General features: G+C 32.7%; 98 protein-coding genes and 1 tRNA gene (1 of these 99 running past the window's edge). 32 read left to right on the top strand and 67 right to left on the bottom strand.

Going from position 1 to position 115,343, the window contains the following annotated elements:
* The 5 genes from AC061E_RS00495 to AC061E_RS00475 form a co-directional block, all read right to left on the bottom strand.
* Positions 1 to 694: the 5' portion of a sugar phosphate nucleotidyltransferase gene (locus AC061E_RS00495; RefSeq protein ID WP_478284511.1), read on the bottom strand. Its footprint begins 317 nt before the window's first position; only the first 694 of its 1,011 coding nucleotides appear in the window; it begins with the start codon at positions 692 to 694; the stop codon falls past the left edge of the window.
* Between the two features lie 110 nt (positions 695 to 804).
* Positions 805 to 1,239, bottom strand: a complete 435-nt coding sequence (gene dut / locus AC061E_RS00490; RefSeq protein ID WP_478284510.1) for a dUTP diphosphatase — start codon at positions 1,237 to 1,239, stop codon at positions 805 to 807.
* Positions 1,240 to 1,458: 219 nt separating this feature from the next.
* The gene (locus AC061E_RS00485) at positions 1,459 to 2,925 is read right to left on the bottom strand and encodes a lipopolysaccharide biosynthesis protein (RefSeq protein WP_478284509.1); all 1,467 of its coding nucleotides are present in this window, start codon (positions 2,923 to 2,925) and stop codon (positions 1,459 to 1,461) included.
* Between the two features lie 129 nt (positions 2,926 to 3,054).
* Complete coding sequence (locus AC061E_RS00480) at positions 3,055 to 3,483, bottom strand: hypothetical protein (protein WP_478284508.1); 429 nt, start codon at positions 3,481 to 3,483, stop codon at positions 3,055 to 3,057.
* A gap of 11 nt (positions 3,484 to 3,494) precedes the next feature.
* On the bottom strand, positions 3,495 to 3,938 hold the full coding sequence (locus tag AC061E_RS00475; RefSeq protein WP_478284507.1) for a GNAT family N-acetyltransferase: 444 nt from the start codon (positions 3,936 to 3,938) through the stop codon (positions 3,495 to 3,497).
* Positions 3,939 to 4,301: 363 nt separating this feature from the next.
* On the opposite strand from AC061E_RS00475, the gene AC061E_RS00470 reads away from it, so the two are divergent.
* On the top strand, positions 4,302 to 4,865 hold the full coding sequence (locus AC061E_RS00470) for a Crp/Fnr family transcriptional regulator (protein ID WP_478284506.1): 564 nt from the start codon (positions 4,302 to 4,304) through the stop codon (positions 4,863 to 4,865).
* 93 nt (positions 4,866 to 4,958) lie between these two features.
* On the top strand, positions 4,959 to 6,026 hold the full coding sequence (locus AC061E_RS00465; protein WP_478284505.1) for an SDR family oxidoreductase: 1,068 nt from the start codon (positions 4,959 to 4,961) through the stop codon (positions 6,024 to 6,026).
* 141 nt (positions 6,027 to 6,167) lie between these two features.
* Here AC061E_RS00465 and AC061E_RS00460 read toward each other — a convergent pair whose 3' ends face one another.
* The 4 genes from AC061E_RS00460 to AC061E_RS00445 form a co-directional block, all read right to left on the bottom strand.
* Positions 6,168 to 7,871: a S8 family serine peptidase gene (locus AC061E_RS00460; protein WP_478284504.1), complete on the bottom strand. Its 1,704-nt coding sequence runs from the start codon at positions 7,869 to 7,871 to the stop codon at positions 6,168 to 6,170.
* A gap of 127 nt (positions 7,872 to 7,998) precedes the next feature.
* Positions 7,999 to 9,705, bottom strand: a complete 1,707-nt coding sequence (locus AC061E_RS00455) for a helix-turn-helix domain-containing protein (protein WP_478284503.1) — start codon at positions 9,703 to 9,705, stop codon at positions 7,999 to 8,001.
* A gap of 150 nt (positions 9,706 to 9,855) precedes the next feature.
* Positions 9,856 to 11,037 (bottom strand): helix-turn-helix domain-containing protein, encoded by a 1,182-nt coding sequence (locus AC061E_RS00450; RefSeq protein WP_478284502.1) that lies wholly within the window; start codon positions 11,035 to 11,037, stop codon positions 9,856 to 9,858.
* 101 nt (positions 11,038 to 11,138) lie between these two features.
* On the bottom strand, positions 11,139 to 11,564 hold the full coding sequence (locus AC061E_RS00445; RefSeq protein WP_478284501.1) for a hypothetical protein: 426 nt from the start codon (positions 11,562 to 11,564) through the stop codon (positions 11,139 to 11,141).
* Positions 11,565 to 11,941: 377 nt separating this feature from the next.
* Here AC061E_RS00445 and AC061E_RS00440 point away from each other — a divergent pair, with 377 nt between their 5' ends.
* The 3 genes from AC061E_RS00440 to AC061E_RS00430 all read left to right on the top strand — a co-directional run bounded on the left by AC061E_RS00440 (position 11,942) and on the right by AC061E_RS00430 (position 13,178).
* On the top strand, positions 11,942 to 12,109 hold the full coding sequence (locus tag AC061E_RS00440; RefSeq protein WP_158634574.1) for a hypothetical protein: 168 nt from the start codon (positions 11,942 to 11,944) through the stop codon (positions 12,107 to 12,109).
* Between the two features lie 317 nt (positions 12,110 to 12,426).
* Positions 12,427 to 12,642, top strand: coding sequence for a hypothetical protein (locus AC061E_RS00435; RefSeq protein WP_478284500.1), 216 nt, complete (start codon positions 12,427 to 12,429; stop codon positions 12,640 to 12,642).
* Between the two features lie 284 nt (positions 12,643 to 12,926).
* Positions 12,927 to 13,178 carry a hypothetical protein gene (locus tag AC061E_RS00430; RefSeq protein ID WP_478284499.1) on the top strand — a complete coding sequence of 84 codons (252 nt, stop codon included), beginning with the start codon at positions 12,927 to 12,929 and terminating at the stop codon, positions 13,176 to 13,178.
* 57 nt (positions 13,179 to 13,235) lie between these two features.
* On the opposite strand, the gene atpG is transcribed toward AC061E_RS00430, so the two are convergent.
* From atpG to AC061E_RS00350, 16 genes are all read right to left on the bottom strand, one after another.
* Entirely contained in the window at positions 13,236 to 14,096 is an 861-nt protein-coding gene (gene atpG / locus AC061E_RS00425) for an ATP synthase F1 subunit gamma (protein WP_478284498.1), read from the bottom strand.
* Between the two features lie 97 nt (positions 14,097 to 14,193).
* Positions 14,194 to 15,771: a F0F1 ATP synthase subunit alpha gene (gene atpA, locus AC061E_RS00420; protein ID WP_144889987.1), complete on the bottom strand. Its 1,578-nt coding sequence runs from the start codon at positions 15,769 to 15,771 to the stop codon at positions 14,194 to 14,196.
* A 38-nt stretch (positions 15,772 to 15,809) separates the two neighbouring features.
* Positions 15,810 to 16,343, bottom strand: a complete 534-nt coding sequence (atpH, locus tag AC061E_RS00415) for an ATP synthase F1 subunit delta (protein WP_478284497.1) — start codon at positions 16,341 to 16,343, stop codon at positions 15,810 to 15,812.
* A gap of 4 nt (positions 16,344 to 16,347) precedes the next feature.
* Positions 16,348 to 16,839 carry a F0F1 ATP synthase subunit B gene (locus tag AC061E_RS00410; protein WP_158728084.1) on the bottom strand — a complete coding sequence of 164 codons (492 nt, stop codon included), beginning with the start codon at positions 16,837 to 16,839 and terminating at the stop codon, positions 16,348 to 16,350.
* A gap of 75 nt (positions 16,840 to 16,914) precedes the next feature.
* Positions 16,915 to 17,118, bottom strand: a complete 204-nt coding sequence (gene atpE / locus AC061E_RS00405; RefSeq protein ID WP_039113322.1) for an ATP synthase F0 subunit C — start codon at positions 17,116 to 17,118, stop codon at positions 16,915 to 16,917.
* A 41-nt stretch (positions 17,119 to 17,159) separates the two neighbouring features.
* Positions 17,160 to 18,311: a F0F1 ATP synthase subunit A gene (gene atpB, locus AC061E_RS00400; RefSeq protein WP_478284496.1), complete on the bottom strand. Its 1,152-nt coding sequence runs from the start codon at positions 18,309 to 18,311 to the stop codon at positions 17,160 to 17,162.
* 131 nt (positions 18,312 to 18,442) lie between these two features.
* Complete coding sequence (locus AC061E_RS00395) at positions 18,443 to 18,826, bottom strand: hypothetical protein (RefSeq protein ID WP_478284495.1); 384 nt, start codon at positions 18,824 to 18,826, stop codon at positions 18,443 to 18,445.
* Complete coding sequence (locus tag AC061E_RS00390) at positions 18,823 to 19,008, bottom strand: AtpZ/AtpI family protein (protein ID WP_254906633.1); 186 nt, start codon at positions 19,006 to 19,008, stop codon at positions 18,823 to 18,825. Before AC061E_RS00390 ends, AC061E_RS00395 begins: the two co-directional genes overlap by 4 nt.
* 25 nt (positions 19,009 to 19,033) lie before the next feature.
* Positions 19,034 to 19,435 (bottom strand): bactofilin family protein, encoded by a 402-nt coding sequence (locus AC061E_RS00385; protein WP_144889975.1) that lies wholly within the window; start codon positions 19,433 to 19,435, stop codon positions 19,034 to 19,036.
* Positions 19,436 to 19,438: 3 nt separating this feature from the next.
* Entirely contained in the window at positions 19,439 to 22,063 is a 2,625-nt protein-coding gene (gene porW / locus AC061E_RS00380) for a type IX secretion system periplasmic lipoprotein PorW/SprE (protein WP_478284494.1), read from the bottom strand.
* 442 nt (positions 22,064 to 22,505) lie between these two features.
* On the bottom strand, positions 22,506 to 23,513 hold the full coding sequence (locus tag AC061E_RS00375; protein WP_478284493.1) for a hypothetical protein: 1,008 nt from the start codon (positions 23,511 to 23,513) through the stop codon (positions 22,506 to 22,508).
* 87 nt (positions 23,514 to 23,600) lie between these two features.
* Positions 23,601 to 24,296, bottom strand: a complete 696-nt coding sequence (locus tag AC061E_RS00370; RefSeq protein WP_478284492.1) for an ABC transporter ATP-binding protein — start codon at positions 24,294 to 24,296, stop codon at positions 23,601 to 23,603.
* Positions 24,297 to 24,338: 42 nt separating this feature from the next.
* Positions 24,339 to 25,808 carry a DUF5687 family protein gene (locus AC061E_RS00365; RefSeq protein ID WP_478284491.1) on the bottom strand — a complete coding sequence of 490 codons (1,470 nt, stop codon included), beginning with the start codon at positions 25,806 to 25,808 and terminating at the stop codon, positions 24,339 to 24,341.
* A 47-nt stretch (positions 25,809 to 25,855) separates the two neighbouring features.
* Positions 25,856 to 26,563: a hypothetical protein gene (locus tag AC061E_RS00360; RefSeq protein ID WP_478284490.1), complete on the bottom strand. Its 708-nt coding sequence runs from the start codon at positions 26,561 to 26,563 to the stop codon at positions 25,856 to 25,858.
* 9 nt (positions 26,564 to 26,572) lie between these two features.
* Positions 26,573 to 27,253 (bottom strand): hypothetical protein, encoded by a 681-nt coding sequence (locus tag AC061E_RS00355; protein WP_478284489.1) that lies wholly within the window; start codon positions 27,251 to 27,253, stop codon positions 26,573 to 26,575.
* Positions 27,254 to 27,263: 10 nt separating this feature from the next.
* Positions 27,264 to 27,605 (bottom strand): PadR family transcriptional regulator, encoded by a 342-nt coding sequence (locus AC061E_RS00350; protein WP_478284488.1) that lies wholly within the window; start codon positions 27,603 to 27,605, stop codon positions 27,264 to 27,266.
* A 130-nt stretch (positions 27,606 to 27,735) separates the two neighbouring features.
* On the opposite strand from AC061E_RS00350, the gene AC061E_RS00345 reads away from it, so the two are divergent.
* Both AC061E_RS00345 and AC061E_RS00340 read left to right on the top strand, forming a co-directional pair.
* Positions 27,736 to 28,788, top strand: coding sequence for a 2Fe-2S iron-sulfur cluster-binding protein (locus AC061E_RS00345; protein WP_478284487.1), 1,053 nt, complete (start codon positions 27,736 to 27,738; stop codon positions 28,786 to 28,788).
* Between the two features lie 174 nt (positions 28,789 to 28,962).
* The gene (locus AC061E_RS00340) at positions 28,963 to 29,508 is read left to right on the top strand and encodes a GNAT family N-acetyltransferase (RefSeq protein ID WP_478284486.1); all 546 of its coding nucleotides are present in this window, start codon (positions 28,963 to 28,965) and stop codon (positions 29,506 to 29,508) included.
* A gap of 407 nt (positions 29,509 to 29,915) precedes the next feature.
* Here the strand turns inward: AC061E_RS00340 and AC061E_RS00335 are convergent, their stop codons facing one another.
* From AC061E_RS00335 to AC061E_RS00320, 4 genes are all read right to left on the bottom strand, one after another.
* Entirely contained in the window at positions 29,916 to 30,677 is a 762-nt protein-coding gene (locus tag AC061E_RS00335; RefSeq protein WP_478284485.1) for a GLPGLI family protein, read from the bottom strand.
* 94 nt (positions 30,678 to 30,771) lie between these two features.
* Entirely contained in the window at positions 30,772 to 33,555 is a 2,784-nt protein-coding gene (locus AC061E_RS00330) for an outer membrane beta-barrel protein (protein WP_478284484.1), read from the bottom strand.
* 319 nt (positions 33,556 to 33,874) lie between these two features.
* Positions 33,875 to 34,900, bottom strand: coding sequence for a glycosyltransferase family 9 protein (locus AC061E_RS00325; protein WP_478284483.1), 1,026 nt, complete (start codon positions 34,898 to 34,900; stop codon positions 33,875 to 33,877).
* A 54-nt stretch (positions 34,901 to 34,954) separates the two neighbouring features.
* Entirely contained in the window at positions 34,955 to 35,560 is a 606-nt protein-coding gene (locus tag AC061E_RS00320) for a DUF4254 domain-containing protein (RefSeq protein WP_478284482.1), read from the bottom strand.
* Between the two features lie 86 nt (positions 35,561 to 35,646).
* On the opposite strand from AC061E_RS00320, the gene upp reads away from it, so the two are divergent.
* Positions 35,647 to 36,300: a uracil phosphoribosyltransferase gene (gene upp / locus AC061E_RS00315; protein WP_478284481.1), complete on the top strand. Its 654-nt coding sequence runs from the start codon at positions 35,647 to 35,649 to the stop codon at positions 36,298 to 36,300.
* Here the strand turns inward: upp and AC061E_RS00310 are convergent.
* Positions 36,295 to 37,224, bottom strand: a complete 930-nt coding sequence (locus AC061E_RS00310; RefSeq protein ID WP_478284480.1) for a DUF6427 family protein — start codon at positions 37,222 to 37,224, stop codon at positions 36,295 to 36,297. The genes upp and AC061E_RS00310 overlap by 6 nt on opposite strands.
* 143 nt (positions 37,225 to 37,367) lie before the next feature.
* On the opposite strand from AC061E_RS00310, the gene AC061E_RS00305 reads away from it, so the two are divergent.
* The gene (locus AC061E_RS00305) at positions 37,368 to 37,598 is read left to right on the top strand and encodes a DUF6341 family protein (RefSeq protein WP_144889941.1); all 231 of its coding nucleotides are present in this window, start codon (positions 37,368 to 37,370) and stop codon (positions 37,596 to 37,598) included.
* Between the two features lie 38 nt (positions 37,599 to 37,636).
* Here the strand turns inward: AC061E_RS00305 and purD are convergent, their stop codons facing one another.
* Positions 37,637 to 38,911: a phosphoribosylamine--glycine ligase gene (gene purD, locus AC061E_RS00300; RefSeq protein ID WP_478284479.1), complete on the bottom strand. Its 1,275-nt coding sequence runs from the start codon at positions 38,909 to 38,911 to the stop codon at positions 37,637 to 37,639.
* Between the two features lie 134 nt (positions 38,912 to 39,045).
* Here purD and AC061E_RS00295 point away from each other — a divergent pair, with 134 nt between their 5' ends.
* Entirely contained in the window at positions 39,046 to 40,356 is a 1,311-nt protein-coding gene (locus AC061E_RS00295) for a phenylacetate--CoA ligase family protein (protein WP_478284478.1), read from the top strand.
* Here AC061E_RS00295 and AC061E_RS00290 read toward each other — a convergent pair.
* The 5 genes from AC061E_RS00290 to AC061E_RS00270 all read right to left on the bottom strand — a co-directional run bounded on the left by AC061E_RS00290 (position 40,351) and on the right by AC061E_RS00270 (position 45,941).
* Positions 40,351 to 41,121, bottom strand: coding sequence for a glycosyltransferase family 2 protein (locus tag AC061E_RS00290; protein ID WP_478284477.1), 771 nt, complete (start codon positions 41,119 to 41,121; stop codon positions 40,351 to 40,353). The two genes, AC061E_RS00295 and AC061E_RS00290, sit on opposite strands and share 6 nt — an antisense overlap.
* 1 nt (position 41,122) lies before the next feature.
* Complete coding sequence (locus tag AC061E_RS00285; protein WP_478284476.1) at positions 41,123 to 42,475, bottom strand: exopolysaccharide biosynthesis polyprenyl glycosylphosphotransferase; 1,353 nt, start codon at positions 42,473 to 42,475, stop codon at positions 41,123 to 41,125.
* 115 nt (positions 42,476 to 42,590) lie between these two features.
* Entirely contained in the window at positions 42,591 to 43,574 is a 984-nt protein-coding gene (locus AC061E_RS00280; RefSeq protein ID WP_478284475.1) for a UDP-glucuronic acid decarboxylase family protein, read from the bottom strand.
* On the bottom strand, positions 43,574 to 44,893 hold the full coding sequence (locus AC061E_RS00275; RefSeq protein WP_478284474.1) for an O-antigen ligase family protein: 1,320 nt from the start codon (positions 44,891 to 44,893) through the stop codon (positions 43,574 to 43,576). Before AC061E_RS00275 ends, AC061E_RS00280 begins: the two co-directional genes overlap by 1 nt.
* Entirely contained in the window at positions 44,853 to 45,941 is a 1,089-nt protein-coding gene (locus tag AC061E_RS00270; RefSeq protein ID WP_478284473.1) for a DUF1972 domain-containing protein, read from the bottom strand. The genes AC061E_RS00275 and AC061E_RS00270 overlap by 41 nt, the downstream gene beginning before the upstream one ends.
* 120 nt (positions 45,942 to 46,061) lie before the next feature.
* Here AC061E_RS00270 and AC061E_RS00265 point away from each other — a divergent pair, with 120 nt between their 5' ends.
* Positions 46,062 to 46,868: a 2OG-Fe(II) oxygenase gene (locus AC061E_RS00265; protein WP_478284472.1), complete on the top strand. Its 807-nt coding sequence runs from the start codon at positions 46,062 to 46,064 to the stop codon at positions 46,866 to 46,868.
* Positions 46,869 to 46,874: 6 nt separating this feature from the next.
* Here the strand turns inward: AC061E_RS00265 and AC061E_RS00260 are convergent, their stop codons facing one another.
* The 8 genes from AC061E_RS00260 to AC061E_RS00225 all read right to left on the bottom strand — a co-directional run bounded on the left by AC061E_RS00260 (position 46,875) and on the right by AC061E_RS00225 (position 56,041).
* The gene (locus AC061E_RS00260) at positions 46,875 to 47,993 is read right to left on the bottom strand and encodes a glycosyltransferase family 4 protein (RefSeq protein ID WP_478284471.1); all 1,119 of its coding nucleotides are present in this window, start codon (positions 47,991 to 47,993) and stop codon (positions 46,875 to 46,877) included.
* Positions 47,994 to 49,247, bottom strand: coding sequence for a hypothetical protein (locus AC061E_RS00255; RefSeq protein ID WP_478284470.1), 1,254 nt, complete (start codon positions 49,245 to 49,247; stop codon positions 47,994 to 47,996).
* Complete coding sequence (locus AC061E_RS00250; RefSeq protein WP_478284469.1) at positions 49,247 to 50,515, bottom strand: oligosaccharide flippase family protein; 1,269 nt, start codon at positions 50,513 to 50,515, stop codon at positions 49,247 to 49,249. Before AC061E_RS00250 ends, AC061E_RS00255 begins: the two co-directional genes overlap by 1 nt.
* 133 nt (positions 50,516 to 50,648) lie before the next feature.
* Entirely contained in the window at positions 50,649 to 51,197 is a 549-nt protein-coding gene (locus tag AC061E_RS00245; protein ID WP_478284468.1) for a hypothetical protein, read from the bottom strand.
* Positions 51,198 to 51,304: 107 nt separating this feature from the next.
* Complete coding sequence (locus AC061E_RS00240) at positions 51,305 to 52,294, bottom strand: hypothetical protein (RefSeq protein ID WP_478284467.1); 990 nt, start codon at positions 52,292 to 52,294, stop codon at positions 51,305 to 51,307.
* Between the two features lie 9 nt (positions 52,295 to 52,303).
* On the bottom strand, positions 52,304 to 53,983 hold the full coding sequence (locus AC061E_RS00235; RefSeq protein ID WP_478284466.1) for a DUF6909 family protein: 1,680 nt from the start codon (positions 53,981 to 53,983) through the stop codon (positions 52,304 to 52,306).
* A 36-nt stretch (positions 53,984 to 54,019) separates the two neighbouring features.
* A complete protein-coding gene (locus AC061E_RS00230; protein ID WP_478284465.1) occupies positions 54,020 to 55,507 on the bottom strand; it encodes a GH3 family acyl-acid amido synthetase in 1,488 nt (495 codons plus the stop codon).
* A 27-nt stretch (positions 55,508 to 55,534) separates the two neighbouring features.
* Positions 55,535 to 56,041 carry a peptidase gene (locus AC061E_RS00225; RefSeq protein WP_230158343.1) on the bottom strand — a complete coding sequence of 169 codons (507 nt, stop codon included), beginning with the start codon at positions 56,039 to 56,041 and terminating at the stop codon, positions 55,535 to 55,537.
* Positions 56,042 to 56,232: 191 nt separating this feature from the next.
* Between AC061E_RS00225 and AC061E_RS00220 the strand changes: the two genes are divergently transcribed.
* Positions 56,233 to 56,433: a Sec-independent protein translocase subunit TatA/TatB gene (locus AC061E_RS00220; protein WP_144889902.1), complete on the top strand. Its 201-nt coding sequence runs from the start codon at positions 56,233 to 56,235 to the stop codon at positions 56,431 to 56,433.
* A gap of 71 nt (positions 56,434 to 56,504) precedes the next feature.
* Here the strand turns inward: AC061E_RS00220 and AC061E_RS00215 are convergent, their stop codons facing one another.
* Entirely contained in the window at positions 56,505 to 58,628 is a 2,124-nt protein-coding gene (locus AC061E_RS00215) for a Tex family protein (RefSeq protein ID WP_478284464.1), read from the bottom strand.
* A 35-nt stretch (positions 58,629 to 58,663) separates the two neighbouring features.
* Complete coding sequence (locus AC061E_RS00210; RefSeq protein WP_478284463.1) at positions 58,664 to 59,482, bottom strand: BRO family protein; 819 nt, start codon at positions 59,480 to 59,482, stop codon at positions 58,664 to 58,666.
* Positions 59,483 to 59,569: 87 nt separating this feature from the next.
* On the opposite strand from AC061E_RS00210, the gene AC061E_RS00205 reads away from it, so the two are divergent.
* A complete protein-coding gene (locus tag AC061E_RS00205; protein WP_478284462.1) occupies positions 59,570 to 59,854 on the top strand; it encodes a DUF1294 domain-containing protein in 285 nt (94 codons plus the stop codon).
* On the opposite strand, the gene AC061E_RS00200 is transcribed toward AC061E_RS00205, so the two are convergent.
* The 3 genes from AC061E_RS00200 to AC061E_RS00190 all read right to left on the bottom strand — a co-directional run bounded on the left by AC061E_RS00200 (position 59,795) and on the right by AC061E_RS00190 (position 62,565).
* On the bottom strand, positions 59,795 to 60,976 hold the full coding sequence (locus AC061E_RS00200; protein WP_478284461.1) for an ATP-binding protein: 1,182 nt from the start codon (positions 60,974 to 60,976) through the stop codon (positions 59,795 to 59,797). The two genes, AC061E_RS00205 and AC061E_RS00200, sit on opposite strands and share 60 nt — an antisense overlap.
* Before the next feature lie 191 nt (positions 60,977 to 61,167).
* On the bottom strand, positions 61,168 to 61,599 hold the full coding sequence (gene rpiB, locus AC061E_RS00195; protein WP_478284460.1) for a ribose 5-phosphate isomerase B: 432 nt from the start codon (positions 61,597 to 61,599) through the stop codon (positions 61,168 to 61,170).
* Between the two features lie 732 nt (positions 61,600 to 62,331).
* A complete protein-coding gene (locus tag AC061E_RS00190) occupies positions 62,332 to 62,565 on the bottom strand; it encodes a DUF2007 domain-containing protein (protein ID WP_478284459.1) in 234 nt (77 codons plus the stop codon).
* A 119-nt stretch (positions 62,566 to 62,684) separates the two neighbouring features.
* Between AC061E_RS00190 and rnr the strand changes: the two genes are divergently transcribed.
* From rnr to AC061E_RS00175, 3 genes are read left to right on the top strand one after another with little or no spacing between them, the layout of a single operon-like run.
* The gene (gene rnr / locus AC061E_RS00185; RefSeq protein WP_478284458.1) at positions 62,685 to 64,877 is read left to right on the top strand and encodes a ribonuclease R; all 2,193 of its coding nucleotides are present in this window, start codon (positions 62,685 to 62,687) and stop codon (positions 64,875 to 64,877) included.
* A gap of 6 nt (positions 64,878 to 64,883) precedes the next feature.
* Positions 64,884 to 65,597: a head GIN domain-containing protein gene (locus tag AC061E_RS00180; RefSeq protein WP_478284457.1), complete on the top strand. Its 714-nt coding sequence runs from the start codon at positions 64,884 to 64,886 to the stop codon at positions 65,595 to 65,597.
* Positions 65,598 to 65,639: 42 nt separating this feature from the next.
* A complete protein-coding gene (locus AC061E_RS00175; RefSeq protein ID WP_478284456.1) occupies positions 65,640 to 66,320 on the top strand; it encodes a LysE family translocator in 681 nt (226 codons plus the stop codon).
* A gap of 449 nt (positions 66,321 to 66,769) precedes the next feature.
* Here AC061E_RS00175 and AC061E_RS00170 read toward each other — a convergent pair.
* Positions 66,770 to 66,840, bottom strand: a tRNA-Cys gene (locus AC061E_RS00170).
* Positions 66,841 to 66,955: 115 nt separating this feature from the next.
* Positions 66,956 to 67,315: a dihydroneopterin aldolase gene (gene folB / locus AC061E_RS00165; RefSeq protein ID WP_478284455.1), complete on the bottom strand. Its 360-nt coding sequence runs from the start codon at positions 67,313 to 67,315 to the stop codon at positions 66,956 to 66,958.
* 122 nt (positions 67,316 to 67,437) lie between these two features.
* On the opposite strand from folB, the gene AC061E_RS00160 reads away from it, so the two are divergent.
* Positions 67,438 to 69,528 carry a glutamine--tRNA ligase/YqeY domain fusion protein gene (locus AC061E_RS00160; protein ID WP_478284454.1) on the top strand — a complete coding sequence of 697 codons (2,091 nt, stop codon included), beginning with the start codon at positions 67,438 to 67,440 and terminating at the stop codon, positions 69,526 to 69,528.
* A 448-nt stretch (positions 69,529 to 69,976) separates the two neighbouring features.
* Here AC061E_RS00160 and AC061E_RS00155 read toward each other — a convergent pair whose 3' ends face one another.
* Positions 69,977 to 70,966 carry an SPFH domain-containing protein gene (locus AC061E_RS00155; RefSeq protein WP_478284453.1) on the bottom strand — a complete coding sequence of 330 codons (990 nt, stop codon included), beginning with the start codon at positions 70,964 to 70,966 and terminating at the stop codon, positions 69,977 to 69,979.
* 133 nt (positions 70,967 to 71,099) lie between these two features.
* On the opposite strand from AC061E_RS00155, the gene AC061E_RS00150 reads away from it, so the two are divergent.
* Positions 71,100 to 72,491 (top strand): hypothetical protein, encoded by a 1,392-nt coding sequence (locus AC061E_RS00150; protein ID WP_478284452.1) that lies wholly within the window; start codon positions 71,100 to 71,102, stop codon positions 72,489 to 72,491.
* Between the two features lie 30 nt (positions 72,492 to 72,521).
* Here the strand turns inward: AC061E_RS00150 and gltX are convergent, their stop codons facing one another.
* Complete coding sequence (gene gltX / locus AC061E_RS00145) at positions 72,522 to 74,027, bottom strand: glutamate--tRNA ligase (protein WP_478284451.1); 1,506 nt, start codon at positions 74,025 to 74,027, stop codon at positions 72,522 to 72,524.
* Between the two features lie 136 nt (positions 74,028 to 74,163).
* On the opposite strand from gltX, the gene AC061E_RS00140 reads away from it, so the two are divergent.
* The 8 genes from AC061E_RS00140 (at position 74,164) to AC061E_RS00105 (ending at position 87,891) form a co-directional block, all read left to right on the top strand.
* Positions 74,164 to 77,448 carry a coiled-coil domain-containing protein gene (locus tag AC061E_RS00140; protein ID WP_478284450.1) on the top strand — a complete coding sequence of 1,095 codons (3,285 nt, stop codon included), beginning with the start codon at positions 74,164 to 74,166 and terminating at the stop codon, positions 77,446 to 77,448.
* Positions 77,445 to 77,864 carry an rRNA maturation RNase YbeY gene (ybeY, locus tag AC061E_RS00135; RefSeq protein ID WP_478284449.1) on the top strand — a complete coding sequence of 140 codons (420 nt, stop codon included), beginning with the start codon at positions 77,445 to 77,447 and terminating at the stop codon, positions 77,862 to 77,864. The genes AC061E_RS00140 and ybeY overlap by 4 nt, the downstream gene beginning before the upstream one ends.
* A gap of 192 nt (positions 77,865 to 78,056) precedes the next feature.
* Complete coding sequence (gene mnmG / locus AC061E_RS00130; protein ID WP_478284448.1) at positions 78,057 to 79,928, top strand: tRNA uridine-5-carboxymethylaminomethyl(34) synthesis enzyme MnmG; 1,872 nt, start codon at positions 78,057 to 78,059, stop codon at positions 79,926 to 79,928.
* A 217-nt stretch (positions 79,929 to 80,145) separates the two neighbouring features.
* A complete protein-coding gene (locus tag AC061E_RS00125; RefSeq protein WP_478284447.1) occupies positions 80,146 to 81,006 on the top strand; it encodes a class I SAM-dependent methyltransferase in 861 nt (286 codons plus the stop codon).
* Between the two features lie 277 nt (positions 81,007 to 81,283).
* Complete coding sequence (locus AC061E_RS00120) at positions 81,284 to 81,853, top strand: OmpH/Skp family outer membrane protein (RefSeq protein WP_478284446.1); 570 nt, start codon at positions 81,284 to 81,286, stop codon at positions 81,851 to 81,853.
* 361 nt (positions 81,854 to 82,214) lie between these two features.
* A complete protein-coding gene (locus tag AC061E_RS00115) occupies positions 82,215 to 84,482 on the top strand; it encodes a helix-turn-helix domain-containing protein (protein ID WP_478284445.1) in 2,268 nt (755 codons plus the stop codon).
* 555 nt (positions 84,483 to 85,037) lie between these two features.
* The gene (locus AC061E_RS00110) at positions 85,038 to 87,110 is read left to right on the top strand and encodes a DUF7868 domain-containing protein (RefSeq protein ID WP_478284444.1); all 2,073 of its coding nucleotides are present in this window, start codon (positions 85,038 to 85,040) and stop codon (positions 87,108 to 87,110) included.
* Positions 87,111 to 87,126: 16 nt separating this feature from the next.
* On the top strand, positions 87,127 to 87,891 hold the full coding sequence (locus AC061E_RS00105) for a copper chaperone (protein WP_478284443.1): 765 nt from the start codon (positions 87,127 to 87,129) through the stop codon (positions 87,889 to 87,891).
* Between the two features lie 116 nt (positions 87,892 to 88,007).
* Here AC061E_RS00105 and AC061E_RS00100 read toward each other — a convergent pair whose 3' ends face one another.
* Positions 88,008 to 88,955 carry an HU domain-containing protein gene (locus AC061E_RS00100; RefSeq protein WP_478284442.1) on the bottom strand — a complete coding sequence of 316 codons (948 nt, stop codon included), beginning with the start codon at positions 88,953 to 88,955 and terminating at the stop codon, positions 88,008 to 88,010.
* A gap of 102 nt (positions 88,956 to 89,057) precedes the next feature.
* Here AC061E_RS00100 and dprA point away from each other — a divergent pair, with 102 nt between their 5' ends.
* Positions 89,058 to 90,158, top strand: a complete 1,101-nt coding sequence (gene dprA / locus AC061E_RS00095) for a DNA-processing protein DprA (RefSeq protein WP_478284441.1) — start codon at positions 89,058 to 89,060, stop codon at positions 90,156 to 90,158.
* Positions 90,159 to 90,604: 446 nt separating this feature from the next.
* Here dprA and AC061E_RS00090 read toward each other — a convergent pair whose 3' ends face one another.
* The 6 genes from AC061E_RS00090 to trpS form a co-directional block, all read right to left on the bottom strand.
* Positions 90,605 to 94,186 carry a T9SS type A sorting domain-containing protein gene (locus tag AC061E_RS00090; RefSeq protein ID WP_478284440.1) on the bottom strand — a complete coding sequence of 1,194 codons (3,582 nt, stop codon included), beginning with the start codon at positions 94,184 to 94,186 and terminating at the stop codon, positions 90,605 to 90,607.
* 346 nt (positions 94,187 to 94,532) lie between these two features.
* Complete coding sequence (locus tag AC061E_RS00085; RefSeq protein WP_478284439.1) at positions 94,533 to 98,429, bottom strand: T9SS type A sorting domain-containing protein; 3,897 nt, start codon at positions 98,427 to 98,429, stop codon at positions 94,533 to 94,535.
* Positions 98,430 to 98,669: 240 nt separating this feature from the next.
* Positions 98,670 to 99,464: a carbonic anhydrase family protein gene (locus AC061E_RS00080; RefSeq protein ID WP_478284438.1), complete on the bottom strand. Its 795-nt coding sequence runs from the start codon at positions 99,462 to 99,464 to the stop codon at positions 98,670 to 98,672.
* Positions 99,465 to 99,594: 130 nt separating this feature from the next.
* Entirely contained in the window at positions 99,595 to 99,990 is a 396-nt protein-coding gene (locus tag AC061E_RS00075) for a hypothetical protein (RefSeq protein WP_478284437.1), read from the bottom strand.
* 526 nt (positions 99,991 to 100,516) lie between these two features.
* Positions 100,517 to 100,807, bottom strand: coding sequence for a hypothetical protein (locus AC061E_RS00070; RefSeq protein ID WP_478284436.1), 291 nt, complete (start codon positions 100,805 to 100,807; stop codon positions 100,517 to 100,519).
* 395 nt (positions 100,808 to 101,202) lie between these two features.
* A complete protein-coding gene (trpS, locus tag AC061E_RS00065) occupies positions 101,203 to 102,177 on the bottom strand; it encodes a tryptophan--tRNA ligase (protein WP_478284435.1) in 975 nt (324 codons plus the stop codon).
* Between the two features lie 244 nt (positions 102,178 to 102,421).
* Here trpS and AC061E_RS00060 point away from each other — a divergent pair, with 244 nt between their 5' ends.
* On the top strand, positions 102,422 to 103,183 hold the full coding sequence (locus AC061E_RS00060) for a lysophospholipid acyltransferase family protein (RefSeq protein WP_478284434.1): 762 nt from the start codon (positions 102,422 to 102,424) through the stop codon (positions 103,181 to 103,183).
* Here the strand turns inward: AC061E_RS00060 and AC061E_RS00055 are convergent.
* The 7 genes from AC061E_RS00055 to AC061E_RS00025 form a co-directional block, all read right to left on the bottom strand.
* Positions 103,167 to 104,570, bottom strand: coding sequence for a porin family protein (locus AC061E_RS00055; protein ID WP_478284433.1), 1,404 nt, complete (start codon positions 104,568 to 104,570; stop codon positions 103,167 to 103,169). The two genes, AC061E_RS00060 and AC061E_RS00055, sit on opposite strands and share 17 nt — an antisense overlap.
* On the bottom strand, positions 104,560 to 105,108 hold the full coding sequence (locus tag AC061E_RS00050) for an RNA polymerase sigma factor (RefSeq protein WP_478284432.1): 549 nt from the start codon (positions 105,106 to 105,108) through the stop codon (positions 104,560 to 104,562). Before AC061E_RS00050 ends, AC061E_RS00055 begins: the two co-directional genes overlap by 11 nt.
* Before the next feature lie 15 nt (positions 105,109 to 105,123).
* On the bottom strand, positions 105,124 to 105,534 hold the full coding sequence (locus tag AC061E_RS00045) for a hypothetical protein (protein ID WP_478284431.1): 411 nt from the start codon (positions 105,532 to 105,534) through the stop codon (positions 105,124 to 105,126).
* 153 nt (positions 105,535 to 105,687) lie between these two features.
* A complete protein-coding gene (gene recA, locus AC061E_RS00040; RefSeq protein WP_478284859.1) occupies positions 105,688 to 106,695 on the bottom strand; it encodes a recombinase RecA in 1,008 nt (335 codons plus the stop codon).
* Positions 106,696 to 106,874: 179 nt separating this feature from the next.
* Complete coding sequence (locus AC061E_RS00035) at positions 106,875 to 107,387, bottom strand: acyl-CoA thioesterase (RefSeq protein WP_478284430.1); 513 nt, start codon at positions 107,385 to 107,387, stop codon at positions 106,875 to 106,877.
* A 36-nt stretch (positions 107,388 to 107,423) separates the two neighbouring features.
* Positions 107,424 to 107,807, bottom strand: coding sequence for a DoxX family protein (locus AC061E_RS00030; RefSeq protein WP_478284429.1), 384 nt, complete (start codon positions 107,805 to 107,807; stop codon positions 107,424 to 107,426).
* A 5-nt stretch (positions 107,808 to 107,812) separates the two neighbouring features.
* Entirely contained in the window at positions 107,813 to 108,961 is a 1,149-nt protein-coding gene (locus AC061E_RS00025; protein WP_478284428.1) for a DNA polymerase III subunit, read from the bottom strand.
* Between the two features lie 804 nt (positions 108,962 to 109,765).
* On the opposite strand from AC061E_RS00025, the gene AC061E_RS00020 reads away from it, so the two are divergent.
* From AC061E_RS00020 to AC061E_RS00005, 4 genes are all read left to right on the top strand, one after another.
* Positions 109,766 to 110,206, top strand: a complete 441-nt coding sequence (locus AC061E_RS00020; protein ID WP_158728174.1) for a hypothetical protein — start codon at positions 109,766 to 109,768, stop codon at positions 110,204 to 110,206.
* A gap of 52 nt (positions 110,207 to 110,258) precedes the next feature.
* Complete coding sequence (locus AC061E_RS00015) at positions 110,259 to 111,560, top strand: beta-helix domain-containing protein (RefSeq protein WP_478284427.1); 1,302 nt, start codon at positions 110,259 to 110,261, stop codon at positions 111,558 to 111,560.
* Positions 111,561 to 111,604: 44 nt separating this feature from the next.
* Positions 111,605 to 113,062: a T9SS type B sorting domain-containing protein gene (locus tag AC061E_RS00010; RefSeq protein WP_478284426.1), complete on the top strand. Its 1,458-nt coding sequence runs from the start codon at positions 111,605 to 111,607 to the stop codon at positions 113,060 to 113,062.
* Between the two features lies 1 nt (position 113,063).
* Positions 113,064 to 115,343 (top strand): PorP/SprF family type IX secretion system membrane protein (locus AC061E_RS00005; RefSeq protein ID WP_478284425.1); only part of this gene is annotated, 2,280 nt, incomplete at its 3' end.

Below are 115,343 nucleotides of genomic sequence, written 5' to 3'. Positions count from 1 at the left end.
TTTCTACAGTCACGTTTTTGTTACCGCAATCCATCCACTCCTCCACTTTACCAGGGACAAATTTCATGCCTTTGGCCATCATTTGTTTTATTCCGTCATTGATTTGGTATTCGCCTCCGTGAATGATGTTATTGTCAAGCACTAACTGCAATTCGTTTTTAATTACTGCAATATCTTTGAAATAGTAAATCCCGATAACCGCTAAGTCTGAAACAAAAGTCGCTGGTTTTTCAACCAACTCAACGATTTCATTGTTCGCATTTAATTTTACCACACCAAAAGCTTCTGGTTGGTCTACTTGTTTTACCCAAATTACACTATCAGCAGTTGTGTCTAAGTCAAACTTGGCACGTATTAAGGTGTCTGCGTAGGCAATTACCGCTGGTCCGCTCAAAGATTCTTTGGCACACATAATGGCGTGACCGGTTCCTAAGGCTTCGTTTTGATAATAAATAGTTCCTTTGGCACCTAGTTTTGCAGCTATTGCCAAAAGTTCTTCTTCCACTTTTTGACCAAAACTTTCATGAATGATAAAAGCTACTTCTTCAATATCTTGATTTAAAACTCCCGCGATGTCTTCAACCAAACGGTGTACGATTGGTTTGCCGGCAATAGGGATTAATGGTTTAGGAATGGTTAATGTATGTGGGCGAAGGCGTGATCCACGACCAGCCATAGGAACGATTATTTTCATATGAGCCCCCTAACCCCCGAAGGGGGAACTACTACTAGGGGTAAGTAGGATTTAAATTTATATTGTTTCTATTTGTAATTATCAATTCCCCCTTCGGGGGTAAGGGGGCTTTATTTGACTCCCGTACTACCAAAACCGCCTTCTCCTCTCGAGGTTTCTGATAATTCTTGAACTACAGTCCACTCGGCACGTTCGTGTTTTGCGATAACTAATTGCGCTATGCGTTCTCCGTTTTGAATGGTAAAATCTTCATTGGATAAATTTACTAAAATTACTCCAATTTCTCCACGATAATCCGCATCTACAGTTCCGGGTGCGTTTAGTACGGTTACACCATTTTTTGCTGCTAGTCCGCTACGTGGTCTTACTTGTGCTTCGTACCCAATAGGTAGTTCTATAAAAAGACCTGTTTTTACGATGGTTCTTTCTAATGGTTTTAAGGTAATTGAGTCTGTGATATTGGCTCGTAAATCCATTCCTGCCGAGGCGATGGTTTCATAGCTAGGCAAGTCGTGTTGTGATTTGTTGATGATGTTGATATTCATAATGTATTTATTTGAGCTAGTTTTCAGGATCAGATAGTCTTATTTAGGAAGTGCGCTTTTTTAGCCGTGACCGAAGTGGAAAGCCTTTTTTTATAAAATTGTGTTTTTTTCGAGGGTGAAAAGAGCGACTGCAAGAAGCTCCTTTTGAGCCGTAGAAAAAAACAATTTTAGGAAAAAGCTTGAAACGAAGGGCGCGATAAGCTCCTAGAAAATTTGATACTACTTTGCTTTACGTTTTAGTATTTGGGTTAATAATTCTTTTTCGTTGTGGTATATAAAATAAAGGAACATAAGCAATAACGGGATTCCTACGAAATAATTCTCCCGGAATCCGTAAAATGAAATCGCTGAAAATCCGATTGAAATCAAGAGATACATAAAAATTTTACGGCTGTCATACGGTATGGGGTAATATTTGTTTCCGAAATAATAAGAGATGGTCATCATGCTACCATAAGCTGCTATTGTGGCTATGGCCGAACCGTAATAACTCATGGTTGGGATTAGCAGGTAATTGAGCGCTAGTGTGATGATGGCTCCTACGATTGAGATGTAAGCACCTACATAGGTTTTATCAATGAGTTTGTACCAAACGGAAAGGTTGGTGTAAATGCCCAGGAAAAAATTAGCTAGAATAATTAAGGGCACTACTTTCATGGCTTCCCAATAGGACTCGTCCTGAATCATAATTACCTTTAAAACATCGGCAAAAACGATAACCGAGAGTAATATGAACGACCCAAAAATGACAAAATATTTGGTTATTGTGGCATAGGTTTGTGGTGCATCTTTACTATCAGCATGGCTAAAAAAGAAAGGTTCGATACCTAAGGTGTAGGCCGTACGGTACAAGACCATAAACAAACCAAGTTTATAACAAGCGGAATACACTCCTACTTCTGCATCGGCAATGTTTGCTGGCAATAATTTTCCCAATAAAATTTTGTCAAACTGATCGTTGATGGCAAATGCAAGTCCGGCTACCATAATAGGCATTCCGTATTGCATCATGCGTTTCCAAAGCTGGTAATCAAAATGCCATTTTAGTTTTAAATAATCAGGTGACAATACTACAAAAGTGAGCAAACTGGCTACAATATTTGACACAAAAATATAGCCTATTTGATATTCTTCTTGGTATAATGTACTAAAAAAATGACCTGGATTTGACTCTGCCAAGTAAGGCAAATAAATCAAGAAGAACAAATTGAGCAAAAGATACACTGTAACGTTTCCTATTTTTATAACGGCGTACTGCAACGGTTTTTGTTGTACTCTTAACTTAGAAAACGGAATGATTACCAGCGCATCTAGTACAAGAACCCAAATGGTATAGGTGATGTATTGAACATCTATATTTGACCAAAGGGCTAATTTATTGCGAAACAGTAGCGCTAAAAATAAAAAAGATAAGGAGGTCCAAAAGATAGATACTGAGGCTGTTTCTAAAACTGATTTTTTATCATTCTCTTTATTGTAAAACCTAAAGAAAGCGGTTTCCATACCATAGGACAAAACAACATTAAAAATAATAAGCCAAGCAAAAATCATAGACACTTTACCAAACTCTTCTACAGGTAGGTATTTTGTGTACAAGGGTACTAAAAAAAAGCTAAACATCCTGGGAATAACCGTGGCTAGACCGTAAATAGCTGTTTGTTTAAAAAGACTTTTATATAATCCCAAAATGATATGTATATTAAAATTAAAGCGACAAAAATAAGAAATTCTTAGCTGAAATTGCTTGCGGTAGGGTTTTGTTTTGGTCTACCACCCGCTTGATGTATAGCCTTTCTAAAACGGTTCTTATTTAAGCTATTGCTGGATCACCACATTTTGTATTTTGTAAAAATACGTTTTGTGATTTAATTTATATTCTAAAACGGCTTGGTTAGGTTCTAGCTTAAATTGGGGTTGGTATATTGCGGGTGCTTTATTGCCATATTCTTTGGCTGGATCTACGTCCAAAATAAGATCAGTGGGTGCAGCAGTGGCTTTCAAGATAGCTTTGAAAGATAACTGTGAAGCACTTTGCAAGGCAGCATTTTGCTTGTTATAATGAACCGAAATGAGTTCTAAATTTGCTGACAATGGTTGGTCAAACTCTATAAAAAAAGTGTTTTTTTGGACAAATGTTTTTTTTATTTTTTGAGGAAAGTGCGATTGAAAATCTGGATTTGTTCCACAAGAGATAAAACTACATACGAACACTAAAAATAGGATACTTATAAAGCTTGTTTTCATACCAATGCGTTTTAGCTTAAACCGTCTTCGTTAATAATTTTTAAAAAATGAAATCCTTTAGGCGCGTATCCTTGATTGTAATAAAAACGATGCGCATTGAAGTTTCCTGTAAAAGCATCTAATACAATCATGGTACAACTAAGTTCTTTAGCTTTAACATCTACATAATCAGTCATCATTTTGCCAATTCCTTTTTTACGATGGTCGGGGTGAACGATAAAATTATCAATTTCGAGGTACTTGCCAGACCAAAGCTTCGTTCCAGACCACAAACCAGAAAGTCCTACACAAACATCTCCTTCAAAAACAGCAATTTGTTTGTAGTTATGCGGAATCATCTCAGTGAGATACGCATCGTATTTTTCGTAAGTAAAGTTGGTATACAAGTACAACATGACAGCATATTGTGCCAGCATTTGTTCTTTGGTAGTAAGTTCTTTAAGTTCTAATTTCATATTTGCTTTTCAAAGATGTAAAATTAGAGAAAAAGGAATGAGATTAAAAGTGATGATGGGATGAATTTTTGAGAAATCTAATCGAAAATTTTAAAATAAATAAGTGATATCTATAACGTAACACATAAAACCACAGCTTATAGCTTGCATTCATAGTAAAAATTCTAATTATCATAAAGTAACTTTTACAATAATGATTGAAAAAAATATTCATTAAAATTAAAAAACTGCTACTTGTAAAATCAAAACCTTGTTTAGTAAAATAGCAGACTTTATTTCCTAATATTTGTGCTATGTTTCGCTGCTGCTATTTAAATAAACTATTTTAAGTGTATTTTTACCTAAACAGTAAGAAACATCCAGATGCAAGAAATTTTAAAAAATCAAATCGATAAAATTGTACCATTAACGGATGCTGAGTTTCAAGTGGTACTTTCTTATTTTTCAATAGGAAAGTACAAAAAACACCAATATATTCTGCAACAAGGAAACTCGGTTCCTTACGTTCATTTTGTTCTAAAAGGATTGCTCAGATCATTTTATTTAGACAAATCAGGCAAAAGTCATATTTTACAATTTGCAATGGAAGATTGGTGGATAACAGATAATCAAGGTTTTTATAACGAACAAAATGCTACGTTAAATATTGATTGTTTAGAGGATGCTCAAACGTATTACATTTCGCTTGAAAACAGAACTAAATTATGTAGCGAACTACCGAAAATCGAATTCTTTTTTTTACAAAAAATGACAGCAGGTTCTATTGCGCTTCAAAATAGGGTTCTTTCACTAATGAGCAAAAATTCAGAGGAGCGTTATACTCAATTTATTCAATTATATCCAAACTTGATTCAGCGTCTTTCTAAAACTTTAGTAGCCTCCTACCTCGGAATTTCTCGAGAAACCTTGAGCAGACTCTCACATTAATGTGATCTATGTCACTTGTTTTATGTGATATAGATCCTTTGCTTTCCTATTTGTATTGATGAATTTTGTATCTACAAATTTAAAAATACGTATATGAAAAATATAGCACTTGTAGTGGGAGCAACCGGAATAACGGGAAGCGCACTCTCTCAGCAACTAATAAACAAAGGTTGTACAACATATGGATTAGCCCGCAACCCAAGACAAGACATTCCTGGATTGCAACCCGTAGTTGCCAATCTATTGGATCTTGACAGTTTAAAACTAGCTTTACAAAATATAGCACCCACACACATATACATTACAACCTGGATGCGTCAAGATTCTGAGCTCGAAAACATACGAGTAAATAGCTTAATGATTCGGAATTTATTAGATGTTTTATCTCCTAAAAAATCAGTTCAACACGTAGCTTTAGTAACAGGACTCAAACATTATCTGGGGCCATTTGAGGCTTATGCCAAAGAAGGTTTTTTGCCCGAAACTCCGTTTAGGGAAGAACAACCGCGTTTAGATATCGATAATTTTTATTACGCACAAGAAGATGAAGTCTATGTTGCTGCAGCTCGAGATGGATTTACGTGGAGCATTCACCGTCCGCATACAGTAATTGGAAAAGCAGTAGGAAACTTAATGAACTTGGGTACAACACTTGCTATCTATGCTAGTATTTGCAAAGCAACTGGCAAACCATTTCAATGGCCAGGTTCAGAGGCGCAATGGAACGGACTTTCAGATGTGACCGATGCTGAAGTATTAGCAGCACATTTAATTTGGGCTTCTACAACTGAGCAGGCATTTAACGAAGCTTTCAATGTAGTCAATGGCGACTTTTTTCGATGGAAATGGCTTTGGAAAAAAATAGGAGATTCGTTTGGACTCGAAGTAAAAGGATATGATGGAACGATGCATCCTCTAGAAAAACAAATGGAAAAAGATAGCGAAGTTTGGAAAAAAATCGCGACTGAAAATGGGCTTAAAGAATTGGATCTTAACCAACTTGCTTCGCCTTGGCATACTGATCTTGACCTAGGACGACCTATAGAAGTAAATACAGATATGTCTAAAAGTAGAAAACTAGGTTTTCTCGTTTTTAAAAATACCGAAGATTCCTTCTACGAACTTTTTGCAAAACTTCGTTCGGAACGTTTGATACCTTAGTTTGTAGATGCAGGTTTAGTAGCGTTAATCTAAAAAAGGGATTTGAAACAGGATATGAACTGCCCCCAAATAGTTAGACACTATTTGGGGGCAGTCCTATGGAAAAAAAGTCAAATACAATTTGCAGGAATTATAAGTCTACTACTTTCTACGAGTTTGTTTTTCTGCTAGTTGCATCGCGTTATAGACATTTAATACTTTCCCTGATTTAGAGAGTTCAGAAAATTTAGCTTTTTTACCCTCACCGCCAGGAATCAAAACTTCAATGTCATATTCAGTTCCGGATTCCAGAATAATTTGTTTCACTTCCTTAGCACTAAGTTTAGGAAAATACGACCAAATCAAAGCCGCTGTTCCAGAAACCATAGGTGTAGCAAGTGAAGTTCCTGAATCATACACATAACTATTTCCTGCAGTTGTTGTATAAATTTTATCTCCGGGAGCAAATAAATCCACATTTTTTTTGCCATAATTAGAGAATTTAGATATAAAATTACTATCTATTTTTTGAGATATTGAACCTACAGTTATAAAATTTTCTACAACTTCATCTGGGTTTTCGTAATCAACATCACTAGGATAATATGGGTTTTCATCAACATTAAAACTATTATTCCCTGCAGCATGAACCAGCAAAACATCATGCTTTTCGGCATATTTATAAGCGTCTATTACCCATTTTTTATGCAAAGAAAATTCTTTTCCAAATGACATATTGATGACTTTCGCTCCATTATCAACCGCATAATAAATTGCCATTGCAATATCCTTATCGTGTTCATCGCCAGAGTAAGAAATATTTAAAGGCATTATCTTTACCATTTCTGAAATTCCATTAATTCCAAAATCATTATTTCTATTTGCTGCTATAATTCCTGAAACCTTTGTGCAATGATCTTGAATTTTTCTATGACCAACTTTGTTGTTACTAACTAAATTATTACCATAACCTTTTTTTAGATCATAAGCATTATCCCCTAGAGCTTCCCGTTCATTAAAATTTAAGTTCAAATTTTTATTAACTATCGAATCTACCTGTATTTTAGTCTCTATAATATCTTCTAAAGTATTTTCGTTTAAATCAAATTTTCGCTTCAAAAAACCAACCATTGCTCCTATATCATAGTCCTTGTCCTCTCTTCTTTGTCTATATGTTTTATCATTTATTTTATATTTATTATAAAGACTATCTAATTGTTTATAAGTATAGTCCTCTTTCGGAAAATAATGCTTTAAACTATCTCTAGCTATTGGATAAGTTAAAATACTATATTTTTGATTTTCTAACCAGTTTTTATAATCAGCATTCCGAGTCTCAAATAATTGCAATGCTCTGTGATATTCTCTATAATCATAAAGTTCTTTTGATGCTACCTGATTCTCCTTTTTATCTTTAAATCTAGAATTCCACTCTCTTATGATTCTTACAAATTCAAAATTCCCCCAAACTATGTAACCACCACTTTTAGTACCAGCAAAGTTCCAACCGTTTACATCGTCAACATAACCGTTATTGTCATCGTCAATACCATTATTATTAATTTCTTTTGTATTAGTCCAAATTTGACCCAATAAATCTTCATGTTTTAAATCGATTTGAGTATCAATAACGGCTACAATTATATCCTTCTTTTTTGGCTTTGTGGTATTTTGACCATACCATTTATTTAGAGAAATTCCAGGTATACCGTCTTGCAAGTAATCTTTCTGAAACCAATTATTTAATGAACCATCTTGCTTTGTGGTGAGTAAATTACTGCTTGTCGTTTTCTCTTGAGAAAAACAACTTACAAAATTTGCAATAAAAAGAAAACAAGTAAAATAATAAAGCGGCAATAATTTCATGATTAAGGTAATTTTAATGGTTCAAATGTATTAAAGTTGAACGATTCCTGTAAATAAAAATGTAAAGTTGTTACTGGAATTCCGTGAATTCCGCTATCTGAAATTCTATTTGCTTATTTTAAAACAGTTAAATTGCTCTAGTTTTACTCAATTCTTTGATAAAAAAGCTAGGCTTGATTTTATATTTTTTATAAAAAGCAGTCGAAAAAGCTTCCGCCGAATTAAAGCCAAATTCACTTGCTAAGGAAGCTATGGTATAATTTTGCAAAACAGGTTGTGCTTGCAATTGCAAGACTGCTTCATATACCCGTAGCTCATTGATGTATTGAACAAACGTTTTCCCTTTTTGTTCATTGATAACTTTAGACAAATATTTAGTATTGGTGTTTAGTTGCAAAGCCAGTTTTTGAATAGAAATTGTGTTTTCTAAAAAGCCTTTATCGTTTTCAAATACTGTTAATTTCTCCAGTAATTCAAGTATTATTTCGTCTGATAAACTCTGTTGTACTTTACTTTCTTTAGCATCAGATGTGGTAAGCTGTGTTTCTAGAATAATACTATTTTCTTCAATAGGTAATGCAGAATGAAATATGGCTTCGAATCGATTTTGGAGTTGCTTTTTTAAGTAAAATTGGTATCCAATCAAGCAAGCAACGCCCACAACTAAAACTACAATCCAGATATAAGAAGTAGATTGCCTTTTTTCCAAAGATTGTATTAAGGCTACTTTCTCTGCAATTAGATGCGGGGTATCGTATTCTTTTACTAAAACTTTATTTAATTGCTTATAGTTTTTTTGTAATATACTATCAATACTCATAAACTTATTCAAGAATTTTAATTGATTTTCTTTGTCTCCAATTTTTTTGTAATATTCAACTAAATAGGAATACCCGCTGATAAACTCTGGTGTAATTCTTTTATTTAATAAATACATGGAATCAACTTTGATAAAATTTTGAATCGCTTTCTTTTCATTACTCATACCAGCGTAAGATTTTCCTAAATAAAAATAAGAAGCCAGTATATTACCGTAGTTTTTATCTAATATTATCTGAGGTAATGCCTTATTAATACTATCTAAAGATGCTTTATAATTTTTCTTAAACATTTCATTTGCACCTTCATTTAAAATAAAATAGGGTATATAAAACTTATCGTTGGTTTTAATAGATTCTTTAAAACCTAATTTGTTATAAAAACTAGCAGAGTCTAAATTGTTTAATGATTTATGCGCATCTGCAAGCACAAATAAAAGATTGTGATAATCGCTACTGTATTTTTTAGAAGATATATCTTTTTTTCTTATATAATTTAAACATTCACGGTATAGTAACAAAGCCTCCTCTACTTCGCCTAATTCCTCTGACCTCAAAACACCAATTGACCTCTTGATATAAAAATTTAAATCTTCGTTATTACCTTTAGCATATTTTTCTGCTTTAAAGTAATTGTCCAAAGCCTTGCTATATTTAAATTGCATTCTTAATTCATATGCCTTTCTAGAATAAGATAACGCTGGAAAATTATAATCATTTTGATTAGTGGAATAAGCAATAGATGAATCAAGGTATTGAATTGCTTTATTTCCTTTGTATAAAGTTGATAAAAGATAAAAACCGCGTGAAAGATTTAAATTATTTTTTTTAGAATAAGAATTTGAAATGATTTCCAAAATAAATCTTTTCTTATGGTGATCACTTTTCTGTGAAGTAAACTCTTGTTTCAAATCTTCATAAGAATCCGATTTTTGAAACGGTTTGATTGTCTGTGCACACAAAAAGAAAGGAAACAGTACCAAAAGCACTATTTTTAAAAATTGTTGGTTAGTCATTGTAGTTTGGTTTAGTACAAAAGTAGATGATGTTAATTAAAACGCTGAAAAAAAACTACATTTGAAATGGTTTCACGCGGAATCAATTTTTACATATTGAAATCATTAAAATTCCGATACCTAAAATTCTATTTGCTTATTTTAAGACTGTTAACTAGCTCTAGTTTTACTTAACTCTTTGATAAAAAAGCTAGGCTTGATTTTATACTTTTTATAAAAAGCAGCCGAAAAGGCTTCCGCCGAATTAAAACCAAACTCACTTGCTAAGGAAGCTATGGTATAATTTTGCAAAACAAATTTTGCTTGCAATTGCAAAACTGCTTCATTTACCCGGAGCTCATTGATGTATTTTACAAACGTTTTACCTTTTTGTTCATTAATGACCTTAGACAAATATTTAGTATTGGTATTTAGTTGCAAAGCCAGTTTTTGAATAGAAATTGTGTTTTCTATAAAGCCTTTATCGTTTTCAAACACTGTTAATTTTTCCAGTAATTCAAATACAATTTCATTTGATAAACTCTGTTGTAATTGACTTTCTTTAGCATCAGGCGTGGTAAGCTGCGTTTCTAGAACAGTACTATTTTCTGCTACAGATATGGCTGGATTCAGAATTGCTTCAAATCGATTTTGGTGTTGTTTTTTTAAGTAAAATTGGTAACCAATCAAGCCAGAAACGCCCACAACTAAAACTACAATCCATATATATGAAGCAGACTGCTTTTCTTCCAAAGATTGTATTAAGGCTTCTTTTTCTGCAATTAAGTGCGGGGTATCGTACTCTAATTGCATTTTTTTACTTAATTCTTTATAGTTTTTTTGTAACGTGCTATCGATAGACATTAACTTGCTAACATATTTCAATTGATTTTCTTTATCATTTCTTTCCTTATAGTGGGAAATTAAAAAAGGATAACCGCTAATAAATTCTGGGGTTATTCTTTTCGTTTTACCATACATGGAGTCAACCTTGACGAAATTTTGAACTGCTTTTCCTCGATTTCCACTACCCGCGTAAGATAAACCTAGATAGTAATATGATGCCAAAACGTTTCCATAATTTTTTTGTTCTATAAGTTCCGGTAACGCTTTGTAAATACTGTCTAAAGCACTTTTGTAATTTTTCTTTAATACTTGATTGGCTCCTTCATTTAAAATAAATAATGGCGTATAATGTAAGTCATTGGTGGCTCGTGATTCTTGATAACCTAATCTATTGTAATAGCTTGTAGAATCTAAAGTGTTCAATGACTTATGGGTATCAGCTAAAGCAAACAAAACACTGTGAAATTCTACTGCATAACTGGGAGATCTTACTTCCTTATCCTTCATATAATTAAAACATTCTCTGTAAAGGACAAGTGCTTCTTCAACCTGACCCAACTCTTCAGAGCGTAGTATTCCGATAGAATGCTTTACGTTATAATAAAAATCTAAATTATTTTTTTTGCTATCCTTTCAGCAATAAAAAAATTATCAAGTGCCTCCTTAAACCGCAATTGTTTTTTTAGTTCATATCCCTTTTTGGAATAGGACACTGCAGGGAATTTTGTATCGTTTGTGTTTTTTGCGTATGCAATTGAATAATTTAAATATTGAATAGCTTTTGATCCCTTAAACAAAAACGACAATAAAAAATAACCTCTTGAAAGATTAATACAACTATTATTCTTACGAGCCCGTTGTATGTAGACATTTGCATAGTAAAGCTGTTTTTTATCATTACCTTGATTCTTAATGAAGGCCTGTTTTAAATCTTCATAAGAATCCGACTTTTGAATCGGCTTACTAGGCTGTGCACACAAAAAGAAAGGAAACAGTACCAGAAGCACTATTTTTAAAAATTGTTGGTTAGTCATTGTCGTTTGGTTTAGTGCAAAAGTAGATTATATAAATTAAAATGCTGTAAAAAACTACATTTCTAGGTTAATTGTATTGTGTTGATTTTCATTATTTTAAAAATATAACTTATCGGAATTCACGGAATTCCGATAACAAGTATTTGCACATCATCAACAACAATCCTAGTTTTGACCTCAGAAATGAAAAGCATTAAAAAATAAAACGATAGTCAAAAATATAAGCTTTATCAAAAAAAGGGAATAATTCAGCTGGTAGGTAACCCTTAAAAAAAATACAGAGCATGGAGTTTATAAAGCTACGATCTCCATTAAAAAATGAGCATAAAAGTTCTCGAGAAACTTTTTTAAAAAAAGGATTTAAAAAAAATGAAAAAATGAATTTACAACCATTTTTAGATCAATTAAATAGTGCAAAAGTAAAAACTATAAAAGAAACTATTTTCACTGCACTTTTTGTGCTTATTGCTGCATCAGTTGAGATAATTTCTAATTGGGCTAATTTTATGGCTGGACTAATGGGAACAATACCATACGATACCTAACAAATGAAACTACCCAAAAACTTTTATTTATTCTTTGGAATTTTCTTTACCATAAACTTAATTTATTCCTTAATTAAGATCAGAGACACCTACGAATTATTCTCTTTCCCAGTTAATATTTGGGTATACAGAGGCTATAGATTGTTTATCGCTTTAGTGTTTATAAAAATATATTTTAAAATGAGAGTCAACGATATGACAAAACTAAATCAATAAAAATAAGTTCTGACTTCAAGTACCTAAAACCTACAAAATTTATCTGAAAAGTCTATCTTTTCAGTTACTACTAGTATACTGAAGTTTAAAAGCCTCATCTAATGAAATACTTTATTACTCAAACGTTGCAAAACATACTTCTAATTGTGTTCATTTTACTTATCCGAAATTTTTTTAAAGATGAAAAAAACAACGACATCTACAAAGTATTGGACTTAGAACGCATCTTTCTAATTCTCTTTTTTTCAGTAGCACTAGCCAGCTATGAAACATACAAAAAGAAGCAATCAGAATCAAAAAAAGAGCTGAATCCATAAACTTCATTTTAAATCTATCCTAAATAAACCCTACATACTTTGAAGTAAAAATATATCTTATACATTAAAATTCATATAGAAATAATTCGTTTTTCACATCTAAAGAATCCTAATAAGATCATCATAAAAATACTATACCTAAAAATAAAATGATCACACTTCTACTTAAAATAATCATACAATACTTGAAACTTTTTGTGAATTTTATCAATGAAAATTTAAGCTAACTAACAAATTGGCATACTATTTGAAAATATAATTTTAGCTATTTCAGTACAATAAAAATGAAAAAATACTTCTTCTTTACATTATGCTTTGCAGTAATCTCTGCAACATCTTACGCCCAAAAAAAAGGTAAAACCGCCTTGCATGAAATAGAAAAAACAGTAAATACCTATCCCTGGCAAAACATAAAAACAAAAAAATATTCTTGGCTAGAGACTATAGATAAGAAACAAATTGACTCTTTAATGAGAACGTCCCTAGTTATAACAAGTACAGAAAAACCAGTTAAAACATTCAAAAAGAAAAGCTAACCACAAAAAAAAGAGCCAACATAATGTTGGCTCTTTTTTTATTTGTGTAAATAATTACTATCCTTTTAAAGCTTCCGCTCCACCTACAATCTCTAAGATTTCATTGGTAATTGCAGCTTGACGTGCTTTATTATAAGTCAATTTCAATTGGTTTCTCAATTCCGTTGCGTTATCAGTTGCTTTGTGCATTGCTGTCATACGAGCTCCATGCTCAGAGGCAAATGAATCACGAATACCTTTATACAATTGTGTTTTTAATGATTTAGGAATCAAGGTTAAAACAATTTCTTCTTTTGAAGGCTCAAAAATATAATCTCCTGGAGCAACAACTACATCTGTTTTCAGTGCTGCTAAAGGCAAGAACTGTTCAGTTTGAACAATTTGTGTAGCAGCATTTTTAAATTGATTGTAAATCAATTCAATCTTATCATACTCACCAGCAACAAATTTTTCCATTAACTCATCAGCAATTTTTGCTACATTGTCAAAGTTTAAATTATCAAAAACAGTACTTTGATTGCCTACAACATTTAAAGTTTTGCTCAATACATCGTTACCTTTTTTACCAATAGCAAAAACATCTACTTGCTTTCCTGAATAAAATTCAGCACGGTTTTTGGCTTCTTTTATAGCATTGGTATTAAACGCACCAGCTAAACCTCTATTTGAAGTTACTACAACTAATAATACTTTTTTAATGTCGCGTTGTGTGGTATATTCACCACCAGCATCACCTTCTAATGTAGCAGAAAGATTTTGTAGCAGTTCTGTCAATTTTTCGGCATAAGGGCGCATAGCTGTGATTGCATCTTGTGCTTTCTTTAGCTTTGCTGCAGAAACCATTTTCATTGCCGATGTTATTTGCATCGTCGATGAAACGGAAGTAATTCTATTACGGATTTCCTTTAAATTTGCCATTATTTTTAGTCTAATGTCTTAAAGTTATAAAGTCTAAAGTCATATAAAACAGATTAACTGAATTTAAGACTTTGGACTTTACAACTTTTGACTAGTTTTAGTTATATTTTGCTGATAATTCTTTTGCAACAGTTTCAATTACATCTGTAATTTCGTCAGTCAATTTTCCTGCTTTCAACGCATCAAGAGTTCCTCTGTGTTTAGCGTTTAAGAATTCTAAGAAATCTTTCTCAAATTCTCTAACTTTAGAAACAGGTACGTTTTTCAACAAGTTTTTTGATCCTGCATAAATAATAGCAACTTGATCTTCTACAGTATAAGGATCATTCAAACCTTGTTTCAAGATTTCAACGTTTCTTTTTCCTTTTTCGATTACGTTTAAAGTAACAGCATCAAGATCAGAACCAAATTTAGCAAACGCTTCCAATTCACGGAATTGTGCTTGATCTAACTTTAAAGTACCAGCCACTTTTTTCATTGACTTAATTTGTGCATTTCCTCCAACACGAGATACCGAGATACCTACGTTAATCGCTGGACGAACCCCAGAGTTAAACAAATCACCATCTAAGAAAATTTGACCATCAGTAATCGAAATTACGTTTGTTGGGATGTATGCAGAAACGTCACCAGCTTGAGTTTCAATAATTGGTAAAGCAGTCAATGAACCACCACCTTTTACAATTGATTTCAATGAATCTGGTAAATCATTCATGTTTTTAGCAATTCCATCATCAGCAATTACTTTACAAGCACGCTCTAATAAACGACTGTGTAAGTAAAAAACGTCTCCAGGATACGCCTCACGTCCCGGTGGTCTTCTCAATAAAAGAGAAACCTCACGGTAAGCAACAGCTTGTTTAGACAAATCATCATAAACGATCAACGCTGGACGACCTGAATCTCTGAAATATTCCCCAATAGCAGCACCTGCAAAAGGAGCATAAACTTGCATTGGAGCTGGATCAGAAGCATTAGCTGCAACAATCACAGTATAAGCCATAGCACCTTTTTCTTCTAACATCTTAGCAATTCCTGCTACAGTAGAAGCTTTTTGTCCAATAGCTACATAGATACAAAATACTGGTTTCCCAGCATCGTAAAATTCTTTCTGATTTAAGATAGTATCAATACAAACAGTTGATTTACCTGTTTGACGGTCACCAATAACTAGCTCACGTTGTCCACGTCCTACTGGGATCATTGCATCTACTGCTTTGATACCTGTTTGTAATGGCTCGGTAACTGGCTGACGGAAGATAACTCCAGGAGCTTTTCTTTCTAATGGCATCTCGTATAAATCTCCACCGATTGGTCCTTTTCCATCAATAGGAAAACCTAGTGTATTAACAACACGACCTACCATTTGTTCTCCTACTTTAAGAGAAGCAATACGTTGTGTTCTTTTTGCAGTAGATCCTTCTTTGATTCCTGTAGATGGTCCTAAAAGTACCACACCCACATTGTCTTCTTCAAGGTTCAATACAATAGCTTCAAGTCCGTTTTCAAATTCAACTAACTCACCATATTGCACATTTGAAAGCCCGTAAATACGAGCAATACCGTCTCCAACTTGAAGTACAGTTCCTACTTCCTCTAGTGTAGCACCAGATTCAAAACCTTCTACTTGCTTTCTTAATATTGCTGAAATTTCAGCAGGTTTAATTTCCGCCATCTTAATTTATAATTTAGACACTTAATGTGTAATAAAAATTAGTTACTTAATTCTCTTTTTAAAACTTGTAATCTGTTTGCAACAGCAGCATTATATTGCTTGTCACCTATTCTAATAATAAAACCTCCTATAATAGCAGGATCTACTGTATTGATAATTGTAATTTTCTTATCAGACAAAGTAGCTATTTTAGCTAAAACTTTGGCTTCTAAAGCTTCATCCATAGGAACAGCTGTAGTAACAGTTGCTACTTCAACTCCATTCATTGTATCAAACAATCCATTGTATTCTAATGCAATAGCACCTAGAATTTCAAATCTTTTGTTTTCAAATAACAAATGAAATAAACTTTTAGTCACAGGATTTGCATCCGCAAAAACCTCTAGTAAAGCACTTTGTTTTTGATCAACTTTTAAAGTTGGATTTTCAATAAAGTTTTTCAATTCTAGATTTTCTGTAACAGTCAATGCAATAGTTTTCATATCAGCATTGACAGCATCAGCCACACCTTTTGACTGTGCGATTTCTAAAATTGCTTTCGCATAACGAATTGCTGCTCTAGTTCCTGACATAATGTTAGTTTAATTTTACGTCTCCTAACATGTTCTCAACTAGTTTAGTTTGAGCCTCCTTGTTAGATAATTCGCTTTTTAATAATTTCTCTGCAATATCCAAAGATAATGTAGAAACATGAGATTTCAATTCAGCCATTGCTGCATTTTTTTCTGCTGCAATAGCAACTTTTGCTTGCTCAATCATACGAGCTCCTTCTGCTTGCGCATCCGCTTTTGAATCAGCAATCATTTTCTCTCTCATTTCACGTGCTTCTTTTAACATAGCATCACGCTCTAAACGTGCTTCTTGTAAAATACGCTCGTTTTCTGCCGTTAAATTTTGCATTTCCAAACGCGCAGTTTCAGCTGCAGCTAAAGCAGAGTTGATTGAATCTTCTCTTCCTTTTACCGCGCTCAAAATTGGTTTCCAAGCAAATTTCCCTAACAGGATAAAGAAAACTATAAAGATGATAGAGGTCCAAAAAATTAAACTCTCTGGTGCTGTAAAATTCATATATTTATATTTAAAGTTTGTTTTAGAAATAAAAACTCCCTGATACCAACCGTATCAGGAAGTTTTAAGCTTTAATTATGCGTTTGTGATTAACGCAACAACTACTGCGAAAAGTGCAACACCTTCAATAAGTGCAGCAGCAATAATCATAGCAGTCTGGATTTTTCCAGCAGCCTCAGGTTGACGAGCAATAGCGTCCATTGCAGAACCACCAATTTTTCCAATACCTAGACCTGCACCAATAACAGCTAATCCAGCTCCGATTCCAGCTAATACCATAATACTAAATTTAATATAGTTAATAATTAATAAAACACAAATTAATGGTGGTCATGCTCTTCAACAGCCTGACCAATAAACAATGCAGTTAACAACGTGAAGATATATGCCTGCAACGCCGCAACCAACATTTCAAGTACACTCATGAACACTACGAAAGCTCCAGATATAGGTGCAACCGCTACTGTTTTGAATATAAAAATCAATGAGACCAAACTCAAGATGATAATATGCCCTGCAGTGATGTTAGCAAACAAACGAATCATCAACGCGAAAGGTTTTGTCAACATACCAATAATTTCTACTGGTATCATAATAGGATATAATGCTTTTGGAACTGGTGGCAACAAAATGTGCTTCCAGTAATCTTTGCTTCCGCTAAAAGTAGTTACAATAAAAGTAATCAAGGCCAATACAAATGTAAAGAAGATGTTACCCGTAAGGTTAGCACTAAAAGGGAAAAAAGGAATTAAACCAATTAAGTTGTTAATCCAGATAAAGAAAAATATGGTTAACAAATACGGCATATATTTAGCATATTTTTTAGTTCCAATATTAGGAATTGCAATTTCGTCTCTTACAAAAATAACTAATGGCTCTAGGAAACCAGCGATTCCTTTTGGTGCTTTAGGGTTTTTCTTGTATGATCTTGCTACTGCAAAAAACAAGAAGAACAATACTAAAGCCGACATTAACATGGAGAATACATTTTTTGTAATCGAAAAATCAAGTGGCCTTGCTTCAAATGCGAAAGCACCATTTTTTCTTTGATCTTCTGTTAATGTTTCAAATTTATCAGCATAAAAAATAACTTCATTGAAACGAACTAATTTTTGACCGTTTATGTCAATAACATGATGTCCTTCGTTATCGTGGTGAAATTGCTCCGAAGAAAAAACCTCTAAACCAGTATTAGTCCACAAAATAACTGGAAGGTAAAACGAAATAGGGTGACCACCCCAATCAGCAATATGGAATTCGTGCGAATCACCAATGTGATCATTAATCAATTCCGTGGCATTAAATTCTTTTTCAGCAGAATGACCTGTTTCTCCGTGTGCTTCTGCAGCAGGAGCAGCATTCTCAGTGTGATTTTGAAGACTATCCGCGCTTTCATTTGCGAAAGTAACCAATGGCATACACGCTAGAAAAGTTACTAACAGGAATTGAAGTGATTTTTTTGAAATTACCATTATTAATTGAGTATCTGATTTAACGTTTTTAAAATTTTTTGCAAAGGTACATATTTAATTGAAAATTGAAAATTATAATGATGATTTTAAAAAATGAATTTTACAATCGCATTGCATTATTTTCAAGTAACTTATCTTTTATTTATCAATCGTATTGAAAATACAGTTTCAAAAAACAAAAATAGGAAATACGGGATAAAGAATGCAGCGATATCTAAATTAGTTTCTCTACCTTTTGCTTGTATCAAAGGAATTAAAAAAACTACCGAAGCCATCATTTTAAAAAACGTAATCCCCATAAAAGCAAAACCGGTATACTCTGGTAATTTTGAATGAACAAAAAGCAGTACTATATATAGGAGTAATGATGATATAAATTGAAATAAATAAATACTCCAAGTTGTGTAAAAAAAATCGTGTTGAGATCCTAAAGCCGTTGTGGCATATTGCTGTGCAAAATACAATAGTAAGGTAAAGGGTATACAATATTTTAAAAACGTAATTAATTTGCTCATTTATTATTTTTATTAATGTTGTTCACCTGACGTATAACATTATATAGCCCAACAAAAACAGAAAATAAGGATAGCCCAATGGTAAACCAAGGGGTTGTTCCATGAGTATATTTTCCGTCCAGCCATATTCCTAAATAAGTGAATAAAAAAATGACAATCCCCATTTGAAAAGGGATTCCCATAAATAAAAGCCACTTATTAACATTACTATTTTTTGGTTCCTTTTTCACTGTCATTTGGTGTTTGACTTGTATTCATCATTTTCATGGTACAAGTAGCCGTAAAATCAGCTCCGGGTTCTACGGAAAGTTTCCCTACAAGTACTTCACCATTAATACGTGCGGTTGCTTTAATGTTTAAAAGTTCGGTTACTTGAATTTTACCTTCAAATTTCCCCTCTATATCAGCACTTTTACAAATTATGTCTCCTTTTACACTACCCAACGGACCAATAACAATTTTACCCTCTGAATGAAAATTTCCAATTAAATTTCCATCCAGTCTAAAATCAGCCTTAGAGGATATGTCTCCAGTGATTGTTGTAGCTTCTACAATTCTATTTGTTTTACCTAAAAGATCAGTGTATGGTTTTTGCTTTTTATCAAACATAGTTTATTTTTTTAGACCTAGATAAGCCTCAAGATTCTTTTTAATTTGGATTACTTTATAATTATCATTGCTAATCACAATGGCATTTGGCACATTCCCAGTAGGTTTTAATGCTAGTATTTTTGTTGTGATGTTCGTTGCAAATGCACTAGAATTAAATCCGTGGATTGTGATGAAATTTTCTTTTTCATTATACACATCAAATGACAAAGACAATTCAGTTAGATCATTTTCTTTTATAAATTTGGTTAATTTATCTGTTAAGAGTTTAGTGGCTTCGACATCTTTTTTCCCTATGGTGTACAATACTTTCCACTTACCGCTTTCTGTTGTCTTGAAATCTATTTTTTCTAAAAATGGAATTTGTTCTTTTAAGGTAAGCACTGCACCCTTACCTTCTTCGCTATTTGGATAATTATCAGCAACATCTTGCAATGCATTTTTAAAGGCCGTTACTCCTCTTAGTTTTCCTATGGTATTGGCCTTAAGCAATTCAAATTTTGACACTATAGCATCACCTGAAAATTGTGTAATTAATGGGTCTATGTTTTCTAAAACTGTTACATATTCTTCATTCTGGAAAACTCTATACCATTTGTTATACGTTGTTTCTGGAGTTTCTTCTACAGCTACTGAACTTGAGCTGGTATTGCTTATAATTTGAGCATAGCGAGAATTAGGGAATTGAGTCTCTATTTTTTGTTTTATAGCGGCTGCTTTACTCACATCGGTAATTTGGTATAATTTGTACAAGTTATACAAGGTAGGTAACACTAATTTTTCCTCAGGATTATTTAAAAGTAATTGCTCTAACTTGGCTATTGCCAATTGATTTTCTTTGAATTTCTCTTTGTATATTATTCCTAATTGATAGTATGCTTCATTTCGGTCTTTATTTAACTTATCCAAGTCGGCTTGTTCAGTAGGCAATTTCTTGATGTAAAAATCAGTAGTAAATTGCTCTGCAACGGCAGTTGTTGTTTCTCCTGCTACGCTTGTAAGTGGCGAATTAGTATCACCGTTTGCCAAACTAGAATTTGAGGTAGCTTTTACCATTCTCCAATTGCCGATGGCTTCTCTATCTCCCCAATTTTTTTTAAATTCTACTTTTCCAAAAGCTACTGTGGTAGGATTGTAAAAATAAAAGGTGCTGAGTGCTTGTTGTGAAATAGGTGCGTTCCCTGATGGCGGAAGCATAGCGTTTTTTCCTCCTGGGGGTATTGGACTGAAATTTGTAGCTGGATCTGGTGAATTAATCGATGAATTTGCAGCTACATTGTCCGCAATGCGTTTGTTTTTTTCTTCTAGTATTCGTTTTTGTTCTTCTTTTTCTTTGAGTCCCGCAATGTGTTTTTCATAATACACAATTCTATCTGTTGTACTCATGGCTACTACCCGCAGGATACTGTCATTTCTATTGGCAATGGTTTCGTACAAAATAACCTCATCAAGATCCGTTCTAATTTTCTTGATTTTTGCAAACTCTCTAGTCTTATCATTAAGTTTTACCAGCGTACTATCATAATACTTAGCTGCAATAGGATATTTTGTATTTCTAAAATACATATTCCCCAGATTTCTATAGTTTGAAGCTACAAGGTAAGGATCTTTAGAATTTGATTTTAAGGATTCATTATACAACGCAACAGCTTGTTCTTGGTTGTTTTGCTTGTCATGAAATAAAGCCATTTGATGAAAGATCAAATCTTTAAATGGGCGGTTTTCTCGATCATTTATTAATTTGTCAAAGGTTTTAGTGAACAATGCCACATCTCCTTTTTGATAATCAAAAAGCGTTGCTTTTTTTGCCTGTGCTTGAATGACAAATTTGCGCTCCGCCTTTCTGTTCATGTCTATCACATTCTGATATACTGTTACGGCACTATCTTTGTGCCCTAACTCTTGATACAACTGCGCTAAGACAAAACGATATCTTGCTCTTTCTTGGTTTATTTTTGTAAAATCTATGGCTAATTTTAATTTGGCCACAGCACTGTCTTTTTGTTCTAAATTTAAAAAAGAAGAAGCCAAAAGCGCATTTGCATCTGCAAAAACTTGTTTTTTTACTTCGTGATCTTCTAGTAATTTGCTAATATTCTTGATAACAAGTGGGTCATTCCCCAAACGCATATTGGTTTTTTCACGCCAAATCTTAGCTTCGTAAATTTTACTACTGTTAGGATATTTGTAAAGAATGTAATTGAATGCATCAAGAGCTGGTATAAACCGTTGATCATAGTATCTCGCTTTACCTAACATGAGGTAAGCCTCATCTATTTGCATGTTTTTCTCTCTGCCGTTAATGTTCATGGAGTGTTTTTGAATGGCTTTGGTTGCTTTGGTCTCAGCCAATTCAAAATCAGGGTTTTTAACTTTGTTTGACGCTGAAAACTCCTCAGAAATTTGCATTTTTTCTATGGGTAGAATATTCCAAAAATTATCATCGCTGTTGTCGTTGACGGTTTTTATTCCTTTGTCTAAGGCTATTTGTCCGTTGTAAAGGATGTTGTATTCTGTACTTAAGGCATGGGAATTTCTAGAAATGAAGGTATCTTTTTTTGTAGAACAGGCTACAAAAAAAGTAAGAAGTAACCCGAGAGATAATGTTTTAAATATATTGATTTTCAATGGAAAACGTTTTTATCAATTAACTATGAAATACACCTTTTAGTATATGAACTTGTAAAAATACATTTCTTTTTGATAACGTGAAAATTATGATGCTTTATTTGAACTTTACTCGAGTGCGTAAGGGATTGCAGCGGCATCCTTTATTTTTTTTCTTTAAAAAAATAAAGATATAGCGAAAAGTCCGACCCGAGGTCTCGTTTTACTGAACGAGACTGAGGGTTACGCCCAAAAGAAAACGCTAATTCATTTTGTAGATATTCTCCTGGGAGCATCTCTTAAGCGAATTAGCGGTATCGTCTTGCTAGTAAGCGATAGTCGGCTAAATAAAGCAATTATTTTCGGATTATAAAGAATTTTTCCAAATACAAAACCATTTTTCCATTAAGCCTAATTCCCGACTATTACTTACTAGCTCTTATGGGTTTTTGCTTGACAATCCTTATCTTTTATTAGACTCCAATTTTTTAATTTTAGCTTTCAATATTTTGAATTCTTGATTCTGCTCTTCAATTTTTTTATTCTGTTCAATTGTATATAAAGTCAATTCTTCAATTTTTTGTAATAGCTTAGATGTTAAAACTCCTAAATCAGTACCATTATTCTCCATTTCTTTTGCAGGTGCAATTTCTGGTAAATGCTTTTGTTCTTTTACAAATTTTTCTAATTCATTTAATGGCATTAATTTATAAGTATTTTCAAAAACAAAATCAGCTCCATTTAGGTCAACTTTAATTTCTCGTGCTCTAATTGTCCCTATTACATCCAACTTATATTTAGGAGATACTGTACCAATCCCAACGTATCCACCAGAGTTAAAAATGACATCATTCGTGTTGTATACACCTTCAATCATTACTGTTGGAGTATTTTGAACATATTTAGTTATACCCCATTTCGGACTATTTCCATCCCATGCATCAAGAGCTACACCATACCCAGTTGACCATCTAACTCTAATACCTCCATTCCCATCTGAACCACTAAAACCTGTCCCTCCAGAAACTTTTTGTACTGTTATTGGATTTGAAATATTACTTGTACCTACTCCAATCCTATCATCTACAGTCAATATTTTTGCACTCCAATCTATATTAGATTTATTGGCGTTGGCCGAAGTATAAAATGTTTCCCAATTAGTCCAACCTTGATTATCATATCTTCCTAATCGTATTTTTGGAGCAACACCTCCATAGGTTTCACTGTAAGGAAAAAAAAGTTGAAAAGCACCTCCGTCTTGACCTACATAATATCCTCCTCCAGCCAATACTGACCCAAAACTCGGAAATCCATTTTCTCCTTTAACAAATGAAAGTTGCAATTTATTATTAAATATTTTTGGTTGGTCTGCGTCATTCCAAAGGTAAGAACCAATCGAATTCAATTGTGTCTGTGCGTTAATGCTATTGATAGTAATCAATAACAAACTTGCAAATATGATTTTTTTCATTCTGATTTGATTTTGTATTTAATTTATTTTTGTGTCCTTTAGGCGGTGCAATAACCCATAACATTATCTAAAATTGTTGTGCTGAATTTATACGGCAAAAAACTGTTCTAATTCTTGTAAGGTTTCTGGCGATGTTTGAATGTCTTTGACCACGTTTCCTTTGTGCATGGCTACAATCCTGTTACTAACCTCAACGGTATGTTGCAAATCATGGCTTGACACAAGTACGGTTACGTTAGGATCATCGGCTAGATCTTTGATGATTTTTTTCAATCGGAATTGTGTGGTTGGGTCTAAATTAGCAAATGGTTCGTCTAGAATCACTACTTCGGGATTGCCAATAAGAGTAGCAATGATCCCTACTTTTTTCTGGTTTCCTTTTGATAAATCGCGTAAATATTTTTTGTTTTTAAGGATTTCTCCGTTGAAAAACTCTTCATGTTTGGCTAGTAAAACATCAACATCGGCTTTGTTTTGACCGCGTAAATCGCCAATGAAATAAAAATATTCTTCGGGAGTTAGGTATCCTATCAAAAAGCTTTCGTCTAGGAACGATGCTGTAAAAGGTTTCCAAGCTTCGCTGGTGTTTACTTGCACGCCATGGTTGATGATGTTGCCTGTTGAGGGCTGTATTAAATCTAAAAGCAAACTGAAAAAGGTGGTTTTTCCAGCGCCGTTGTTACCTACTAAGCCAAAGCTTTCCCCTTTTTTTATCTCTAAAGAATCTATTTTTAATACGGTTGTTCCGTTATATGTTTTTGATAAGTTGTTTACTTGTATCATTTTTTGAAGTTTAATCGGTTGATTGGTTAATGTGATTGTTAGTTATCCTTTTTGTTTGTATGCCGCTATGGTAGCGTATTTTTCTGATTTATATGTTTTTTCAATCAATGAAAATGCTTTTTCTTTGAATGCAAAACCTATTACACCTAGGGCTGCTACTAGCGCTAAACCTATAGTTGGACTGCCATATTTAGACCCAAGCCAATACAATAATACAGGTAATCCTAATTGTGGTATGGAGATGAGCATGGTTTTTACATTGAAGGCTTTTTTATCTCCAAAAGCGCCTTTTCCTGAACTTAAATCAATAGGTGTTTTAGTGTACGCTCCTCCTAATAATACAAGATGTGAGTTGACACCAATGTTATAAATGGCTCCTACAATAATGGTTAAGTAAACTTGTACACCAAAATAAAGATAGAACGAAGCAATAACTGTAGTAACAATGGTAGCAATTACCATTAACCACCATTTTGAACTCAAATAGCCTTTGTACGGAATATTTTGTGTCATCATGAGCTGGTAATACGAGCTATCCCAACTCGGCACAAATTGTCCGAAAGTGATTAAAAATCCACCTGAAACAAATATTCCCGCAAAAATGTGCATAATAGGATTATTGTACATTGAAACGCTGTTAGTAAAAAACAACAATCCGTAAAATAGAAACATAACGCTAAGTCCAACCGTAGTTTTAGAACGTTTGTTTCGTTTGATTAATTTGATGTCATTTTTCAAGAAAGTTCCGATGGTTCCAAATTGGTTCAACCAAGTAAGATCTTCTGTTTTGGCCTCATCGTGTTTGCTAGATAAACCTGCGTCTAGGTACAAGTTCTTCTTGAAATATTGAAAAGTAACATAATACAAAACAATTACGGCTACAACTGGTATTAAAAATGCCCAATACGTATTGAAAAGTGCATTAAAAAACGGAGCTACATATGCTGTAATATCAAATATACCATAGTAATGCAATCCTCCTAAAACAGCTGTAATTCCTAAAAACAAGGCAAATAAATTATCTTTATTGCTCAACAATATATTGATAAAATTGTTACAATAGAACAAAGAATAAACGGCCAAGAACCAAAGTACAACAGAGGCTGGATCATATCCTTCAATAAGCAATACTATACTAAAAGGAATTAAAAAGAAGGCATGAATAATGTTGAAAAAAGACAAAATAGTTTTCCCTAGTGAGAAATGGACAATAGTTGATTTATTGATGGGAAAAATCAGTAAGGGACGAATGTTAAGTACTGGGATTTTTTGAAGCATCAATCGGACAATTAAATCCATGATTACCAAATAAAACAGGAACTGATTGACAGAAACTATTGGGTCTAGTTTCATTTTCTTGAGGACATAAAAAGCCCCAACACCAAATGCTAAAGAGATTAAAATGAAATAAGCCGCAACAAATCCCATCAAGATTTTTAGTGCAAGATTTGAGGCAAAAGATGCCGACCTAGTAAAGGCTTTCCATTCGAGATAAAGGAATTTTGAAATCATAATTTGGTTTTTTGGTTTGCTAATAAGTAGATCGAAATTAAAAAATGTTACAATTTTTCGTATTTATATTCTGGATAGGTTTGTTCTAGGTAAGTTTGTGTTTTGGATGGGATTATTTTAAAAATGATGAAAAGAAATAGGCTAAATGATACTAAAAAAAAGCTCAGCCCCATTATTAAGTAATCATTAATTAGATATTCTTCGGGATGATTAAAGATATTTATCATTATATTAAACGGCAAAATAATAATTGCCGAAAAACTTCCATAATTGTGGATAACCTCCTCAAATAACCAAAGTTTTTCTCCGCTTTGTTTTCTGTTTTTGGTGGTTTTGTGATTTTTGTACAGTTCATAAAACATAGTGACGAACAATAAAAGGTATGTTCCCATGAAAATATATTCCCTATAAACACTTAACTTTAAAACAATAAATAAAGCTAAGTTCATAATTATTGTTAATCCAATTTTAGGGATACTGAAAAAATCTTTGAAATACTGCCAAACAATCTTGTAGTACTTTTTGTTTAGGACCGCTCGTCGTTTTTCAACCACATCCATAAAGCCATAGATACCAAATTTTTTAAACTCGATATTTAAAGCTTCGTCAAAAGTACGTTTTGGACTCAGTTCTAATTGCGCTTCAATGGCATTAGCAAGATGATCTACAAGCTCTGATTGCAGATCGTACCACTCCACATAACGCTGGCGGGTAAAAAGATAAAGTTGATCTATTTGTTCGGTGGTTAGTTTCATAAAAAAAGATTAAACTAATTTCAATTTTTTAACGATTTTAAAATGTTCACTAGCCAAGACTAATTGAAAGAAAGAATAAACAAATGGAATACATAATAGTATACAGCCTACTAGATTTTGCAAAAAAGAATTAGTAGCATCAAAATGCTTTAATGGATCTCTATAGTTGTTAAACTGTAAACAAAATAAAAAAACTAGCCAACCTCTAAAAAGAAACAATCTTCCGTATATGGTTTTAATTGTAGACCTCCAAATCAAAAACAAACTTATACTGGTACATACTATCAATATCGTGTAAGCTCCTTGTAAAGCTAAACTAATAGCTTTAAAGGTTTCTTTTTGAAATGTATTTGAAACTATAAAAGCTAGTAGAGACCCGAAAACAAGAATTGAAAAAAATACATTTAAAGCCTGTCCTTTAGAATAAGTGACTAATTTGTCTACTACAAATCGAGGTGCTTTAAAGAAAGTTCCTAACCAAGCATAACTTGAAGAAATTACTAGTGCACTTTTCCATTTCTCAAAAACTGATTTAAAGACAATGTCAAATGAAATTTCTTCCTGACTCATTCTTTCTTCAATTTCTGATGCTATATGGTCAATTATTTCTAGCTTCACATCTTGATAAACAAGACCGTTTAAAACTAAAGTCTCTTCTATTTGGGCTATTTGTTCGGTGGTTAATTTCATCTTGAAAAAATTAAAATTCTAAACTAGGCTTAGGGTTCACTAAACTCTGCATGTTTCTGATGAAATCTTCGAGTTCTAAGAGTCGGTTTACGGTTTCCTTTTCGCCTGATTCGGTTAGTTTGTAATACTTTCGCATGCGGTTGTCAACTTTTTCAATTTCAACATCCAGAATTCCCTCAGCCTCAAGCTTGTGTAAGGCGGGATACAAAGCGCCTTCGGTAATATTGAGTTCACCCGCAGTAATCGCTTTTACTTTCTGAGTGATTTCATAGCCGTACATCTTGCCATTTTCTTCTAGCAATTTCATGATAATCGTATTCAGACTTCCTTTGTACAATTGTGAGTTTTTCATTTTCATTTTCTTTTGGAAAAACAAATATACATAAGATTCTTATACATAACATTTCTAGGTATGTAAATTTTTCAAAGGCTTTAATTTAAGAAACCTATTGACTTTAGTATCTTTGTAAAAAAATAAACAGATGTCATCCTTTTTAAAACTTATCATAAAAGAAGTAAAACGCGAAACTCAAGATGCGGTTTCTATACTTTTTAATGTACCACAAGAATTAAAAGCCAATTATGCTTTTATTGCTGGTCAATATTTGAACTTAAAACTAACCCTTGACGGTCAAGAAATTCGCAGAGCCTACTCTATTTGTTCTTCGCCTGATAGTGATGAACTTCGAATTGCTGTTAAAGCCGTTCCTAATGGTTTGTTCTCGCAATTTGCCAAAACCAAACTCCAAGCGGGTGACGTTCTTGAAGTAGGTACTCCGGAAGGAAAATTTACATTTGAACCTCAGGCTGATCGCCAACGCAACTACGCTGCTTTTGCGGCAGGAAGTGGCATTACTCCTGTAATGTCGATCTTAAAAACCGTTTTGAAAAATGAACCAAATAGTTCATTTGTATTGGTTTACGGAAACAAAACGCCCCAAGAAACTATTTTTCACCAAGAATTACACGATTTGCAATTGCAATACGTAGGACGACTGTTTGTACATTATGTGTACAGTCAAGTTCAGGTAGAGCCTTCTTTATTTGGCCGAATTGAAAAATCAACAGTGAATTTTGTTTTAAACACAAAACACAAAGAACTTGATTTTGATAAATTTTATTTGTGTGGTCCTGAAGAAATGATCAATACCGTTTCTGGAGTTTTAAAAGAGCACAACGTAAAGGAATCAAATATTAAATTTGAATTGTTTGCTTCATCAACCAAAGAAAATAAGATAGAAAAATCATTAGGAGGTCATTCAAAAATTACCATTTTGGTAGATGATGAGGAAACAACCTTTGAAATGTCACAAAAACAAACCGTTCTAGATGCCGCTTTAAAACAAGGAATTGATGCTCCATATTCTTGCCAAGGCGGAATTTGCAGCAGCTGTCTGGCTCGTGTTACCTCTGGAACTGCTGAGATGTCTAAGAATTCTATCCTTACTGATAAAGAAATTGCCGATGGTTTGATACTTACCTGTCAAGCGCATCCTACCTCTGAGACTCTTTATGTAGATTATGATGATGTTTAAAACAGTCTATACGATAACAAGAACTTCTCTGAAAAGGGAAGTTTTTTTGTTTTAGGGAGTTGAGATTTTTAGTATATTAGTAGACTTAATAGTCTATTACAAGTAATTCTTCTTTAAATCCTATAAGGTAGGTCAGACATTATATTTATTTACCTTATCATCTTGCATTAAAACATGAAAATTAAAAAAATTGAAATTGAACAACTGACAACTAAAAATTTAATACTTAAACCATTTACAATTCCATTTTGTCAAAATATTTTAAATAATGATTTTAGTGATTTAGAAAAATGGAACTATCAAAAAGGAAAAAGTTGGCCAGACATGGATGTTTTAGATACTTTGCCAAGAATTATTAATAATTTAACCAAAGTAGGCTATCCATCAGGTTTTGAATCTTGGATGATAATCAAGAAAGACACAAAGGAAATAATTGGAGATTTAGGATTTAAAGGATTTAACAATAAAAAAGAAAATATTGATATTGGATATGGCATAATCAAGGAAGAAAGACGAAAAGGTTTTGCAGAAGAAGCCGTAAGAGAAATAATAAAATGGGCTTTCTCCAACGAAAAAATTAAAGAAATTACAGCAAATTGCTTAACAGAAAATATTAGTTCAATAAATCTTCTACATAAATTTAACTTCACCAAGATAAGTATTGAAAATGAGATGATTTATTGGAATCTAATCAACAAAAATTATAAAAAAACAAGCTAATAAATCTCACCGAAAGTTTTACCTAATTTGATTTGAGTACTATTATTTTAAGTTGTTTTATTTTATAAAATCAAATGATCGATAGAATTTAAAATATCCTTTTCATAAGTTATTACAAAATTGAAAAAATAAACGAACTGCTGAAATTATTCAGCTTAGTTCATTAATAAATACTTTAACAAACCTAAATTTTCTTAGTGGTTCCAATGAACATTATCAACTCTTAACACTAATAATCCCTTTAAAATAATTCGTGCAAGATATTCACAACTTGATACTTTTTTATTTCAAATACCATTGAACAGTAAATTTTAAAGTATTGTCAAGATAAAAAAAAATGATTTTAGAGTTGATGTGTTCTAAAAATCAATATTTTAAAATCCAATATTTAATCTACAGTCAAAACATTACAAGAAAGCATTCCACAAAAACAGGTTTTTTTGACGCTTATTTTCTTCCTTATCTTCCCCATACGTATACCAATCTTTTGTTTTTTCTTCGATCAAGGTTTTTAATCCTATTAAATCGTAGGTTTTTTTAGCTGTAATGGACTTGATCGCGGCGCTATCATTGATTTTTAAACCTACCTTAGTTGCAATGTACGAGGTGTATAATCTAGGAATTGATAGTCCTAAAATAAGTCCTGGCAATCCGTTTATAGAACATGGACCTCCAGAAATGGTGATATCATTTGTATAAAATGCAAAAACGTATACATCATCCATTATTTTACCAACTGCTTTTCTACAATTATAGCCAGCAATTTCTCTGTGTTCATTAGTAATCTTCCACTGAATGTTAGGAATACTATCTACCACAACAAAATTGGTTCCTACAATTTGTTTTTGCATGTTCATTTTTCGAGCGGTAAAATCAAAAAACCAGCTGTTCTCTTCGTCTGCGTCTTTTTCGTGTTTCGGGATTCTAGTTTTGGGACTCCAACGGTCGAATTTAAAAATACTTTTATTGTCCTCAAAAGTATAGGTGAAATAGGATATTTTTAAATCAGACATGTTTTCTTTCATTTGCTCATCCCAACTGTCATTGCTCATTGTTTTTTTAAGATTGGTGCTTACTTCATATTCAACTACAGCCTTATCTACAAATTGCTGAGCAAATAATCCTGTAGTGCAAACAAAAGCTGCGAGATAAAATAGGATTGATTTCATAGGATTGGATTTTATACTTTTTGATGTTTTCATTTTAGTTGCTGTGCTTAAAAACGTTATTCAACGCATGATTCTACTTAACAAACGGATTTGTCTATTTTTTTTCTAGGCCATTTTTGTTTTTAAAATTCCATGTAAAACCAATCATAGCATATCGGCGAAGTCTATCATTACGTTCCTCACCTACTGTGTTTTCATAGACAAATCTATTGATGCCTATGTTTTGATTCAAAATATCTCGTACCATCACATAAGCGGTAAATTCATCATTTTTGAATGTTCTTTGTAACCTAGCATTCCATAATTGGTTGGTAAGATTGGTTTGAAAATCTACTGTTTTTTGACGAGAATATAAATTGTAATCGGTTGATATTTTCCATTTTTCTCTAAAGTAAACCGCAACATCTAATCCTAAATTATTGGTGTTAAAAGATTTCACCTCATTGTTTTGAGAGGTAGCATTTCGGCTATTTGAAAAACTATTGTTCAAAGAAATATCGTATTTTTTCTCTTTAGATTTATTCAAATAAATAGAGAATGACGAATTCAAAGTATTCGAATTATTGATTTTGTTATTGATACTATTTACAGACCTATTGAAATTAGCTGATGGACTTAGATTGACATTCAAATCAATTTTTTTGATCTTAAATCCATATCCCATATAGAAATTTCCTGAAAAATTTCCGTTTGTGTTGATTGGTGTGGTGATGGTCTTTGCACTTTCAGGATCAATATCTCTATTGAAAGAAATCAAATTTGAAGTCGTTCTAAAAGAAACACTTTGATACCAATTCGTTTCGGTCAAAATATCGTAACTATTATTAGACACATTTATGCTATTTGTAAACGATTGTTTCAAATCTGGATTTCCTACTATTTGGTTAAAGAAATCCTGATTGTTACGCAATGGTTGTAATTGGTCAATTGTGGGCTGTCTAGTAGCTCCCTGGTACGTCACGCGCAAATTACTGTTGCTTTTGTATTTATACGAAAAATTAGCCGATGGGAAAAAATTAGTAAAACTGCGTTTGTATTCTTTATTCAAAGTTAAATCTTGTAAATTAAAGGAAGTAAAGCCAAAACCACTACCAAAACTGTAATTGATTTTTTTGGCATTGTAATTTAATTTTATAACCGGTTTATGTGTTGTAATATTTTGTTCAAACTGATTCGAAAGTGACTCTACTAATACATCATATTTGCCAGTAATATCAGAGAAGTCGTAGGTAATAAAATTGCTATCGCCGCTATTATTTGCAATTTGATAAGATAATTGCAATGCGAATTTTTTTCCTAAAGGTTCTGTATACGTAGTGTTTACTGTAAGATTCTGAGTGTTTTTTTCGCCTATTTTGTTTTGGTCCACTTCATTACTAAAAGCAAAAACACCACCTTCAAAACTTTCATTCGCCGATTTCAAAAAATTATTGGCATTGGTATTAAGAGTATTCCAATTGGTATTTATAGACAATGTTCTGCGGGCTTTAGCAAATTTATGCTTGAATAAAGCGCCAGCTGAAAGCGCTACTTTATCAGATTTTGTAGTAAACAAACGCTCTTGATTGTTTCGTATCAAGCCGTCACTACCGGTTGTATTGCCAGTTGTGAACTCATCACTTTCTGTATTATAAAAATTAGTTTTTGCAGTAATTTTTAAGGTATTTACGGAGTCAATTTTTACATCATAAACCGCGTTTAATTTAAAGTTATCTCTGTTAACATGGCTTACGGTTGATCTATTCTCGTTCAATTGTGTGTCGCCTACCTGAGTCTGTGTACTTCTAGAATTATTGTTTTGGTAGCTTTGTCTGTTGTATTTTGGCGACAAATTTAAACTGTGTTTTTCACCCCATTTGTTGCTGTATTGTACACCTGCATTGCTATTCTTTATAAATCCATTTTGAGTATCTACATACGGTTCTTGATCTGTGTCGCCACCAGTCCATTCATAGTTTACGTTTCCATCATCATCCATACTCATGCTTACATTACCTGATCCACCTCCAAATTTGTCACTATCCTGCCAGTCCAATCCATCTTGGCCCGTATTTCCATTTAATAAAAACGCAGAGAGCTTCCTTTTTCCTTTGAAACTACTTACCATAACATTGCTATTGTATCTGGAATCTGCATCGGTAAAAGGTTGGTTCGAACCATCTATTTTACCAAAATATCCTTTCTTCTTGTCCTCTTTCAATCGCAGGTTGATTGTTTTTTTAGTGTCACCATCGTCTATTCCTGTGAACTCAGCTTGATCGCTTTTTTTATTAAAAACTTGCACCTCTTTTATCGCATCGGCACGTAAATTTTTAACAGCCATTCCTGGATCATCTCCAAAAAATTCCTCGCCATCTACCAATACTTTTTCAACGGTTTCTCCCATGGCTTTGATAGTACCGTTTTTGTCAACTTGTATTCCTGGTAATTTTTTTAGTAATTCTTCCACATTTGCGTTGGCATCCACTTTAAAATCACTAGCTCTATAACTAGTAGTATCGCCTTTAATCTTGATAGAACCCGTTTTAATGACCACTTCACGGAGCAACTCCATTTTACTCATTAAGTTGATGTTACCCATGTCCATGTCTTTATCAGTAATGGTAATATCCTCTAAATAATCTGCATATTGATTGTGAGCAGTCATCAGAATGTACTTTCCTGGCTTTATATTTTGTAGCAAGAACTTACCGTCTTTGTTGGATCGTGTAAATTGAAATAGAACAGAGTCTACCGGAGTTAATAAAGCTACAACTGAATTGTGAATTGGAGTTTTTTCATTACTATCCATTATCACTCCAGAAAGTTTGGTTTTTTGAGAAAATGCTGAAAAGCAGAAATAAAAGAAAATTACAAGGGTTACAATAATTTTTGGCATAAAGAGTATCTGATTTTGTGAATGGAACGATTCAAAATTCTTCTAAAAAGTTTGATTATCAAATGAATATTTTCTTCTAACCAAAACAGATTGAAACAAATTGAATTTTTCAAAATCAAAAATAGTATTATTCTTACTGCAAAAATAATGCGTTTTTGTTATTTTAATGTTAAATTTATTCTTACATAAAAGTCTATGAGCCTAAAACTACAATTGTAATTCAGAAAGCACTTCTAAAGATTGTAATCATGTTTAGGAAACAGTCTTGTTAAAAACTAAAACTCATCTGAAAAGGGTAATTTTTGATGGGTGTTTTAATTTAAAATTCTAAATGGTTATCCAAAATACCATTAATTTTTAAAACAATAATTTCTGGGGAAATTGTACGCATGACATTTTCATAACCCAATACTTTTTTGTTTCCATAAACCGAAGTTGGTAATTTAGGAAACAAATTTCTGTCAGAGACCAAAGCATTCTCTAAAGGTTGGTTAAACGGTGAGAATCCCGCATAAGGATGTGTGGCGCCCCAAAGTGTAATGACTTTTACGCCCAGCATAGCAGCAATATGTGCATTGCCGGAATCCATAGAAAGCATGACATCCAGATTACTGATGAGTTGTAATTCCTGCTGAAACTTAATTTTTCCTGCAACTACAATCACATTTTCTTTGTTATCAGCCAGTGAATTTAAGAGTTCTATTTCGATTTTTCCTCCGCCAAAAAGTAAAATGGTTTGGGTTGTATCCAATGCTAATTGATCAATTACTTCACCCATTAAATCCTGTGGATATACTTTAGAATCATATTGTGCAAAAGGTGCAATTCCAATCAGTTTGTGATTTTTTTGTCCAATTATCGTTAAAATATCCGGACTCAAAACTGCTTTTTCAGGAAACTCAGGTTGGGAAAGATCAACGGTAAAACCAAGTTTTTCAAAAACTTTTACGTGTCTTTCAAACATCGTAGGCAGTTGCTGGAATACTTTATTTTCGGGTTGGGTCAATGCTTTTTTTGCTGCTCTTCCTTTATTCACCGAAGCTGTTTTTTTTCCACTTAGTGCAAAAAGATTTCGGATAATTTTAGAACGCAAAACATTGTGCAAGTCGGCAAAAGCATCAATTTCTAAAGCTTTCAAATCTTGGAACAAACGCAACAATCCAAGAAATCCTTTATGTCTCTCTTTTTCATCAAAAGCAAAAAAAGAAAGATTAGAAATTCCTTCAAAAAAAGGTTTAAAAAAAGGTCTAGAAATAACCGTGATTTTAATTTGTGGATTCTGCTTTACAAAAGCTCGTAAAACAGGAACCGTCATGGCGACATCTCCCATTGCAGAGAGTCTCATGACGGCTATATTTTGGATTTTTTTTGACAATTAATTAATGTTCAAAATATCTTTTTACTTCTTGTTTTGGTACAAAACAGGATTCAATTCATCATCATTGTACATCTTCATTTGTTTGTACACTTTCATGAATTTATCTCCATTTTCAATATCAGTAAGTAAATCATCAATTGCAGTTGACAAATCTGTTCTTTGCTCTAATAACACATTTAACTTAGCCTGACATTTATCTCTGTGATCTTGTGAAGCCTCGTCACGAGTAGCTTCTTCTTGCATATGATAAATTTTCAATGCTAAGATAGACAAACGGTCAAATGCCCAAGCAGGACTTTCTGAATTGATTTTTGCATGGTCTTTTACCACCACATTACTATGTTTTTGAAGAAAATAACTGTCTATATATTCCACCATATCCGTACGCTCTTGATTAGAAGCATCAATTCTTCTTTTCAATGTTAAGGCAGCAACTGGATTAATATTTGGATCACGAATAATATCCTCAAAATGCCATTGAACGGTGTCAATCCAGTTTTTGTGATACAATAAATGTTCAAATTTATCCTTTGGGAAAGGATTGTTTATAGGTTGATCAACATTATCAAACTGGTGATAATCCTTGATGCTTTGCTCGAAAACGGAGTAGGCTAATTTTGAAAACATATCTTTATATATTAAAACACAAAGATACTTTTTATACTTTTATACCATAAAAAATAAGTACTAAGTTTAATTCGAAAAAAACAACCATGCAAATTCATTATTTATCAGAGGAAAACAGTGTCCTTAATCATTTTTTAGGGCAAATACGAAATGTTACTGTACACAACGACAGTATGCGTTTCCGAAGAAATATTGAACGTATTGGCGAAATAATGGCATACGAATTAAGTAAAAGTTTAGAGTATACAAATATTGAAATTCAAACACCACTTGGAATAAAAAAAACTAGTGAAATAGCTGATCAACTCGTATTGTGTTCAGTACTGAGGGCGGGTTTGCCTTTGCATTTAGGTTTTTTAAATTACTTTGATCAAGCCGAAAACGGTTTTGTATCAGCTTACCGGCACCACTCAAACAATGATGAAACATTTGATATTTTGGTTCAATACCAAGCCATTACTAACCTCAACGGAAAGAACCTAATTCTAGTAGATCCTATGCTTGCTACAGGACAATCGCTGGTAGCTGTTTTCAATAAATTAATGGAAAATAGTACCCCAAAAGAAATTCATATTGCTGTGGTTATTGCAGCGCCAGAGGGGATTGCTAACCTGCAAGAACAATTGCCTGATACTTGCCACTTATGGGTTGCCTCACTCGATGAAAAACTCAATGAAAAAAGCTATATCGTTCCTGGACTAGGAGATGCAGGTGATTTAGCCTATGGGATTAAATTATAATTGTGTGAAAAAAGCAAACATACTGCAGGCAATCATCACATAAACTACAATTTCTTGTTTTAATTTTTCTTGTGGTATCTCAATATGACTGGTTGCCATGATGGCTAAGGGTGCAAAAGTAAAAAGGAGTAAATCATTACTTTTATCATCTGAGATAAGATAAATGATAACTCCTAAAAAGAACGAAGCAATCACTTTTTTGTAGGATGTGTGTAGTATTTGAGGTCTACTTGACAAACTAGCAAACATAGAGATTATAAAAAACAAAGCAATAGTTGCAAAAATAGACATTGCTCCATTTTGATAATTATTAGTAAAATAATCTAGTGAAAAGTTCACACGAAGGCTATTTTGGATATAAGAGAAACTATCAACTTGAAAGAGCGTTGTGAATAATAGAAAGATAATTCCGGTAACAAAAAAAGCAATAAAAGGTAAAATCCAGTTTCTATAGTCTCTGGCTACGTGAAAAATAATAGAAATAAATACCAAACCTATAAAAAGGATACTCCAAAAATGAAACAAACTAGCTAAGAAAATCCATAACGAAGCATCAAATATTTTCTCTTTGGATGCTTTTAAAGAATGCAATGAGATTAATCTGCGTAGGGCTAAAAGCAGAAAAAAATTTGCAATAATGAGATTGATATTGTCAAAAATACTTGGAAAAAATAACAAGAACAATAAAAAGAAAAATATCGTAAAAGTGCTGTCTTTACTCAAGCCATTTCTTTTGGCAATAAAATCAGTTAAAAACACCGAAGCAACTATAAAACAAAAAGATAACCCTTTCTTAAACATTAAAAAATAAGATGCCATCCAGGAAGTTTCTTGGAATTGTACTACTAAAAAGAAAACCAGCATAAAAATTACAACCAATGAAAAATTTAATGGTGTAGATTTTCTAAAAACACTTGTTATCATAAGGATATTTTATACTTTTGTGTTTGTAAATATAATACTTGTTTAAAAAGTAAACCCTGCTTGTTAATAAAGATTATTTTATTTTAAAAAACATTCGTTAGTATCGTGTTTACAAAACAATTACTTAAATCAATTTATATATTATGAAAGCATTTTTCGAAGGAATACAATACTTATTTGTAGACATTTTATTTGCTCCTCTAGATTTTTTACGTTCTTTAGAGCTTAGCTCATGGTTTGTTGCTAACACTATCAACTGGATTTTCATGATTATTTGTGCATCTGCAATGGTATACTGGATCAAACAGTTGCAAATCTTTAATGATGCAGGAACAGAAAATCAAGATACTACGGCTCACTCTTTCTTAAAATAAGAACCCTCAACCCCAAGTGGGATTGAGAGCTCTTTTTATTATTTAAGATCATTTCCAATGTCTTTTCTAAAAAACATCTTATCAAAATGTAGCTTGTCTATGTTTTGGTAAGATTTTTTTATGGCCTCTTGAAAATCATTTCCGTAGGACGTAATGGCTAGCACTCTACCCCCATTTGAAACAATTGCTCCTTGGTCTAGCTTAGTTCCAGCATGAAATACAATAGCATCTTGAACGTTTTCTAGTCCCGTAATTACTTTTCCTTTTTCAAAATCTTCTGGATAACCTCCAGATACTAGCATCACAGTAGTGGCACTTCTTGGATCAATTTCTAAGTTGATTTCGTCTAGTTTTTCATTGGCTACAGCCAAAAATAATTCAACCAAATCAGTTTGTAATCTTGGGATTACTACTTCAGTCTCTGGATCTCCCATTCTTACATTGTATTCAATAACAATAGGTTCATTATTAACATTGATTAACCCTATGAAAACAAAACCTTTGTAGGCTATTCCGTCTTTTTGAAAACCATCAATTGTAGGTTTTACAATGCGAGTTTCTATTTTTTCCATCAAAACAGCATCTACATAAGGAACTGGAGAAACAGCTCCCATACCGCCTGTATTAAGTCCTGTATCGCCTTCGCCAATGCGTTTGTAATCCTTTGCAGTAGGCAATATTTTATAACTTTTTCCGTCTGTGAGTACAAAACAGCTCAATTCTATTCCGTCTAGAAATTCTTCGATAACTACTTTTGAACTGGCTACACCAAATTTTTGATGTACGAGCATGTTTCTTAATTCTTCTTTGGCTTCAGCCAAATCCTGAATGATTAAAACGCCTTTACCAGCAGCCAAACCATCTGCTTTTAACACATACGGAGGTTGCAATGTTTCTAGGAATTCACATCCTTTATCAACTGTGTCAGCTGTAAAACTATCATAAGCAGCCGTTGGAATGTTATGTTTGATTAAAAATTCCTTTGCAAATTCCTTACTTCCTTCTAGTTGAGCGCCTATTTTTGAAGGACCAATAACAGGAATATGATGTAAAGCTGGATCATTTAAAAAGAAATCATAAATCCCCTTTACCAATGGATCCTCAGGACCTACAACCACCATGCCTACATTCTCTTGAATGGCAAATGCTTTTATGGCTTCAAAATCGGTTGGACTCATAGCAAGATTGGTTGCAATGGCTGCAGTTCCTGCATTTCCAGGAGCTACAAAAAGTCTTTCGCATAATGGGCTTTGAACCATTTTCCAAGCAAATGCGTGCTCTCTTCCGCCAGAACCGAGTAGTAAAATTGTCATGTGTGTTGTTTTTAGTTGTCGTGCAAAAATAATTGGTTTTGAACTCAAAAAACAATTAAATAGTAAAAACTTCCCCAAAGCAACTAATAAGTAAGACATAAATACTATTTTTGATTACACAATACTCCTTAAAAATGTTTCGATTATTTGATATAGCACTGCAATGGAACGGATTTCCCATTCGTAAAGCACAGCAGGAATTACTAAAAATAATTGCACATACACCACAAGAACATGAGCAATTTCTTGAGAATAAGAAACAGGAAATTATTCAGTATCATTTAGAAAAAAATCCGTTTTACAGTAAACTTGTAGGTACAAAAAATTATAAAAACTGGGATGATTTACCCATTTTGACCAAACAAAATTTACAAAAACCACTTCAAGAAAGACTTTCTAGTGGATATACTTTAAAAAACTGCTATACAAACAAAACGTCTGGCTCTAGCGGTACTCCATTTATATTTGCAAAAGATAATTATTCTCATGCTTTGACTTGGGCTTCAAACATGTACCGTTTTGGTTGGTACGGCATTGATTTTAATACCTCTTACCAAGCCCGGTTTTATGGCATCCCGATGGATTTTATTGGAAATAAAAAAGAACGGTTCAAAGATTTCTTGAGTCATCGGTATCGGTTTTCTGTATTTGATTTGTCAGATGTTGTTTTAGAAACGATTTTGAAAACCTTTAGCCAAAAAAAATTTGATTACATCAATGGGTATACCAGCGCTATTGTTTTATTTGCCAAATTTTTACAGCAAAAAAATATTTTATTAACCAGTGTTTGTCCAAGTTTAAAGGTATGTATGGTTACCTCTGAAATGCTTTTTGATGACGATAAATTTTTACTAGAAAAACAACTTGGAGTTCCTATTGTCAATGAATACGGTGCCTCTGAGCTAGACCTGATTGCGTTTCAAAATCCTGAAGGGCTTTGGCAAATAAACTCTGAAACCTTGTTTGTTGAAATTTTAGACGAAAATAATAAAGCGGTTCCTCATGGTAAAGCTGGCCGTGTTGTCATCACCTCTTTGTACAATAAAGCGCATCCGTTTATACGGTACGATATTGGTGATATTGGCATTTTGGATAAAAAAAGTACATTACAAAAGCCCATTTTAAAACAATTAATAGGGCGCTCCAATGATGTGGTTGTTTTACCAAGCGGAAAAAAATCAGCTGGTCTTACATTTTATTACGTGACTAAAAGTATCATTGAAGATGATGGAAATGTAAAAGAATTTACCATAAAACAAACTAAATTAGATTGTTTTGAAATTGATTATGTAAGTGAAAAAGAACTAGTTCCCAATCAAATTAAAAAAATTGAAACTGCCATTTCTTTATATCTAGAGCCTAATTTGAGCATTATATTCGTCCGAAAAAATAACTTAGATAGAACCAATAGAGGTAAACTAAAACAGTTTAAATCTATGCTATAATTTTTTTGTGTAACGCGGCTTGACCAAAAGTTGCGTAAACAGGAAAACTAACATGCACAATAATGCCCGTATGATGTTGTATCCATGAAAAGAACGATATACTGCAAAATTATGTTTGATTAAAGCCATTTTACCAGCCGAAATAGAGTTGGCCCTTACTCTATAAAATGCTAAACTTTCGGGTATGGGCTGCACTTTTTTTATAGGTTTTAGGATGGTAAGCCACATCATCCAGTCTTGTCTTTTTCTAGAATGAGAAATAGGAATTTTTCCGTAGAAAGAAACATCATAAATCCCAGTGAGATTGCCTATGTAGTTGCAAAAAAACAGTTGCCTATACGTAAGTTGCTGTGGCGCCTCGACACCTTTGTGTAATAATGTTCCTGCAGAATTCATACATTCGTAAAAAGAAAAAGTAAATGGTAATTTATGCTGCTGCATGAATTGCAATTGTAGTTCAAGCTTATTGGGTTTCCATTTATCATCTGAATCTAGGAAGGCAATATAGTTACCAGTGGCTTTTGATAAAGCTGTATTTCTAGCAACGCCTGTTCCTGAGTTTGTAGGGAGTTTAAAAATACATATTCGGCTGTCTTGATTAGCAATTGCTGTAGCAATAGATACAGTGCTATCACTTGAACAATCATCAACTAGAATCAATTCCCAATTTGTGTGTGTTTGTTGCTGTACTGACAGAATAGCTTCAAGAATGTACTTCTCTGAATTGTAGCAGGGCATTAGGATAGATACTAAATTGTTTTTCATATCAATATGCTTTTTTATCGCCCCGAATCGTATTGTAAATGGTCAAAAAAATGATTTTAATATCTAATAAAATAGACCAATTTTCCATGTAAAAGATATCATATTTTACTCTGTTGATAATGTCCTTATCGGTCTCCACTTCTCCTCTAAAACCTTTTGTTTGAGCGAGTCCAGTGATACCAGGTTTTATAAAATGTCGTACCATAAATTTATCCACAGTAAGCGCATACATCTGGGTATGACTTACCATGTGTGGTCTAGGTCCTACTACTGACATTTCGCCCAGTAAAACATTAAAAAATTGTGGTAATTCATCAATACTAGTCTTTCTTATAAAACGACCTACCCTAGTAACTCTAATATCGTTTTTTGATACTTGATTCAAATGGGCTTCATCATTAAGTTCCATTGATCTAAACTTATAACAAAAGAATTCTTTGTAATTCAATCCATTTCTTTTTTGGATAAAAAACAAAGGCCCTTTTGACTCTAATTTAATGAATATAGCCAGTATGGGTGTCAACCATGAGAGCACTCCTGCAATTATGATTAATGAAAAAACAATATCAAAAACACGTTTAATTACCTTGTTCAAAGTATCATCAAGTAGAATGTTACGCAGTGATATTACAGGAATATAATTGTAATATTCAAATGTGAAATTCCGCGAAAGAATTTGTTTTTCGCTGGGAATAAACTTTAATGTCTTCAAATTATTATCGGCAAAAAAAACAATTTCATTAATTTGGTTTTGGTTTAAATCACTCATAGAACAATACAATTCATCTATTTGATGTTCTATTACATATTCAAAACTCTCTTTAAGGGTTCGTGATTTATTTTTTTCAAGTTCAAAAACACGCTCAAGTTTGTACCCATAATCTGGGTTCTCTGTAAAAAAATGTTGTAAAGGCTCAGTACTTTTTTCATTACCAATCAAAATTACTTTTCTAAAGTTTCCACCATACAATAGCCTATACTTTTTTAGAAAATAATAAATAGCCAGTTTGACAATTAAAATGATAATTAACGACAGTAGCGTAAAATACCCAATGCTTTCAAAACTAGAATTATAGGAGTCGTAAAAGGCTAAGGCAAGACAAAAAAGAGAAAATACAACTCCTTGTTTTAAGGCACAATTTAGTATAGAAATCACTTTAGTATACCTGTAAACCTCATAAAAACCCAAACTGGCAGCAATAATAAACCAACTTATACTTATGATAACAAAATAAAAAGGTGTCTTTACAGGAAAATCAGTCATATACCATAGCAAGACATTGATTATCAATAAATCAATGGCAAATGAAAAGGGACGTATATAACCGGAATATCTTCCTGTTTTTGTTTTCAATAGGATACAAATTAAAATAGCATGTAATTAACCTAAAACCGTTGCGAATCTTATAAAAAGAAATTTTCTTAGAACTTTTATTTCATTTAGTTACAAAATAAAAGAGTAGAATAAACTAAAATATATACTTAGAAAAATCCTTGTGCTCTTCTTTGGATAATTCTTCCTTAGATAAGGATTTAAAATACTCGTAGGTGATTTTCATTCCTTCGGCACGGCCTACTTTAGCTTCCCAACCAAGCAGTTCTTTGGCTTTTGTGGTGTCTGGTTGGCGCTGCAACGGGTCATTTATTGGTAGCGGATGGTACATCACTTTTTGACTGGTACCTGTGAGTTTAATGATTTCTTCGGCAAAATCTTTAATGGTAATTTCATCTGGGTTTCCAATATTTACAGGCAAAACATAATCCGAATGCAACAATCTAAAAATACCTTCTACCTGATCATCAACGTAGCAAAAAGAACGGGTTTGCATGCCATCGCCAAAAATGGTTAAGTCCTCGCCGCGAATGGCCTGACCAATAAAAGCGGGTATAACGCGACCGTCATTGAGGCGCATTCTTGGACCATACGTATTAAAAATACGTACAATTCTTGTTTCTACTCCATGAAAGGTATGATACGCCATCGTGATTGATTCTTGAAAACGTTTGGCTTCGTCATACACGCCGCGTGGGCCAATGGTGTTTACGTTGCCATAATATTCTTCTGTTTGTGGGTGTACCAATGGATCGCCATACACTTCAGAAGTAGATGCAATAAGGATTCTAGCTTTTTTTACTCTGGCTAAACCCAATAAATTATGAGTACCAAGGGAACCTACTTTCAAGGTTTGTATAGGAATTTTTAAATAATCAATAGGACTTGCAGGCGATGCAAAGTGTAAAATATAGTCTAAATTTCCAGGGACATGCACAAACTTGGTAATGTCATGATGGTAAAATTCAAACTGCTCCAATTTGAAAAGATGCTCAATATTTTTTAAATCTCCCGTAATGAGATTATCCATCCCAATAACATGGTAGCCTTCTTTTATGAAACGGTCACAAAGATGTGATCCTAAAAATCCTGCGGCTCCGGTGATAAGTATTCTTTTCATTACAATAAGTTCTGTTCTTTATTATGATTTACTTTGTTTAACAAACAGTACAATACAATAAAGAAAATTATACCTCTTTGTCTACTCAAAAAGGATTCGGTCAAAAATAACACTATCATTGTTACCGAAAAAGCGATATGCACAAAATCTTTATTTCTAATTCCGTTTGTAATGGAAATAAACAACATACAAACCAGAATTAAAAACCCGAAAAAACCAAGTTCAGAAAAAATTTGTACATATTCATTATGAAAATTATATACTCCATAACTGTGGTGCAAATGATGTTCCTTGACTTTATCTTGAATTTTAGTTTGAGCTGCATCTAATCCGAATCCAGTGAAAAAGATGCTCTCATCTTGAAGCATTTCTAAAAAAATCCTCGTTTGATAAACTCGAAAAGCAGCCCCAGGAAAAAAATCATTCTCCTGAAACGTATCTTGGCTCCAAGCCTGTTTTAAACTAATGCTGTAGATTGAATTTTGATTTTCTTCAGATCCTTCCTTTAAGGAACTATCAACCAGTATGGTTTGTAACTCAATCAAAAACCGGTCCCTTATTGGTTTTATTGATGCTATACAGGTGATTGTTATCAAAACAATGGCTACAAGTATTGCAGTTTTTATTTTTCTAGAAAATCCAGAAAAAAAGAAAAGATACACCATGACCAAAATAAAATCACAAATTATAATATTCTTTGATGACAATAAAAACACAAATACAACTAGTGTTACCAATGCTAATTGATCAAGAATTGTTTTGTTTTTTTGGACCAAAAAATAGAACATCCCAAATGAGGCAAACCCCGAAACATATATTGCATTAAGGCTAACTGTAACCAATTCATGATAAAAAAACACGCTAAAATCTCCTGAACTGCTAAATTTAAGGACTGCTTTTGCTAAACAAAACATGGCAAAAAACACCATTGAGAAACTGTAAATTTTAAAAACCCGATGCTTTACCTCTTGATTTAAATGGGGTAAAAAGCAAAAAGCAATGGGAATTAATAAAACCAATATTTCCTTTTGTAATCCGGCCTTTGTAGCGTGAATGTCAATAGTCCATAGTAAGGAAAGCACCATTAATACATAAAGGAGCATAGGAAGTATTTCAACTTTTGAAATTGAAAAATTAACTTTTTTAGCCTTAGAAAAACAAACCAGTAAAAAAATAATACAAGTCATACTCCCGATGTTGTGTTTCAACGGAAGCGTCATGAGCATTGCAGCTAAAAGATAAACCAATAGTGTTTGATTTTGCCACAATTCTTCAATTTTATGAAAGACTTTTTTTGAATAAGGTAAGATAGGATTCATTTATTTTATTCCAATTAAATTCCTGAATTATGGTATCAAAGTTATCTTGAACAATTTGATTGTGATGACTCTTATGAACTGTTTCTCTTAGTTTTTGAACCTCTTTAGCATTGGAAAAATAAAAAGCATTCTCTTTTAAAATGGCTTGATTAAATTCATTCCTATGAGCTACAATTAATGCTTTTGCAGCCATTGCCTCTAGCAAAGACGGATTAGTACCACCCACGGAATGACCATGAAAATAAAGCGATGAAAAAAACCTAAGATTATCTAAATGTTCCTTGTTATAGACGCCACCTATAAATCGTATTCTAGGATTGTCTTTAAACTTTTGTTTTAAATAATTACCAAAACTATTGTTGCTATTACCCACAACAACTATCGGTCTATCATTTTTTGAAATGGCTACTCCATCCAGAATCATTTCTAAATTATTTTCGGGTTCAAACCGAGCGATGAGTAAATCATAAGTATATTTCTCTAAGTTATAGGGTAAGAGCAACTTCTCATTTGGATTCCAAAATGGTGCTGCTCCATACGCTATGTACGTAGACTCTTTGTTGTACTTTTCTTTAAGATATTTTTGTATTCCAATAGAATCTGCTATTAAAAAATCACTGCTTTTTACAGCTCTTTTCTCGGCAAATTGTAAAAATCTTTGAATTTTTGCAGAATATTTAGTTCTCTTCCACTCCATTCCATCCATGTTTGTGATGATCATAGATTTTTTGGGTAACAGAAAAGACCAAATGGAGTTACTAGTGTATCCTAATTGCAAAATAATATCGAATTTCCTTTTCTTGGTGTCAAGTATACAGTTTAAATCATAAATAAACTGCCCTGCCGTACCTATTTTATGTTCTGGATTGTACTTATGGATGATATGCACACCTTGAAACATTTTTTCTTTAAAAATATGATCATGGGTGTTATATACATATACTTCATGATTTTGCTTGGCAAGATAAACTGCAAAAATCTCGGCAAATTGCTCAAAACCACCATAATTATTAGGAATTCCTCTAGTCCCGAGAATTGCAATTTTCATTTCATTATTTTTAATCAAGTTCCAAAAATAATGATTTTAAAAGTTTAAAAGTCTCAAATACTGGAATTGATAGCGAAAATTAATTCTAATCTAATTAAATACGCTCATTAATAGCTATTTTTGTTTACAAATACATCACCTCAGCAATTTATGATCAATTTTGAATACCTAGAACATAATTTAAACCCACTACGTTTAACGTATCTAACCGCTAAACCGTTTCCACACTTAATCATTGATCAATTTTGTGATGAAGAAAAACTAATCAAAGCATATAATAGCATTCCAGAACTGCATAATAAAAGTAGGGATTATGCTTTTGCAAATAATAAATTTGAAAAATCAAATTATAAAATACTTGGACCAGAATTACAGGAACTGTACGAAGACTTATCCTCGGAAAGGTTTAATAAAATATTATCCTACATCACATCAAAATCAATTTTTGTAGACCCAAAAAATCATGGAGGAGGCTTGCATCAAGGAAAGAAAAACAGCTTTCTCGATATGCACTTAGACTTTAATTACCATCCCATTCAAAACAACTGGTACCGTGAATTAAACCTCTTATTATACCTCAATAAAGACTGGAAAAAGGAATACAAGGGTGAGTTAAAAATAAAAGATCTAAGAACAGGAGAAGAAGCCGAACTAGATGTTCCGTTTAATCGTTTTATTATTCAACAATGTGCACCATACACGCTACATGGATATGATTTAACCAATTTTCCTGAAGGGCATTTTAGAACGTCAATTGCAACATATGCATACCAAAATCATATCTGCCAAATTGAAAAAATTCGCACTACAGATTGGTTCCCAAAGGAAGACGCGTCCTTTTTAAAGAAACAATTTGCTAAAAATTATAACCTTTTAGTGAAAACAAAAAACAAATTGTTTGGAAGTGGTACTGCAAAAAATCAATAAACTAAATTACATTGTAGTTTCTTTTAAAAGTTGATAAACCACCTTTGCTGACTCTTCCCAGTTGTAAATTTCTTTAATAGAAAACGCCATTTTTTCAAACTCTAATGTTGTTTTATTTTCAAGAATATACAGCAATTTGTGGTTGAATTCGGTTTGATTATTTGGATCAAAATAAAATTCGTTAAAAAAGCTAAAATCAGACATGGCCGTTTTATTAGAACAAATTGTAGGGATTTTTGCTGCAACTGATTCTAACGGAGGAATACCAAACCCCTCAGCAAATGAAGGATAAACAGCTGCACTTGCTCCTCTTAGTAACAACAACATCGTTTGAAAATCAGTGTTGTTTATAGTTGTTATTTGATTTTTTATCTCAGGTGCTAATCCATCAAATATTTCTTTGTACTCTAGATTAAAAATGCTTTCATTACCTAAAAAAAGAAGTTGGTGTTTTTTATACAATTCCAAGTCTACAAAAGCTTTCAAAACCATTTGATGATTTTTCCTGGGTTCCCAGCGGCTTACATAAATTATATAATCGTTCAAGGAATATTCATTTGCAACTCGAGCTTTGACTTGCTCCTTAATATAGGTTTCAAAAAAAGCACCGTCAACTGCATTTGGAGTTAATACATAATCAGAAAATCCAAAATGTTGCTCTAATTTTTGTCTGGAATATTCAGAAACCGTGAGTCTAATATCTGCCCATTTAGTGCTTTGTTGGTATAAAATGGTATTGATAAATCGACTAAAAAACGAAAAATATTCTGGAAAATCAATAAACAATACATCATGTGTTGTCACGATATATTTGCACCTTTTTATGGGAGAAACAGTGTATTGAAAATGCGCAAAGTCAATTTTGTTTTTTATAATAATCTTAGGAATATCAACAAGAAGTCTCCAGAATTTATTATGATACTGGTATTTTACGTACGTCACGTTAGGGTGATCTCCAAAAATAATTTGTAAGGATTTTGGATAATTGGAACCCAAATACAAATGAAGATCTTCATACTGCATCAAAGCCGTGTAAAGACCTTGAATATAGGTTCTAGTACCTTGAAAACCGCTATCAAAAACATGACAGTCAACAAAGATGTTGGTTGTGTTTTTAATATTCATTTAAACTGCTTTTTGACTTTTATACTCTCTTAACATGACCTCTCTTAGGGCAATTAAAAATCCTATTATTATTGATTTGTTGTCTAATTTTAAATACAAACCTAAAAAAACCCAATTAGATACAATTAAAAAAACACTAGAACCCAATAATAAATAATTAATCGCTTGTAAGGCCTCAAGATTAGATTTCTTTTGTCTGTATAAATGAATCAAGAAAACTAGCAGCAAAATAACTCCTAACAGCCCTGATTTTAGAAAAATAGTCATGTAACCGTTATGAACAATAGGAATGTATTGAACGTACTCATTGTCATTTGTCAATATTTTTCGACCAATATTTAATGTTGACCCCAACCCTTCCCCAAAAAGTACAGCTCGAGGTCCGTTATTTGAAACTTGTTTTACAGTTATAATATTTTCAAATGAGCGGTAATTATCATTGAAATCTTTCCAGTCATCCTTATTAATTCGTGTTTTAAATGCCTCTTCGGGAGCAATTTTTATTTTGTACAAAAACGCTTGAATCCCCTTTCCTTCTCGTTTTGGATTGCTATAGACAATGGCTGTATAGCCTATAATTGTAACTAAAAGTACCGATAAAATCACTTTTAATGATCTGTGGCTGTATACTAAATATCCTTTTAGACCCACGTATAAAATAATAAATTGAATCAGATTAGTTCTCGCCAAATACAAAAAACTAGACAAACCTATTACAAGTAATAAAACTGTTCTTAGTTTTTTTGAAATTTCAATTTTGAAGGTTTTATAAAAAATAAGGACGATTAAAACATAGATTTCATAATCACTAAAATAGCCACCTTGCTGCCTCAAGAAATTAACACTTAACGTTCTAAATTGGATTATGGTGAAAAATAAGGTAACCAAATGTAGTATTGAAATGGCTAGGCCTGTATAAATTAAAACCTTTAAGGCTAACTTACTGCTAAACCTACAAAGCTGATAGCCCACTAATAATCCTAAAATGGGTTTTACCAGGTATGTAAAGTCTCTTATAAATAAAAAAAGAGTCGTTTTACTAAATAAAGTAGAGACCGTTGCAACTAAAAGTATAGCCAAGAAGATAGCGCAATATTTTAGTATAGTAACTGAATATTTTCTTTTTATGGTGATCAATAAAGTGAAAAACCATACCACAAAAGTAAGCTCATAGTTTGCAAACAACGAAACTACTATACAGAATAAGAATAAAATCTGGTAGGGGAAACTTTTATAAATTGTAAAGTTCATCATTATTTTTCCAATCTAATTAATGGTTTCAAAACAATACAATATAGAACAATCACTACTAATTCAATAAAAATTGTAGCTAAAAATGCACCCTCAAGACCCACATTTTTAATAAATATGAAAAAAACAAGCAGGCTAAAAATAGAAGATCCGATGGTAATGTTGATATATTCTTTGTTTTTATTTAAAGCAAAAAGCAATTGTTTTAAGGCAATAGAAATTGCCATAAACAAAGGTATGATCAGACCTATTTTAAAAAAAATGTTCATTGCATCTAGCTCATTAGAACGTATATTAAAAAACAACAAAATAGGCTTAGTACACACAAATGCAACAATTACTAACAATACCACTACCGTATAATTAAGCCCATAATACTGCAACCAATGTGTAATGCCTTTTTTCAGATTTTTATGTATTTGCAAACAAACATCAGCATAAATAAAATTAAAGAACATCTGTAAGTAAGTCCTAAAAATCATTACAATTTGATCTATAATTCTATACTGTCCTGCCATTGCATTTCCTCCCAGATAACTAATAATCATGATGGGAAGATATTGATAAAAAGACAAAAATAACTGGGATATTGTTAATGAAAACTCTTGTTTTAATAATACTAGTGCATCTTTACAAACCGAAGAATAAAACCGTAAATGGTATTTTTTTATCAAATAAAATAATCCAATGAAGCTTGAAACAATCAATCCAACTCCCAAGTAAGCATTAGCATAGATGTAATCCTCCTTTTTATTGATAAAAGAAAAAACAGCCACAACATAAATTAATTTGGATATAATATTTATACATGAAATCCATTTGTAATTTTCTAATCCTTGAAAAACCCAAGTTGGGTTGATTACTTGTCCCAATACATACAATAAACTTAAAAAGAAAACTGCTTGTTCCTGCTTAAAAAAAGGAACAAACCAAATCAATAGAAAGGAAAAAAGTAGTAAAATAGCAAGTAAAAACAATTTCATTACATAGATCGAAACAATTTTTTGATTGATACTTTCAACTTGGTTTCTACCTATCGCAATAGCTTTGGTACCATTGATATAAGAGCCATAATCCACTATTACATTACATATTAATGCAAATGAAAAGCCTACACCTATTTTACCTAATCCTTCTTTTTCACAAATCGTTATTAGATAAGGCATAACCACAAGCGGACTAATCAAATTGACAATTTGACCAATTCCATAAATAGTACCATTTTTAATTCTACTATTTTTAAATACCTGTAGACCTATTGATTTAAACAAAATGATGTGATTTATTACAAATATAACATAAGCAGTGCTAGTCCTCTTTCAAATTCATTTTAAACTAAAACAATACTTTATATAATCAAAAAAAAGAGCCACAATTTGTGACTCCTTTTAGCTTGAATATCAATTATTTAATAAGCAATTGAATCTGGTCATAAAGTGCTTTTTCTGAATAAAATAATGGATCATATCTTCCGTCTGTTGACTTTATATTTTGAACAACTGATTTGTTTTTTTCTAAAATTGTAACGCAATCATTTGGAATAAAATAGTTGAAAAACAAAGAACCTTTAGCCTCAAAACTTTTACTGAAATAGTTCATTTTAAAATTTTGAATAATGATCTCTTTTTGCTTCTCATTGGTTCCAAAATCAATTCGAATGTAATTGGGAAGTAGATCTTCTGGAAGTACAAAAACTATATCTTGCGGCTTGTCACTAGCTTTTACAGCTACCCAAACCGAATTATCTTCTTGAAAAGGAGCTTCATAATCATTTTGACTATAATACAACTGGAAATTATCATCTACTGTAACTGTGGCTGTCAAAGTTACTTTAAAACTGTTTTTAATAGCTTCAGTTTCAGCAGGACTTTCCTCTTTTTTACTCTCCTCCTTTTTGCAAGAACTAAATACTATTGATAAAATTATGCATGCAAAAAATAATTGTTTTTTCATTTTTTTAAAGATTTCGGTATTATTGTTTCATTTTAAAATCTACAAGATGCCAACTGTTTAACTATTCATTTTCTGTTTTTAAGATATCCAATATCAACATTTAAACACTATTTGCTTTGCATTGCAATTAAGGATTGCTTTTTATAAAAAACTATGAAAGAATTTACCAAAACGAACAATACAATAAACAATATCGGTAGTGCTATTTTTTTATTTCCATGAAGCAAACCTATTTTTTTAATGTTTAACGTTACACTTACGTCTTTTATAATCTTATCACTTCCCAAAAGATTAATTTGATGTATTCCTTGTTCAACCACCAATAAATCTTTAGTTTTAATGACATCATTAAGCTGCGTATTCTCATTGTAATATACCAGTTTATCATTTTTTTGAGTAGCATTTGCATTAGCCGAAAAAGAACCTAATACATTGTTTATTTGAGAAATAATGGTGTCATTTTGCTTCATCTTGACTTCAATATTCTTTAAACTTACTTTTTTAATTTTTTTAAAATACTCCGATTCATTTAAAAAAGATATCAGTGGCTCTACTATTTCTTTATCAACAACAGTACGATCTGTTTCAAAAGAAATCGTGTGGTAAGTGTAGTTTTTACTGGTCACATTATCCTCAATGATTTTTTTGATATCACCATTATCCGCCATTAATTTGATCAACTCAAAATTTTCTGGTGTGTTCTTTATGAAATTGTACACATCAGCAATGGGTTTGACTTCAATTTTTGACAAACGCTTAGGATGAACAATCCCAACTACGTTTTTTAAGAATAATGTGTCTTTTGATTTTATTTTTGATTCGATCAAATCCACTTTTGAGTACAAATAATCAACACTACCAAAATTAGGCTGAACAATAATAGAATGCTCATAACTTCTTTGTGTCTTGTCTAGATACAAGCCCAGACCAAAACCAACAAGAACCAAAACAGAAACCAGTATTGCATTGCGAATAAAAAACTGGATTCCTTTAAAAATAGAAGTGCCAATCCAATCAAAAAATTTTTTAATTTTTTTGGAAACCTGATTCAAATCTATTTCTTGATCCTCTTGGTTATTGGGCACATTTGTACTCATTTATTGTTATTATTTTACGTTGAAAATTTGTTCCAATATTTTAATTGTGATCAAGTAAGTAGGTTTTACACCTGTTGTTCCTAAACCACCTGAAGCCAGTGTACTTCCTGTTTCAAGCGGATTATCTGAGGCGTAATAGGCATAACGTACTTTGATGTCATGAGGAACACTTCTTCTAATTTTTGAGGCCGATTGAATGGCTTTTTGATAATAAGAACCTTCCATTTCAAGACCAATAATTCCCCAAGTAGACTCGTGGAAAAACTTTAATAAATCTCTGTTCTGTAATGAAGTTCCCAAAACAGTTACCATTGGACCTGCAAAGACAGCAATGTCATTTCCTTCAAACATCTCAGCAGTTAGTTCGTTTTCAAAGAAATAATTGTCTGCAGTTCCTTCATTTATATGCGCATTTGGAATCATGATATCTCCTTTTCCTCCCTCTAAAATTCCTGCTTTACCCATAATAGAAACCGATTCTACGTTTAATAAAGTGTCTTTCTTAAAAGGTTTCAACAACTCGTCAATTGTCTCATAGGCTTGCTCCCCAAAAGCATAATCCATCACTATTAAAACTGGTTTTTTATCATCAGTCTTGGCACTAGGAAATGATGTTTTAGCCCAATTGATTTTAGCGGTATCAAAAATTTGTACATCAATATTAGTTCCTGAGGTATCTGGCAAAGAAATCATTCCTTGTTTCAATGCAACTGCTGTAACTTGATTGCGTACCTCATCAGCTCCAGATCTACTTAGCTCTTCATAAATAAAGAAATCCGATTTGTCTTTGAACTTCGTTTTCAATACTTCAGTTGCAAAAATCGAATTCATCACACTGTGCATATTAGCACTGATTACGTGAATTGGTCGGTCTAAAAGTTGATTTTCTTTTAAAACCTCTTTAATATTGGTAGCCCAAACTTCGCCATGAATGTGGTGTCCCAAACGTTCTCTCAAAATAGGACTAAAAGTGATTGTTCTCTTGTTATCATCAACTATTTCTTCAATAGCTAATTTTCCTAACCAATAAATCACGTGTAAAAAACGGTCTGGTGCTGCTGCTGAACCAAAGGCATCATAAATATCCAAAACCTCAGCAAAAGTTCTACCTAATATGTTAGCTGCATGCGAAATGGCTTTTTCTTTCTCTACTTGCGTAAGCTTTTTCTTTTGAGAAACTGCCTGTTCTAGTTTGTACCAGTCACGAGAAACCTCACCAGCATCATCCAGTAAAACACGGTTTCTGATTTTGTGCGATTCAATAAATATGAAGGTCAAGTGCGTTAAAATATCGTAAATATCTGATCGCCCTCTTGTAATTTCGACATTCATTTGCTCCTCATCAATTCGGTAGCAATTACGACGTCTTTTTGGAGGAACAATAGCTTGAAAATGCGATTTAGAGTAACCTTCGTCTGAAGTAAGATTGATAAAACGGCATTCTTCAATTCCTACCGGAAGTCGTTCAATTACGTATAAAAGTCCGTTCAATTCTACTTTCTCTTCGGCAATATTCCCGTAAATCTCTGGTCGTAACGCAAGCAACGCCTCGCGAAGCGTATCCCCTGACACTCCCATTGGCTTGTAAAATCCTCTATTAAAAAGGTGGCGCATGGTAATGTACATTTTTTCAATGGCTGCCGATGATTCTTGTGCTCTTGAGCGCGATATATTTTTTGTTTCTTTCATTTTCTACTTATTTTCTAACCTGCAAAGGTATGACATTTATTCTCTTTTTAACAAATCCACTATCTTTCTGTCATTCGAAAGTCTTGGAATTTTGTTTTGACCCCCTAATTTACCAATTGATTTCATGTATTCTTGAAAACCGTTTTTAACTACTTTGGTAACCACCACTTTTTGCAACACCTTGCCCACAATCAAATCATCATAATACATGTTTTGTTTGCGCATGGCATTGTCCAGCGCTTCCGCAAATGCTACGCTGTCCTCTGGTTCGTTTTCAAATTCTATAAACCATTCGTGATACGGTAATCCCTCGACTGGCGTGATTTGTGGGGCTACTGTAAATTCATTAATTCTGATTGATGTTCCAATAATAGCTTCTTGCAACGCACTTTCTACTTCCTTACCAATAACATGTTCTCCAAAAGCCGATATGTAATGTTTGATTCTGCCAGATACAATGACTCGATACGGTTTTAAACTCGTAAACTGAACGGTGTCACCAATATTATAGCCCCAAAGTCCAGCATTGGTAGAAATAATTAAAACATAATTGACATTCAATTCAACTTCGCCAATAGTGTGTCTTCTTGGATTTTCGGTATAAAATTCGTCACTTTTGATAAACTCATAAAAAATTCCGGAGTTCAGCAGTAGTAACATTCCTTTTTCCTTTTGAGAATCTTGATACGCAAAAAATCCTTCCGAAGCTGGAAATAATTCAATGCTGTCTACTTTTCGACCTATTAAATTCTCGAACTTCGCCCGATACGGTTCGTAATTCACACCGCCGTAAATGAACAAATTAAAGTTTTTGAAAATTTCGCCCACAGGCTTCCCTCCTTTTTGATGCAATTTTTCAAAATACATTTGCACCCAAGATGGAATCCCGGAAATCACAGCCATATTCTCGTGAAACGTTTCCTCTACAATGGCGTTTACTTTGGTTTCCCAATCTTCAATGCAATTGGTTTCCCAAGATGGCATTCTATTTTTTTGAAGGTATTTTGGAACAAAATGCGCTACAATTCCAGATAAGCGCCCTAATTTTATTCCGTTTTTTTCTTCTAAAAGTGGACTTCCTTGCAAGAAAATCATTTTGCCATCTACAAAATCAGCCTTACCGGTTTCATGTATGTAATGCAAGATCGCGTTTCGAGCTGCCTCAATATGATACGGCATTGATTCCTTAGTTAACGGAATGTATTTAGCACCGGAAGTAGTTCCAGATGTTTTAGCAAAATACAAAGGTTTACCAGTCCACAATACATTTGCCTCACCTTGAACCACCCTATCGACATAAGGTTTTAGCGCCTCATAATCCCGAATAGGAACTTGCTTTGCAAAATCTTTTGCGGTTTTTATACTTTCAAAATAATGGTCTTTTCCAAACTGAGTAGTGCTTGCTTGAGCAATTAACTGTTGTAATACTTTTTGCTGTGTAGCAACTGGTTCTGCTGCCCATTTTTGCGTTTTCTGGTATATTTTATGTGCAAATAATTTTGCAGCAAATGATTTTATTGACATTATGTAAGTGCTTCTTTTTAAAGATTTTTAGTTTGACTTTTTAGTTTTAGAACCAGATGATTTTGCTTTTTGGTCCTCAAGTGCAACTTGTTCTCGTAACTCCAACTCCGCATCAGTAGCGGACAAGTCTATTTCTTTATCTGAAGTAGTTGCCGATTCTAAAATGGAATCCTTGTTGAATTTTGCGTATTCTAATTTTCCGGTCAATACCTTTTTTATTCCTTTCAAATAATCCTCATTTTGTTTAATAGCCTTAGACAAAGAGTCTGATTTTAAAGCAAGTTCTATGGCTTCTCTTTTTAATTTTGAGGATGAATAGCCTGGTATAAACTCTCTCAAAGGAGTAAATGCAATTATAAAAGTAGTAACAATTATAATAAGTATTGCCCCAACGCTTGCTACTACAAATACATTCATCAAAGTAAGTTTCAATGAAAAAGTTTCTTCAAAAGTATCCTCATTTAAAATAATTAAACGCCTCTTATTAAATAAATTTTCCTTTATTAATTTACGTTTTAGTCTTTTCTTGGACATAGAATTTGTTTATCAAACAAATATAACAATAATTGTTATTGCTTGTATTTACTAGTTTTTACAAGCTGTTAAAATAGAAATCTCTTTTTTAGTAAATTTTTAACGGTGCTTGCATTAAAAAAACACACTAAAAAAAATTTAGGATGCATATTTCTATTTACCTTTGTGACTTATATTTAAATATTAGAGATATGAACTTTTTAAACATAACTTTAGGTTTCATGCCGGGTGGTTCAGAATGGATTTTAATCATTGCTGTTGTTTTACTCCTTTTTGGTGGTAAAAAGATACCGGAATTAATGAAAGGTCTTGGTGGTGGGATCAAGGAATTTAAGAATGCTGCAAAAGAAGACAGCCAGCCTTTAAGTAAAAAAGAAGAAACAAAAGAGTAATCTTTTTTAAAAAACAATATTTTAAAAAGTCCTAGTTCTTAATTCATTTTAAGAACTAGGACTTTTTTATTTTACAAAATCATCGTCAACTGAATTCGCTTTCTATCCTCATCTACTTCCGTTACTTTAACAGTAACGTGCTGGTGCAACTTCACCACTTCGTTTACGTCGCTTACAAAGCCTGCTTTGAGTTGAGAAATGTGTACCAAACCACTTTCTTTAATACCCAAGTCTACAAAACAACCAAAATTGGTAATGTTATTGACAATTCCGTTCAAAATCATTCCTGTTTTTACGTCTTTAATTGTTTTTACATTCGGATCAAATTCAAAAACTTTTGCAGCTTTTCTAGGGTCCAAACCGGGTTTTTCTAATTCCTTAATAATATCTTTTAAAGTCAATAAACCTATCTCAGGCGTAACATAATTTTCTGGTTTAATTAAGGCTGTTTTCTCCTTGTTAGCAATCAAATCAGTGACTTTCAGCTTTAAATCTTTGGCCATTTTTTCCACAATTGAATAAGCTTCGGGGTGAACGGCTGAGTTATCCAATGGGTTTTTGCCGTCTTTAATTCGAATAAAAGCTGCTCCTTGTTGAAAAGCTTTTTCGCCCAAACGAGGTACTTTTTTGAGTTGTTTTCGATCCTCAAAAGGACCATTTTCAGATCGGTAATTCACAATATTTTCGGCTAGCTTCTCTCCTATTCCACTCACATAACTCAACAAATGTTTACTCGCCGTATTGATATTTACTCCTACTGAATTCACGCAACGCACCACAGTGGTATCTAGTTCTTCTTTCAATTTGCTTTGATCTACATCATGCTGGTATTGGCCCACGCCAATGGCTTTTGGGTCAATTTTTACCAACTCCGCCAAAGGATCACTCAATCGGCGACCGATAGAAACCGATCCGCGAACCGTAACATCATAATTAGGGAATTCTTCACGAGCAATTTTTGATGCCGAATATACCGAAGCACCCGCCTCTGAAACAATGAAAACCTGAACCGCTCTATCAAAAGCAATTTTCTTGATAAAAAATTCGGTTTCTCGAGATGCCGTTCCGTTTCCAATGGAAATTGCGTCGATATTATACGCATTTACCATTGATTTTATTTTTTTCATGGCCATCGAGATTTCGTTTTGTGGCGCATGCGGATAAATAGTTTCGTTGTATATTAAATCGCCTTTTTCGTCTAAGCAAACTATTTTACAACCTGAACGAAATCCTGGGTCAATGGCTAAAATTCGTTTCTCTCCCAAAGGTGGTGATAGCAATAACTGCCCTAAATTAGTTGCAAAAACTTGAATCGAATTGGCATCAGCCTTGGCTTTCGCTTCTTGCAAAGCTTCGTTTGAAATAGCAGGATTTAGCAATCGTTTGTAGCTGTCTTCAATGGCTAATTGCACGTGTGGCGTGGCTGGACTGTCTCCTTTTAAAACCAATTCATCAATAATATCATAGGCTTCGTCCAAATCGACTTCGACTTTAAACTTGATAAAACCCTCATTTTCGGCACGTAGCATTGCCAATAATCTATGCGAAGGTGCTTTTGTCAAGGGTTCTGACCAATCAAAATATTGGTTGAATTTTTGAGCGCCTTCTTCGTCTTTTTTGGTCTTTACTACTTTGGTTGTAATGGTTGCTTTGCGCTCGTAAAGGCGTCGCAACTGTTTTCTAACAAAAATATTTTCGTTGATCCATTCGGCAATAATATCTCGTGCGCCTTGCAAAGCGGCATCTTCATTCGTCACATTATCGTTCAAATATTTAGTAGCCAGGAAATCAACATCCTCTTTGTTTTGAGCCATGATGATTTTCGCTAAAGGTTCCAATCCATTTTCACGAGCCACATCTGCTTTGGTTTTTTTCTTCTTTTTGAACGGCAAATACAAATCTTCTAATTCCTGTAAATCAAAACTTTGTTGTATTTTTCTATCTAATTCAGACGTTAATCCGTTTTGCTCTTCAATTGATTTTAGGATTGCTTCTTTGCGTTTAGCAATTGCTTCGTACTCTTTTTGAAGTTTGGCAATGTGTTCAATTTGGACTTCATCTAGATTTCCAGTAGTATCTTTTCGATAACGGGAAATAAAGGGAATCGTGCAATCTTCTTGTAAAAGTTGAACCGTTTTTTGAATGTTGATGGCTGCTGTTTGAACAGACTTGGCAATGAATTGTATATTGTTCATTTTTTGATTTTTTCGGACGGCTAAAATAGCTAAATTTACTCTAGCTCTTTTTGAATTGGTGGTAGAAAATTTTCTCCTGTTACTACACTTTTTCCTGTTTTCTCCTCTAAAGCTAGTCGGGCGTTTTTGGCAATTGCTCCTCCTTTCTTACTGGCATTTGCATTTTCTAAAAGACCTTTGGATTCATCTGTTTCTGCAATTTGTCGGGTAGAAAGTTCTGCTAGAGCTGTAAAAATTAATTCAGCTTCCGTCATATGATCTCGTAAATTTTGAGTTTTTAGTCCTTTTATTTCTTTATGATTTTTAACAGATAATCCTGACCATTCCTGATGAATGATATTGGTCAACATTGCAAATTCATCTTTCTTTTCCACACCCGATTCTTTCCAATAATCGGTTAATTTATTGCGAGTCTCCTGCCCTGTCATTCGCTGCTGAATCCATTTTTCGCTACATCCCAATTTTTGCCAATTTTCACGGGCACGGTCTAAACTTTGGGCGGGATCTACCAATTCTTGCATTCGTTCATAGCCCACTTTTGCCAACCATTGCTTGAACGGTTCTGCTTTTGGTGAAGAAATGGATTGAATTAAGCGCAATAAAGTTTCGGTATCAGCAGTATCTGTCAATCTATTTTTACCATCTTCAGCAAGCATTTTCAACTGTCCGATTTTATCGGACACTTCACTTCCTTCCTTTAATAGTTTCTTTTTCAAGTCAGACCAATATTTCCTTGGTCTATCTGTTCCTGTTAAAATCTGAATAACATCAATAACTGAGAAATACCAAATTTCTTTTTCAGCATCGTAATGGCTTCGAACTTTTTTGGCTTCGAATAATTTAATTGGACTCATAATTAATAACTTTTTAGACTTAAATAAGGATTCTAAATATAAGAAAAACTACTTACTTCATTTATCTTTGACTTTAATTTAAATCAAATGACTGTTTTATTCTGTTTCTTTTTTGTGATTAACATTATCGCTTTTGTGAGTATAGGTTATGATAAATTTTTAGCTAAAAATCAAAAAAGACGAATCTCAGAACGAACTCTTTTAAGTTTTGTATTTCTAGGCGGCACAATTGGTTCAGGAATTGCAATGTTACTTTTTAGACATAAAACAGCAAAAAAAAGCTATTTATGGAAGTTTTGGTTACTTGCTACTTTACAAATCGGACTGATCTTTCTGGTCTATTATTTCGGACTCATAGCTAATAAAATCTAAATAATTCTGTTTGTTAATCACTTCAAAACTAGCTTCTGGATACGCTTTGGCGAAAGCCGTAGGAATTTTTGCTTTTCTGTTTTCATTCCATTTGAATTCGTAACCTCTTAAAATACCGTTTTCTTCTTCAAGCCAATCTAATTCTTGTTGGTCATAAGTTCTCCAGAAGTAATTAGAAACCGTTTTTTGTGTGTAATTTTGATTTTTTATACGTTCCGAAGCAAGATAATTTTCCCATAATGCTCCCACATCTGTTCTGGAATCTAACCGACTAAAATTAGCGATAATAGCGTTCCGAATGCCGTTGTCATAAAAATACCATCTGCTTGATTTGGTTATTTCTTTGCGTAGATTTTTGCTAAAACCAGGAACTTTGTAAATAACAAACACTTTCGAAAGTAAATCCAAATATCTTTCGACTGTATTTTTAGAAATACCCAATTGTCTTGCTAATTCTTGCAAGGATACCTCCTGCCCTATTTGAAAAGCAATTAACTTTAATAAATCCAGAATTTTATTGGATTGTTTAATCCCTTCGTAAACTAGAATATCTTTTAATAAATACGAATTCACGATTTCTTTCAGGTAGTTAATCTTTTCCTCCCATTCTGGATATTGCTCTAATTCTGGATAGGACCCAAAAAGCAATCGTTCTTCTAATTTTTGAGTGGTTTCTTTAAAGTTTTCATATTTAGCAAATTCTATTTGTGCCAAAGGAAATAAGTAAATAGTATTTTTTCTGCCTACTAATGGCTCTCCCAACTTATTAGATAAATCAAAAACTGACGATCCTGTAGCAATTACTTTTATGTCATCAATAGAATCAACTATCAATTTTAAAATGAGTCCGATATCAGGAATGTTTTGAGCTTCATCAATTACTAACAATTTTACTTTTTTTAAAAGACGTTTATAATTAGCTACTGATCTTTCTTTGAGTAAATCTGCATCTTGAATATCTTCGCCATTCAAATGCAAATAATCTTCTTTTGGAATGGTAGCAAGATAATTTTTGATAAAAGCTGTTTTACCCACACGTCTTGCACCTAATAAAATCAATACTTTATTAGGTAAAACTCTTTTAGAAAATAATGTATCTATTCCTCTTTCTAAAAAATTCATAAGCTTGAATTTTAATTATTTAGATACAAATATACTTAAAAAACGTTAATTCAGTCAGTACGTTGACTGAATTTACATTAATTCAGTCAGTACGTTGACTGAATTTAGATTAATTTAGTCAATAGAAAATAAAAAAGCCCAGTAAAAAACCGAGCTTGATGTAATTATAAAGCTGCGTAGCAGCCAAAATTTTATTGACAGGCTATTTTATTGACACGATTTTGGTGTCTGCCACCTTCAAAATCAGTACTAATAAAAGCTTCAACCATTTCTAATACTTGTGGAATTGAAGTAAAACGAGCAGGAATACTAATAATATTGGCATCATTATGTTGGCGTGCTAAAATTGCAATTTCTTTGGTCCAACACAAAGCAGCACGAACTTGAGCATGTTTATTAACAGTCATTGCAATTCCATTTCCGCTTCCACAAATTACAATTCCTAAATCAGCTTTACCTTCTGTTACATCATTAGCTACTGGATGCCCAAAATCAGGATAATCAACGCTATCAACTGAATCAGTTCCATAATTGGTTATTTGATGTCCTTTTGCGATAAGCATTTCAACAATTGCCTTTTTGTAATCTGGCCCGGCGTGATCGTTTCCAATTGAAATTTTCATTTTGTATGTTTTAAGTTGTGTGTTGCAAATTTAGAGAAACTAATCTACTATTGAAGAGGAAATACAGCTAAGTTTGTTGCCGAAAATTGATTCTTATAAACACTATTTTCAGGCCATTTTTATAATATTATTTAAAGACTTAGTAATGAAATATTTAGCAGTTATTAACAATTTTAATAAGTATATAAATACTTGTAAATCAGTATAAAATGTATGATTTAAATGTTAAAATTTTACATTGTTAATACCAAAACGCAAATGCTTGATATTCAGATAACTTTAAATTAACATAAAATGTTCATAACTTGAGATAGAAAATAAGAACTAATTTTTGGTAAAATGAAAAAAATAACTAATCCAAAACTGACTTATTAATTCCTAATTTAGTTTGCAGAATTTTTAGAAAAGTTATCAATACTCAAAAGTACTTTATTAACTAATTTTAAAAAATTACTTATTTACAAATTCAATTCATTTATAATTATCAACCGTTGTTAATTAAAAATAGAAACTCTTTTAAAATCAATAGATTATTTCCATATAAGTATGTTGATAAGTCTAAATAACATCTTAAAACTGATTTTCAATATCATTTTTAAAAAATTTATTGCCATTATTAACACACTATAATAACAACCAAGAAGGATTTAAAATTTAATTTTTCTTTTTGTTTATTTAAATATATGTTGACAACTTTGAAAAAAGAAAATTCAAAAATTTTTAAAATTGATCTCAAACGATTTTCAAATTGTTGTTCAAGTGATCCAAAAGAGCTTGCACTTTTTCAAAATCGTTTTGATGAATTTTGAGTTTGATTCCTCCGTAGGCAAAACTGCCAAACGGATCAACTGATACAAGATTTTCGTTTTCGAAAAAAAAAGCAATTGCTTCTTGCTCTAATAAATGTTTGATTACCACAATTTCGTGTGCGTAATTGAATATAGCAATCGTTTTAAATGCTTCCATTGGTATAGTTTTTATAAAGATACAACTATTACGTAAAGTTATATTTTATTTAAAACTAGCGCTATTTTAGTGATAACAATGTAGTATTTCGTAATTTTAGACTTTTAAGAACAAGATTTATGAGTAAAAGATTAAGAAAGCCGATAAAGAAAGGGAAAGATTTCACGGATAAAATATTAAAAATACTATCGCAAAGTGCTAATAAAGCATTCAATTATAAACAAATAGGAGCAAAGCTAGAACTTGATGATACGGAGAGTAGAAATCAAATTATAAAAGATTTAAAAATTTTAGCCTCGCAAAACAAGATTATTGAGTCGGAACCAGGTAAATTTTTGGTAAAAGCTGCTAGTCAAGATTATTACGAAGGTAAGATTGATATGACTGGTCGTAAAACAGCCTTTTTTGTTTGTCCAGATCTTGAGGATGATGTTTTTATTCCTACCGCAAACTTGAATCATGCTTTAGATAAAGATATCGTAAAAGTATATGTGTACAACCGCAGAAAAGGAAAACGTCCTGAAGGTGAAGTTATTGAAGTCATAGAACGACACAAAACAGATTTTGTGGGCGTAATTGATATCCAAGCTAATTTTGCTTTTGTCTCTACTGCCAATCCAAAAATGTATACTGATATTTTTATTCCAAAGGATAAAATAGGCGAGGCGGAGCAAGGTGATGTAGTTTTGGTACATATTGAAGATTGGCCAAAACGTGCTGATAGTCCGTTTGGGACTGTTGTGAAAGTTTTAGGTAAACCAGGTGAACATGATACGGAGATTCATGCCATTTTGGCTGAATACGGTTTGCCATCAGAGTTTCCTATTGAAGTTGAAACTTATGCACAAAAAATAGATACTTCGATTACAGAAGCTGAAATTGCCAATCGTCGTGATATGCGCGATACGTTAACTTTCACCATTGATCCAAAAGATGCTAAAGATTTTGATGATGCTTTGTCTTTCAAAGAATTAGAAAATGGTAACTACGAAATAGGAATTCATATTGCTGATGTTTCATACTATTTAGAAGAAGGAACTATCCTTGATGATGAAGCTTATCAAAGAGCCACATCGGTTTATTTAGTGGATAGGGTAGTACCCATGTTGCCTGAGGTTTTATCAAACTTTGCGTGTTCATTACGTCCGCAAGAAGAGAAATATACGTTTTCGGCCATATTTGAAATTACTGATAAAGCTCAAGTGGTAAACCAGTGGTTTGGTCGAACGGTAATTTATTCAGATCAACGTTTTGCCTATGAAGAAGCGCAGCACATCATAGAAACCAAACAAGATGTTATTCCGGTAGAAATTTCGATTACAGGAGCATCTTATCAAGTTCCTGCAGAAATTGTCGCAGCAACGCTTAAAATGGACGAAATAGCTAAGATTTTTAGAAAAAAGAGAATGGCTGATGGTGCCATCTCTTTTGATAAAGTCGAAGTAAAATTCAACTTAGACGATGCGGGTGAACCACAAGGAGTTTACTTTAAAGTTTCAAAAGATGCCAATCATTTGATTGAAGAGTTCATGCTTTTGGCTAATAAAAAAGTGGCCGAATACATTGGTAAACAAAAGAAAACCTTCATTTACAGAATTCACGATGAGCCTAATGAAGACAAATTAATAGCCATGCAAACCGTAATTGCTAAGTTTGGTTACAAAATTGATTTCAGAAACAAAGGCGATATTTCTAAGTCTTTGAATCAATTAATGGCTGATGTTAATGGTAAAAAAGAGCAAAACTTAATCGATACACTGGCTATTAGAAGTATGAGTAAAGCCAAATATTCGACAGATAATATTGGTCATTACGGACTTGCTTTTGATTATTATTCTCATTTTACATCGCCAATACGTCGTTATCCAGATGTTATGGTGCACCGTTTGTTACAGTTTTACCTTGATGGAGGAAAATCAGTAGATGAAGAAACGTATGAAACCAAATGTTTGCATTCGTCAACTATGGAAGGTTTGGCAACCAATGCGGAACGTGATTCCATCAAATACATGCAAGTAAAATACATGCAAGATCATCAGGATCAAGAGTTTCTGGGTGTGATTTCGGGTGTGACAGAATGGGGAATTTATGTTGAAATTATCGAAAATAAATGCGAAGGAATGGTTCGTATTCGAGACATACGTGATGATTATTACACTTTCGATGAAAAACAATATGCATTAACAGGAGCAACTTCTGGTAAGTTATTGCAATTAGGAGATGAAATTTTCGTTAAAGTTAAAAATGCCGATTTAGTTAAAAAACAATTGGATTTTAATTTTTTAAGAAGAGTTAGTGAACCTATAAAGTAAAAAAAAATGAAATCAAAGATTCAGGAATATCAAAAAAGTAATTTTAGAAATTGGACTAAAAAAATAGTGCTACTTGCATTTGTAATTTTAAGTCAAATTACGAATGCTCAAGTATCTAGAAATCTGGGTGATTTTGATGAAGTTAGAGTTTTTGATAAGATTAAAGTTGTATTAATTCCAGCTTCGGAAAACAAGATTGTTATTACAGGTGATCGATCTGAAGAATTAGAGACGGTAAATAAAAACGGAATTTTAAAAATAAGAATGCCGTTCCCAAAATTACTTTCAGGTAATCACATCACTGTAAAATTATATTTTAATAAAATTGAAGAAATTTCAGTTAGTGAAGGTGCTTATGTTTCTAGTGAATATGATTTTAAACAGACTAGTTTTGGAGTTAATGCAACATCTGGTGGTGAAGTTATTTTAGATTTAAACGTAGAAAAAGTCAATGTAAAAGTCAATGCTGGTGGAATTGTTACCTTAACTGGAAAAGCAACAAATCAAGACGTTGTAATTACATCTGGAGGTATTTTAAGTTCCAAAGATTTAATTACCACACAAACCGCCATAAGTGTCTCTGCAGGTGGTGAAGCTGATGTTTATGCTACCACGCTCGTAGATGCAAAAGTTCGTGCCGGAGGTTCTATTTTTATTTATGGTAAACCCAAACAAATTAATAAAGAAGTTTTCATAGGTGGTAAAATTCAAGAAAAATAGATAATCCTTGGTATATTTACAGGCAACAAATTTTAATTTTGAATGGTAAACGATATTTTAGCGGGTATTCCTTGGGGAATATTTCTTAGTTTTATGATAGGTCCTGTTTTCTTTATACTACTTGAAACCAGTATTATAAAAGGATTAAGAGCCGCTTTAGTTTTTGATTTAGGTGTTGTTTTAGGAGACATTTTTTTTATAGCTATTGCGTATTTAGGAAGTTATAGATTAATACAAAGTATCAAAGATCAACCAGCATTATTCATTTTTGGTGGTGTTATTATGTTAGCTTACGGCATTATTTCTTTTGTTCAATTAAAAAAAGAACAAAAAATAAATACTGATCTTATTGACAAAGAAATTGTCAAAAAAAATTACATTAGTCTTTTTGTAAAAGGATTTTTACTCAACTTTATCAACATAGGCGTTCTAGGTTTTTGGGTTGCTATTATAATATCTGTGGGACCAAAACTGGAGATGCAAACGTCTAGAATGATAACTTTTTTTATATCTGTAATATTGAGTTATTTAATAATTGATTGTTTTAAAATATTGTTAGCCAAACAATTAAAAACTAAACTTACTCCAGTAAATATTATTAAAATTAAAAAAGGAATAAGTGTAGTGATGATGATTTTTGGGATAGTACTAATCACTCAAGGGTGGTTTCCCGAAGAAAAAGAATTGGTTAAAAAAGCATTTGAAAAAATAGAGAATAAGTAATTTTAAATTCTATTTAAATCAAAAGGCCTTGATTCTAATAAATAGTGTCAGGGCTTTTTTAATTTATACAAATAAGTCATTTAAGTGTTAATGAATTTAATTATTTATTATTCTTGTGTGTTTACTCTTAATTTTCTTAATAACCTAATGGTTTAAACAACAGAATTTTTCTAAAAATAATTCACAAAAAAACCTCAAGTTTACTACGCCAATTCACTTTGTTTGTGTCCTTGAAAGTTTTAGAGGCATCTCCCGAAGTTTCGGGACGAATTCGAGCCAGTATTTTACTTTATTTTTTCTAAAAATAAATCACAAAAAAACCCTCAAGTTTCCTTGAAGGTTTTAGAGGCATCTCCCGAAGTTTCGGGACGGATCCGAGCCATTATTTTACTTTATTTTTTCTAAAAATAAATCACAAAAAAACCCTCAAGTTTCCTTGAAGGTTTTAGAGGCATCGTCCGGATTCGAACCGGAGTAGGAGCTTTTGCAGAGCCCAGCCTAGCCGCTCGGCCACGACGCCAATATTTAATTGGTTTGCAAATGTACTATAAAATTTCGTAAAAGCAAGTTTCAATTTCTAAATAAAGCATATAATTCTATTACAAAGTAATTTTCTTTATTAAGAATAACAGAAATTAATTTCTATATTCCTCCATTTCAATAGTAACTGCTTCAACGTCACCACTAATAGGAGGATTTAGTTTTGAAACCTGAACTACAATTCTTGATATAGCAGCAATTTCATTAAAAATACGATTTACAATTCTATGCGCCACATGCTCTAATAAATCTGATCGTATGTCCATTTCTTCCACTACAATGCGGTTTAACAGCACATAATCTACAGTATCTTTTAAATCATCCGAGATACTTGATTTACGTAAATCTGTTTTTACTTCAAGATTAACGAGATAGTCTGATCCTATTTTTCCCTCTTCGATTAAGCAACCGTGATAAGAGAAAGTTCTGATATTTTTAAGTTTTATTATTCCCATTTTTGATTGTTAGTTTTATGTATAAAGATACTGCTGAAATCCCAGCTATTAATTGGTTTCGTTGTAAACATTAAACTCAAACCTTAAAGTTTTTTTTATCTTTGCTAAAATAAAACAAAAAGATGTCAACTGAAGAAAAATCACTCCATTTTATAGAACAAATCATTGAAGACAGTTTAACGAACGGTTTTCCTCAAGATAAATTACGTTTTCGTTTTCCACCAGAGCCAAATGGTTATTTACATATTGGGCATGCCAAATCAATATGCTTGAATTTTGGTTTGGGTTTAAAGTACAATGCTCCTGTTAATTTGCGTTTTGATGATACTAATCCTGCCAAAGAAGAGCAGGAGTATGTTGATGCTATTAAAGAAGACTTGGAATGGCTAGGCTTTAACTGGGCTGAAGAACGTTACGCATCTGATTACTTTCAACAATTGTATGATTGGTCTGTAATGATGATTAAAAACGGAAAGGCTTATGTAGATAGTCAATCTTCTGAAGAAATGGCTGCTCAAAAAGGAACGCCAACGCAACCTGGTGTTGATGGACCTTATAGAAATCGTTCAGTTGAAGAAAATTTATCTTTATTTGAAGGTATGAAAAATGGTGATTTTCCGGAAGGAAGTCATGTTTTACGTGCCAAAATTGATATGGCTTCTACTAATATGTTGATGCGTGATCCGTTGATGTATAGAGTGTTACATCGTCATCATCATAGAACAGGTAATGATTGGAAAATCTATCCAATGTATGATTATGCGCATGGCGAAAGCGATTTTATAGAACAAATTTCACATTCGATTTGTACTCTAGAATTTGTAATGCACCGTGAGTTGTACAATTGGTTTTTAGATCAAATTTATGATAATACGAAAGTGCGTCCAAATCAATATGAATTTGCTCGTTTGAATTTGAATTATACTGTAATGAGTAAGCGTAAATTACTGCAATTGGTTCAAGAAAATTTTGTAAACGGTTGGGATGATCCTAGAATGCCTACTATTTCTGGTTTACGCAGACGTGGTTATACTGCTAATTCTATCCGTAAATTCTGTGAAATTATCGGAGTTGCAAAGCGTGAAAATATCATCGATTATTCGTTGTTAGAATTTTGCTTACGCGAAGATTTAAATAAAACTGCGCCACGTGTTATGGCTGTATTAGACCCAGTTAAATTGATTATTACGAACTATCCGGAAGGTCAAGAAGAGTGGTTGGATGCTGAGAATAATCAAGAAGATGAAAGTGTTGGTTTCAGAAAAGTACCTTTTGCAAAGACATTGTTTATTGAAAGAGAAGACTTTTTAGAAGATGCTCCTGCTAAATTTTTTAGATTAAGTATCGGTCGTGAAGTACGTTTAAAAAACGCCTATATCATTAAAGGTGAATCTGTTGTAAAAGATGATTCAGGAGAAATTATTGAAATACATGCTACCTATGATGCAGATAGCAAGAGTGGAAGTGGAAGTGAAGCTAGCCAACGCAAAGTTGCGGGTACCTTGCATTGGGTTTCAGTTGCTCATGCTCTGGAAACGGAAGTTCGTTTATATGACAGATTATTTTTAGACCAAGCACCTGACAGTCATAAAGATAAAAACTTCTTGGATTTTATGAATCCGAATTCTCTTCAAGTTGTAAAAGGATATGTAGAGCCTAGTTTAGCTACTGTGAAAGCGGGTGATAAGTTTCAATTTCAGCGTTTAGGATATTTTAATGTTGATAAAGACAGTACTGCTCAGACCATTATTTTCAACAAAACGGTTGGATTAAAAGATGCTTGGGAAGAAAAAGGTAAAAAAGAAGAAAATCTTTTGATGAATACTCAAAAAGATCTGAATAAGTACGTTAAAGAAAAGGATGAAACTGCTGCAGCTTCTCTTTTAATTGCTATTATTGAAAACATCAAGAGTGTTGATAACTATAGTTTGTTAGTTCAAACGGTTACCAAAAATATCAAAAATGATAACAATGCGTTGTTGTTTGCTAATTTGATTGTTCAATATTCTGATAAAGTTGAAATTAATTCGTTTGATGCTGATTTGGTTCAAAAATTTTATACTATGTCATTAAAAAGTCAATTGGCTTCCGTTCGAATGGCTGCAATTTTGAATTTGAAAAATGATGCTGATAATTTAGTTTTATTTGAAGCAGTTTTATCAGAATTGAAAAATGTAGAAAAAAACGAAAAAGTGCTTGCTTTATTAAATTAGAAAAATCACTTTTTAATTATAGATATTACCAATACTAGAACTCCTTTAATCGGGAGTTTTGTTATTATTAGTAATATCTATTTTATTTCTTAAAATTATTATTTTTAATTATTAAAATTGACGCTCATATTTTAATTTTAAGCAATTAATTTTATTTAGACATCAATTTATATGTTTTTAAAAATTTCGTTTAATAATGACTCTTTAATTAGGTTTTGGTGTAAAAATAGTTACTTTTTGTACATATTTGTTCCAATAGGCTGTTGCAATTTTGAAAATGTACTTTTTTCTGTTTTTTCCACGTGAAATTTAATTTTTTGAAAAGTTAAAAAAATTACGTTCTGATTTTATTTAAAAAATGAAAGAGTAGGTGAGGAGTTCATTTTTTATTTTAGTTTCAAAAAAAATGATGGCACAAAAAAAAGAGGCGCTTGGCCTCTTTAATTTTTTATTCTTCTTTATCCTGAATTTCGGAATGATCAGTTGAATTGTGATTTTCTATTTTATGATCTTTCGATCTGTGATCTTTTTCATTTCTTTTTTTCATTAGTTCACCAACTTGGTTAGAAGCTGAAAATGATGCAATCATATTATTTAACATATCGCTTCCTGCTTGTGGTGAATTTGGCAACAATATCAAATTCGAATTTGTATCTGCACCTATGGCTTGCAATGTATCATAATGTTGGGTTACTACAATAAGTGCTGATGCTTCTTGAGAATTGATACCAACTCTATTCAAGACATCCACACTTTCTACAAGACCTTTTGCAATTTCTCTTCGTTGGTTTGCAATACCTTGTCCTTGTAATCGCTTACTTTCAGCTTCAGCTTCGGCTTTTGCAACAATTCGAATACGTGATGCTTCAGCTTCAAATTCTGCAACCGTTTTTTCTCTGTCTGCAGCATTGATTCTGTTCATGGCATTCTTAACTTGAATGTCTGGATCAATATCAGTTACTAAAGTATTGATGATGGTGTAACCATAAGTGGTCATGGCCTCATTTAATTCTCTTTTTACTGCAATGGCAATATCATCTTTTCTTTCAAAAACATCATCCAGTTTTAATTTAGGTACTTCGGCACGAACTACATCAAATACGTAAGATGTAATTTGATCGTGTGGATATTCTAATTTGTAAAAGGCATCATAAACCGTTTCTTTTACAACCATAAATTGAACCGAAACTTTTAGTTTTACAAATACGTTATCTTTAGTTTTAGTTTCAATGATAACATCTAATTGTTGGATTTTTAAATTTACTCTTCCGGCAATTCTGTCAATGATTGGAATTTTGAGCTGTAATCCGGATTGTCTTATACTTAAAAATTTTCCAAAGCGTTCTATTACAACAGCTGTTTGTTGTTTAACTGTAAAAAATGAGGATAACAAAATGAATAATCCAAAGACAAGAATAACAATTAATGCAATGTTCATGATAATTTGATTTAAGTTTTTAATTTCTGTTAAATTACGAATTATATAATTATGTTTTATTTATTTTTTTTATGATTTTTATTGTTAAAAATTATTATATTTTTGGTTTTAAATTAACCAAAAACTAAAATTTATGAAAAGAATAATTTTAAGTATTACTTTAATTTCTTCTGTTTTTTTATCTGCTCAAACAACTATTGTTGAGAATAAGGACAGTAAAACGTATCGATATACAAAAGGTAGATTGCTGCCTAACAGTAATTTTCTAATAGATGGTAGAAATATGTATGATGAAAATGGAGTATCAAAGCCTTTTTTGGATTCAAATATTAAATTTGGCTATACTAAAAATTCTAATACTGAAAATGCTTTTGTTTATCAGGATGATTCTGAAGGAGTTTTTAAACTTAAAATGGGTTACATTCTTGATGCAAAATTATTAGAATTAAAAAATTCTGAACTTAGGGACGATAATATTTTAGTATTTGAAAAATCTCAAAACTTTACTTCGAAATATATCTATACCTTAAGAAATTCTAAAGGAAAATTTGATGTTGATTTTCAAAAAGATGATATCTATCTATGTGTTAAAGATATGATTACTAGAAAGAAAAATACTTTTAAGATTGATAAACCTAATTTGGATAGATATATCGGTCCTAATTTTATTAAAAGCAAAGAGGAGTTTAAGTTTAATTTAGCAGTGAATTATGATGAAACTGTTGATTTGATTAGTAAATCTATTTCTAAGGATTATTCTAATACAATCTTCTATAGAACTTGTTTATCTAATGAAGGAAAAACAGTTAAAGAGATAGTTTATGATTTAAAAATACCTAATCGTGTTTTTCTTTATTCAAAAAATGACGGAGGTAAATTTACTCCTGGAGGTTATGATAATAAATTTTTGCATTTTGGAGATGACCTTTCTATTAACAATTATATCCAGGATTTTAAAAATGGTGATGTTTATATTTACGGATTATACGGCAATGAGTTAGGTAAATTAAACGATTTGGCTAATCCTAAAGGATTTTATATTTTTAAATTTGATAAAGCAGGTAACAAAATTTGGGAATCAATAAATGATATAGAGGACTCTGATTTTAATAAAAGCCATGTGATGACTACAGTTTTTGTTGATTTATATCAATTAAATAATAATGTTTGTTTAAGTATCAGAATTAATGGATTGAAAGATTTTTTCAATTATAGCATTATTGATAAATCTTCAGGTAAAATTTCTAAAACTCAGAATGTAATATTCAACGAAACATTTGCACATTTAGATGATACTGAAAATAATATGTATGATGTTAATTCTACTTTTAAAGGATTTACTAATGCAAAATTTGATTTTAATGGCATTATAGCACTTAACTCTAATTTAAAAGTTGCTAATTATATTAAGAATTTGAAATTAAAAGGCAATTTGTTTTTTTCTGCTCAATTTTCAGATAAAGGAATCTGGTTGTATGAAGCCTGTGAAAATCAATATTTTAAAGTTACTCTTTTTAAAGACTAAAAAAAAGCTCCCAATTTGGGAGCTGTTTTTTTATAATGTTGCTATTGCTTTCTGAACTCTCGAAATGGTTTCTTCTTTTCCAATGACTTCTACAATATCAAATAGGTGAGGACCTTTTAGTGCGCCAACTAAACTCAAACGAAATGGTTGCATAATTTTTCCCATCCCAATTTCGTTTTTCGTCATCCAATCTTTGACAATTGTTTCGATATTTAGAGATGTGAAATTAGTAATTTCCTCCACTACAGATATTAATTCTTGCATTAGTGCAGGAGTTTCAGCTTTCCAGTTTTTGCTTGCTTTTTCATCATAACTTTTTGGAGCCACAAAAAAGAAATCACTCATTTCCCAAAATTCCGATACAAAATGGGCACGCTCTTTAATCAAGGAAACTATTTTAGTAAGCTTTGTTTCTTCTACATTAAAACCTTTTTCAATTAAAATAGGGGTGAAGGCTTTTGCTAAAGTTGCATTCTCTTGCTTTATTAAATACTGATGATTGAACCATTTATTTTTTTCAGGATCAAATTTTGCTCCTGATTTGTGAACTCTATTTAAGTCAAATGAGTAGACTAGTTCCTCTAATGAGAATAACTCTTTATCGGTTCCGTCGTTCCAACCTAGTAATGCTAAAAAGTTTAGAACTGCTTCAGGGAAAAATCCTTTTTCTCTGTATCCTGATGAAACTCCTTCTTCTGTTTTCCAATCTAATGGAAATACTGGGAAACCCATTTTATCTCCATCACGTTTTGATAATTTTCCGTTACCAATAGGTTTCATGATTAGCGGTAAATGTGCAAATTGTGGTGCTTCCCAACCAAATGCTCTGTACAATAAAACGTGTAAAGGCATTGAAGGCAACCATTCTTCACCACGTATAACATGCGAAGTTTCCATTAAATGATCATCTACTATATTAGCCAAATGATACGTTGGCATGCCGTCACTTTTAAACAATACTTTATCATCTAAAAGATTTGTTTCAAATTTTACATCACCACGAATAATATCATGTAAATGCAAAGTTTCATTCACTGGGGTTTTAAAACGTATTACATAATGTTCTCCAGCAGCAATTCTTTTTGCAGTTTCCTCTTCAGAAATTACTAGAGAAGTATCTAATTTTTCTCTGTTAGTATGGTTGTATATAAACGTTTTTCCTTGTTCTTCTTCTAATTTTCTAGCCGCATCTAAAGCATCTGACGTATCAAATGCATAATACGCATTGCCTGAATTTATCAAATCAGCTGCATATTTTTGGTATATATCTTTTCTTTCGCTTTGACGGTAAGGTCCAAATTTTTCGTTTTTACCAATCGTTTCATCAGGAGCAATTCCTAACCATTCTAATGCTTCCATGATATATTCTTCGGCACCAGGAACAAATCGGTTTTGGTCTGTATCTTCAATTCGTAAAAAGAAAACACCGTTGTTTTTCTTCGCAAACAAATAATTGAATAATGCGGTACGAACTCCGCCAATATGTAAAGGTCCTGTTGGACTTGGTGCAAAACGCACACGAACTTGTTTAGACATCTATATTTTTTTATTGCAAAGATACAATTCTATACTTTTATTATGGTTTTCTAATTTTGGTATATTATTTAACTTAAATTGATATTTTGCATCGATTTAAATTATTAGTTTTATAGGTTAAATAAATACCAATATTATGCTTAAAAGTCAGCATGTTATTTACGATAAACTAGAAGCTTTTATTAAAAAGTATTACACCAATGAACTCATTAAAGGATCTCTTTTCTTTATCGGTTTAGGTTTAATTTATTTTTTACTTACCCTTTTTATTGAATATTTTTTATGGCTTAAACCTAGTTATAGAACTTTTTTATTTGTTCTATTTATCATTGTAGAAGCTTTTTTGTTCTTTCGTTTTATTTTGATTCCCATTTTTAAGCTTTTTAAATTAAAATCTGGTATTGATTATAAAGCAGCTTCAGCTATAATTGGTATACATTTTTCTGAAGTTCAAGACAAATTGATCAATTTTTTACAGTTATCTCAAGATCAATCTTCAGTATCTTTGGAATTAGTTTTAGCTTCTATTGAACAAAAATCCAATACACTTTCTCCGATTCCTTTTGAGAATGCTATTAATTTTAAAGCAAATTCTAAGTATTATCCTTTAGCTTTAGCACCCATAATTTTGGTCTTTCTTATTTATTTCACGGGAAACAGTGCTGTAATTTCTCAAAGTTTAAATCGTGTTGTTAATTTTAGTTCGCCTTTTCAGCCACCAGCGCCATTTAAATTTATTATTCTTAACAAAAATTTACAAGTAGAGCAAGGTTCTGATTTTACTTTACGCATGAAAACAGTAGGTAAAATAATGCCCGAAAATATAGTCGTTTTCTTAAATGATGAAACTTATTTTATGGAACAGGATGCCCAAGGAGAGTTTTCATTTAAAATTACTAAACCTATTCAGTCTTTATTGTTTCACGTGGAGGCTAACGGAGTTTTATCTCCAGATTATGAATTGAATGTAATTGAAGTTCCTTCTATTGCCGACTTTGAAATGTATTTACAATTTCCGAGTTACCTAAATAAAAAGTCTGAAATTATTAAAGGAACAGGTAATGCTATGGTTCCTGAAGGCACAGTTGTTACATGGAAGTTGAACACATCTAAAACACAATCTGTATCTTTTATTGAAGATAATCAAAAATCTTTTTTCGTTAAATCGAATAATACTTTCCAATTGTCTAAGCGAATTTCTAGAAATCTGGATTATCAAATTACTACTTCTAATATTGCTGTTGCTAATTTTGAGAAACTCAATTATGAAATTAATACAATAGTAGATCAGTTTCCTTCTATCATGGTTTCTAAAGCTCCAGATAGTCTCAATGTTAGTAAGAATTTTGTTATTGGTCAGGTATCTGATGATTACGGACTTTCGAAACTACAAATTGTTTACTATGATCGAAAGAATCCTTCTCATGTTAGACGTGGAACTATTGCTGTCAAGAAAGCCTCTTTTGATCAGTTTGTTTTTGCTTTTCCAAGCAATCTACCTGTTAGTGAAGGGGTAGATTATGAGTATTATTTTGAAGTATTTGATACTGATGCTTTGCATAATTTCAAAAGTTCAAAGTCTTCTATTTTCTCAAATAGGGTAGTAACCGAAGAGGAAAAAGTAGCTGAAGTTTTAGAGTCTCAATCCCGAAATGTTTCTGGACTATCTAAATCTTTAAAGCAACAAGATAAGCAATTTTCGTCTTTAGATAAATTGCAACAACTAGGTAAAGAAAAAGATATTCTTGATTTTAAAGACCAACAAAAATTAGATGATTTTATACAACGTCAAACTAAGCAAGATGCGGTCATGAAAGATTTCACAAGGAAAATGAATGAAAACCTTTCTCAATTTAAAACGGAAAAGAAAGATGCTTTTAAAGAAGAACTTCAAAAACGTTTAGAGAAAGCCGAGAAAGATTTAGATAAGAATGATAAGTTATTAGACGAATTAAAATCCTTAACTGAAAAAATTCAGAACGATCAATTGTTTTCTAAATTGGAAAAATTCAAACAAAACAGTAAGAATCAAGTTAAGAGTTTGGAACAATTAGTTGAGCTTACTAAAAAATATTACGTAGAAAAGAAAGCGGAACAGTTGCAAGATCAACTTTCAAAACTAGCTAACAAGCAAGAAAATTTATCTAACGATGATAAACTCAATAAAACGGATAATCAAAAGGAGATTAATGAAGAATTTAATTCTTTAAAGAAAGAACTGGATGCATTGTCTAAAGAGAATAAAGAATTAAAAGCACCTTTATCTTTACCATATTCAGATTCTAAAAAGAAAGATGTTGATGAGGAATTGAATAAAGCTATTTCTGAATTATCAAAAAATAACAAAGAAAAAGCTAAATCTAATCAAAAGAACGCATCCAAAAAGATGAAGCAAATGGCTCAAGAAATGGCTCAAGAAATGGAGTCTGCTGAACAAGAACAAATGGAGGAGGACGTTGCCATGTTGAGACAAATTTTAGATAATTTACTGTCCTTTTCTTTGACTCAAGAAGACCTAATGTATCAGTTTAAAAAGTTCAAACCTGGTTCTCCTGCGTTTAATAAAAACATTAAAATCCAACAAGATTTAAAACAACAGTTTAAACATGCTGATGATAGTTTGTTTGCCATGTCACTTAGAAACCCAAAATTCACTGATGATATTACTAAGGAAATAGGAAACGTTTCTTATAATTTAGATAAGTCACTTAGTACTTTTACCGATGCTCAAATTTCAAAAGGATTGTCTCATCAACAATATACAGTTTCGAGCGCTAATAAATTAGCTGATTTTTTAAGTTCTATTTTAAGTAGCATGCAATCTCAGATGTCGGGTATGGGTCAAGGTAAACCAAAACCTGGTAATAATGATGGAATGCAACTTCCGGATATTATTAAAAAGATGGATGGTTTAGCCGATAAAATGAAAGAAGGTCAAAAGAGTGGCAATACCCCTAAACCGGGTAGTAGTGGAAAGCCATCTCAATCCGGATCAAAAGGTGAATCGGGTGAGGGAGAAGCTCAAGATATTATGGATATTTATAAAGAACAACGCCAGTTGAGAGAGTCTCTTCAAAATGAACTTAATAATAAAGGCATTGGAGCTAAAGGTCAGAATGTCTTAGAGCAAATGAAAGCTTTAGAAAAGCAGTTGCTTAATAAGGGTTTTAATAATGAAAACATGCAACGTATTCTGAATATTAAACAAGAATTACTTAAACTAAAGTCAGCTATTCAAGAACAAGGAGAAGATACTAAAAGACAATCAGAGACCAATCAAAAAGATTTTAACGGTAGTTCAAATAGGATTCCAGCTGCGTTACTAGATTATTTAAATAGTAAAGAGATTTTAAATAGACAATCCTTACCTTTGCGCTCAAATTTCAACACTAAAGTTCAAGTTTATTTTAACAACAAATGATCAATTTTAATTACGAATCCACGTTCACATTAGACAACGAAGATAGTTTTGCTGCTTGGCTTTCCGCTGTGATAGTTTCTGAAAATAAAAAAGAAGGAGAAATAAATTATATTTTTTGTGATGATGAATACCTTCACAAAATTAATCTAGAGTATCTTAATCACGATACACTTACAGATATCATAAGTTTTGATTATTCTGTAGGCAATGAATTAAATGGAGATATTTTTATTTCCATTGAACGTGTACAAGATAATGCTAACGATTTTAAGGTAACTTTTGATCAAGAATTGAAAAGAGTCTTAGCTCACGGCATACTTCATTATTGTGGTTATAAAGACAAGAGTGATTCTGAATCTTTATTAATGAGAAAGAAAGAAGACGAAAAGATAGTTATGTTTCACGTGGAACACTAATCTTTTATTAATACCATATCGTTCCACGTGGAACACAACTCTTCTTTTTCGGTTTCTTTGTTGAACTTAAAAAATTGAAGTTTTAAATTAGTTCCACGTGGAACACAAATTTAACGAAGGGCTAATTTAGTTCCACGTGGAACACACACTGAATTTTTAAATTCAATCCGTAAGGATTAAACTTTTATAAAAATGTTTTATCAAGAATATGATGTTATTGTAGTTGGGGCTGGTCATGCTGGTTCTGAGGCCGCCGCTGCCGCTGCTAATTTGGGATCGAAGACGCTTTTGGTTACCATGAGCTTGCAAAACATTGCGCAAATGTCGTGTAATCCTGCAATGGGGGGTATAGCAAAAGGACAAATTGTTCGAGAGATTGATGCTCTTGGCGGTTATTCTGGAATTGTTTCAGACAAGACGGCAATTCAGTTTAAGATGCTTAACAAATCAAAAGGACCTGCTATGTGGTCTCCAAGAGTTCAAAGTGATCGAATGCGTTTTGCTGAGGAATGGAGGTTGATGCTTGAAGGAACACCTAATCTTGATTTTTACCAAGAAATTGTTAGTGGGTTGATTATCGAGAATGGAGTAGTCAAAGGGATCAAAACTTCATTAGGCTTGGAGATTCGTTCAAAATCTGTGGTGCTTACTAATGGTACTTTTTTGAATGGATTGATTCATATTGGTGATAAGCAATTTGGTGGAGGTCGTGCAGGGGAGAGTGCTTCTTATGGAATTACTGAAGATCTTGTTGCGGTTGGTTTTGAATCTGGCCGAATGAAAACTGGAACGCCACCGCGTGTTGATGGACGATCACTTGATTATTCTAAAATGAATGAAGAGAAAGGTGATGCCAAGCCGGATAAGTTTTCTTATTCTGATTTCACTAAACCTTTGGCTTTCCAAAAATCATGTCACATGACGTATACTTCTTTGGATGTTCATGACATTCTTAGAGAAGGATTTGATCGTTCTCCAATGTTCAACGGTCGTATCAAAAGTTTAGGCCCGAGGTATTGTCCGTCTATTGAAGATAAAATTAATCGTTTTGCAGATAAAGAAAGACATCAACTTTTTGTTGAGCCTGAAGGTTGGAATACCTGTGAGGTGTATGTGAATGGTTTTTCTACTTCTTTACCCGAGGATATTCAATTTAAAGCTTTGCGTTCTGTTGTGGGTTTTGAAAACGTAAAATTTTTTAGACCAGGTTATGCTATAGAGTATGATTATTTTCCACCAACGCAATTGAAGCACACTCTTGAAACGAAATTAGTATCAGGTTTGTTTTTTGCTGGTCAAATAAACGGAACTACAGGATATGAAGAAGCAGCTGCTCAAGGATTGATGGCTGGAATAAATGCGCATTTAAAGATCAACGAAAAAGCTCCTTTGATTTTAAAAAGAGACGAAGCTTATATCGGGGTTTTAATAGATGACTTAATTACTAAAGGAACAGAGGAGCCATATAGAATGTTTACCTCACGTGCAGAGTACAGAACTTTATTGCGTCAGGACAATGCGGATTTTAGATTAACTCCAATGTCATTTGAAATTGGTCTTGCTTCTGAAGCTCGTTTGCGCAGAATGGAACATAAATTAAAAGAGTCTGAAAAGATGGTTGCCTTTTTTAAAGAGACTAGTGTTTCTGTATCTGAAGCTAATCCTATTTTAGAATCAAAAAACACTGCATTGATTACTCAAGGGGATAAAATGTTTAAAGTTTTTTCTAGACCACAAATAGATTTAGAAGATATCTTAAAATTCGAAAAAGTGACTGTTTATATTGATGAGCACGATTTAGATCAAGAGATTTTAGAACAAGCGGAAATTCAAGTAAAGTATTCTGGTTATATTGAAAAGGAACGAAATAATGCAGATAAGTTATTGAGACTCGAAGATGTTAAGATTCCTGAGAATTTTGATTATGAAAAAATAAAGTCTATGTCTATTGAAGCCAAACAGAAATTATCCAAAATCAGACCGGTTACTATTTCACAAGCTTCCAGAATAAGTGGTGTATCTCCAAGTGATATTTCTGTATTGTTGATTTATATGGGGCGTTAAGTAAGTCTTCATTATTCAGTATATAGTCTTAGTTGACCTTCGATTTTTATTTATACTGTTATTGAATAATGAGTACTAAAATTGTTCCACGTGAAACTACAGTGTGAAGTGTTGCTGTTATTGAGAATTTAGAATAATATATAATTTTAACCCTGAAAGCTTTTATAAATGCATTCAGGGTTTAGTTTAAAAACAAAACATAAAGAAGATTTAATTAATGGACATTTCAAACAAAAAGCATTTTTTAACCGTTAAAGATTATTCCGTTTCAAAAGAAACTTTTGATTTGTATCATGACGAAGATTTGGACATGTTGATAACAACTCCGCAACCAAGTTTAGAAAATTTAGGAAAGTACTACGAAAGCGTAGATTATATTTCACATACAGACAGTAAACGTTCGTTGTTTGAAAAAGCATATCACTTCGTAAAAAACATTGCATTAAAAAATAAGTTAGATTTGATTAATTCCTTTCAACCAAATAAAGGAAGTATTTTGGATATTGGAGCAGGAACAGGAGATTTTTTATCTGTTGCAAAACAAAATGGTTGGCAAACCATAGGAGTAGAGCCAAGTGAAAAAGCAAAAACCATTGCAAAAAATAAAGGTGTTGTTTTTGTTGAAAAAACAGCTGAATTAGAAAATCATTCTTTTGATGTAATTACCATGTGGCATGTTTTAGAACATGTTCCTAATTTAGAGGAGCAAATTTTAGAACTGAAACGATTGCTTAAGCCAAATGGAACTTTAATTGTAGCCGTTCCAAATTTTAAATCTTTCGATGCAAAACAGTACGGAACTTTTTGGGCAGCTTATGATGTGCCTATTCATTTTTGGCATTTTTCTAAAAAGGCCATACAATCACTTTTCAAAAAAGTAGATATGAATCTCATTAAAGTACTTCCTATGAAATTTGATGCGTTTTATGTAAGCTTGCTTTCAGAAAAATACAAAACAGGAAAAATGAATTATCTCTCGGCAATTTATGTTGGACTCAAATCAAATTGGTATGGAAAGAGAAATTCTGAGTATTCATCGCACATTTATGTGCTTAAAAACGATCAAAAATCAATTTAAGCCTTTTTAAGGCGCTATTTTGAGTTTAAACACTCTAGAATATCGATTTTTTTTAATTTTTAATTTAAAATCAATTGTGAGCTTTGTTTTTAATAGGCTAAAATTATTTTTGTAATGAGTGGCATAAGTAAATACTATAGCGATTAAAATGACTAATTTTTTAAGTTTTTGTCAATGCTGTCTATTTTTTTATATTTTTGTCACAGTTACTAAAAATTGATTTTCAATCACAACAAAATTTAATAATTACCAATCTCAAATAATAAATAAAATTACTATGAATAAAAAAGCGTTAGTACTTGTTGCTTTAACAATTGCACTTGTATCTTGTAACAAACCAGCAGAAGCAACTAAGGAAGTAAAAACGGCTTATGTTGATACATCTGAATTAATGAAACAATATACCGAAGCTAAAGATCTTGAAGCTAAATTCAAATCTAAAGCAGAGGAGAAGGGAAGACAATTAGAAGCTGAAATTAATAGATTTAAGCAAGAAGCAGCAAACTTTCAATCACAAGCTCAAGCTAACGGTCAAGAATGGGCACAGAAAAAAGGTGCTGAATTGCAAAAAAGAGAACAACAATTAGGTTATGCTCAACAAGCTTTATCACAAGAATTACAAGCTGAAAGTGGTAAAGAAATGGATTCACTAGTAAGCGGTGTAAAGAAATTTATTAAAACATACGGTAAAGAAAAAGGTTACGCATATATATATGGAACTGGAGATGCTGCTTCTATCTTGTATGCTGAAGATAAATTTGATATAACAAAAGATATCATTAAAGCATTGAATGACAAATATAAAGCTCCAGCTAAAACGGAAGAAAAAGCAGAAGCTAAAAAATAATTAGTATCTTAATTTAAAAAATCGCCTTCATCTATTATTAGATTGAAGGCTTTTTTTTGCTTTTTTTTTAAAAGCTATCTTTCTTTTTTATGTCGGAAAAGAATACATTTTTAGCAAACCAAAGCTTAAAGCCTTTTAATTCCTTGGTTTTAACATTGAATCTTTTATGTTTTGTAAAAATATCTATCAAGATAAATTTTTATTTCATGTAATTACTTTGGTTTATCGATTTACTCAATTTATCGGTTTACTAATAGATTGATTAAACTTAAAAATTTACTTTAAATACGAATTTAGAATAGTCAGCTTATTTTTAATTGAATTTTCGTTTCCTATATTTGCTTTTTTATATACACGCCTAATGCAAACTATCTCTGAAGCAGCAGCTTACACCCTTCGTTTTATCAATCAAACGCAACGATCTATTTTTCTAACAGGAAAAGCTGGTACAGGAAAAACCACTTTACTTAAAGAAATCATTGCTACTACTCATAAGAATACAGTGGTCGTTGCACCTACAGGCATTGCGGCCTTAAATGCTGGAGGGGTTACTATTCACTCCATGTTTCAATTGCCTTTTGGCGGTTTTATTCCAGATAATTCGGCACCACAATTTTCTGATAGTACCAAGTTTGAAACCAAAGCAACTTTGCGTAGGCATTTTAAAATGAGCGGTTTAAAAAAATCGGTCATTCGTAATATGGAGCTTTTGATTATTGATGAAGTAAGTATGTTACGTGCTGATTTACTGGATGCTATAGATTTTATGATGCAAACAGCGCGTTCTAAAAATAGCCCTTTTGGAGGAGTTCAAGTTTTGTACATTGGGGATTTGTTGCAATTGCCACCTGTTATTCGAGATGAGGAATGGAGCACTTTAAGGAATTATTACAAAGGCAAATTTTTCTTTCATTCCCATGTTATTCAGCAGTTTCCACCATTGTATATTGAACTATCAAAAATTTTCCGACAGACAGATGATACTTTTATTTCAGTGTTGAACAATTTGAGAAACAATCAGATCACCTCTCTTGACATTCAAACCTTAAACCAATACGTACAACCTAATTTTGATTTAAAATCTAACAAAGGTTACATCACTTTAACTACCCACAATCACAAAGCCGATACCATCAACGCACAGGCATTGGAGGATCTTGAAGGGAAACTACAGGTATTTCAACCGGAAATCACGGGTGATTTTCCAGATAAAATTTTCCCCGTGGAACATGATTTAAAATTAAAAGTGGGTTCGCAAATTATGTTTGTCAAAAATGATTTGTCATTTGATAAACATTATTTCAACGGGAAGATGGGTGTGGTACAATCTCTCGCGCCCAGAGAAATTGTAATTTCATTTCCTGAAGAAAACAAAACCATCGAGGTTGAAAAATACGAATGGCAAAACATACGGTACACGGTAAATGCTACTACAAAGGAAATAGAAGAGGAGGTTTTAGGCACTTTTGTGCATTACCCCATCAAATTAGCGTGGGCGATAACCGTTCATAAAAGTCAAGGACTTACTTTTGAGAAAGCAGCGCTTGATGTATCGCAAGTTTTTCTGCCTGGACAGGCATATGTAGCATTATCGCGTTTGCGTTCCTTAAACGGGCTTATTTTGCTTTCTCCGCTACGTATGAATGGTATTTCAAACGATCAAGATGTAATGGACTATTCTTTGAACAAAGCTTCGGATACTGTTTTAGAAAACGCCTTGCACTTTGAAACTAAGAATTTCATTCATCAATACTTGGTTAACAGTTTTAATTGGACTGATTTAGCGCAACAATGGCGCAACCACAAGTTTAGCTATACTGAAAATTCAGAAAGTACTGGCAAATCAAAACATGCGCTTTGGGCCAGAAAACAAATGGAAATTGTAGAGCAACTACTTGAACCTTCGGCCAAATTTATAAATCAATTAAATAAACTTTTTACTCCAGAAACGGTAGATTTAAACCATGTAGCAACTCGTGTGCAAGCAGCTTTTTCTTATTTTTTTAAGCCAATGGACGACTTAGTATTTGAAATACTTTGGAAAATAGAAGAGATAAAGCGCATCAAGAAAGTAAAAGCCTATTACGAAGAGTTGGTTTTGCTGGAGGAATTTCAAACAAAAGCCGTACTTCGTTTAATGAAAGCCCAACTTTTAATTGAAACAGTGGTTGCAGGCGAAACCATTTCTAAAGAAAAATTAACTTCAGACGAAATACAAAAATACATTACCAGAAAAACGGATGCCATTCAAAAACAGTTCAAAGAATTGAATGTTACTTTAATTGAAGATGAGCAAGATGTGCAGCGTTATACCAAAAAGAAAAGTAAAACAGCTGTTGTAAAGAAATCGACCTATCAAGAAACGTACGAGCTGTGGGTAGAAAAGAAAACCATACCAGAAATTGCAGCATTGCGTGTACTTACGGTAAATACTATCTATTCTCATTTTGTTAAGTTGATTCAAACTAATGCGGTTTCTATTAAAGAGGTTTTATCAGAGCAAACACTTCAAGATCTTGAGAAAGCTTTTGCGGGATATAAGGAGGAATCTTTGAATGCTTTAATGGAAGAAAATGGCCAAAAATTTTCATGGGAAGAAGCGCGCATGTTTAAAGCGAGTTTGAATTAATGGTTTTTGTTTTAACGCTAATAACTTTAAATTCTTTTGATTCTGAATTAATATCTTTAAAAAGAACTTTTATGAGGAGCCTAAAGCAAGTAATACGCCTTGAGGTAACCATAACATAGCCCAGATAGAAGTGAAAATCCTTATGCGCCGGGTTTCGGCGTATAAGATTGTAACGGATAGCTGGAATTGCTTCCCAAAAAAATCCCCAAAAATATAATTTTGAACGCTTTGAATCGACTTTCGCAAGAGGGTATGTTTAACGAGAAAATTCGTTTTTTTGTAAAACCCCCAAGCATTTTATACTATCATAAAACACGTAAAAATACGCGGTTACCTTTGTGATAATTGTTTTAGTTTTGGGTGCCCATAAACCAAATTAAATTTTGGGTGTGTTCTTAAACTAGGTGAAAAGGTTCCTACATCACAATGAAATTAGGAACGATTCAGTAAATATTGGCCATCTAGCAGTCAACAGAAGTTATTATGATTGCTATCCCATTCGCCACTTTTAGACAAAAACCTTAATAAAAACTATCAATTAAACTAAAAATAACTATGACAACATTTACAAGAGCGAATGCATGGAACAAGGGAGGTACCTTTGAGAATTTAGATCTTTTGTGGTATGCAAAAGCAGTAGGCGTGATGAAATCAAAACCAATTAGTGATCCCACAAGTTGGTGGTTCTACGCCGCTATTCATGGAGAATATCTAACGAGTGATTTTGGTACAGGTACAGCGCCATCTGGTTATCCTAATTGGACTAAAATCAATTCAATACCAGCATCAGCAAATCTTGGTACATTGCCAGAACAAAATTTTATTAGTTTGTTTTGGAATCAATGTCAGCACGGAACGTGGTTTTTTCCTCCATGGCATAGAGGGTATTTAGTAGCTCTTGAAAATCTTCTTAGAGATACAATTGTTCAATTAGGAGGACCAAGCGATTGGGCCTTACCGTATTGGAATTACATGAGTCAATCCCTAACTTTTGAAGAAAACTATATTCCGCCAGCATTTACTGCTTCAGAGTTGCCAGACGGAACCGCAAATCCTTTGTATGTACCAGAACGATACGGTGTTACGGGTAACCCTACGAACGGTATATTTTTAATAGTGGGAACGGGTTTGACTAATTCTATTAATGATGAATGTCAGTGGGATACTTTATACAGTAGCGGTGCTGATTCACAGGAAGATCCACAAACGCCTCCTGACCAAGAAGGCATAACTATTTTTGGCGATCATTATGGTGGTGCACAAACAGGTTTTAGTCATAGCAATGGTGGTTTTGGAGATTTAGAAATGAATCCTCATAATTTTGTGCACGGAATGGTTGGAGGATTAAATTCAGAATTTTGGTCTTTTTCAGGTACTAATTTTACGGTACAAGCAAACGAACCTTGGCAATCTACAGGAATAAATATTGTTCAAGGAAGTTCCACAGTTGTAGTGTCCTTTGTGAGTGGAGCTTGGACTGCAGATCCAAATGATAATGGCGGTAAATTATATGATGCTAATGGTTCTCCAGATATTGTTGTTCCAGTTAATCAACCGCTGTATCCAATGGTTAATGTAGCCATGGGAGCTTTAGTTGGGAGAGTAAATGGTGGAACCCCTTTTTTAATAGGAGATGGAGCTATTGTACCAAATGGAAGTAGTGGTTTATTAGAGGTTTGTATAAATGACGATTTAACGGGTGCATATGGTGCTGGTTTAACAGATAATACCGGTGCTGTTAAAATTAGTCTTACTAGTACTCCAAGTGAGGAATATGAAGGCTTAATGGCTGATCCAGGATTAGCAGGTTTAGACCCTATTTTCTTTCTACATCATGCCAATATTGATCGAATGTGGGCTGCTTGGAATGTAACAGGTAATAATAATAATCCAACAAATCCAAATTGGTTAACGGGTCCTTCAGCTCAAGGAAATTCAAGATTTGCTATGCCACTGGACTCAAGTGGAAAACCATGGTACTACACACCTGATGATGTTAATAGCACTACTGATTTAAAATATTACAATAAAGCTCTTTACTCGTATACTTATGATGATCTTTCCTTAACTTCATATAGTAATGTACCTCCAGCAACCGCAGTTGAAAAATCCGTTTTGCGTTTATCTAAACTTGGAGTTACTATAAATCCTAATGATCATCCTATGCCTTCAAAAAGTAATGCTGAGCTAGTTGGCGCAAGTAGCAATTCTATTAAATTGAATAGTGGTACAACCCAAGCAAGTGTAGCACTTGATACCAATGCATGGAAATCGGTCTCTAAGAGCTTACTTAAAGCGTCTTTAAGCGCAATGCCTGATGAAGTTTATCTTTTGTTAGAGAATGTAACAGGGACTAATAATGCTAATTTTTTATCCGTATTTGTAAACGGGACCTTAGTAAAAACAGTTTCACTCTTTGGTATTCGAATGGCATCCATGAAAAATACAGCACACGGAGGTTCTGGTCTTACTTTTAAATTTAATATTACGAGTATTGTTGATGATTTGCATCTTGCAAATAATCTCACTTTGGAAGCGCTCCATGTCGAGATAAAAACATCAAATCCTTTGCCTAATAATAGTGAAATTACTGTAGGCAGGATAGGAATTTACCGTTCTGGCAAATAAACCAAAAAAGGAAAGTATGAAACTATCAAAATACAGTAAATTAAGCATCAACTTTATAATCATAAGCATCAGTTTACTTGTTTGGGTACTGCTATTAGTAAATCCTGGGAATATTATGACTATGGAACATTGTCATGTTTCTGCATCTGGTCCTTCCGCTGGATCCTTAAAAATGTTATTAGAGATGAATCCATTTTCTTCCCAGCTATTAGGCTGGGGGTTAATGGTTGTGGCTATGATGTTACCTAAATTAATCGTACCCATACAACTTATTCATATACAAAGCCTTAAGCGAAATCGTTTTTTAAATGCTTTGTTATTTGTTTTAGGTTATGTTCTAATTTGGGTGGTAACAGGTGTATTCATGATTGCAATAATCATGATGTTAAATTTGTTACTTCCTATGTCTTATTTACCGGCATTGGGCTTTATGATTGTAGCTATAATTTGGCAATTTTCACCTATAAAACAACAATGTTTGAACCGAGGTCACGAACATTGGACTCTTTCAGCCTTTGGATGGTCGGCAAAACGAGATGCATTTGTTTACGGAATTTACCATGGTTTATGGTGCGTAGGAGCAGGATGGGCCTTAATGTTGTTTCCTATGCTTTTGCCTACTGGTCATAATTTAGCCATGATTGTGGTTACAATTATAATGATTAGTGAACACATGGAACACCCGCAATTGCCCCGCTGGAACTTTAGTTTTCGTTTGAAATTGATAAAAATCCTGATTGCTCAAACTAGAATTAAAGTACAGCAACTTGTAACGGTATAACAAACAATATAATCTTGACTTCAGGTGGTTAAGGATAAGATTAAATTTAATTTAAAAAAAATCCCCTAAATAAATTTTGCTATTTAGGGGATTTTTTATCATTGATAAAATGTAATTTAAAGCGATTCTATTAAAATCCAAGCATCAGGATTGTGCGTATCGTTGATTTCTTTTTTTGCTTTTTCTGCTTCTACAAATGTAGCATAACTTCCGTATAAAACAGGGTAATACCCATTTTTATTGGGAGCAATACGTCTAGCAGGGAACCCTAATTTTTTAAGATTTTTTAAACTCGCATTAGCATTATGTTGATCTCGATACACTCCAGCCATAATGTGGTATGGTAGGGTTACTTTTTCTGAAGGTTTTACAGTTAAAGTAACAGCTGGTATAGGATTTTCAATAATAAAAGTAGCTTCTTGAATCTTGTTTTGAACTTGCTTTTGTACTGCAGTTTTTACCAGTAAAGTTTGAGATGCAACTTGATTTTCATACATAGGGTAACCCACGCTACCTACAAGTCCTAAACCTAATACAAACACAGCTGCATATTTTAAGTATGGAGAAATAGTTCTAGGTTCTGTTGGTATAAAGGTAACCGTTTGTGTTTTATCTTCAAAACTGAACACTTCTTCCTCGACTAGTCTTTTTACTTGTGGTGAAACAAATGGAGCTAAACCAAATGAACTGGTTAAATAATTGGTTTGGTCAAAAGGGGTGAAAACTATATTTTTGTCTTCATTCAAGCGTAAATCACCAATATTATCTAGGGTCAAATACGTGTTTTCTTCTAATGATTTTTTCCACTTGAATACTTCATATTGTATGGCGCCTACTGTATAATCATAAGTTTTTTTCTCTGCTAGCGCAATATGATTGGCCAGTAAACCATCATTATTTTTCAAATTGGCATTAAAAGCAATTTTTTTGGTAGGCGGAGAAAAGGAATGAGAACCTTGCTCTAGTTTTGCAGATTGGATTTCAGTCAAAAATGCCCCAAAACCAGGTACAGTTACACATTGGTAACGGTATAAAAGCTGAGCGATGTAAATTTCAATTTTCATAGTAGCAAAGTTATACAATGAAAATAGTTATCACAATTTTATTCACAATTTTTATTAACAATTTCCATAAAAATTTATACATTTCACCTTCAAATATTTAGCATGAACGAACAGGATTTATTTTATATTTTAGCTTTGCAACGTGTAGAGGGAGTAGGGGACATTATGGCCAAAAAATTACTAGCACATTGTGGTTCTGCCGAAGAGGTGTTTAAATCAAAAACATCTCAACTTGCTGCCATTGATGGGGTTGGGGTAATGCTTTTAAAAAATATCAAAGATAAATCAGTATTTGAAAAGGCAAATCAAGAAGTAGCATTCCTAAAAGCCAATGCTATTAAGACAACAAGTTTTTTAGATCAAGATTATCCAGAACGACTAAAGCATTGCTTTGACGGACCCTTATTATTGTTTCAGTCTGGAAATATAGATCTAAAAAATAAAAAAATCATAAGCATAGTAGGTACCCGCCAAATTACAGCTTACGGCATCGAATTTTGTAGAAAATTTATCTCAGATTTGGCCCCTCTTAATCCAATAATCGTGAGTGGTTTTGCTTACGGAGTTGATATCGTGGCCCATCAACTGGCTATAGAATTTCAGTTGCAAACCATAGGTGTTGTAGCCCATGGATTGAACCAAATTTATCCCAAAACTCATAAAAAATACGTAGCTGCAGTTGAGCAAAACGGAGGTTTTATGACCGAATTTTGGAGTACCACCAACCCAGACAAAGAAAACTTTGTGCGCAGAAACCGCATTGTTGCAGGCATGTCTGAGGCTACTATTGTTATTGAATCAGCAGATAGAGGTGGCTCCTTAATCACAGCCAATATGGCCAATGATTACAACCGAGACGTATTTGCGGTTCCAGGTCGCGTTACCGATAAATACAGTCAAGGTTGCAACAACCTCATTAAAACCCAAAAAGCAAATGTGCTCACTAGCGCTGCAGATTTGGTGTATATCTTAAATTGGGATATTCAGCAGGATTCTAAACCCGTACAAAAGCAATTGTTTGTAACGCTTGATGATGACGAACAAAAAGTATACGATTACCTCCTAAAAACAGGAAAAGAATTGATGGACATTATTGCACTACACTGTGATTTCCCTATTTACAAAATATCAGGAATGCTCTTAAATATGGAGTTAAAAGGCGTTATAAGGCCATTACCCGGCAAATTATTCGAAGCAATATAAATTCATCAAAAGGTAGTTTTTCATTAAAATAACATCTTAAAAATGAGTCAAATCCTTTAAAGGTTATTCCCGATGCCTGTCCATCGGACATATTTTTGTGTTTTTCTAGGAGCAGCATATTTTTTGCCCAGCACACGAGTTGTCCCGCTGTACGTTACAATCTTTATTACGATTCGGTTAAAAAACTGGCTCTAAATAAAGGATTTCCACTTCCATCGGGGCTAAGGGAGAACGTTTTATTTTCAGTACATAAAATAGTACCATCATATTGTAATTCTTCTGGCTGAATGAGCCATGTTGCAAACTTTACGGTTTGTTTAGTCCTAAAAGTTTTTTAAAACCTGTTAGGTTTAAATTGTAATTGAACGTGTGTTTTAAAAAACAAAAACGCCATTTCAGTTAAGAAATAGCGTTTTTGTAAAAACGAGTGTAAAATAGTAAATAAATTATTTAACCATTACTTTTTTTACGGTTGTAGCATCATTACTAGTAAGGTAAATATAATAAATACCAGTAGGTAACTGTTCTAAATTTGCTGTAGAACTATTGCCCGTACTTGTAAATGGCACATTCATCAGTTTTCCTAAGGCATTATAAACTCTTATTGAATCAATTGCAACATTATCAATGAATAGCGCACCTTTTGTTGGATTAGGATACACACTTATTTTTTCAAAAATAAGATCCGAAGTAGATAGATTAGCACAAGATTCAGAATAGGATGCTGTAACATCTTTACTTGAAGACCAATTGGCATCAGCATAGGTTTTGCTATCTACTTGAATACAACTTAAATTAGGATTATCATTAAAGTTTGTATACATAGTGTCGAAAATAGTATTATTTCCGTTTTTCAGATTCAATGATGTTAAATTATTTAAATTAACTCGTAAACCTTTTATTTTCTTATTATTAGTTATATCAAGGCTTGTTAGCTGATTATTGAAACAAAAAAAATAAGTCAATTCAGCATTTTTAGAAACGTCAATAACAGTCAAATAATTTTTGTAAACATACAATCGAGTTAGCAATGTATTATTCGAAACATCAATAGTTGTCAAAGAATTATCATAAACATATAAATTTATAAGTAATTTATTATTTGAAACATCTAAGGTAGTCAGTTGATTACTATAACAATATAACGTTTCTATTTTTAAGTTTTTTGTAAGGTCTAAGCTCGTTAATTTGTTAGAAGAAGAATTTAAATATTCTAAATTTGTATTTTTTGTAACATCAAGACTTAGCAAAGAATTATTTTGGCAAGTTATGGATTCCAATAGAATACTATCTAACACATCTAAAGCTGTCAATTGGTTGTTATGACAATTCAAGCTTGTTAAAAGAGAAGCATTTGTAATGTCTAGACTTGTCAATTTATTAGAAGAACATTGCAAAAATGTTATCGCGTTATTTTTTGATAAATCTAATGCTGTTAATTGATTATCAGAAACAACTACTTGTTTTAGTTGTAAATTATTGGATAAGTCTAAAGCTGTTAATTGATTATATTCGGCATTTATATGATTTAATTTGGTATTTTGAGATACGTCTAAAGTTGTTAATTCATTTTTTCCAATTGACAAACTAGTTAATAGAACATTAGCTCTAACGTTTATACTCTTTAATTTATTTTCCCTTACATTTAATGAAGTTAATTTGGTATTTTGAGATACGTCTAAAGTTGTTAATTCATTGTTATCTATTGACAAACTAGTTAATAGAACATTAGCTCTAACGTTTATACTCTTTAATTTATTTTCCCTTACATTTAATGAAGTTAATTTGGTATTAGCAGAGAGATTTAGCGTTGTAATTTGATTCTTAGAAGCATAAAGTACAGTCAATTCTTTAAAATCTTCAATTCCTGTTAAGTCTATGATTGAAGAATTTGCAACATCTAAAGAAGTTAAGGAAGCAATATTTGTAGTTAAAACTTTTCCGTCTGGAGCTCCTGAATCGATTCCTAAACTTATTAATTTAGTTTCAAAATTAAGGTCTGGAATTAATGTAACAGCATTACAGTCTGTGGTAAGGCTCGCTGTGTTGTCTTTTGTAATGCTCCAGTTTTTGGTCGCATAATCTACATCGGCAACTAGAATACAAGTCAGCTTATTGTAAATACAGTTTAATGATTTTAATGCATTGTTTTTGGTTAGATCCAAACTAGTTAACAGATTGCGATCACATACCAATGAAGTTAAATTTAAATTAGCGGATACATCTAAATTTGTCAATTTATTGGAGGAAATCCACAATGAATTTAAGGCTAAATTTTTAGACACATCAATTTTTGTTATTTGATTTGCAATACAATACAGGTTTTTTAACGCCAAATTACCCGATACATCCAGATTCGTCAGGTTATTGTTGTAAAGCGATAAAGTAGTTAGTGCTACATTTTTAGAAATATCAATAGTTGTCAATTTATTATAAGAAAAAGACACATCTTTCAAATCTAAATTATTGGATAAATCTATAGTGGTTAATTTATTCTGAACACAATTCAAAGTAGCTAATTTTACATTTTTGGAAAGATCTAAAGTCGTAATTTGGTTATTAGAGCATTCTAAAGTCGTCAAAGCGATAAAATCCTGAATTCCTGTTAAATCAGTTATTGAATTTCCATCGATATATAAGGACTTAACTGAAGCAACATTTGAAGTTAGAACTTTGCCATTTACCCCATCTTTGTCAATACCAAGGGCAATTAGTTTTTTCTCAAAGTTGACATCTGGAATTAAAGTATATGCTTTGCAATCTGTGCTAAAACTCGTGCTAGGATCTTTTACTTGAGACCATATTTTATTGGCATCCTCAACATTATCTACCTGAATGCATTCTAGATTATTTCCGTAAAAGGTTGCGTAAGAAGAATTAGGATTAAATAAATAATTTGTTCCGTTTTGTATATTCAAATAGGTTAACAAATTTGTATGAGCAGTCATTACACTCAATTTATTGTTTTTACTTAGATCGAGATTTTTCAACAAATTGTTATTACACCATAAAGAGCTTAGTTTTAAATTAGAGGACACATCAAGAATTTTGAGTGTATTATTTCTACAATCTAGACTTTCCAGCATCAGCTGTTTAGAAACATCTATACTTATAAGCTGATTGTTTTCACATTCAATAGAATTAAGAATTGTATTGTTAGAAAAATCAAGCAATGCTAATTTATTATCTGCACATTTTAGAACATTTAAGCGTGGATTATTATCTAGATTTAATGTTGTTAATAGATTATTACTACACACCAAATTTGTTAGTTTAATGTTTTTAGAAATGTTTAATTGATTTAATCGGTTATTTTGACAATTTAAACTATTTAAAGCAATAAAATCTTCAATCCCAGTAAGGTTTGTAATAGAGCTGTTGCTAACATTTAAAGAAGTCAAAGATGCTACTTTGGATGTTAGAACCTTTCCGTCGGTAGTGCCTGAATCAATACCCAGACTAATCAGTTTAGTTTCAAAATTTATATCAGGGATCAAGGTATATTGTGATCCTAGAGACGAAACATCAACCACAGAAACATTGTCTACCAAGATTTCTGAGTTCAGCGTACCTGTTGTCCAGATATCTACTTCAATAGATTCGCTTATGGTTGGTGTGTAGTCAAATTCTATTTTTCGCCATTCGGTGCTGGAAGTAACGGCATCTGTTTTTTTGGTAATTTCTGTTTTAAAAGTGCCCGGTTTGTGATACAAACTTAGGTCAATAGCCGAGAAAGTTCCAGTAACCAGTTTGTGATACATTGTAATGCGATACGTTTTACCAGCTACAACAGGAAAATACTCGCTGTTGATGTAATTAAACGTTCCGCTTGTAATTTGCATTTTGGTACTCGAGCTACCATTTTGAGCCGAAGTACTCTGGAATACTAATCCGTTAAAGAATCTAAACCAATTATTTGGTTGTGAGGAGGATGTCCAGTTTTCGAAGTTTCCATTGGGCACCAAATTGGTTTGGGCTTGCAAGGTAATCGTCAAAAACAAAAACATCAAAAGTAATTTTGCTTTCATATAATATACATTGTTGATTTTTACTACAATATTATGAAATTTTTTTAAAACTTTTTGAACTTTTTATCAAATACTAAGTTATGGTGGATTTATAAGCGATTCTCTTTTAAATTTTCAATAGCAGTTTTATTTCTAGCTTTATAAATTTGCTATATAAACACTTACTGCTTTGTTTGTCTGCGCCTAATCTCAGTTGGGAATAGCTCACAAATTTATTTTAGACCTAACTGGTTTTTAAAACCTGTTAGGTCTAATTTGTAATTGAACTTGGGTTTTAAAAAACAAAAACGCCATTTCAGTTAAGAAATAGCGTTTTTGTAAAAACGAGTGTAAAATAGTAAATAAATTATTTAACCATTACTTTTTTTACGGTTGTAGCATCATTACTAGTAAGGTAAATATAATAAATACCAGTAGGTAACTGTTCTAAATTTGCTGTAGAACTATTGCCCGTACTTGTAAATGGCACATTCATCAGTTTTCCTAAGGCATCATAAACTCTTATTGAATCAATTGCAACATTATCAAAGAATAACGCACCATTTGTTGGGTTAGGATACACACTTATTTTTTCAAATGCGATATCTCCCGTAGACAAATTGGTACATGATTCAGAATACGATGCAGCTGTGTCCTTACTAGATGACCAGTTGGAATCAGCATACGTTTTACTATCTACTTGAATACAAGTTAAATTGAGATTTCCTCTAGAAATGTAATACGAAGCATTTGCATTGTATCCATTTTTTAGATTCAGGGTAGTCAATTGATTATCTCTTAAATTTAATTCTTTCAATACTTTATTGGTAGACACATCAAATTTTTGTAAACTATTTTTATTAGCCTGAATAATTGTTAGTAGTACATTTTTACTAACGTCTAATGATGTTATCGTATTAAAATGACAATAAAGTTCAGTAAGTTTTAAATTCTTAGACACATTCAATTGTGTCAAACTATTAATTGCACAGTCAAGTACTTCTAAATTTTTAAAATCTTCTATTCCTGTTAAATCTTTAATTTCCGAAAATTGTAAATTAATTGATTTTAAGTATTCGATACTGGTTGTTTTTACTTTTCCGTTTTTCCCGTCATTATCAATTCCTAGAGCAATTAATTTTTCTTCAAATTTAACATCAGGGATCGTGGTGTAAACCACAGTTGCAGTACAGTTTAATGAATAGTCAGATGTGACATCTTTTTGTGTAAAATTAGCAACAGCATATTCTACATTATCCACTAAAATACAAGAAAGGGCACTATTGTTTCTAGTATCTAGCATAGACAATAATGTATTTTTACCATTTTTCAAGTTCAAGGTAGTCAACACATTGTCTTTGCAAATAAGTGTTTCTAAAAGTACATTCTTAGAAAGGTCTAAACTAGCAATTTTATTATTTCTAGCGCTCAGTGTTTTGAGTAGTACATTCTTGCTAACATCCAAAACAGCTATCTGATTGTCAAAACAAGCCAAATAAGAAAGGTTTATGTTTTTGGAAACGTCAAGCGTAGTTATTAGATTATTGTTGCAATAAAGCTCTGTTAAAGCGATGTTTTTACTAAGATCAATAGTGGTAAGTTCATTAGCGTTACATATCAGAGTTTTTAGTGCTTTAAAATCTTGAATTCCCGTTAAATCTTTAATCCCAGCATTTATTATACTAAGATCAGTTAGCAATTCTATACTTGCAGTTTTTACTTTTCCGTTTTTACCATCGGTATCGATGCCTAGTACTATTAATCGATCCTCAAAACGTCCGTCTGGAATAAAAGTGTAAGGCACACATTCAGTATCATTAAAAGAAGCAGTAGCATCTTTTTTGGTAGACCAATTAGCATTAGCATACGTCTCATCATCTACTAAAATGCATTTTAAATCAGGGTTATTAATGAAGCGAACGCCTCCATTATTACTATCAGTAATTGGGATAGATGTGTTTTTCCCGTTTTTTATAATTAAACTTACTAAGTTATTGTTGTTACAAAGAACTTGTGTTAATAATGGGTTTTTAGAAAAATCTAATGTTTTTATTTTATTTTCTTGACACCAAACTTGATATAACTTGACATTATTAGAAACATCTAAATTTGTTAATTGATTATTGTTACATAAAAAATAACCTAGAACTATATTCTTAGAAACATCAAGTGTGGTTAATAGATTATTAGTACATAGAATAAGAGATAGAGCTATATTTTTTGAAACATCAAGTGTGGCCAATTGATTTCGAGAACATTCTAAATAACTTAAGGCCAGATTCTTAGATAAGTCAAGTGCAGTTAATTGATTATTGTAACAAGAAAAAGAAGTTAAAGATACATTTTTAGAAATATCAAGTATGGTTAATCGATTAGAGTCACAAAATAATGAAGCTAAAGCCACATTTTTAGAAACATCTAAAGTAGTTAATTGATTGTTCCTTAGGGTTAAAGAAGTTAAAGCAACAAAATCCTGTATTCCTGTTAGATTTGAAATTGAACTAGAATCAAGATTAATTGAGGTTACAGTAGCAATACTTTCTGTGGCTACTTTTCCGTTTTTACCGTCTCTATCAATAGCAAGAGCAATTAATTTGTCTTCGAATTTTGCGTCAGGAATTAACGTATAAATGGTACAATCAACACTAAAACTAGCTATGACATCTTTGGTAGTCGTCCAACTGGCAGCTGTAGTAAGATTTGCAACTTGTATACAAAATAATGTTGGATTATTAGAGCAGCTTAAAACAGTAATTGCTGTGTTTTTAGAAAGATCTAATTTTTTCAATTGGTTTCCAGAACAATTTAAAGTAGCTAATGCTATAAATCCTTCAATCCCTTTCATATTAGTAATAGCGCTATTTGAAACGTCTAATGCTGTAATTGCTTCAATACTAGAATTTAACACTAAACCGTTTTTACCATCGGTGTCAATTCCCAATGCAATTAGTTTGTCTTCAAATTTAGCATCAGGTATTTGTGTTATCAAACTACAATCATACGGTGAGAAAAAAGTAAAAGAATCTTTTTTATCCGCCCAATTGGTATTGGCATAGGTAGCATCATCCACCAAAATACAGCTTAGATTCGGATTCAATGAAAGCGATATACTTGAATTAGTTAGTAAAGTATTTTTACCATTTTTGAGATTCAAACTGGTTAACTGATTATTTTTACAATCTAGTCTAGATAAAGCTACATTTTTAGAAAGATCCAGTGTGGTTAATTGGTTACTTGATATATCAAGTCCAAATAAAGCTACATTTTTAGAAAGATCAATTGTGGTTAATTTGTTATTTTGACATTCAAGCCTTAATAAAGCCATATTTTTAGAAAGATCGATCGTGGTTAATTGATTATTACTACAATAAAGCTCTTTTAAAGCCAAATTTTGAGATAGATCTAGTGTATTTAACTTGTTGACATAACTGTCTACTCTAGTTAATGCCAAATTTTTAGAAAGGTCAAGTGTGGTTAATTGATTGCTATAACAATTAAGATATGATAAAGCCACATTTTTGGTTATATCTAAGCTGGTTAAACCATTATTGTTACAATTCAAGTTTTTTAACGATACAAAATCTTGTATTCCGGTCAAGTCTGTTATTGAACTAGAAGAAACATCCAAAGATACTACAGAGGCTATATTTGAAGTCAACACTTTACCATCAGGGACACCTGAATCGTGTCCTAAGGCAATTAAACGTTTTTCAAAATTAAGGTTTGGTATCAAGGTATATTGTGGTCCTAAAGTAGCCACATCAACCACAGAAACATTGTCTACCAAGATTTCTGAGTTCAGCGTACCGGTTGTCCAGATATCTACTTCAATTGATTCGCTAACAGTGGGAGTGTAGTCAAATTCTATTTTTCTCCATTCGGTGCTGGAAGTAACGGCATCGGTTTTTTTGGTAATTTCTGTTTTAAAAGTGCCTGGTTTGTGATACAAACTTAGGTCAATAGCCGAGAAAGTTCCAGTAACCAGTTTGTGATACATTGTAATGCGATACGTTTTACCAGCTACAACAGGAAAATACTCGCTGTTGATGTAATTAAACGTTCCGCTTGTAATTTGCATTTTGGTACTCGAGCTACCATTTTGAGCCGAAGTACTCTGGAATACTAATCCGTTAAAGAATCTAAACCAATTATTTGGTTGTGAGGAGGATGTCCAGTTTTCGAAGTTTCCATTGGGCACCAAATTGGTTTGGGCTTGCAAGGTAATCGTCAAAAACAAAAACATCAAAAGTAATTTTGTTTTCATAAAAAAGTTTTATTGAATTTTAGCACAATTTTAGTCATTTTTTTTTAACTTATCAGAGATATTATTGAACTAACAAAAACTTATTTTTTGTCCCTCTCTCAATAGTTGATTATAAAAAGTCCGTTATGTGTAAATTCAAACTATCGGATTGTTTGGTTTTTACGTACACATGGGTTGAAAAAGGACTGGAATATATTTAAAAACGAAGTGGCCGAAATTGCTTTCGACCACTCGTTCTAATTATCTAATATTTTCGTATACTTTCCTGTTGTTTATAGGTTGCAAGGAACGAAAATTCTCTTCGTTGTATTTGCTAGCGTAATTTTCCAATTGGGCGGTAGTCATTTCAATGTTATTCTTGAACACAATCCAAGTAACGGGACCTTGATTAGGGGTTGAATTAAGATTGGGCGTGGTTAATGAGCCACTATAGCTGTAATATTTTCCTTGATCCGTTGGCAAAATTGAATTCAAATAGAAAGTATCGCTTAAAGTGTTTACTCCTGTAGTTGTTGGTGATGCGTTGATGAGTGTTTGGAGTCCATTATTGATGGCACCATTTTTCACAAGTACGCCTAAAACGGCATAAGCTCCAGTTGCTGATTTGTTTACAAAATGAATTTCCATTGTTCCATATTCGCCATTTACATTATGTTCACTATGACGGTGAAAATGAAATTGCTGCAATTCATATTTCATGCCTTTGATCGTGATATAATTGTTTGCTTTATCTGTTGTGGACAAACTAATTTTTAGGTTTTCCTTTGTGTTTTCTACACTGCTTAATGTGAGTACATTATAATGTATAACTGGATCTACGGTATTCATTTTTTCGGTATCGCTGGTATTAATAGCAATGGGGGTTTGCCCTTGAATGTTAGTAGTTCCTAGCGGAAAATTATAGCTCACAACACCTTCCGGAAAATCAGTGTTTAAAATCGAAGCTGTTTCGTCTTTGCTACAAGATGCCAATACGGTTAAGGCAATTATTGTAATTGCTATTTTTTTAATGTTTGTTATATTATTGATTTTCATTTTCGTATTTTTTATATAATTATTTTCAGTGATTTTTGAATACAATGAGACACCCATATGGCATTAAATCAAAAAAGGGATTATGCAATGGGTAAAAAACTGTAACTTCAATAAAGATTGTTAGGGATAATTATATCAAAAATGAAGGTGGTCGAAAGACAGAAGAGATAAATAAATAAAGATAACTACTGACTGCTTTGCTAACTTTTTTGTGCGTTTCAACAGAAAAAATCAAAAGAGTAGTAAAAATTTTTTGTTGGATTTTGATGCATTGTCTTTTAAGAAAACTAGACACCCAATTTGGCTTGTGATAGGTGAGATTTCTACTTTGATTATTTTTTTTAGAAGACAATAAAGCCTTGTGGACTTTTATGTCTTTTTTGAAAAAAGAATTAAAAGCTACTGCTGATTCTTGGTTTTTAATACCGGTTGCTGAAAAACCGGATTGAACATGGTTCATCACAAGTCCTAAAACGACAAGGATCAAACAGAAACGTAATACTATTTTAAATTTACTTTGGAACAATTAATCTTGATTTTTCTTTTTTTTAATTTTATTTCAGCAAATCGACAACAAAATTATTTAAAATAGTAAAGTAAAAGATAGTAGTTAACAAAAGATTATGTTGTGTTAAATCAAAAAGTTGCCCTCCCTCCATTGCTATAAGATGCTAATTTCGTAGTGGCAGTGGCTATGGAAGAAGTATTTGTTTTCAGTACAAAAAAATAGTAGATTCTGTATTACTTCGGGTTAAACTATCCGTGTTGAAAGCACTGCGGTTTGTTTAGACCTAAACGTTTTTTAAAACCTGTTAGGTTTAGGACCTTAAACAATTCTTGAAAATTACTTTCTGTATAACTATATTTGCTTTAGGGTATTGGAGTGGGTGCGAAGTTGGAGACATTCGCTGTTAATCAAATGTATTGATTTTAAAAGAAAAATTTACATGCATAAATTAACTCCTGTTTTAGTTAGCCGCGTTGCAAACGCTTTGCCTTTTCTTATAAGATAAATAGGCACTCGTTGCAAACGAGCACCAGTGGGGGTTTTCTTAATGTCTAATATACCTTACTTTAACTTTTGATTTATTTTTTTTGTTTTTTTCTTGTTCAGCTTCGATAGGATACCATATTTTATACATATTGAGCAAATTATAATGTGCCTCAAAATTAGAATCTTTGAATTTAAATTTTAAAATATCCTTATTATCTGTTTGAAAATAACCGTCATCTATAAGAATCAAAACTTTGCCGTTTTCATCAAATTTTAAATACCCAGCAAAACCATCGTTTATACCGGAATATTTTGCCCATATTTTACCTGACTCTTTTCCATTTTTCATGTAATAAAACTCTGTTTTTCCATTTGTGTCAATTCTTTTAATAGTTACATTATCGTAAGTATAGTAAACTTCATCATTTATAATATTACAAGAATTTAAAAAAAATAAAACGAAAAATATTATCTGTATACGCAAAACTTAATTTATTTATTCTTTATGTATTTTTTTCCCCAGCTGGTATGAGCATTATTAAGTTCAAAGGCTAGTGCGAGTATCTTGCTCGTAACCAAAAAGTTGCCACCAGCTGCTCGAAGTATTATAAAAAAACGTTCTTAAAGACGGCGGGCTGATGCGCGAATGTCTCTGACTTCGCGCCATTTTAAATTGTATTACACCGAAAATTAGCAGATTATGGTATTATAATCTGCGAATCTGCGGTTATTTTAAAAACGTAATTATATTTCGAATCCTAGTTTTTCGCGCACTTTGGCGAGTACACCATTGGCCACAGCCGATGCTTTTTGAGCACCTATTTTTAAAAGTGCATCTACCTCGTTAAGATTGCTCATGTAGTAGTTGTATTTTTCTCTTTCGGTTTTAAAGGTTTCACAAATCAATTCAAACAAGGCTTGTTTGGCGTGACCGTAACCGTAATTGCCGCCTAGATAATTGGCACGCATTGCTGCTAATTGTTCTTCATTTGCCAATAAAGAATAAATAGCAAAAGCATTACAAGTATCTGGATTTTTTGGATCTTCTAGTGGTGTACTATCGGTTTCAATACTCATGACTTGTTTGCGTAAGGCTTTGTCATCCAGAAATATATTGATAATGTTGTTGGCTGATTTACTCATTTTTCCGCCATTGGTACCTGGAATCAACATGCTGTCTTCTTGAATTTTAGCCTCAGGAAGTACAAAGGTTTCGCCCATTTGGTGATTGAATCTTGAGGCTACATCACGGGTGATTTCTAAATGCTGCAGCTGGTCTTTTCCTACCGGTACAAACTCGGCATCGTACAGTAAAATATCAGCAGCCATCAGCATAGGGTAGGAGAATAGTCCTGCATTGACATCATCTAGCCTGTCTGATTTGTCTTTGAAAGAATGAGCTAATGTCAAACGCTGGAACGGAAAAAAACAGCTCAAGTACCAAGACAATTCTGCCGTTTGTGGCACATCCGATTGTCTGTAAAAAACAACTTTTTCTACATTCAATCCGCAAGCCAGCCATGCTGCTGCTGTGCTATAGGTATTTGTTCGTAGTGTTGCTCCGTCTTTTATTTGGGTAACCGAATGCAAATCAGCAATGAACAAAAAAGATTCATTTTCGGGTTTGTTTGAGAGTGCTATTGCAGGTATAATTGCGCCAAGAAGATTTCCTAAATGTGGTGTCCCTGTACTTTGAACGCCGGTAAGTATTTTTGCCATTATGATTTTAACTTTTCCCGCAAAGTTCGCAAAGTTTTTTATTTATTACTGCAAAATTGTAAATTTTAAAAACAATCTAGCCTTATGAAGTTAGCATTTTTAAGTAAAGTATCATCGTCTTATGTTTCATAAATCAGTATTTTGTTCCCAAAAGATTTTGGTGCTAGCCTTTGTTTTAATTTTCATAAAAAAACACCCTACTTTTTTTGAGTATTTTACCTCTTGATTTCTTACTTTTGGAGCTATGAATGCAATCAAAATTATTTTTTGGGTATTGTGGCGTGTTTGGTTTTATGTTCTTATGGCACTACCCATTCTGGTCATGTTTCCCTTTTTAGTGCTGTCTATCGTGTCAGAGCGTGGGTATCCTTACTTTTTTAAGATGGCTCGTATTTGGGCCAAGTGTATCCTATTTGGTATGGGTTTTTATTATAAAATTGATGAAGATGAGGCTTTAATACCACACAAAAGTTATATGCTAGTGGCCAATCATACCTCTATGACTGATATTATGCTGATGCTTGCTATTACCAAGAACCCGTTTGTTTTTGTTGGTAAAAAAGAACTCTCTAAGATTCCCTTATTTGGTTTTTTTTATAAACGAACGTGTATTCTTGTAGATAGAAATTCATCAAAAAGTAGGTTAGAAGTTTTTGATAGAGCCCAAAAAAGGATTCAACAAGGTTTGAGTATATGTATTTTTCCTGAAGGTGGTGTTCCAGATGATGAGTCTATTGTATTGGATACTTTCAAAGATGGGGCTTTTAGACTGGCTGTAGAGCATAGCCTTCCTATCGTGCCGATTACGCTCCCTGACAATAAAAAACGATTTTCATTTACTTTTTTAAGTGGTAGCCCTGGGCTAATGCGTGTTAAAATCCACCAACAAGTTCCCACTATAGCTGTAGATGGAGTAGATCGAAAAGAAATTCGGGACCGGGTACGTTCCACTATTTACCATCAGTTGTTGTTATTTGCAGCAGGATCTTCTAAAACTCATAACTAATTCCGGTATATACTCCCATTACCATTGGCTTAAAGTTACTGCTGTTGTTTGTAAAAGTATTGATTTGGTACTTGAGCATGGGCTCTAAACTGAGTTGAAATGATTTTATGAGTTTGTAGCGTACTCCAAAGCCAAAATTAGTACTAAAGTGTACCGAATTTAAGTTGGTTGCACTGCCAAGTCTTTCATTGAATGAATTAGATTCTAATCGGACTTCATTATCATTTAAAAGTAATGTGCTGACCCCTGCAATGAGATGTATTCCTATTTTTTTATCGATTACTGCATAGGACATTTCAAACGGAATTTCAAAATAATTCATCTGTTGGTTTAGTGCTCCTACGTTGTTTTTTTGTAAGTTTTTCTCAAAACCAGATAGGGTAGTAGCGCTATTGTTGTTAGTGATTTCAATGGATGAAGAATTTCTGAAGTTAATGTTTGATACGGTATTACTTCTTAGTCCTGCTGTATAAGACACATTGTTTGTATTGTACCCAAACGCTAACCTGTTTATACCACTGCGCAGGCTCATTTTTTGGTTCAAAGCATAGTGTATACCAATCCCATAACTAGCTGAGTTGTCATTCGTTTTTTTATTTTGAGCCAGTTGAGGATCCAGTGCAGATCCGCTGCTTTTTGTGTTCAAATATACGGCGGCAACAGTAGGTGTTATTTTCCATTTGTTACCCTTTGTTGGGTTAGATTCTGGAGTCGTATTTTTATTTTTTAAAATTTCTTCCAAAGTGTTTATGGTAGCGCTCACTTCTTTATTTGTAATGTCTTGCGTCTTATTAAATATTTCAGTGTCAGAAATTGGTTTCTTTGATTGCGCATTTTGTACGACTGTGATTTCTTTTGTAACTACACTGTTATCTTGTTGTTGTGCTAATGCTAATTCTTCCGAATCTTTTGTAGCGTTATCACTTACCGATGGATTATTTTTTTGGATATGAACGAGATAATCCTTTTTATTCTTCTTTTGGTTCGAATTGATTTTAGGTCCAGTAGCTCGTATAGTTTCTTTTTCATAATTCGTTTGGGTTGGTTGTTGGTTAGTCACTACTTGTTGCGGCTCCTTATCAATGAGGTTTGGTTTGGTGATGAACTTCTTTTTTTGGAGCGTTTCTTTTTCTCTAGCTTTTGATTGGTTTACGATCTTTATTACAGGTTTTGAGCCCTCATATTGTGTTTTTTGAACTAGCAATAACCCTACCAATAATGAGGCCGCAATTCCACTTATTTTAAGCCAGAACGGTAAAACCTTTCGTCTTTTCTTTCTTTTGCGTAAACTCAGTTCAATAGCTTCCCACACCTGTGGCTCAGGTTGGGCTTCAAAATCCTTAAATTGTTCTTGAAAATACCGGTCTATATTTTTTTTATCGTGCATTGTATTTCGTTCTAGTAGGGTTACCGGTATGGTTATTTATTTTTTCTCTCAAAATTATTCGGGCTCTAGCCAAATTTGATTTGGTTGTTCCTGTAGTGATTTTTAGCATTTCAGCTATTTCCTTGTGTGAATATCCATCAAGAACGTAGAGGCTAAATACTAAGCGGTACTGGTCTGGTAGTTCTTGTACCATTTTAAGCAGCGTTTCTAGTGCTATGGGTTCGTCATCAACGTCAATATCTTGCTCTGCTAGGTCTGTATTCACAATATCTAAAAAACGAACGTCTTTATATCTTTGTAAGGCATTATTAATCATGACTCTTTTGGACCAGCCTTCAAACGAACCTTTGTTGCTAAATTGATTTATTTTATTCAAAATTAGTATAAAACCATCCTGTAAATTATCCTGTGCATCTGTATAGCTCTTGGAATACTTGAGGCATACTCCAAAAAGTTTATTAGCAAACAGTCCATACAGCTCCTCTTGTGCTTTTGGACAGTTTTTTTTACAGTTTGCAATGATTTGATCTAACCCCACAATTGGATGTTCTATTTAGTTGTCCACTTTAATTTCTTTTTCTTCAAATTGAGATACTCCATTTGCATCTTTACCCTTGTAAAATTTAAAAATATACGATCCTGTATTGGTTACATAAAATTGAAAAGATACTTCAGATAATGGGGGCATAGCTTGATTACAAACTTGATCTTTATCTACTACAGTTTGTATGCCAATGGTTCTTACGTTGAGGTTTTTATCATAGTAAATCCCTTGATATCCATGGCAAATGGTTGGTTTTTGGTATTTGAGTGTAATGGTGTAGGTTTCCCCTAGCTTAAAAGAAGCAGGAACTTCATAACTAGCCACAGGCAACACTTCATAACTGTAATTTGGGTAATCATTGTCAGGGCTACAAGATAGGAATGAAGCCCATAATAGTGTTAAAGCAATAATTTTTTTCATCTTTTTACATTTTTAGAATTTGACACTTATTTCAAAGGGTTGGGTTGAATTGTAATTTCGGCTCAAACATTTGTTTTTTTAAATAGAGGTATCATTGATAAAAAGGTTGCGTTTAAAGCAAAAAAAACCCGAAAAAATCGGGTTTTCAAAAAATTATTCTCCAGCTAATTCTTTAATTCTAGCTTTAATTTTAAGCTCTAGCTCATCGGCTAGTTCTGGATTGTCTTTAATTAAGGTTTTAACAGCATCACGACCTTGACCTAATTTTGTTTCTCCGTAACTAAACCAAGAACCTGCTTTCTTAATGATTTCAAATTCAACAGCTAAGTCTAAAATTTCACCTGTTTTTGATATTCCTTCGCCGTACATGATGTCAAATTCGGCTACTTTAAATGGCGGTGCCACTTTGTTTTTTACCACTTTTACTTTGGTTCTGTTACCTAAAACATTATCACCATCTTTTATCTGCGTAGAACGACGAATGTCCAATCGTACAGATGCATAAAATTTCAAGGCATTACCACCCGTTGTAGTTTCTGGATTACCAAACATAACCCCGATTTTCTCTCTCAACTGGTTAATAAAGAAAACAGTACAATGTGTTTTGCTAATCGTTCCAGTCAGTTTTCGTAAAGCTTGTGACATCAATCTAGCGTGCAATCCCATTTTTGAATCACCCATTTCTCCTTCAATTTCACTTTTTGGAGTCAAAGCAGCTACCGAGTCAATAACAACAATGTCAATAGCACCTGAGCGAATTAAATTTTCAGCAATTTCTAAGGCTTGTTCTCCGTTATCAGGTTGAGATATAATTAGGTTTTCAATATCTACTCCTAATTTTTCTGCATAATTTCTATCAAATGCGTGTTCAGCATCTATAAAAGCAGCAATTCCTCCTGCTTTTTGAGCTTCGGCAATAGCATGCAACGTTAAAGTTGTTTTACCTGATGATTCTGGCCCGTAGATTTCAATGATTCTTCCTTTTGGATATCCATTTACGCCAAGAGCTAAATCTATTCCTAAAGACCCCGAAGAAATTACTTCTACCTCTTCAATAGCTTTATCTCCCATTTTCATCACAGTACCTTTACCGTAGGTCTTGTCTAGTTTGTCAAGCGTAAGTTGTAACGCCTTTAATTTAGATTCTTTTTCTGTACTCATCTTCTCTTTTACCTTTTCTTTCATCTATTTTTTGTTTGTAACGCTATGAATTTAAGTGGTGTACATTACGAACCACTATTTTAGTGTTGTAATTTATATATTGCTTTGTAAAAATACTTCTTTTTCAATTACAATTTTTTCTTTCTATTAAAATTTGAAATCTAATTTTTGGTTTAGTGCTATTTCGTAAACAAAGCCTTCAACTCTGTGGCATCATGCGGATTCATTTTTCCTGCCAAAACTAAGCTTAATTGTTTGCGTCTAAGGGCTGCTTCAAAACGTTGTTTTTCTAGTTCTGTTTCCGGTACAACTTGAGGTACTTCTACAGGACGACCTGTGTCATCCACAGCAACAAAGGTATAGATGGCTTCGTTAGCTTTTGTTTTATTTCCAGATTCTCTGTCCTCTACCCAAATATCTATGTAGATTTCCATAGAACTCTTAAAAGCTCTTGAAACTTTTGCTTCAACAGTTACTACGCTACCTAGCGGTATGGCTCTATTAAACGCTACATGATTTACAGATGCGGTGACTACAATTCGGCGGGAATGTCTTCTTGCGGCTATACTTGCCGCACGATCCATTCTTGCAAGTAATTCCCCTCCAAAAAGGTTGTTCAAAGGATTTGTTTCACTTGGCAAAACTAGATCAGTGAGTATTGTTAAAGATTCTGATGGATTTTTTGGTGTCATAGGTGTGTAAAAAAGTTTTATTTCGAAAAAAATAGTTTAGTTTAACCAATATACGGCTAAAATAGCGGGTATAAAATAAATTACGATTGTTCTTGCACCATCGTAATCCTTAGCTAAACGCTGTCCAAAAAGCAGCATCAGTAAAGTGATACAAGCAAATACAGCGCCGTAAAACCCAAAGATTCTTCCGTTATTGATGAACAGTTCAATGCAGCCAACTACACATAATATTCCTGTAATTAGTTCTAGAATGAGAATATTGAGTAAAGCAAGTGGTACTTGATTTTTTAACGGAGTATTTGCAAAATGACCTTTTAGCCATTCTATATTGTCTTTCCAATAAAAAATCTTGTCATAACTAGACTGTAAAAATGTAATAGCCAGAAAAATTAAAATTAAAATGGAAGTAATATTGTTCATAGGTTTTATTTTTTATGAATTAAACGTGTTAATTTTATAGATAAATCGGTTAGAATAATTTTGGCATTACCATTACGTTCTATGTGATACATGGCATCTGATAGTTCTTTGTAAATATCAAAAATGTTGTTTCCATTTACAAAAGGAGCAAAGTTTTCTAGTTTGAATTTCTCTACCTTAGGTTTTAAGTAAACTAAACTGTTGGCTTGATAGTTGATTAATAAGGCCTGACGGAACATTTCAATGCAAAACTGTAAAAACTTCTTTTGGGTTTCTCTTCCCAAAACTGCTATTTCTTCACTCCATTGAATCAAATCTTGTATAGCTGCAGCATTTCCTTTTGCCCTAAATGCTGCCCTTACCCAATCTACAAACCATTTTTCAAAATAATCAGTTTCACTATCTGGTTGTAACAATTTTAATGCTTTATTGAAATTCCCTTGAGCTTGATGTGCTATTTTTTGAGCCGTTTGTGTATCAACTTTCCATTCACTCTCTAATGCTTTGGTAATAATAGGCTCACTTAAACCATTAAAATGCAATACTTGACATCGAGATCTAATGGTTTGTATAATATCTTCCTCATTTTCAGAAATTAAAATAAAAACAGTCTTTTCACTTGGCTCTTCTAATAATTTCAATAATTTATTAGAGGCAGGGACGTTTAGTTTATCTGCCATCCATACAATCATGATTTTGTAGCCTCCTTCAAATGATTTTAAAGCTAGGGATTTTAAAATCTCTTGTGCATCTTCAACCCTTATTTCGCCTTGTTTGTTTTTCACATCCAATTTTTGATACCAGTCAAACAAGCTTCCGTACGGGTTTTTTTCTATAAACGCTCTCCACTCAGTAATAAAATCAATACTTTTAGGTTTAGCTTTAATTACATCATTACTTACCGTTGGGTATATGAAATGTAAATCAGGGTGCGCGTATTTTTCAAATTTGATGTTGCAGGTTTGATTAAAACCGCTGTTTTCGTCATCAGAGTTATTGCAAATAATGTATTGTGCATACGCAATAGCCATGGCCAATGTACCTGAACCCTCTGGCCCAACAAACAGTTGAGCGTGTGGAATTCTTCCTAAACTAGCATTTTTTGTCAAATGACTTTTAATGTGTTCTTGTCCTAAAATATCTGAAAATTGCATGAAGCAAAGATAATAGAAAATGATTGAGTCATAAATTTTTCCTTTTTTAATTTTAAAAATTGACTCTTACTTTCAGGATATCTTTTGCATGACCTCAAATCCTTTTTTTGAAGTATAATAAAACATAAATTTTTTTGTCATCTACTTTAGCTAATTCCCCCTTTTTTTGATTGATTTGATTTCTTGACTTCATCTTTTTATTATTTATTTTTTGTATATTTATTATTGATTGAAGTCTTTTAATGTTCAAATTTTTTACACTATGGAAGAGAATTTTTTTTTTCAAATCAAAAAGTAGAGTTGAAAGTATATTTAACTTTTTTTTTAACTTTTTTTAAGGTTTTGTTTTTTTTGGCATTCAATTTGTAATGTATTATATAACACGTATTTGTACTTATTTATTTTCTTTTAAATAGTAAGCATAAGATGAATTGTTATAGAACAACCAAAATTTTTTTTAAAAAAAACGTAGTAATTAAGCAACTTTTTATTACTTTTAAGAATCATACAGGTATAAATACGTGGTATTAGGCGTTTTGATTTGTTTTTAATACGCAATAGATTGTTAAAAAGTGTGAAATTTTCATTAATTTTAGCTTTGTTTTAATTAAAAATTAGTAAACTCAACTTTATTTGTATTGTTTCTAATTAAAAAAAACCAATAAAACAAAGGGTTTGTGAACTTATTAACTAAAAATTGTTAACAATTTGTAGTGAAAACCAAAATAATAAATAAAACGTATGTTGTTTTAAGTTTAATTGTTTAGATTTGTTACCTTAAATAAATTTTTTTAATATAATATTATGAAAGCGAAAGTTATTGTTTTAAGTTTTTTTTTATTGTCGACGGGTGCTGCATTTTCTCAAGCGAAAGTTGTAGAAAGAAGCATAATTAGTAAAGATGCTTCCATAAGAACATTTCATGATTTAGATCAATTGAAATCGATGCAAAAAGGAGAGTTAATTGAATTATACACTGAGCGTGTTAAAGTTTTGGTTAAAATCTTACCCAATATAGCGTTAGCAAAATTACCAGGAGTAACCATTTCTGATTTAGGAATTCCTAATGATGCTGTGAATAAAAAAGCTCTAGAAGATGTTGCAGAAGGAACAACAACCTTTCTAACGGTATCTGTTGATTTCCAAAAGAAAATGTTGCCTTATGCAGATAAAAACACTTTAGTAGCAGCTATACTGTTTTTTGAAACTACAATGAAATCATTGCATGAATTTGAAGGTTTGTAATGAATACCTACTTACATATTCCAAATACACTAATTAATTAAATTTTAATCCTATGAAAAATTTCACCCAAATTGTAACAATTTTTCTATTGGTAATTTCAAGTGCTCAGGCACAACAAGAAAAAGGAATTACAGGACTTAATAACTGGTTGAACAACTGGACCGAGTTTAAGCCCAACAAAGTAGATTACGGAGAAGCCAATCAAATATTGGCAGTTAACATAACTGCAAATACTAAATTGTACAAGAAAAATGTTTATCTGCTTCAAGGAAATGTTTATGTGACTAACAACGCCGTGCTTACAATTGAGCCTGGAACTAAAATTATTGGTGACTTTGATACCAAAGGAACACTAATAATTACCAAAGGGGCTAGTATCATTGCAGATGGTCTAGAAACAGATCCTATTGTATTTACATCTAATCGTAGTTTGAGAAAAGCAGGAGATTGGGGAGGTATTGTAATTTTAGGTGATGCTCCTTTAAATAAATTTGGAGGTGTAGCTTCTGTAAATACAGGTAGTAATACAGATTTTATTTCAACTTTAACATCTTACGGTGGTACTAATCCAGCTAGTAATTCTGGTATCATGAGATACGTTCGTATTGAATTTGCTGGATCAAAGCTTTCAACTGGTGGCGGAAATTTAAATTCTCTTTTTCTGGCAGGAATTGGAAACAAAACTATTCTACAAAATATAATGGTCAGTTTCTCTGGAGGGAATTCTTTTGAAATCTTTGGAGGTGATACAAGTTTATCTCAAGTTGTTTCATACAAGTCTAGTAATGATGACTACCGTTTTAATTATGGTGCTCAAAGTAACTTGACAAACTCTCTTGCTATTCGTTCATCTTTTTTATCAAGTAAAAATGGTTCTAGATGTTTGGACATTGCTTCTTACAACAAAAAGGATGAAGTAGATTTTTCTAAAAAACAAACCATGGTCGTTGCGACTAATCTAACTCTTGTTAACAACAGTGCAAATATAAAAGCTGATATTGAATCAGGTTTAGTAAAAGAGGCTGTATATGTTGCTGAAAATGCTTCACTCAATTGCAAGCGTACTGTAATCTCTGGGTTTAAACCAGCAATTTTATTAGATAGTAAAATTCAAATGAATGATGAAAGTTTAACTAAAATTAAGTTAGAATCAATGTACTTCAATAATTGTGCTGGAAATATATTTATTGCAGATAACTCAAACAATGAAGATTTAGAGGCACATTATGGTCAACCTAATTTTTTCAATTATTTTTTCCCTAATGGAAGTAATTCAGAAACCTTTATTGATTTTGCTAATGAAAAGAGACCTGATTACCGTTTACAATTATCAAAAATTACAGCATCTAATTAAGGATGCTGTATTAAAATAGCTGACAAGTTGATGCAAAACTAATTATGAAATGTAGACGCCCCCCTACTTTTTTAAAAGCCTACCAATTTTTATTTTTGTTGCTGTTTTTTCCAGCAATCAACTCGTTACACGCACAATTTACTATTAATAAGCCCACTCTTGGTTTTACCCAAATTTGTGCTAATAGTAGTTTCAATACTTTTGAGGTAAGTTTTTCATTTAACCCTGCGGGGTCATTAAATACTTCAAACCAATTCATATTAGAGCTGTCAGATGGAGCTGGAAATTTCTCAGCTCCATTGTCGCTTACTTACTCAGAAAAACCACTTACTGCCACACCCTCATCAAGAACTTTTGTTTTTGCAGTTCCTACAACCACAGGAGGTGAAAATTTTAGAATTAGAGTACGAAGTACTGCTCCAGCAGCAACAAGCCCTACTTCAAATGCATTTGCAGCCTATTACAAGTTACAAGATTCACAATATTCCATCAATAATTTTAATGCAAACGCTACCTATTGTAAAGGTGGTTCATATGTATTAACCATTGACAATCCGGGGATTGGAACAAATGATTCGCCATTAAAATATCCTTCACTTACTTATAAATGGTTTAAAGAACCGAGTTTAGTACCTATTGCTACTACACCAAGTCTTACAGTTACAACCCCAGGAAGGTATTATGTAGAAACTAATTACGGAACATGTACTTCTGATTCGTATTCAAATAGAGTTACAGTAGGAGAAGCTTCAGGAACAGTAGCAACTGTAAATTCAAGTAAAGGAAATCCATTTTGCCCTACTGATGGACCAACTACTTTGAGTACGCAAGCCGGAAATACCTATCAATGGTTTTTAAATAATGTTGCCATTCTTGGTGCAACAAGTCAAGAATACACAACAAGTACTTCTGGAAGTTATACCGTACGAGTTGATTTTGGTGGATGTACCTCTACGGGTAGCATTAATTTAGAAAATGTTCCTTTTACAAGTTCTTTAAATGTTACGGATACAACAATTATTAATAAAGGAGAAACAAAACAAATCATAGCTACTACATCTGCAAATAATCCTACTTTTGAGTGGTTTTTAAACGGTACTTTAATAGCATCTGCTACTACTAATACCCTAAATGTAACACAAGAAGGAAATTATTCTTTGACAATTACACAAACAACGGGCTGTGTTTCAAAAAAAGAATTACCTTTTGTGATTAGTTTTCCTTTCGTAGATCCTAATGTGGTTTTAATACCAAACTTAATAAGTCCCAATAACGATGGCATCAATGATACTTGGACCATTCCACAACAGTATATTAGTGGTACCAATACCTCAGTGATCGTCTTAAATGCAAGGGGCGAGATTGTCTTGAACACCAAAAATTATCAAAATAATTGGCCTGAAGATCAACTGGATTTTAAATCCGTGAATCCCATCTATTACTATATCATTACAACACAAGACAATACTATTAAAAAGGGTTCTATCACAGTAATTAGGTAACATGAAAAATATTTTTTTAAGTTTTTGTTTTTTTTTCTGTTTACTTCAGTCCATCTATTCACAAGATAATGGAGTGGTCTCTTTTAATATGCCTGTTAGAAATTCTCTTAGATTCAATAAATTTTTAATCAATCCTGCTTTTAGCTTTGCTAGGGAGCAAAATTCGTATGCTACAATCTTTAACAAACGAGAATGGGTTCAATTTGATGATGCACCACAAACCTATTTAGCCAGTTATTCAGGACGTTTTAGAGAGAATAAAGGAATTGGAATTGTATTATTTCAACAAAATGAAGGTGTGCTTACTACTTTTGGTGGTGTTGCTAACTTTGCACAAAATGTATATATCGGTCAAGACAATAATCTTTCTTTTGGTTTAAACTTGGGTTTTTATAAAAGCGGCATCAATGCTGGAGGTGTTGTTACCAATTATTCAGACCCAGCATTAGGTTTAGTACCTTCAAATTCGTTACTAGTTGTAAGTCCAGGAATCAATTACGGTACCGCCTTCTTTGATTTTGGTGTTGCTTTAAAGAATGCGGTTTTGTATAATTTACAAACCTCGCAAATGGTCCAGGATGATCCGCAACGTTCTCTTCAAGCACATTTGATGTATACAGGTTTCATAAATAGTAACGGTTTCTTTGATCGAAGTAAGTTCTCGGGACTTTTACGAACTGAAATTAAAAGAGAACAAACTATTATTTCAGGTTTAATGATGTTTAGTATTCCAAAAGGGATATGGGCTCAAGCTGGATATAATACATTCCACGGTGTTTCAGCAGGTATAGGTCTTAATGTAACCTCTCGAATTGCACTTGAATATAATTATGAAAAAGCATTGGGTAATTTCACCCAATTTGGACCCTCACATGAAATTGTTTTAGCATACAAATTCAATGGAAAATATAGTGATGAGGATGAGGAAGAAGGTTCTATACTGCCAAAATTCGAACCAAAATCGGTTCCAACACCACAACCAACTACAAAAGTTACACAAAAATCTGCTGCTGATATACAAAAAGAAAATGAGTTAAAAGCTGCTAAGGCTAAAGCAACTGCAGATGCTGCCTTAAAAGCAAGGCAAGATTTTGAAGCACAAGCGAAAGCAAAAGCAGATGAGAATAGATTGAACCGTGAAAAAGTAATTGCCGAAGCTGCTGCAAAAGCTAAAATTGCTGCCGATGCAAGAGCGAAAGTATTGGCTGATGCCAAGGCTAAAGTAGCTGTACCAGTTCCAGATGCAAAAGCTAAACTAGCCGCAGATGCAAAAGCAAAAGCCGATGCAGAGGCAGCTAAGCAAGAGGCTATAGCAAAAACAAAACTAGCCGCAGATGCAAAAGCAAAAGCTGATGCAGAGGCACTTAAACAAGCAGCCATTGTTAAAGCCAAATTAGCTTCTGATGTAAAAGCTAAAGCAGATGCCGAGGCTGCCAAACAGGTAGTAATTACACCTAAACCAGATGATGTAATAAAAGCAAAACAAGCTGAAGCTGCTAAAGCCAAATTAGCTGCTGACGCTAAAGCCAAAGCTGATGCAGAAGCGGTCAAACAAGCTGCTGAAGCCAAAGCAAAAGCAGATGCCGAAGCTGCAAAATTAAAATTAACTGCTGACGCTAAAGCCAAAGCTGATGCAGAAGCCGCCAAACAAGCTGCCGATGCCAAAGCAAAAGCTGATGCCGAAGCTGCAAAACTAAAATTAGCTGCTGACGCTAAAGTCAAAGCTGATGCAGAAGCTGCCAAACAAGCTGCCGATGCCAAAACTAAAGCCGATGCTGAAGCTGCAAAACTAAAATTAGCTGCCGATGCTAAAGCAAAAGCAGATGCAGAAGCTGCCAAACAAGCTGTTGATGCCAAAGCGAAAGCGGATGCAGAAGCTGCAAAACTGAAATTAGCTGCCGATGCTAAAGCAAAAGCAGATGCAGAAGCTGCCAAATTAGCTGCTGACGCTAAAGCCAAAGCTGATGCAGAAGCGGTCAAACAAGCTGCTGAAGCCAAAGCAAAAGCAGATGCCGAAGATGCAAAATTAAAATTAACTGCTGACGCTAAAGTCAAAGCTGATGCAGAAGCCGCCAAACAAGCTGCCGATGCCAAAGCAAAAGCAGATGCCGAAGCTGCAAAAATAAAATTAGCTGCTGACGCTAAAGCCAAAGCTGATGCAGAAGCGGCCAAACAAGCTGCCGATGCTAAAGCAAAAGCAGATGCAGAAGCGGCCAAACAAGCTGTCGATGCTAAAGCGAAAGCGGATGCAGAAGCTGCAAAACTAAAATTAGCTGCCGAT

The organism is Flavobacterium sp. GNP011 (assembly GCF_056428925.1).
Note: the sequence above shows the minus strand (reverse complement) of the source record. Positions and strands in the feature narration are given on the sequence as shown.

Coding starts and splice junctions, on each gene's coding strand:
- AC061E_RS00455 (WP_478284503.1), bottom strand. CDS start 9,705: ATGACTAACCAACAATTTTTAAAAATAGTGCTTTTGGTACTGTTTCCT.
- AC061E_RS00210 (WP_478284463.1), bottom strand. CDS start 59,482: ATGAGTCCAATTAAATTATTCGAAGCCAAAAAAGTTCGAAGCCATTAC.
- AC061E_RS00030 (WP_478284429.1), bottom strand. CDS start 107,807: ATGAACAATATTACTTCCATTTTAATTTTAATTTTTCTGGCTATTACA.
- AC061E_RS00355 (WP_478284489.1), bottom strand. CDS start 27,253: ATGAAATTAACCACCGAACAAATAGCCCAAATAGAAGAGACTTTAGTT.
- AC061E_RS00230 (WP_478284465.1), bottom strand. CDS start 55,507: ATGTCAATAAAATCATTTGCTGCAAAATTATTTGCACATAAAATATAC.
- AC061E_RS00010 (WP_478284426.1), top strand. CDS start 111,605: ATGAAATGTAGACGCCCCCCTACTTTTTTAAAAGCCTACCAATTTTTA.
- AC061E_RS00470 (WP_478284506.1), top strand. CDS start 4,302: ATGCAAGAAATTTTAAAAAATCAAATCGATAAAATTGTACCATTAACG.
- AC061E_RS00220 (WP_144889902.1), top strand. CDS start 56,233: ATGAACTTTTTAAACATAACTTTAGGTTTCATGCCGGGTGGTTCAGAA.
- AC061E_RS00280 (WP_478284475.1), bottom strand. CDS start 43,574: ATGAAAAGAATACTTATCACCGGAGCCGCAGGATTTTTAGGATCACAT.
- AC061E_RS00430 (WP_478284499.1), top strand. CDS start 12,927: ATGAAAAAATACTTCTTCTTTACATTATGCTTTGCAGTAATCTCTGCA.
- AC061E_RS00475 (WP_478284507.1), bottom strand. CDS start 3,938: ATGAAATTAGAACTTAAAGAACTTACTACCAAAGAACAAATGCTGGCA.
- mnmG (WP_478284448.1), top strand. CDS start 78,057: ATGTTTTATCAAGAATATGATGTTATTGTAGTTGGGGCTGGTCATGCT.
- atpA (WP_144889987.1), bottom strand. CDS start 15,771: ATGGCGGAAATTAAACCTGCTGAAATTTCAGCAATATTAAGAAAGCAA.
- AC061E_RS00155 (WP_478284453.1), bottom strand. CDS start 70,966: ATGAACATTGCATTAATTGTTATTCTTGTCTTTGGATTATTCATTTTG.
- AC061E_RS00460 (WP_478284504.1), bottom strand. CDS start 7,871: ATGAAATTATTGCCGCTTTATTATTTTACTTGTTTTCTTTTTATTGCA.
- AC061E_RS00090 (WP_478284440.1), bottom strand. CDS start 94,186: ATGAAAGCAAAATTACTTTTGATGTTTTTGTTTTTGACGATTACCTTG.
- AC061E_RS00275 (WP_478284474.1), bottom strand. CDS start 44,893: ATGAATCCTATCTTACCTTATTCAAAAAAAGTCTTTCATAAAATTGAA.
- AC061E_RS00320 (WP_478284482.1), bottom strand. CDS start 35,560: ATGTTTTCAAAATTAGCCTACTCCGTTTTCGAGCAAAGCATCAAGGAT.
- folB (WP_478284455.1), bottom strand. CDS start 67,315: ATGGGAATAATAAAACTTAAAAATATCAGAACTTTCTCTTATCACGGT.
- AC061E_RS00365 (WP_478284491.1), bottom strand. CDS start 25,808: ATGATTTCAAAATTCCTTTATCTCGAATGGAAAGCCTTTACTAGGTCG.
- AC061E_RS00085 (WP_478284439.1), bottom strand. CDS start 98,429: ATGAAAACAAAATTACTTTTGATGTTTTTGTTTTTGACGATTACCTTG.
- AC061E_RS00180 (WP_478284457.1), top strand. CDS start 64,884: ATGAAATCAAAGATTCAGGAATATCAAAAAAGTAATTTTAGAAATTGG.
- AC061E_RS00205 (WP_478284462.1), top strand. CDS start 59,570: ATGACTGTTTTATTCTGTTTCTTTTTTGTGATTAACATTATCGCTTTT.
- AC061E_RS00105 (WP_478284443.1), top strand. CDS start 87,127: ATGAAACTATCAAAATACAGTAAATTAAGCATCAACTTTATAATCATA.
- AC061E_RS00110 (WP_478284444.1), top strand. CDS start 85,038: ATGACAACATTTACAAGAGCGAATGCATGGAACAAGGGAGGTACCTTT.
- AC061E_RS00115 (WP_478284445.1), top strand. CDS start 82,215: ATGCAAACTATCTCTGAAGCAGCAGCTTACACCCTTCGTTTTATCAAT.
- rpiB (WP_478284460.1), bottom strand. CDS start 61,599: ATGAAAATTTCAATTGGAAACGATCACGCCGGGCCAGATTACAAAAAG.
- AC061E_RS00480 (WP_478284508.1), bottom strand. CDS start 3,483: ATGAAAACAAGCTTTATAAGTATCCTATTTTTAGTGTTCGTATGTAGT.
- AC061E_RS00340 (WP_478284486.1), top strand. CDS start 28,963: ATGAAAATTAAAAAAATTGAAATTGAACAACTGACAACTAAAAATTTA.
- AC061E_RS00290 (WP_478284477.1), bottom strand. CDS start 41,121: ATGAAAAACAATTTAGTATCTATCCTAATGCCCTGCTACAATTCAGAG.
- AC061E_RS00335 (WP_478284485.1), bottom strand. CDS start 30,677: ATGAAATCAATCCTATTTTATCTCGCAGCTTTTGTTTGCACTACAGGA.
- AC061E_RS00390 (WP_254906633.1), bottom strand. CDS start 19,008: ATGGGAATCCCTTTTCAAATGGGGATTGTCATTTTTTTATTCACTTAT.
- AC061E_RS00395 (WP_478284495.1), bottom strand. CDS start 18,826: ATGAGCAAATTAATTACGTTTTTAAAATATTGTATACCCTTTACCTTA.
- AC061E_RS00190 (WP_478284459.1), bottom strand. CDS start 62,565: ATGGAAGCATTTAAAACGATTGCTATATTCAATTACGCACACGAAATT.
- AC061E_RS00035 (WP_478284430.1), bottom strand. CDS start 107,387: ATGACACCAAAAAATCCATCAGAATCTTTAACAATACTCACTGATCTA.
- atpE (WP_039113322.1), bottom strand. CDS start 17,118: ATGGTATTAGCTGGAATCGGAGCTGGATTAGCTGTTATTGGTGCAGGT.
- trpS (WP_478284435.1), bottom strand. CDS start 102,177: ATGGCAAAAATACTTACCGGCGTTCAAAGTACAGGGACACCACATTTA.
- AC061E_RS00445 (WP_478284501.1), bottom strand. CDS start 11,564: ATGACTAACCAACAATTTTTAAAAATAGTGCTTCTGGTACTGTTTCCT.
- AC061E_RS00270 (WP_478284473.1), bottom strand. CDS start 45,941: ATGAAAATTGCAATTCTCGGGACTAGAGGAATTCCTAATAATTATGGT.
- dut (WP_478284510.1), bottom strand. CDS start 1,239: ATGAATATCAACATCATCAACAAATCACAACACGACTTGCCTAGCTAT.
- AC061E_RS00150 (WP_478284452.1), top strand. CDS start 71,100: ATGAAAAGAATAATTTTAAGTATTACTTTAATTTCTTCTGTTTTTTTA.
- AC061E_RS00070 (WP_478284436.1), bottom strand. CDS start 100,807: ATGAAAAATGGAAAAGAGTCAGGTAAAATATGGGCAAAATATTCCGGT.
- atpB (WP_478284496.1), bottom strand. CDS start 18,311: ATGGTAATTTCAAAAAAATCACTTCAATTCCTGTTAGTAACTTTTCTA.
- AC061E_RS00045 (WP_478284431.1), bottom strand. CDS start 105,534: ATGAAAAAAATTATTGCTTTAACACTATTATGGGCTTCATTCCTATCT.
- AC061E_RS00255 (WP_478284470.1), bottom strand. CDS start 49,247: ATGATGAACTTTACAATTTATAAAAGTTTCCCCTACCAGATTTTATTC.
- AC061E_RS00440 (WP_158634574.1), top strand. CDS start 11,942: ATGAATTTACAACCATTTTTAGATCAATTAAATAGTGCAAAAGTAAAA.
- AC061E_RS00015 (WP_478284427.1), top strand. CDS start 110,259: ATGAAAAATTTCACCCAAATTGTAACAATTTTTCTATTGGTAATTTCA.
- AC061E_RS00360 (WP_478284490.1), bottom strand. CDS start 26,563: ATGAAACTAACCACCGAACAAATAGATCAACTTTATCTTTTTACCCGC.
- AC061E_RS00310 (WP_478284480.1), bottom strand. CDS start 37,224: ATGATAACAAGTGTTTTTAGAAAATCTACACCATTAAATTTTTCATTG.
- ybeY (WP_478284449.1), top strand. CDS start 77,445: ATGATCAATTTTAATTACGAATCCACGTTCACATTAGACAACGAAGAT.
- AC061E_RS00200 (WP_478284461.1), bottom strand. CDS start 60,976: ATGAATTTTTTAGAAAGAGGAATAGATACATTATTTTCTAAAAGAGTT.
- AC061E_RS00295 (WP_478284478.1), top strand. CDS start 39,046: ATGTTTCGATTATTTGATATAGCACTGCAATGGAACGGATTTCCCATT.
- AC061E_RS00330 (WP_478284484.1), bottom strand. CDS start 33,555: ATGCCAAAAATTATTGTAACCCTTGTAATTTTCTTTTATTTCTGCTTT.
- AC061E_RS00160 (WP_478284454.1), top strand. CDS start 67,438: ATGTCAACTGAAGAAAAATCACTCCATTTTATAGAACAAATCATTGAA.
- AC061E_RS00350 (WP_478284488.1), bottom strand. CDS start 27,605: ATGAAAAACTCACAATTGTACAAAGGAAGTCTGAATACGATTATCATG.
- rnr (WP_478284458.1), top strand. CDS start 62,685: ATGAGTAAAAGATTAAGAAAGCCGATAAAGAAAGGGAAAGATTTCACG.
- AC061E_RS00215 (WP_478284464.1), bottom strand. CDS start 58,628: ATGAACAATATACAATTCATTGCCAAGTCTGTTCAAACAGCAGCCATC.
- AC061E_RS00325 (WP_478284483.1), bottom strand. CDS start 34,900: ATGAGACTCTCTGCAATGGGAGATGTCGCCATGACGGTTCCTGTTTTA.
- AC061E_RS00025 (WP_478284428.1), bottom strand. CDS start 108,961: ATGCAATTTTCAGATATTTTAGGACAAGAACACATTAAAAGTCATTTG.
- AC061E_RS00120 (WP_478284446.1), top strand. CDS start 81,284: ATGAATAAAAAAGCGTTAGTACTTGTTGCTTTAACAATTGCACTTGTA.
- purD (WP_478284479.1), bottom strand. CDS start 38,911: ATGACAATTTTACTACTCGGTTCTGGCGGAAGAGAGCACGCATTTGCT.
- AC061E_RS00080 (WP_478284438.1), bottom strand. CDS start 99,464: ATGAAAATCAATAATATAACAAACATTAAAAAAATAGCAATTACAATA.
- AC061E_RS00375 (WP_478284493.1), bottom strand. CDS start 23,513: ATGAAAAAAATCATATTTGCAAGTTTGTTATTGATTACTATCAATAGC.
- gltX (WP_478284451.1), bottom strand. CDS start 74,027: ATGTCTAAACAAGTTCGTGTGCGTTTTGCACCAAGTCCAACAGGACCT.
- recA (WP_478284859.1), bottom strand. CDS start 106,695: ATGAGTACAGAAAAAGAATCTAAATTAAAGGCGTTACAACTTACGCTT.
- AC061E_RS00385 (WP_144889975.1), bottom strand. CDS start 19,435: ATGTTTGATAAAAAGCAAAAACCATACACTGATCTTTTAGGTAAAACA.
- upp (WP_478284481.1), top strand. CDS start 35,647: ATGCAAATTCATTATTTATCAGAGGAAAACAGTGTCCTTAATCATTTT.
- AC061E_RS00100 (WP_478284442.1), bottom strand. CDS start 88,955: ATGAAAATTGAAATTTACATCGCTCAGCTTTTATACCGTTACCAATGT.
- AC061E_RS00245 (WP_478284468.1), bottom strand. CDS start 51,197: ATGAAAAAACAATTATTTTTTGCATGCATAATTTTATCAATAGTATTT.
- AC061E_RS00410 (WP_158728084.1), bottom strand. CDS start 16,839: ATGAATTTTACAGCACCAGAGAGTTTAATTTTTTGGACCTCTATCATC.
- AC061E_RS00225 (WP_230158343.1), bottom strand. CDS start 56,041: ATGTCCAAGAAAAGACTAAAACGTAAATTAATAAAGGAAAATTTATTT.
- AC061E_RS00305 (WP_144889941.1), top strand. CDS start 37,368: ATGAAAGCATTTTTCGAAGGAATACAATACTTATTTGTAGACATTTTA.
- AC061E_RS00175 (WP_478284456.1), top strand. CDS start 65,640: ATGGTAAACGATATTTTAGCGGGTATTCCTTGGGGAATATTTCTTAGT.
- dprA (WP_478284441.1), top strand. CDS start 89,058: ATGAACGAACAGGATTTATTTTATATTTTAGCTTTGCAACGTGTAGAG.
- AC061E_RS00140 (WP_478284450.1), top strand. CDS start 74,164: ATGCTTAAAAGTCAGCATGTTATTTACGATAAACTAGAAGCTTTTATT.
- AC061E_RS00260 (WP_478284471.1), bottom strand. CDS start 47,993: ATGAATATTAAAAACACAACCAACATCTTTGTTGACTGTCATGTTTTT.
- AC061E_RS00465 (WP_478284505.1), top strand. CDS start 4,959: ATGAAAAATATAGCACTTGTAGTGGGAGCAACCGGAATAACGGGAAGC.
- AC061E_RS00060 (WP_478284434.1), top strand. CDS start 102,422: ATGAATGCAATCAAAATTATTTTTTGGGTATTGTGGCGTGTTTGGTTT.
- AC061E_RS00435 (WP_478284500.1), top strand. CDS start 12,427: ATGAAATACTTTATTACTCAAACGTTGCAAAACATACTTCTAATTGTG.
- atpG (WP_478284498.1), bottom strand. CDS start 14,096: ATGGCAAATTTAAAGGAAATCCGTAATAGAATTACTTCCGTTTCATCG.
- AC061E_RS00345 (WP_478284487.1), top strand. CDS start 27,736: ATGTCATCCTTTTTAAAACTTATCATAAAAGAAGTAAAACGCGAAACT.
- atpH (WP_478284497.1), bottom strand. CDS start 16,343: ATGTCAGGAACTAGAGCAGCAATTCGTTATGCGAAAGCAATTTTAGAA.
- AC061E_RS00450 (WP_478284502.1), bottom strand. CDS start 11,037: ATGAAGGATAAGGAAGTAAGATCTCCCAGTTATGCAGTAGAATTTCAC.
- AC061E_RS00020 (WP_158728174.1), top strand. CDS start 109,766: ATGAAAGCGAAAGTTATTGTTTTAAGTTTTTTTTTATTGTCGACGGGT.
- AC061E_RS00240 (WP_478284467.1), bottom strand. CDS start 52,294: ATGAGTACAAATGTGCCCAATAACCAAGAGGATCAAGAAATAGATTTG.
- AC061E_RS00125 (WP_478284447.1), top strand. CDS start 80,146: ATGGACATTTCAAACAAAAAGCATTTTTTAACCGTTAAAGATTATTCC.
- AC061E_RS00370 (WP_478284492.1), bottom strand. CDS start 24,296: ATGATACAAGTAAACAACTTATCAAAAACATATAACGGAACAACCGTA.
- AC061E_RS00235 (WP_478284466.1), bottom strand. CDS start 53,983: ATGAAAGAAACAAAAAATATATCGCGCTCAAGAGCACAAGAATCATCG.
- AC061E_RS00055 (WP_478284433.1), bottom strand. CDS start 104,570: ATGCACGATAAAAAAAATATAGACCGGTATTTTCAAGAACAATTTAAG.